The sequence below is a fragment of the Nocardia terrae genome (assembly GCF_009760405.1).
Lineage (GTDB): Bacteria > Actinomycetota > Actinomycetes > Mycobacteriales > Mycobacteriaceae > Nocardia > Nocardia terrae.
In genome coordinates this window covers 57,672-170,065 of the sequence record NZ_WRPP01000003.1, presented here as the reverse complement: position 1 = coordinate 170,065, position 112,394 = coordinate 57,672, and the positions used below count along the sequence as shown (strand labels likewise).

Genomic DNA, 112,394 nt, shown 5'->3' with positions numbered 1-112,394 from the left:
CGCGCCGCGCGCGTAGGCCGCGTCGACGGCCGCGCGAACGGTGTCCGCTTCGATCACGGCATCCTGCACGAGTATGGCGGTGCATCCGAACAACGCGACGCGCGGCCGGAAGCGGCGGAGATATCGGAGGCTGCCGAGCAGCCGGTTCCGCTCCGCGATCATCACGTCGAGCGGAACATGCAGGGCGGCAGCGATTTCGGCGGCGACGGCGACGCCGCCAGGCGGCATGCCGAGCAGGACGACGTCGGGACCTCGGAAGGCCCGCAGCCGGTGCGCGAGCGCCCGGCCCGCCTCGCGGCGATCGGTGACGGTCACGACGATCGCCTCTTGATGAGGGTGAGCATCGCGAGTTCGGTGTCGCGGATGAGCGTGTCCAAGTCCTCGAGTACTCCGCCGACGGCGGCGCCCGCGGCGCGGATGTCATCCGGTGTGCTGTGGTGACCGTCGAAAATCGCACGGAGGACCTGTAATTGCAGGCCCGCCTCGAACAGGTGCCTAACCAATCGTTCGCTGTAGTGCTCGAACGATTCGGAGTCCCCGGGCGTATCCACGATGGTGAGTGCCGGCGGAATGTGAGACGGATCCGGAGTGCCGGTGATCGCGGGTGATGCGGAAATCGGGCGCGCAGGGACTACCATTCGACCCTCCCTGGGTCATCGGTGGATCCTGAGCCGCGCTTCGGGACTCGGGGAGAACCTCGATCCGATTATACGTGCCCGCGATTTGCGTCGGTCCCGGTTGGTTCGTCGAAATGTGTTGTGCCGACCGCTGCCCCGGTCAGTCGGCGAATGAGCTCGGCGGCCACGGTCGTGGTGTCGGCCCCGCGGTCGCGGGCGATGGTCCGGAGTGCGTCCAGCGCGTCCTCGCGGCCGAATCGGCGTCGCTCCATGAGGATTCCCACTGCTTGATCGACCGCCGATCGCGAGGCCAGCGTGTGTCGCAGGTCTTCGGTGTGCGCCTCGCGGGCGGCGAGATCGATCCGGAACGACAGCAGCGTGGCGAGATGATCCGCGGTCAGGACGACCAGCGGGCGGGCCCGCTCGTCGAGCCCGCCGGGCCGTGCCGGGCGGACGAGCAGCGTGCCGACCGATCCGGTCGGGGTGCGCAGGGGCTCATGGTGTACGGCGGGCCCCTCCTCGAAGGTCTGTTCCCGCAGTCGATCCGAGGAACCGGTCGCGACGAAAACCGTCCGGTCGCTTACCCAGTTGACGACGACACCGACCTGCGGTTCGCCCGGCAGTATCCGCGACACGACGGCAGCGGCATCGCGTGCGGCCGCTTCGACGTTCTCGGCCGACAGCACGCGGGATGTCAGTTCGGCCAGTCCGACCGCGAGATCGAGGCGGCCGTCGGCGTCACGCGACATGGGGCCCCGTTCCGCTCCCGCGCCGCTCTCGCCAGATCAGCGATCTCGCGGCCGCGTCGGCCAATACCACCAGTAGTGTCTCATTGTCTTCCATTGGGGGATAGGGCTTTTCGTAGTAACACGACAGCACGCCGACAACCGGGCCGGTCGGTGTGATCAGTGGGATCGACCGCACGGACCGCACCCGGGCCTCGAGCACCACCTCCCGGCTCGGCGCGTCGAACACGGTGCTGTGCTCCACATCGGGGACGAACACGGACGCGCCGCCGGTGGCCGCCGCCCACGCTGTACCGCTCGCGGCCTCGATCCGGTCGAAGAACGTGAGGAACGGACCGTCGAACCCGCGTTGGGCCGCCATCCGCAGTTCGCTCCGCTCGGGGTCGTACAGGTGAATGGTGCCCATGTCGGCGTGCGAGTGCTCCACCGCCGTGTCCAGCAGCCTCGTCAGCATCGTCTGCCGGTCGGCGCCCGCGAGGAAGTAGGGGTCCAGCACCTCGAGATCGGGGTAATGCGTCCGCTCGGGTACGAGCAGGTCGCTGATCGTGCGCTCGGTGTCGGCGACCTCGGCATCGATCCGATGCTGATGCATCCGCTGTTGTTCCGAGGCGAGGATGTTCACCGCCTCGGAATGCCTACGCGCCGCCCGCTGCTCCGCCCGCACCGCGAAACGGTGCATCCGCGACAGCGGCTGCGCGGTCGGCGCTCGCCGAAGCCGGTTGTTCAAGTGGACAGGAGCCGCCATGGGGCTCAGGTTAGGTTGACGTCCCGCCGCGGGTCAGGGCCATTCGACCGGTATTCGGTCACTTCGTCGTCCAAGGCGGCGATGATCTCCGCGGCGAGCTCATGGACTTTCACATTGCGGCGATTGGAGAGGCGGCGCAGGGTGTCGAAGGCCACGTCGCGGTCACAGCGCCGGCGTGCCATCACGATTCCCAGCGCCTGATCTATGACGGCGCGTGAGGACAGCGCCGCGTGCAATTGTCCGGCCACCGTGATCTGCTTGGCGCGTTCGGCCACCACGCCCAGCAGCACACCGAGGTGATCGGCGATCAGCGCCGACCGCTGGCGCAGGTCCTCGCCGAACGCGTGGGCCCGGGGCGAGCACAGGCCGAGCGCGCCGACGACCCGCTGGTCCGCGAGCAGTGGCCGCCCCTCGAAGGATCCGATGCCGTGGGCGGACCGTGCCTCCGGATGCCGGGCCCGGGATGTCGGCGCTCGCAGGTCGGGCACCGACAGTGGCCGACCGGTCTCGATGGTTTCGCGGCAGAGCGACACGACATCATCGAGTCGTACCCGTTCGCCCGATATCCCTTGCACACCATCGCATCCCAGACCCGAGACCTCGAGTACCAGGCAGACCCCGGGTTCGCCCACCAGCATTCCGGAGATGATCGCGGGCAGTTCCCGCGCGCCCGCCCCCGCATCCGGCGACAGCAGTGCCGCGGTGAGCGTCGTCAGCCCTTCGGGCAGGCCGGCCGTCATTACAGGTCATCGCCTTCGAGCAACCGGTCGGCGATCCACGCCAGTGAGGTGCCCTCGGCGAAGGCGCGGGCGCGCAGCAGCGCTCGCGCCTCGTCGAGATCGCAACCGCGGCGTGCCGCGATCACCCCGATCGCCTGGTTCACCGCGCTCGGGTAGTCCGCGTCGTCGAACAGCGTGCCGCGCAGCGTGAATCCGTCGCCCTGGCCGTCCTGCTCCGCGAGCAGAACGGTGCTGGTGAGGGCATCCGCCACCCGGCCCGCGCCGACCAGCGCGCCGGGCTTCGCATCCGCACGGTGCGAATAAGCGCAGAGCGCGCCGAGCCGCCGCGACTGCGCGCGCAGTGGGACGGCGAGCACAGTGCGAATACCCAGATTCCCTATCGCCGAGGCGAATACGGGCCACCGGCCGAGCACCTCCGGGCCGGTGGCGACGACCTCCTCCGCACCGGAAGCGATGTCCAGGGCGGGACCGTCGCCGATCACCGTCTCCGCTTCGCGGACCGCGCGGGCGATGTCGTCCGAGACAGCGCTCAGCAACTCGTGTCGCGCGTCGTCGAACAGCACGACGGCAGCGCTGTCCATTCCCAGCTGATCGGCGACGGCGTTCATGAACACCGGGCGCCGCCCGGTGGCATCGACATCGCGCCACCGCAGCAGACGTTCGAGGTGCAGCCGATACAACCGGGCGCAGGAACGATGCCGCTCCTCCTGATCCCGGTGCAGCGTGACCATCCGCACCCGGAAGTCGTGCATGGATTCGGGCGGGCGATCCAGCTGCAGTTCGTATCTGCGCGCGACGGAAGCGCTGGCGGCCGCGCGCTCGAGTTCCAGGTCGTACTGTTTCAGAGCATTGGCGATCGCCTCGAACGCGTCAGATAGCGGCGACACGAACCAAGCCTAACGCCGGAAACTTGCCGATGCCGAGGCCGATTCAATTTCGTTGCGCGGCGGGTGTCGCCGACGGCGTCTCTTCCATCAGCAGGACCACGCCGTCCCGGGTGCCGTCCAACGGAGAACAGGTCACCGCGCAGGTGATGGAGCGGCCGATCCGGTTGACCGCCGCGAGCTCGATCGGCCCCACCCGCCGGCGCGAGCGCATGGTCTGCTGCACCGATTCGGCCAGCCTTTCGGTGGGCAGCCCGAAGTCCAGGGTGAAGAAGAACTGCTGGCTCACCTCCTCGCTGCGCAACCCCCACAGCTCCTCCGCGCCCCGATTCCAGCTGCGCACCCGCAGATCGGCGTCCAGCACCACCACTCCGGCCGCGACGCTGGACAGGATGCCCTCGAGGAAGGTGCGCGCCTCGTCCAGTTCGTTGCTGCGGATGCGCAATTCCTCGTTCATGGTCTCGAGCTCTTCATTGCCCGATTGCAGTTCCTCGTTGGTGGTTTCGAGTTCCTCGTTGGTGGATTGCAGTTCCTCGTTGGTGGTCTCGAGTTCCTCGATGCTGGATTGCAATTCCTCGTTGGTGGTCTCGAGCTCTTCGTTGGTGGATTGCAGTTCCTCGTAGGCGGTTTCGAGCTCTTCGCGCTTGACCTTCACCTCGAGCGAGAGCCGGGTCGACATGGTGGTGTCGACGAAGCTGATCGACACGCCGATATTGGCGCTCTCGCCATTCCACAGCGGCTGCACCACCACGTCGAAGAACTGGATCTCGTCCGGGCCCAGCCGCCGCTCCACCGAGGTGAGGCGGATCATGCGGCGCTCGTTGACGGCCTGCTCGATGACCGACCGCAATTCGACCGGACGGTAGGAGATTTCGAGATCGCTCAGGGGGCGGCCGACATCATGCGGATTCAAGCCGAACTGGCTGCGCATCTGGTTGTTGATCACCGTCACCTTGCCGTCGGTGTCCACACCGAGCATGGCGATCGGCGCGGTCTCCAGGGCCAGGTCGCTCAACTGCCGCTTCTTGACGAACCCCTGCACCTCCTGGCCCAGCCCGGCCTCCAGCCGCGGCAGGATGGCCGCGTGCTGCGACGCGGATTCGCCGACGCGGCGGCGGAAGACGCGCTGGCGCATGCTCGCGACCTCGAAGCGTTCGCCGTCCGACAGCAGCATCTCTGCCTTGCCCAGGAACAGGAACCCGCTGTCGCGCAGCGCGAAATGGAAACGGTCGAGGATCTGCGACTGCGCCTCCACATTGAAATACATCAGTGTGTTGCGGCAGATCAGCAGATCGAGCCGGGAGATGGGAGCGTCCCGCGTGATGTCGTGACGACCGAAGATCACCCGCCGTCGCAGGTCGGACCGGAAGACGAACTTGTCGCCGTTGGGTTCGAAATAGCGGGTGCGCAATTCGTTCGACAGCGGCTCGAGCGCCTTCGCGGTGTAGAGGCCGGAGCGCGCGTCGCGCAGCGCCTCCTCGTCGACGTCGGTCCCATAGATCTTCACCCGCTTGACGCACTCGTCGATCCCGAGCGCCTCGGCGAAGACGATGGCCAGCGAGTACGCCTCTTCACCGCTCGAGCAGCCCGCGCTCCAGATCCGGATCTCGTCGTCGGCCTTGGTGGCCGACACCAGCTCCGGGATTATCTCGCGCTGCAGGTACTGCCAGGCTTCGATATCGCGGAAGAAGCTGGTGACATTGATGAGGATGGTGTTGAACAGATGCTGGAATTCCTCGGCGTTGCTCTCCAGGTAGTCGCGGTAGTCGCGGTATTCGACGATCCGCACCTCGTGCATGCGCTTGCGGATGCGCCGTGCCAGCGAGGACCGCTTGTAGCCGGTGAAATCGAAGCCGCGCGAATCGCGGATGAAGATCAGCAGCTCCTCCAGCGCGCTGTCGACCTCGACGGTCTTGTCGGCCGCGGCCCGGTCCTCGGTTCCGTCCTGTGCTTCAGTCACGACTTCCTCACCTCGACCAGACTTCGGATCACGTCCGCGATCTCGTCCAACGGCAGCACGAAATCGACCGCGCCCGTACGCACTGCGGCCTGGGGCATCCCTTTGAACTCCGCCTCCTCCGGGTCTTGCACGAGCACTGTTCCACCACGGGATTTCACCGCGCTCACACCCATCGAGCCATCGCTGCCGGATCCGGTGAGGACGCAGGCGATCGCCCGCGGACCATACGCGCCGGCCACCGACTCGAAGAGCAGATCGGCCGACGGCCGGACGAAGTGGACGAGTTCGCTGCTGGACAGCGAGAGCACGCCCTCCGGGCCGACCAGCAGATGGTAGTTCGGGGGCGCGATGTAGACGACACCCGGTTCGGTCTGCTCGCCCGACTCCGCCAGGCGCACCGGCAGCTTGGCCCGGCGCCCGAGCACCTCCGCGAGGATCGTCTCGTGTCGCGGATCCAGATGCTGCACCACCAGGACCGGTACCGGCAGGTCCGCCGGCAGGCCGCCCAGGACCTTGCTCAACGCGGTGATTCCACCGGCGGACGACGCGATCGCGACGATGCCGAAGCTCTCGGCCGGGGCGGGCCGGCTGGAGTCGCTGTACACCCGATCAGATTAGCGTGCGGAGACTGCGCCACCCCGTCCACGAGCCTGCGCGTCGATCCCGCGAGCCAGGTTCAGGACCGCAGCGGCCGCACGCGCACCAGCCGGGCCACCGTCTCATCGGTCACGGTCTCGAAGAACCCGCCCACCACATCCTCTATCTCGCTGAGGGATTCGGCGCAGTACAGGACGGGCTGATAGTGCGTGATGTCGTAGTCGACGGTGCCCATGGCGTGAATGTCCAGCGGCCGCAGATCGGCGTGGCGGAACTCCTCGATCTCACCGTAGGAGGACAGCAATCCCGCGCCGTAGCAACGGACTTCGCCGTGCTCGCGCAGCACCCCGAACTCCATCGAGAACCAGAACACGTCGGCCAGGAACTTCAGCGCCCGCTCGGTCTCCAGCCGGGCGACCGCCGCGCCGACCAGCTCGTAGACGGCCGCGAACCGGGGGCTGGCCAATTGATTGGCGTGCCCGAGGATTTCGTGGATCGCGTCGGGCTCCGGGGTGTAGAGCGGCGCGGAGTGGTGGCGGATGTACTGGGTCGAGTGGAAGGTGCGGTCCGCGAAGGAGCCGAAGAACTCCCGCAGCGGCACCAATCCGGCGGCCGGTACGTATCGGAACCCGGTGAGCGGAACCAGCTTGGTGGAGACCTCGTCGAGTTGCGGAACGTGATCGGTGGGCAGTCCGAGACGGTCGGCCGCCTCGATCACCTCCGTGCACGCGTAGCGTTCCCGCTTGCGCGCCAACTCCGCGGAGACGATCCGCCACACCTGCTGTTCCTCGTCGGTGTAGTCGATGTGCGGGACCGGCGCACCGGGCCGGTAGTCCAGCGCGAGCGCGGCGATGGCATTGCGGCGGGCCCGGTAGTCGGGATCGTGCACCCCCGGGTGCTGATCGCTCAGATGCACGGTCACATTGCCGTCGACCCCGGTGGTCACTGGCGAGTACAGCTGAGCCTCGGTGAACATGCCTCGATGCAACCACTGCTATGTGATCTAGACAACAAAGCCGCTTGCAACTGGTCAAATTGACTAGTTGCGCGAGGGTCGCTGCCCGTGTTCGTGCCGGATCATCTGCATTGCGCAGGGGGTGAAAGGTCTTGTGGAAGTTGACAATTCAATCTGAATGATGGTTCCGCGATGCGAGATTTCGATCCGCGAGGATGGGTAACCATCTAGTGTGATTCGTATGGATCGGCGGGAGATCTCGACGAGGTCGAATTTCCCGGTGTAGCGGGCCTGCGCGAATGCGGTCTCCGTTCGGATCGGGCGCACGGTTCCCGGAGAGCTGTGCCTGATGGCCTGGTGGCGATTGAAAGGTGTTGGGCGGTAGGGAAATACGCTGGAGTCGTGCCGAGCGGCAGGGCTGCTCGGTGGTGTCCCCGCACGGTGAGCTGACCGCGTCCACGTATCGGTCGCTCGTCGATGGCCTGGTCAAATTCGCGGTCGAGGAACCGCGGGCGGTGGTCGTGGTCCTCGAGGATCTGGTGGTGGCTTCCGAACCCCTCTATACCGCGTTCAGCAGTGCCTGGATGCGGGTGGGCGAGTGGCCGGGGGTGCCGATCCTGCTCGTCGTCCCCGGCGCGGCGCTGCGGGAGCGGCTGGGGGACAGCGCCGTTCATCGCTTCGTCCCCGTGTACTCCGAGGTGGACGAGGCCCTCGCGGTGCTGCGCGAACCCCCGGCCCGCCGGCGCGTGACCCTGAGCCTGGTGCCCACCGGGGATTGCGCCCAGCGGGCCCGCAGGTTCGTCGATGCCACCTGCTCGCGCTGGGGCATCCCGGAGGTGCGGGTCGACGCACTGCTGATCGTCACCGAGCTGGTCGAGAACTCCTTCCTGCACAGCGGCGTCGACGCCGATATCCAGCTGCGTCTCGAACTGCGGAATCAGATGTTCACCGTGGCCGTGGGCGACGCCGACCCGCAGGAGGCGCTGCTGCGCGAGCCCGGTACGGACGGCTTCCGCCACTACGGTCTGCACATCGTGGCCAAGCTGGCTCGGACCTGGGGATGCGCGCCGCGCTGGCCGACCGGCAAGGTCGTGTGGGCGGTGCTGCCGACCGGCCGGCGGCCGTCCTGAATCCGGTTCGGGGCGTTTGCAGCCGCTCCCGAACCGGACGCCGATATCAGCGCGGAGCGTTGGCCGGGTCGATCAGGGTGGGGGTGCGGCCCTCCTTGCGGGCTCGCTTGGCGTCCTCGAAGAACTCCCGGCTGAACAGGGCCGACAGGACCGCGATGCCGCCGCGGTGAATGCGGAACTCGCTCTTGGTGCTCGAACCGGTCAGGCGGATGACGCGACCCGCTGCGTCCTGGGGGCGGGACATGTCCTTGACCTTGCCGCGGCCGGTCCAGTTCAGCTCGGACTGGTCGATGACCGCGTCCTCGGGGACGAGCAGCTTGACCATGGCGTGGTCGAGGTCGGCATTGACCACGATCTCCTCGTCGCCCTCGATCCAGGGCGAGCGCAGGTCGATGACGACACTGCCGTAGCGGGCCTTCACCTGGAAGGAGTTGGCGTGGGTCCAGTCGCCCAGATGCTTCTCGGTGGCGTGGTCGGTGTGGATCTTGACGGTGTCGGTGGTGTTCATGGCCTTGTCCCTTCGGGGTGGTGGTGCTGGTCGGGTTCGCCTGCTCCCCAATAGTGGCATACAAACTAGTATCGTCGCAACTAGTTCTATGAAACTAGTTTTTGGGCACCTAGTACGATGAGGGCATGACAGCATCGACGCAGGCCACGCAGTTCAAGCGCTCGCCCCTGGCCATGGCGGTGCTCGGCATCCTGCACCTGGAGCCGATGCACCCCTACGCCATCCAGCGCCGCATCAAGGAGTGGGGCAAGGACAAGGTCGTCAATGTGGGCCAGCGCGCCCAGCTCTACAAGACGATCGCCCGCCTCCAGGACGCCGGCCTCGTCGCGGTCCGTGAAACCGGCCGCGACCAGCAGTACCCGGAACGCACCGTCTACGAGATCACCGACACCGGCCGCGCCGCCTGCATCGAGTGGATCAACGAAATGGTCAGCACCCCGCGCAACGAATTCCCGGAATTCCCCGCGGCCCTGTCATTTCTGATGCTGCTCGCCCCACCCCACGCCCAGCGCGAACTGGACCGCCGCGCGACCGCGATCCGCGCCAAACTCGAGGAGATCGACGCGGGCATGGCCACGGCCGCCCAATACGGTCTCCCGCGCATCACCGTGCTCGAGGACGAATACCAGCGCGCCCTCACCGCCGCCGAACTGCATTGGCTCGAAGGCGTTCTCGCCGACCTGAAGGCCGGCACCCTGACCTGGTCCTGGGAATCCCTGGCCCAGTTCCAGAATCAGAGCACCGCGTAGCCACTCAGGTCGCGGCCGGGCAGTGCAGATCCTCCTGCGGCGGCGTCAGGTCCACCAGATAACGCGTCACCGGATCATCCACGCACGCAACGCCTTCGCCGAACACGCCGTGCTGTACACCCTCGTAGGTCACCATGGTCGCGCCCAGATCGCGGGCGAGGTTCACACCGCCCGCGTAGGGTGTCGCAGGATCGCCGGTGGTCCCGACCACGACGGTCTTCGGCAGACCCGCGACCGCGGGCACGTGCGGGTGGCTGCGTGCCGGGACCGGCCAGAACGCGCAGAGGTCCAGCGGCGCTTGATCGGTGCCGTGGCCGTCATCCGCGATCGGTGCGGCCGCGCGTGAGCGGCGATCGAGATCAGCGGCCCGGGCGCGATCGGTGATGCGCTCGTCCTCGGTGCACAGGACCGCGTGCTGCAGATCCCGGCTCACCGTGCCGGGCTGAGCGACCAGGTCCGCGAGCCTCAGCAGGGTGTCACCGCGACCCTGCGCCAATTCGGTCAGGCCCTTGGTGATGCCCGGCCACTGGCCCGGGTTGTACAGGGAATTGAGGACGCCGTTCATGGCGTCCCGGTAGCCGAGCTGTCGATTGTCGGCGGCGGGCACGGGATGCTCGACCAGCGGATCGAGCAGGGCGCGAGCCCGATCGGTGGCCTTGGCGGCGTCGGAGCCCAGCGGGCAGTCGGGTGTGGTCGCGCAGGCCGTCGAGTAGGCGTCGAAGGCGTGCTGGAAGCCCGTCGCCATGGCCACCTGGTCGATCATGTAGGAGTTCGGATCGATGCCGCCGTCGAGCACCATGGCCCGCACCCGGGTCGGATACAGCTCGGCGATGGTGGAACCGATGCGCGTGCCGTACGACATGCCGAGATAGTTCAGCTTGTCATCGCCCAGGGCGGCGCGAACGACATCGAAATCCCTTGCCACCTCGACTGTTCCGACATGCTCGAGCAGATCCATCCCGGTGCGCTCGACGCACTCGTCCGCCAGCTTCTTGCGCTTGCTCTCGATGGCCGCGATGCCCGCGGGGGAGTGGTCGGCCTCGGAATCCGAACGCTCCGCCTGGAATTCCTCCGGCGTTTGGCACACCACCGCGGGCGTCGACGAACCGAGTCCGCGCACATCCACGCCGATGACGTCGAACCGCTGCGCCACAGCGGATTTCGCCAGCATGAGCGGCAGCAGGAGTCCCGGCCCGCCGGGTCCGCCGGGATTGGTGAGCAGCGCGCCCACCCGCTGACCGCTCGCGGGCAGTCGTGAAACGGCGAGGCTGACGGTCTTCCCGTCGAGCTTGTCATAGTCCAGCGGCACCGTGATGCGGGCACACCGCATGCCCGCATCCTCGAGCGCTTTGTCATGTGCCGAAAACCCTTGGCAAGAACTCCATTCGACGTGCTGTCGATAGAACTGATCCAGCCCCGATGTGGTGGGGCTGCCGCCCCCGCACCCGGCCGCCGCGGCCAATACGGTCGTGACGGCCATCGTCGGAAACCACCTGCGCCAGTTGAACACTGATTCCCCCCAAGATCGATGCTGCGCCCATTCTGCCGAATCGGGGCGCCGTCACCGGGTAATCGGGTTCGAGTGCTCGTCGGCGTGGACGAAACGCAACTCGAATGCCACTGGAAACGCTACCTGAATGCAACGGGTGGGTTGCATTTCGTTCGCCTGCTCTGGGTCAGAAGAAGCCGTCGTCGCTGTTGTCGTTGTAGTCGCCGCCGTACTCGCCGCCGCCGTCGTAATAGTCGTTGCGCTCGGCATTCTCGTAGCCGCGTTCGTAGGCGCGCTCTTCGTCGCGCTCATTGCCTTCGCTGGCGATCATGTCGCCGATCAGCGCGCCGCCGAGGAGACCGGCCGCGCCCGCGCCGACCACGGCCGCGGTGCTGTGGCCCTGCCGGGGCGGCGGGGGAGCGTAACCCGGCTGGGGCGGGTATCCGGGCTGCGGTGCGTAACCGGGCTGCGGTGGGTAGCCCTGGGGGTAGCCCGCGGGCGGGTAGCCGGGCTGGGGCGGATAGCCCTGCTGCACAGGCTGATAGAACGGCGGCGGAGTGGTCTGGATGCGCTGCGCACAGAACTGACACGCCTCCACGGAGCGCGGCACGCCCCACTGCGGCTGCCACATCACGTTGGCGACCGCCTGGCCGTGATTGGGATCGAAGAAGCAGATCACTGGAACTTTCCTCTATATGCGCGCTCGGCCGGGGCCGGGCTTGTTGCTGTCCGAACTGGAAACGCGGGGAGCGCCGCGTCGAGTTCCCCGAATCTCCATGGTTATACGAAAGCCGCCCGCATCCGAAGATGCGGGCGGCTTCGAGTCGGCACCCGGCCCTTGGGGTTTCAGGGGTTCACCCCTGAGAGTCCCGAGAGTTGGTGATTACCGGGTGAACAGGAGGGCGCGCTTGACCTCCTGGATCGCCTTCGTCACCTCGATGCCGCGGGGGCAGGCGTCGGTGCAGTTGAAGGTGGTGCGGCAGCGCCAGACACCCTCGACGTCGTTGAGGATGTCGAGGCGTTCGCGGGCGCCCTCGTCACGGCTGTCGAAGATGAAGCGGTGCGCGTTCACGATCGCGGCCGGGCCGAAGTAGCTGCCGTCGCTCCAGTACACGGGGCAGGAGGTGGTGCAGCAGGCGCACAGGATGCACTTGGTGGTGTCATCGAAGCGGGCCCGGTCGTGCTGGGACTGGATGCGCTCGAAGGTGGGCTCGTTGCCGCGCGTGATCAGGTACGGCTTGACCGCCTTGAACGCGTCGAAGAACGGCTCCATGTTCACCACGAGGTCCTTCTCCACGGGCAGGCCGCGGATCGGCTCGACGGTGATCGTCAGATCCTTGCCGCCCTTGGGCAGCATGTCCTTCATGAGGATCTTGCACGCGAGGCGGTTGACGCCGTTGATGCGCATGGCATCCGAGCCACACACGCCGTGCGCGCAGGAGCGGCGGAAGGTGAGCGTGCCGTCCAGGTAGGACTTGATGTAGATCAGCACGTTCAGGAACCGGTCGGTCGGCAGCACCGGGACCTTGAATTCGTCCCAGTGCTGGCCCTGCCCGTCCTCCGGGTTGAAGCGGGCGACCTTGACCGTGATCATGGTCGACCCGTCCGGCACCGGAGCCGGCTTCTGCGGCGTTTCAGCGACAGCAGTCATCAGTACTTACGCTCCATCGGCTCGTAGCGGGTCTGAACCACGGGCTTGTAGTCGAGGCGGATGTCGGAGATGAGCTCCGGGCTCTGCTTGTAGGCCATGGTGTGCCGCATGAAGTTCACGTCATCGCGGTTCGGGTAGTCCTCGCGCGCGTGGCCGCCGCGGGACTCCTTGCGGTTCACCGCACCCGCCACGGTCACCTCGGCCAGCTCCAGCAGGAAGCCCAGCTCGACGGCCTCGAGCAGGTCGCTGTTGTAGCGCTTGCCCTTGTCCTGCACGGTGATCCGCGAGTAGCGCTCCTTGAGGACCTGGATCTCCTCGAGCATGGACTTGAGCGACTCCTCGGTGCGGTACACACCGGCCTTGTCGTCCATGGAGTTCTGCAGCTCGGTGCGGATGTCGGCGACGCGCTCGTTGCCGTGGTCGGACAGCAGCCCGGCCAGCCAGTCCTGCACCATCTGCGCCGGGTTCTCCGGCATCTCCACGAACTCGGCGCGCTGGGCGTACTCGGCGGCGGCGATGCCCGCGCGGCGGCCGAACACGTTGATGTCCAGCAGCGAGTTGGTGCCCAGGCGGTTCGCGCCGTGCACGGACACACACGCGCACTCGCCCGCGGCGTACAGGCCGGGGACGATGTCGGTGTTGTTGCGCAGCACCTCGCCGCGGATGCGGGTCGGGATGCCACCCATCACGTAGTGACAGGTCGGCATGACCGGCACCGGCTCCTTGACCGGGTCCACACCCAGGTAGGTGCGGGCGAATTCGGTGATGTCGGGGAGCTTCTCCTCCAGGACGTCCTCACCGAGGTGGGTCACGTCGATGAGCACGTAGTCCTTGTTCGGACCCGCGCCACGACCCTCGCGGACCTCGAGCACCATGGAGCGCGCGACGATGTCACGCGGCGCGAGGTCCTTGATGGTCGGCGCGTAGCGCTCCATGAAGCGCTCACCGGAGGCATTGCGGAGAATGCCGCCCTCACCACGCACGGCCTCCGAGATCAGGATGCCCAGGCCCGCGAGACCTGTCGGGTGGAACTGGTGGAACTCCATGTCCTCCAGCGGAAGTCCCTTGCGGAACACGATCGCCATGCCGTCACCGGTGAGGGTGTGGGCATTCGAGGTGGTCTTGTACATGCGGCCCGAACCACCGGTGGCGAAGATGATCGCCTTGGCGTGGAACACGTGCAGCTCGCCGGTGGCCAGCTCGTAGGCGACCACGCCGGTGGCGACGGGGCCACGGTCGGTGTCGGTGAGGATCAGGTCCAGCACGTAGAACTCGTTGAAGAACTCCACGTCGTGCTTGACGCAGTTCTGGTACAGCGTCTGCAGGATCATGTGGCCCGTGCGGTCGGCGGCGTAGCACGCGCGGCGCACCGGGGCCTTGCCGTGGTCACGGGTGTGGCCGCCGAAGCGACGCTGGTCGATCTTGCCCTCGGGCGTGCGGTTGAACGGCAGGCCCATCTTCTCCAGGTCGAGCACGGCGTCGATGGCCTCCTTGGCCATGATCTCCGCGGCGTCCTGGTCGACCAGGTAGTCACCACCCTTGACGGTGTCGAAGGTGTGCCACTCCCAGTTGTCCTCTTCGACATTCGCGAGCGCGGCACACATGCCACCCTGCGCCGCGCCGGTGTGCGAGCGGGTCGGGTAGAGCTTGGTGAGCACGGCGGTGCGGGCCCGGGGACCGGCCTCGATCGCCGCACGCATTCCAGCGCCACCGGCACCGACGATCACGACGTCGTAGCGGTGTTCCTGAATCGGTCGGGATTCACTCATTCGAGGTGGCCTGTCCTTAACTGATGTTGGGGTCGAAGGTGAAGATCACGTAGGTGCCGGTGACCATGATCAGAAGCATGGAGATGACCAGCATGGTCTTCAGCCAGAAGCGGGTGGAGTCCTTGCGCGCGTAGTCGTCGATGACCGTGCGGACACCGTTGCCACCGTGCAGCTGGGCCAGCCACAGCATGGTCAGGTCCCAGATCTGCCAGAACGGCGAGGACCAGCGGCCGGCGACGAACGCGAAGTTGAGGCGGTGCACACCGCCGTCCAGCATCAGCATGATCGTCATATGGCCGATCACCAGCACGACCAGCAGCAGGCCGGAGAAGCGCATGAACAGCCAGGCGTACTTCTCGAAGTTGTTGCCGCCGGTGCGCCGGGGCGCGCGGGGGGCGTCGAGGGACGCGGGGCGGTCGTAGGACGTGCCGAGAATGGGTGCGGTCATGTCGGCTCTCACTTCGTCAGCAGGTAGAAGAACTGGCGTCCGACACCGGCACCGGCGACGACGATCCAGATCGCGAGCACGATCCAGAGCATCAGGCGCTGGTAGCGCGGGCCCTGCGACCAGAAGTCGATCAGGATGATGCGAATGCCGTTGAACGCGTGGAACAGCACGCAGACAACGAGACCCATCTCCATCAGGGCGACGACCGGGTTCTTGTACGTCTCGATCGCGCGGTTGTAGGTGTCCGGGCTGACTCGCACCAACGCGGTATCGAGGACGTGGACGAACAGGAAGAAGAAGATCGTCACGCCGGTGATGCGGTGCAGAGCCCAGGACCACATGCCGGGGTCGCCTCGGTACAGGGTCCGCTTCGGCTTGGCCGCCGGAGCTTCTAGCGTGGTCATAGAGTGCGGTGCCTCCAACGTCGTCGATGGACCCGGTCAGATCCGGCGCGGAGCCTGAGGACTGTCGAAACCACCTGCTCACAAGCGGAATCTGTGCTTTTCTCAAAGCAACTCGACTGTCCGGTGGCAGTGCTACAGGACCCGCTTCGGGAACCTGAACCGATCTGTCGTGAACTCTAAACCCAGCTTTGAGGGGGAACTAATTCGGCGTGCCGCTCGTTGGACCAAATTGTTGTGAGTTAGGTTTGCCTTTCCTGAATTTCGCGACCAGGCGGAACGCGTATCACGCGGGTTCGGTCGCGTCCATAGGAGGATGGTCCGAAATGTCGGAAATCGACTGGAAAGCACTGCGCTACAAGGCTTTTGAAGTCATGCAAGAGGCATATGCCCCCTACTCCCGGTTCCCCGTCGGGGCGGCGGCTCTCACCGTCGACGACCGCGTGGTGAGCGGCTGCAATGTGGAAAATATCTCATACGGTTTGGGCCTCTGCGCCGAATGTGTACTGGTCGGTAACTTGATTTCGACCGGAGGGGGACGCCTGCGGGCGGTCTCGGTCTGCGACTCGCGAGGGGCCGTGCTCATGCCCTGCGGGCGCTGCCGCCAGATCCTGCTCGAGCACGGCGGCGGCGAGTTGCTCGTAGATCACCACAAGGGTGCTGTCACCCTGAACACCTTGCTGCCGGACTCCTTCGGGCCCGACGACCTCACCGCCGGGCAGTTGTGAACGCGGCGCCGGGCGGCTCCGGCCCCGGTGTCCGGCGGCTATCGCCGCTGATCTTCGTGGCGCACGCGGTTTTACATGGAAACACCCGGGTACGCATGCCAGGGTGGAGGACGTGACGGTGCACTCGGCGGTGGACGTGATTCGGGCCAAGCGCGACGGCGGGCAGCTCAGCGACGCGCAGATCGATTGGGTGGTCGACGCGTTCACCCGCGGCGAGGTGGCCGACGAGCAGATGGCGGCGCTGGCCATGGCCATCGTGTGGCGCGGCATGACGCGGCGCGAGACCGCCCGCTGGACCCAGGCCATGATCGACTCCGGCAAACGCCTGGACTTCACCGATCTGGGCCGGCCGACCGTGGACAAGCATTCCACCGGCGGCGTCGGCGACAAGATCACGCTGCCGCTCTCGCCGCTGGTCGCCGCCTGCGGCGCCGCGGTGCCGCAGCTGTCCGGGCGCGGATTGGGTCATACCGGCGGCACTCTCGACAAGCTCGAGTCGATACCCGGCTGGCAGGCCGACATTCCGGTGGAACGGATGCGGGAGCTGTTGGCCGATCCCGCCATCGGGGCCGTCGTCTGCGCGGCCGGGGCCGATCTCGCGCCCGCCGACAAACGGCTCTACGCGCTGCGTGACGTGACCGGGACCGTCGAATCCATCCCCCTGATCGCCAGCTCCATCATGAGCAAGAAGATCGCCGAGGGCACCGGGGCGCTGGTGCTGGACGTGAAGGTCGGGCGCGGGGCGTTCCTGAAGGAACTCGACCAGGCGCGCGAACTCGCCACCGCCATGGTCGAACTCGGCACCGACGCGGGCGTGCGGACCGTGGCCCTGCTCACCGGCATGGACACCCCACTCGGCCATACCGCCGGAAATGCCCTGGAAGTCTGTGAATCCCTGGACGTACTGGCAGGCGGCGGGCCTCCCGACGTCGTCGACCTCACCCTCGCACTGGCCCGGGAGATGCTGGCGCAGGCCGGAATCACCGACGTCGATCCGGCCGACGCCCTCGCCGACGGCCGCGCCATGGATCACTGGCGAGCCATGGTGCGGGCCCAAGGCGGTGACCCGGACGCGGCGCTGCCGCAGGCCCGCCATACCGAGACCCTGCGAGCCCCGGTCTCCGGCACGCTCACCCGGCTGGACGCGCTCGACATCGGTCTGGCGGCGTGGCGGCTCGGTGCGGGCCGGGCCCGGCAGGGCGACCCGGTGCAGGCCGGGGCGGGAATCGAAATGCACGCCAAGCCAGGCGGTTCCGTCGTCGAAGGGCAGCCGTTGCTGACCTTGCACACCGACACGCCCGAGGCGTTCCCGACGGCGCTCGAGATCCTGCGCGACGCGTTCACGGTCTCCGACACCGACCATCCGACGCCGCAGCCGCTCATCCTGGACCGCATCACCGCCTAGCCCCCTGGGCAGCAGCGTCCTCGCCGTCCCGGCGGCCGCGCGCTTCGTGGTGTCGGGGCAGCGCCCTCGTCGTCCCGGCATGTTCGAGGCCGGGATCCACACCGCTGCGGTGGATTCCGGCCACCAGCGCGCCGGAATGACGGGGAGACCTTCCGGCGGAGCGCGCCTAGCCTGGGGATGTGAAGCATCGAACCAAACTCCGCCGCCGCACGGCTGCCCTGGCGGCACTGGGCGCGTTCGGGATCGTCATGCCGCTGAGCGCCGTCGCCCCGCAGGCCTGGCTGGCCACGCCGGTCGCGCGGGCGGCCCCCGGGGAGAACCTGCAGCCCGATCCGTCTGGCGGAAACTCCTTGTCGCGGGGTGACGTCAACACGCCCGAACCGGCCCCCAGGGCCAAGCCCGACCCCATCTACAGCAGCTGTGAGCAGGTGTGGGCGCAGGGCAAGGGGCCGATCTATCTGGGGCAACCGGGGTATTCGGCGTACCTCGACCCGGACGGCACCGGCGTGGCCTGCGACCGTTGAGTGAAGGAAACCTACCGGTCAGCAACGTGAGGGCAACGACATACCGAACTGTGGGGTGACTCGGCTCAACCGCCCTGCCGCGGAACGGGAATGCGGCTAACGTTGCTTCATGACTGGACCGATGCCCCTCACTCTCGCCTCGATCCGCCAGGCTCCGAAGGCGGTCCTGCACGATCACCTGGACGGCGGGCTGCGACCCGCGACCGTACTGGAGCTGGCCACCGCCTGCGGTTACGACCAGCTACCGGCAGGCGATGCCGAATCCCTGGCCACCTGGTTCCGGGACGCGGCCGACAGCGGATCGCTCGAGCGCTACCTGGAGACCTTCGCCCACACCGTGGCCGTCATGCAGACCCCCGAGGGCCTGCGCCGCGTGGCCCGCGAATGCGCCGAGGACCTCGCCGCCGACGGCGTCGTCTACGCCGAGGTGCGCTTCGCGCCCGAACAACACCTCGAGAACGGACTCACCCTCGACGAGGTGGTCGAGCACACCATCGCCGGCTTCCGCGAGGGCGAACAGCTCGCCGCCGCCGCGGGCAATCCGATCAAGATGGTCTGCCTGCTCACCGCCATGCGGCACGCCGCCCGCTCCCGGGAGATCGCCGAACTCACCGTGCGCTGGCGCGACCGCGGCGTCGGCGGCTTCGACATCGCGGGCGCGGAGGCGGGCTTCCCGCCCAGCCGCCACCTCGACGCCTTCGACCACCTGCGGGCCAACCTGGCGCACTTCACGATTCACGCCGGCGAGGCCTTCGGCCTGCCGTCCATCCACGAGGCCGTCGCGTTCTGCGGCTGCGAGCGCCTGGGCCACGGCGTGCGCATCACCGACGACATCACCGACTCCGCCGACGGGCCCAAGCTCGGCGTGGTCGCGAACTACGTGCGGGACATGCGAATTCCGCTGGAGCTGTGCCCGTCCTCGAACGTGCAGACCGGCGCGGTGCCCTCGCTCGACAAGCACCCCTTCGACCTGCTGGCCCGGCTGCGCTTCCGCGTCACCGTCAACACCGACAACCGGTTGATGAGCGACACCACCATGAGCAAGGAGATGCTGAAGCTCTCCGAGACCTTCGGCTACGGCTGGAGCGATCTGGAACGCTTCACCATCAACGCCATGAAGTCCGCCTTCATCTCGTTCCCCGAACGCCTGCGGCTGATCGACGAGGTGATCAAGCCCGGTTACGCGGTGCTGCTGGGATAGGTTGTGAATGAACGAAATTCGGCCGCGCCCGGATGGGCGCGGCCGAATTTCGTTGTGGGGGTTCGGGGGCGAAGCCCCGGAGAGCCCCGAGAGTTGGGTCAGGCCCTTTCGAGGCGAGCCTCGAAGGCGACCTCGAGTGCCTTCCACGCCTCGGACTCGGCGTCGAACGGCGGGTTCGGGGCCATCCGGGACGGGTCGGGGTTGAGCAGGTAGGAGACGTACCAGCCCAGCGGGGTGGAGACCGCCAGCGCCGATTCGACCGAATCGTCCTCGGCGTAATCGGCTGCGTCGGTGAACAATTCGACCGCGAGGTCGAGCTGATCGGTGTCGACGGACTTGGGGCCCGCGGCCAGATCCTCGGCGACGCCGGGCAGCACGTAGACGTTCTCCTCGTCGACCTCGACATCGAGGGAGCCGTCCACGGCGGCGGTCTGGACCTCGCCGTAGGTGCTGACCCGCGCCAGATCGTGCTCGTGGTCGTCGGCCAGGTAGCGGGCCAGGGCGCGCTCGGAGCCGAAGACGGTGATGGAGCCGTTCTTGCCCAGGAAGATGGGCTCGTCGTCGACGTAGCAGCGCAGCGTGAAGAAGGTGCCGTCGGAGGTCACGATCTGGACCGGGTCGATGCCGACCTCGTGCCAGAAGGAGAGCTCCTCGTCCTCATCCTCGTCGTCCTCGTCCAGGTCGACGGGCTCGATCTCGTCGTCATCGCTGTCGGCCGCGTCCTCGGCGTCGACGATGTTCTCCTGCGCCGCAAGCAGTTCCGCCTCCGCGACCGAGACCGCGTCGGCGTCCACCTCCGGAATCGTCACCACCGAGTCGATGGCGTCGATGACCTTTTCCCAGTCCTTGGCGATGGCCGCGCCGATCTGGTCCCACAGTTCCTCGCCCTCGCGGCCCTCGAAGGCGCGCACGCCGCCGGGCAGCGCGCCGAGCACCGGGTGCGAGCCGAAGAACTTGGTGACGGTTTCGAGTTCGCACACGTCGCCGATATTGCGGACCATCTCGAGGGTCTCCTCGAGCTCGGAGACCACCTCCGGGTCCGGGTCGTCGGCGGCCAGCTCGGGCACGCCGACCAGATCGAAGACGTACTGCTCCTCCGGCTCCAGTTCGGCCGCCGACAATCCGGCGATGATCTTCCAGGCCGGATGATCCACCAGATCGTTGTCGGAGTTGGTGCGAATGAACGCCGCCAGCTCCGCGACGGACTCGAAACCGTAGAGGTCTTCCTCGTGACCGAGGAATGCCTGCCACTCATCGTCACCGTCTCGCCAGCGGGGTGCCCAGAGGGTGACAAGATCGCCTTTGGTCAGGCCGAGCGCGATCGGGACGATGTCTCCAGAAGCCATGACGGGAAGCCTATCCAGTCGTCGCGTCAGGCACTATCCGGGTCGGCCCGAATTATCGGCGTCGGGAGTCGAGGGCTCGCGCCGTCCGGAGTCAGGGACTCGTTCAGCCGCGCCACGATTCGCGCACGCTGGGCCGTCGCCTCCGCCGCGGCCTGCTGACAGGCCCACAGGATCAGGCGCGATACCTCGGCGGGGGAGCGCGTGGTCACCGACTCGGCCAGCCACAACCCGGTGAGCGCGCCGTCGGCGTCCACCTCCGCGGTGACCGAGCGGTCCTCGGCGGTGAAGCGCGCCCGCACCTCCGACAGGCCCTGCAGGGTCGCCTCCAGCGTTTCCAGCTGGCGGTTCACGCGGTCCAGCAAGGCATCCATCTCAGCACTCATCGGGAGCTCCTTCCGGCACCGGGCACGGAATACCCGCGCGGGCGCGGCTCAACCGTTCCGTTCACGATCGACGCATCCAACTGGTCTGTCCGGTATCGGCGTCGTCCAGCCGATCCAGCTCGTCCACGGCGGCCTGCCTGGTGGGCAGGCCCAGGCGGTCCAGCACGGTGTCGGGCACACCGGCCTCGGCCAGCTGTTCGCGTCGCCGGGACCGGGCCACGATGGCCGAACGCTTGGTCAGCCGCAGGATCTCGTCGGCGAGAGCCTGTGCGCCGTACCGGTATTCACCGCGCTCGAACTGGATCTCCACCGGCACGCCCTGATCGGTGGCGCGCACCGTCACCGTGCCCGATCGATTGGCCGACGCCGCCGTGGTCACCGGCGGTATCTGCGGCGCACTCATGCCGTGGGCCTGTAGAAACCGAGGAATCGCATGCCCGAGTTCTCCGTTCGTATCGGTCCGATCTGGACGGGATCGCCCGCCTCCACCAACTCGCCGTTCCCGATCACCATCGCGACGTGACCGCTCCACACCGCCAGATCCCCGGGCATCAAGTCCCCTGGACCGACCCGCTGGTGCCCGTACCCCTGCTCCTGCGCCAACCGCGGCAGCGAAACACCCGCCTGCGCATAAGCCCACTGTGTCAGACCGCTGCAGTCCATTCCCACCCCGGGCGTCTCCCCACCCCACACATACGGCGTCCCCACCTGCCCCAACGCACTCCGAACCGCATCCGCCGCCCGCTGATTCGGGGCCTCGACCACGCTCCCGTCCGGCAGCGTCAGCCGCACCCCGCCACCCTGTGGCCGCGTCGGATCCGGTCCGCGGTCAGGCGACTTCGGCGTGCCGACCGAGGCCGGGACAGTGTTCAGCGCACCGCCGGGGGAGTGCCCGGAGCCGAACGGTGTCCGCGCCGCCGTGATCGTGTCTCCCGCGGTCGCGAGCGAGGTGTCCGCCACGGGCGATCCGCCGACCGGTGGTGCGCTCACCGCAGCCGGAACAACCGTCGGGCCGCCTCGCCCCGCCGCCGCGGGTGTGACCGGAGCCGGTGCGGGCGTGCGCGAAGCCAATTCGCTCATGGCAGCCGTCTCGCCTTCCAGTTCCGCCCGAACACGCTCGACCACCCGCAGCGCCCGCCCGACGTGGTCGATCGTCGACTCGACAACGGCCGCGATCACCTCCGGACCGAGCCCGCCCACCGCCAACCGCCGCACGTCGTCGGTGAACTCCCGCAGCACCGTCTCCAGTTCCCGGCGTCCGGTCGCGACTTCCGCGTCCGCGCGCTCCACGATGTCCGCCATGGCGCGCCCTCGATCGGCGGCTGTCGCGGCCGTGGTCTGACCCCGCAATGCCGCATCCATCGCCGCATCGCCCGCCCGTCCTCGCCACGCGTCATACATCCGATCGACACTCGCCCGGCTCGCCGCATGCGCCTCGTCGACCGCGGCCGACGCCTCCCGCAACGCTCCGACCGCCGCCCCCGAACCACCCGCCCCCACACCCGCCAGCAACTCATCGATCGGCCCGGCAAGCCCCGCGAAGTCCATTGTCGCGCTCACAGTTCCACCCCTGGCCGAACCAGACGGCACAACCGCCGCTCACCGGCACGACAATCCGACTGCCGCACCGCCCTACGGGACGAGCCCACCTCTCCGTCGTATGGGTGCATTGCCGACCGGCCCTGTCGCGCGCGTGTGCTCGGACCGGCCGATGTGGGGCCGGTTGCGCGTCGGTCGCGAGAGTGCGAGCTGTCGGTGTCCGGCGGCGTCGGGCTCATCGGTCGGCCTCGTCGCGAGTTGCGGTGCACGGCAGCTCATTTCCATCGCTGTTGCGGGCGTAATCGCTGTCCCGGCACGTGTTCGGCCGGGATCCATGCCTACAGCCCCGGAGTGGTTCGCGGTGGAGTCCGGCCGAGAACATGCCGGAATGGCGAGAGCGTCTCGTGGTCATGCGGTCTCCTCCCCATTTGTCGCGCGCAGCGCGGAGGCGTAGGTGGTGTCGTGCGTGACGTAGATGTTCGCGGCTCCAGCGGTCGCGCTGCTCAGTCCGGCGAATGCAGCCGACAGGTCGGCGAGCTCGGAGACATGGGTGGTGTGGGCTGCCGCGTAGGCGGTGAGGAAGTCGGTGCCGATGAGGCCGAAGGCGGGCGCGAGTAGGTCGGGGGCGGCGGTGGCGGTGCGGGCCATGAGGGCGGCCACGTCGGTTGCGAGGACGGCGGTGGTGCTCGCGTAGGTGGCGAGGCCGTCGGGATGGATCGAGATGCGGTGCATGAATGCCCCCTTCATGCCGGTCGCGGGGTGGTTTGGTGTTGTAGGGGCTTGGACGTGCGGGGGGCCGCGGTGGTTCCCGGGGTGGGGGAATTCCGGTGGGCGGGGATCTCGAGGGGTGGCGCTGAATTATGGTTTTCGTATGCGCACTCTCGTCGTGGACCATCCGCTCGCTGCCGCTTTGCTGACGACCATGCGAGATTCCCGCACCACCAATCCGACATTCCGGGCAGCACTGCGCGATCTCACCGGGATCCTGGTCTATGAGGCCATGCGGGACGCCCCGGTGGAGCGATTCCCGATCGCCACGCCGGTGGCCGCGGCCGAGGGCACCCGGCTGAATGCTCCGCCGTTGCTGGTTCCCGTCCTGCGCGCCGGTCTCGGCATGGTCGAGACCGCCGAGAACCTGATCCCCGACGCCCGGATCGGCTTCGTCGGCGTGGCCCGCGACGAGGAGACCCACCAGCCCACCCCGTACATGGAGTCGCTGCCCGACGACCTGTCCACCACCCCGGTCATCGTGCTCGACCCGATGCTCGCCACCGGCGGCTCCATGGTCTACACCCTGGACCTGCTGGCCACCCGCAAGGCCCGCGACATCACCGTGCTGTGCGTGGTCGCCGCTCCGGAAGGCATTGCCGCCCTGGAGAAGTCGGGCCACGCCGTGCGCCTGGTCACCGCTTCGGTCGACCGCGGCCTCAACTCCGACGCCTACATCGTCCCCGGTCTGGGCGACGCGGGCGACCGCCAGTTCGGCCCCCGCTGAGCCCCGCTCAGAGCTTCTCGCAGAACGCCCGGATCTCGGAGAGCCGTTGCGCCGCGGCGGCCTTCGCGGCCGGGAGCCCGTCCCGGTCGGCGACCGGGACGAACGTCTCCAGATAGCACTTGAGCTTCGGCTCCGTCCCCGACGGCCGGATCACCACCCGCAGCGTCGCCCCTTCGAAAACCAGTGCGTCAGTACGCATCTGGCCGCGCAGCTGTGCCATATCGGTGCAGCTCACGGCTTCTCCGGCGATCTCGGTGGGCGGCAGCTCCCGCAATCTGGCGACCACGGCCGCCGCCTCACTCACCTCGGGCAGCCGCAGCGACACCTGATCGCCCGCGTGCACACCGAATTCGACGGCATAGTCGTCGAGCAGGTCGAGCACCGTCCGGCCCTCGGCCTTCGACTGCGCCACCAGATCCGCCGCGACGACCGCCGCGGAGATCCCGTCCTTGTCGCGCACCGCCACCGGATCCACGCAGTGCCCGATCGCCTCTTCGTAGGCGTACACGAGCCCCTCGCCGGCCCGCGCCAGCCACTTGAACCCGGTCAAGGTCTCCGCGTACCGCGCCCCGCGCGCCGGAGCCAGCTTGCTCAACAGTCGCGACGACACGATGGTGGTGGCCACCAGTGAATCCGGCGCGGCCGTCCGCAGTACGAAATCGCCCAGCAGCACCCCGGTCTCGTCACCGCGCAGCATCCGCCACCCGTCCGGGCCGCGCACGCCCAGCGCGCACCGGTCCGCATCCGGATCGAGCGCGATGGCGAGGTCCGCGTCGAGCCGTCCCGCCAAGTCCAGCAACAGATCCGATGCCCCCGGCTCCTCGGGGTTGGGGAACGCCACGGTCGGGAAGTCCGGATCCGGCGCGAACTGCTCGGTGACCACCAGCACCTCGTCGAACCCCGCGCTCCGGAGCGCGGCGACGGCGAGTTCCCCGCCCACGCCGTGCATGGCGGTCAGCACGATCCGAATCGGTGATCGTGGACGGTCGCCCCCGATCAGGCTCGGCAACAGCGAGACTCGGGCCAGATAGTCATCGACGACCGCTTCCCCGCGCTCGATGTCGACGTTCTCCAGCGCCTTTCGCGGAATCGGGGTGGTCACCGCGTCGATGCAGCGTTCGATCTCGGCGTCGGCGGGTGCGATGAGCTGCGAGCCGCCGTCGAGGTAGAGCTTGTAGCCGTTATCGGTGGCCGGATTGTGGGAGGCGGTGATCTGCACTCCCGCAACGGCTTTCAGCGCACGAACCGCGAAGGCGACCACCGGGGTCGGCAGCGGGCGGGGGAGCTCCAACACCGAGAAACCGGCCGCCGTGAACACTTCCGCCGTGGCGATCGCGAATTCGGCGGAGCCGTGGCGGGCGTCGCGGCCGACGATCACCAGGCCGCCGCCCAGGCAGCGGTCCCGCAGCCAGGCGGCGATGCCCGCCGAGGCGCGCGAGACGGTGTCCACGTTCATACCGTCGGGCCCGTCGCGGAGGGGACCGCGGAGCCCGGCGGTTCCGAAGCGCAGCACGCCGCGCGCCTAGAGGCGTTCCAGGACGCCGCGCAGCAGCTTGCCCAATCTCGGTGCGGCGGCGTGGCCTTCGGCGAGCACCTCGGCGTGGGACAGGTGCGCGCCGGTGACGCCGGCGGCCAGGTTGGTGACCAGGGAGATGCCCAGCACCTTGGCCCCGCCCTCGCGGCAGGCGATGGCCTCCAGCACGGTCGACATGCCGACCAGGTCCGCGCCCAGGGTGCGCAGCATGCGGATCTCGGCCGGGGTCTCGTACTGCGGCCCGGTCAGGCCCGCGTACACGCCCTCGGTCAGGCTGGGGTCGATTTCCTTTGCGAGCGAGCGCAATTCGGGATCCCAGGCATCGACCAGGTCGACGAAGTTCGCGCCCTCGATAGGGGTGCGGCCGGTGAGGTTCAGGTGGTCGCTGATGAGCACCGGCTCGCCGACCGCCAGGCCGTCGCGAATTCCGCCCGCGGCGTTGGTGAGCAGCACCGTCTCCGCGCCCGCGGCCAGCGCGGTGCGCACATTGTGCACGACCTGGCCCGGCGCGTGGCCCTCGTAGAGATGCTGACGGCCCATGAGCAGCAGCACCGGTGCGTCACCGACGGTGACGGAGTGGATGGTGCCCTGATGTCCTTGTGCCGTAGGCGATCCGAAGCCCGGGACCTCGGCCATGGGGATGGAGTGTTCCGGTTCCCCGATCTCGGCGGCGGCCTCCTGCCAGCCGGATCCCAGCACCACCGCGACGCGGTGGGTGCGTACGCCGGTACGTTCGGCGATCACTTCGGCGGCTAGTTCGGAAACCCCGCCCATGGCCTTCTCGGCTAGCATGTCGCCCACCCTAGTCCTAGGCGATCACTCGCGCCCGTGCGCGGCCGCGACCTGCCGTTTTCATTCCCTTTGTCCTGATCCGCCTCCCCGCAACTTCAGCGCCCGGCTCCGATGCCGCCGTCGGTTGTGCACGCGGGGTGCGGTCAGGTGGCGAACCGATTTCGGGGGTACCCGACGAGTTACCCCGATTCTTGCGAAATCAGTCGTCGCGTTGGCATTACTACCCGTCGGTAGGTATCCGCCGCGCCCCCGCTACGCTGCACGCATGCCGTATTTGAAGCGTGATGGCGACGTTTTCGTGCTCTACCTCGGGACCGAGGGTCAGACCATCGACAGCGAGAACCGTTTCCACCCCGACTGGATCACCGAGGTCCACGCGCTGCTCGACGAGGTCGAAGCGTCCGAGGGCCCGGCCGCGCTGGTGGTCACCGCCAACGGCAAGTTCTTCTCCAACGGCCTCGATACCGACTGGCTGTTCGGCAATTTCGACAAGAACTGCTGGTACCTGGACCGCGTGCACTCGCTCTACAGCCGCCTGCTGGCCTTCCCGCTGCCGACGGTGGCCGCGGTGAACGGCCACGCCTTCGGCGCCGGCGCCATGCTCGCCACCTCCTGCGACTTCCGCGTCATGCGCGCCGACCGCGGCTTCTGGTGCCTGCCCGAGGTGCACCTGGGCATGCCGTTCACGGTCGCCATGAACGCCCTGGTCACCAACCGCCTGATCAACCAGGTCGCGGTCGAGGCCATGACCACCGGCCGCCGCTACGGCGCCGACGACGCCATCGCCGCGGGCATCGTGGACGGCAAGGCGGACGCCGAGTCGTTGCTGGCCACCGCCATCGCGCGGGCCGACATGCTCAAGGGCAACCGCAAGCCGAACCTGCCGGTCATCAAGCGCGCCCTGCACCAGAACGCCCTCGCCGGTCTGGCCGTCGAGACCACCCCGGAGAACCTGGCCTTCAATCCCTAGTCGGATGGCCGCGCTCTCGGAACCTGCGGGCATCGAGGGCGCGGCGCCGCGGGCTTGGGGGCAAGGCTTCCTCGAACCCGGCCCGCTGACAAATTTCTCTTGGGGTTTCAGGGGATTCCCCTGAATTTCCCCCTCGTGTTCGGCGAGATGGCGATCCGCCGGAAGATTTCCCGTGCACCTGCTGCGACAGATCGGGACGGTAGTGCGAGACTGTTGGGATGCAACCGTCGCGCAACGGCGATGAACGCAGTCTTCGCAAACCGATCGGTCGGCATGAGGTGGGCTCTGCCGTGCCGCTGAATGCTGCCCCGACACCGGCTGATCCGGACCTCATCTCCGAGGTCGACGCGGCCATCGCGGCCGATCGCGACCGATTGATCGCGCTGTCCCACGACATTCATTCCGAGCCCGAACTCGCCTTCGAGGAATTCCGCAGTGTGGCAAAGACAATCGAGCCTTTGCGGGAACGCGGATTCCGGATCGAAACGGACGTAGCGGATCTTCCGACCGCATTTACGGCCGAATACGGCAGTGGAGACCTAGTAGTCGGTATTTGCGCGGAATACGACGCGCTTCCGGAAATCGGCCACGCCTGCGGCCACAACATCATCGCCGCCTCCAGCGTGGGCGCGGCCCTGGGCCTGGCCGCGATAGCCGACGCCTGCGACATCACGGTGAAGGTGCTGGGCACACCCGCCGAGGAGTCCGGCGGCGGCAAGGTGCTCATGCTCGAGCGCGGTGTCTTCGACGATGTCGCGATGGCCATGATGGTGCACCCGGGCCCGGAGGACATCGCCGGCGCGCATTCCCTGGCGCTCGCCGATTTGTCCGTTGTGTTCCACGGCCGCGAATCGCATGCCAGCGCCGCGCCGCAATACGGGCGGAATGCCCTGGATGCCGTCACCGTGGCCCAAGTTGCTTTAGGTTTGCTGCGGCAACATCTCCTGCCCGGACAGCAACTGCACGGTATAGTCGGCTCGGGCGGCGTAGCCCCCAATATCGTGCCCGGACACGCGGAACTGCTGTATTACCTACGTGCGGTCGACTCCGCGGCCCTCGACGATCTGATGCAACGAGCATCGGCATGTTTCGAGGCTGGCGCCCTGGCGACCGGATGCACACACGAAATCCGGAAGCTCGCGCCGACATATACCGAGCTCACTCCCGACAGCGCACTACTGTGTGCCTATCGCGAGCAGATCCGAGATCTCGGACGCGAGCCCATCGCCCCGGAATTCGAGGCGGCACGGCCGCTGGGCAGCACCGATATGGGCAATGTCACCAACGTCATCGCCGGCATCCACCCGGTCATCGGCATCGATGCCGGGGGCGCGGTGACGCACCAACCCGCGTTCGCGGCCGCCGCCGTGAACGCCTCCGCCGACCGCGCGGTCCTGGACGGGGCAACGGCGTTGGCACGCACCGCGATACATATTGCGGGCGACAAAGTGCACAGGGACAGGTTGTCGGAACGAGTCATGCAACGGCAGTTTCAGCGACAGGAGGACATTCGGTGAGCACAACCGGCCGGTCCCGGGCGGGAGCGTCAGGCCCGGAGGCGGCAGCTCGCGTAACCACGCAGGGCCCCGCGAGCGGCCAAATCCACACGGCGCGTACCAACGGACCAGTGGCGGCAGCGTGCGTGAACACGCAGACCCCCGCCAGCGTCGTCATGGAACCGGTTTCCGGTCATCAGGCGGTCGAGGCATGGCTCGCCGAGCACATGGACGACCTCAAGGCGTGGCGTCGCCACATCCACGCCAACCCGGAGCTTTCCCGAACCGAGTTCGGCACCACCGAATTCGTGGAGTCCTGGCTGATCAAGGCCGGGCTCGAGCCGCGCAAACTACCGAGCGGCACCGGCCTGATCTGTGACATCGGCCCCGACGGCCCGCGCATCGGCCTGCGCGCCGACATGGACGCGCTGCCGCTGCAGGAGTACACGGGGTTACCCTTCGCCTCCACCGTGCCCGGCGTCTCGCACGCCTGCGGGCACGACGCCCACACCACGATTCTGCTCGGCACGGCCCTGGCGCTGGCCGAGATCGAGGACCTGCCGGTCGGCGTGCGGCTGGTGTTCCAGCACGCCGAGGAGGTCATGCCCGGCGGCGCCATCGACATGGTCGCCGCGGGTGCGATGGAAGACGTCTCGCGCATGTTCGCGCTGCACTGCGATCCGCGCCTGGAGGTCGGCCGGGTCGGCATCCGGGTGGGCCCGATCACCTCGGCCGCCGACACCGTCGAACTGGTGCTGGACTCACCCGGCGGGCACACCTCCCGCCCGCACCTGACCAGCGATCTGGTCTACGCCATCGGCACGGTCATCACCGGCCTGCCGGGCCTGCTCTCGCGCCGCATCGACCCGCGCACCAGCACCGTCATGGTCTGGGGTGCGGTCTCGGCGGGCAAGGCGCCCAACGCGATTCCGCAGACCGGCATGCTCACCGGCACCGTCCGCACCGGCGACCACGCCACCTGGTCGCTGCTCGAGCCCATGGTCCGCGAGATCGTCGAGGGCCTGCTGGCCCCGACCGGCGTGCGCTACCAGCTCAACTACAAGCGCGGCGTGCCGCCGGTGGTCAATGACGAGCAGGCGGTGCGCATGTTCGAGGACGCCATCCGCGGCCTCGGTCCCGACGCGCTCGCCGACACCCAGCAGTCCGGGGGCGGCGAGGACTTCTCCTGGTATCTCGAGGAAGTCCCCGGCGCGATGGCCCGCCTCGGCGTCTGGTCCGGCCAGGGCGAGCAACTCGACCTGCACCAGCCGACCTTCGACATCGACGAGCGCGCCCTGGCGGCCGGCGTCCGCGTCTTCACCAATATCGTCCTGAACGCGCACTGACCCACGACAACCAAGCCGGGCCGCACCCAAAAGTGCGGCCCGCTTTGGCATGTCAGCCCTCGCACTCCATCGAGTGGCACATTCTGGAGGGGATATGTCCGCTGTGTTCTCCAGAATGTGCCACTCGGCGAACCGGCTGCCGTGCGGAGGCCGTGGCTTTTCGAGCCTCGAGGGGCTGGAACCGCCGCCGACACGCCCGAACCCGGCCCTGTCCAGGCGTTCGTGAGCGGCGGGGGGCTGGAAATTGGGATATCTCGGGAATCCAGTGCGCGAAGCTACTTCGCCTTGGCGGCGATGTCGCCCCAGGCGTGCCAGCGGTCGATCTCGATCCAGGCGGAGACGCGCTTCTGGTCGCGCACGGCGTAGTCGGTGCCGATGTAGTGCTGGGCGATGCGGTCGATGACCGAGGAGTCCGGGTCGTTCTCGAGCGAGACGATGCGGCCCTGGATGCTGACGTGGCTGTACCAGTTGTCGGCATCGGTGATGGTGAGGCTGACGCGGGGATCCTGGCGCAGGTAGTCCAGGCGCTTGCGGAAGTCGGCCAGGTTCACCAGGATTCGGCCGTCCTCGTAGAGGTACCAGGTGGCCACCGAGACCGGCTGCCCGTCGGGGCGGTTCGAGGCGAACACGGCCGGGTTGGGCCGGGACAGGAATTCGGCGATCGCGGCGGGCACCGGGGTTGCGGGCATGGCTCCTCTTTCGACGGTTCGAAGATCGTTCATGTCCCGCAACATCGATGCCGCGCCGAATCTTCCTGGCACGGCGCGGAGCCGAGTCTTCCGGCGCTACGGCCCGAAGGTGCCCGGACCCACGTTCTTGCTGTTGCGGGTGCGTAGTGCGTGCGTGTAATCGCTTGGCGCGCCCGCCTTCTCGGCGGCGTCGGCGATCACACCCAGGTAGCGCGCGGACGGCAGCCCGCCCTCGTAGGCGTCGAGGACGTAGAGCCAGGCCAGCACCGGCTCGGTGCCGGTGCCCGCGTTGGGGGTGACGCGCAGTCGGATCTTCTTGTGGATTCCGAAGTCCGAGCCCTCCCAGCGGTCGAGGCTCAGCTCGTCCTCGCTGGGCACGTCGTAGAGGACCACGAAGACGCGTTGTCCGGCATCTTCGACCACCGTCGCCAGCGGTCCCTCCCAGCCGATGTCGTCCCCGGCGAAGGTGAGTCGCCACCCTTCCAGCCAGCCGGTTCCGTACACGGGGGAGTGCGGACAGCGCTTGAGCATCTGCTCGGGATCCATGTTGGACCCATAGGCGGCGTAAATCGGCACCATAGAAGCCTATCGAACAAACACCGGAGACCGTCCCTGATCCCCATCACAAGGCGGTTCGCGCGCGCATGAAAGATTGCCGCCGGGTCGCCGGAATCGCGGCCCGGCCTGCCCCGAGTCCGTTTTGTCCTGGGGCAACGGCAAGTTCGCGCAATACTCCCGCCGTGACGGGCGAGCCGTGCGAATGGGATTCGCCACAGTGGGACAGTTGTCCCGAGATGCGGTTAAAGATGTATCGAGCAGGGCGGATAACGTTAGGGACCGGCATCGGAGATCCCGGGGCCGAGCTTGAAGCGGAGGAACAATGACCCGCATTGCGATCATCGGTGGCGGCCCCGCCGGGTATGAAGCGGCGCTGGTAGCGGCACAGCACGGGGCGCCGGTCACGCTGATCGACAGTGACGGCATCGGCGGCGCGTGCGTGCTGTGGGATTGCGTGCCGTCCAAGACCTTCATCGCCTCCACCGGCGTCCGTACCGACCTGCGTCGCGCCCGTGACCTGGGCATCACCGTGCATCCCTCGCAGGCGCAGGTGCGCCTGGCCGAGGTGAACTCGCGCGTGAAGGCCCTCGCCCAGGCCCAGTCCTCCGACATCAAGGCCAAGCTGCAGACCGCGGGCGTCACCGTGCTGGCCGGCTACGGCGAGATCATCGACCAGGCGCCCGGCCTGGCCACCCACCTGGTGAAGGCCACGCTCGCCGACGGCCAGCAGCGGCTCATCGAGGCCGAGGTGGTGCTCATCGCCACCGGCGCCAGCCCGCGCGTGCTGCCCGGCGCGGAACCCGACGGCGAGCGAATCCTGAACTGGCGTCAGCTCTATGACCTCAAGGAGCTGCCCGAGACCCTGGTGGTCGTCGGTTCCGGTGTGACCGGCGCCGAATTCGTCTCCGCTTATACCGAGATGGGTGTGAGCGTGAAATTGGTCTCGAGCCGCGACCGCGTGCTGCCCGGCGAGGACGCCGACGCCGCGCTGGTGCTCGAGGAGGCGCTCGCCGAGCGCGGTGTGGAACTGGTCAAGCACGCCCGCGCCGACGCGGTGGAGCGCACCGCCGAGGGCATCGTGGTGAAGCTGTCCGACGGCCGCACCGTCACCGGCACCCACGCCCTGATGACCGTCGGTTCCGTGCCGAACACCGAGGGCCTGGGCCTGGACCGCCTCGGCATCGAACTGGACAAGGGCGGATACCTGCGCGTGGACCGGGTTTCGCGCACCACCGCGCCCGGCGTCTACGCCGCGGGCGACTGCACCGGCCTGCTGCCGCTGGCCTCGGTGGCCGCCATGCAGGGCCGCATCGCCATGTACCACGCGCTGGGCGAGGGCGTGCAGCCGATTCGCCTGAAGACCGTTGCCTCCGCGGTGTTCACGCGTCCGGAGATCGCGACCGTCGGCGTCTCGCAGACCGCCATCGACAATGGCGAGGTCCCGGCCCGCACGGTCATGCTGCCGTTGAACACCAACCCGCGGGCCAAGATGTCGGGTCTGCGCCGCGGTTTCGTGAAGATCTTCTGCCGTCCCGCCACCGGCGTGGTGATCGGCGGCGTTGTCGTGGCCCCTATCGCCTCGGAGCTGATCCTGCCCATCGCGCTCGCGGTGCAGAACAACCTCACGGTGAACGATCTGGCGCAGACGTTTTCGGTGTACCCGTCGCTCACCGGCTCGGTCACCGAGGCCGCGCGACAGCTCATGCGCCACGACGATCTGGACTAGTCGCAACGGTTTTCACGTGACGCTCGCGAGGCGTGAATGCGCCTTTGTTACCGGCCCGTCTTGCTGCCTTGTCTCCCTTGTGATTAAGTTCGCGGCGGAAGCGATCGGCAGGGCGGTCGCGAGCGTTACGTGACGGGGGTTCTCAATTCCCCTCGGTGCGAGGCTCTTCGATGCCCGGAGCGGTCGCGCTGCCGAGGGACGAAGGAATTGAGCCAAACGTGAAGCACCGCAAGCCGAGTCGGATCAAGGCGAGCACCTCCCTGACGCTGGCCGGTGCGGCCGCGGTGGTGTCGCTGCTGTCCGCTCCCGCCAACGCCGCCCCGGCCGACCCGGGCGCGGTCCCGGCTGACCAGCAGCAGCCGGCTGACCAGCAGCAGCCCGACGGCACCACCCAGCCCACCGACACACCCGCACCCGACGCGAAGTCGCAGACCGCGCCGAAGCCGGAGAACGTGCAGCCGGGCACCACCAAGCCGCAGCAGAACCAGCCGGGCGTCACCACCCCGACCACGCCGAACACCCCGGCCCCGGACAACGGTGCGGCCAAGCCGGATTCGGGTCAGCCGCAGGGCGCGACCCAGCCGGACGGCACCACCGCGAAGCCGGATCCGAACGCGCCGAAGAACGATCAGAACGGCCAGCCGGCGGTCACCACCCCGACGCCCAACCAGCCGAAGTCGATCAAGCCCTCGCAGCCCGGTGTGACCGTGCCGCGCGTCGCGCCGCTGCCGGTGCCGGGCCAGTCGAACCAGGTCGAGCCCGCGGTGACCACGCCGACGCCGAACCAGCAGCCGGGTCAGTCGGTCACCCCGGCGCAGAACCAGCCGGTCAAGCCGAACGACCAGAGCGCGCAGCCGGCCGGCGCCGCACCGCAGCAGGGCGACAGCCCGGCCGTGGACACCATCACCGGCCAGCCGAGCACCGCCACCCCGCAGCAGCAGCCGCGCTGGCAGTCGCCCGCGGTCGACACCGCCCCGGCCGCGCCGGTGGTCGCCATGACCGGCCCGCACACCGAGGTCGGGGTCAACCTCGACGGTGGCGCGGTGCTGCCCGGCTGGGCCGCCAACACCCACCACTTCAGCAACCTGGACGGTTACGTCGGCACCATCGGCTACACCACGCCGGGCGGCATCGGCGAGGCCGGCATGTCGCTGGACTTCACCACGCCCAACCAGATCAAGGTGACGGCGTTCGCGGGCAGCGGGCCGGACAACGACCAGAAGAGCGAGTTCCTGCTGGACACGACCGTGGCCAACGCGGTCAAGGCCGACACCGAGAACTTCATCCGGCTGATGCCGGGCGGCAGCATCATCCTGGATGCGGCCGCGCAGATTGGTAAGCTCCCCCAGGGTGACCGGCCTTCGGAGTCGGTCGATGTGGGCGGTGTGACCGCGCAGGTGGGCGGTTCGGTTCAGTACTGACGGTCCGGAGCGGACCGGATACGAACCGGTAGGAGAAGTGTTGTCACGTGGGGCGGTCGTGAGCGACCGCCCCACGTGCATGTGGCGAAAGGACGGGTGATGGTTTCCGGTAAGGATGAACCCGCCGACCGTCCCGAATCCGAGGCGGCGGGGGAGCTGGGCGACTTCGGGCCGTCCCTCAACGACTTCGGTCCCTCGCTCAACGATTTCGGGCCCGCGCCCGCGACCGGCGCGCCCGGCTGGAGCCCCGCGCCCGGACCACAGAGCCCGGATCTGGCGTGGCGGCCCGCCGACGCCCCGATCCCGGCCCCGCCGCCCCAGTACCGGGCCCCCGACTCGTGGTCGACGGGGCAGTATCCCGCGCAGTACCCGGCGGGCAACGGCATGTCGACGGGCCAGTATCCGGCCGTGGAGGGCGCGGGTCAGCCTCCGGGTACCCCGGACGTCGAACAAACCGTCAAAATCCCGCCTGGCGGCCCGCAATCGGCCTTCGGTGATCACGAGCGGACCACGCGGATCGACGCCGCCGATCAGGCGGGCGCCGAACGGAATTCGGCGGGGGAGACCCGGGCCGCATCGACGAACGGGGCGGAATCGTCGAACGGGGCGGAATCGTCGAACGGGGCGGTGGCCGCGGGCGACGGGTCCTCCGACTCCTGGTGGCGCTCCGCGCCCAGCGGCTTCCCGCCCGCGCCGCCCGCATCGGAATCTGGTGCGGCGCAGGGGGAGTCGTTGTCCTGGGCCGACGACCCGATCGTGAAGGCGCTGACACCGAAAACCGTTGCGGCGCCGAGCAAGCCGGACAAGAAGTCGCCGCCCTGGCGCAAGATCGGCGCGATCTCGGGTGGTGCGGTGGCGTTGCTGGCCGTGATCGGCCTGGTGGTGTTCGCGGTCATGCGCGGCGACAAGCACGACTCGCCCAGCCCCGAGGCCGTCACGACCGGCAAGGCCGCGCCGACGAATACCGCGGCGGCGCTGAGCTGCCCGGCCCGGCACGACGGCAATGTCACCATCGGCAACGGCGCGGGCGGCACCGGCAGCGGCGTGGACGCGATCCTCGGCTTCCAGCACGGCTTCTACACCGATCGCGACGGTCAGAAGGCGCGCAGCTTCGTCGTGCCCGATTCGCCGACCGTGTCACCGGCCGACGTCATCCAGAAGAACGGCATCGACGCGCTCAAGCCCGGGACCAGCTACTGCCTGCAGATCGTCGGCCCGACGCCGGTCGCCGCGCCGTCGCCGCCGGTGCCGCCGGGCGCTCCGCCCGCGCCGCCCGTGGCGGGGACGTTCGAGACCTACGACGTGGACATCACCGAACACCACGCGGACGGCACTACCCAGGTCTACGCGCAGCGTGTCACGGCCGTGGAGCGTGACGGCAAACACCTGATCTACTCCATCGAGGAGCGTTCCTGAGGTCGAGACCGGTCCGGTGGTCGCGGAACTGGACCGGTCGTCCCAAACTGTGGGAATAGGATTTCATATCCTGGTAGCGCTGTGACATGGTGGAGTTTCGCATACCCCGGCGTTTCCCTCGGAGGTGGTCCATGTCCGCGAACTTCCCGCCCCTCGCCCGGCGTCTCGACGGCCTGCAGAGCTCGGCGATCCGTGACCTGCTCAAGCTCACCTCGCGCGCGGACATCATCAGCCTTGCCGGGGGTTTGCCCGACGCCGAACTCATGCCCCGTGACCGCATCGCGGTAGCCGCCGACGCCGCGCTCTCGGAACGGTCCCGCCTGCAGTACACCGAGTCCCCGGGCTGGGGTCCGCTGCGTGAGGTGCTGGCTGCCCGGGAGTCCGAGCGCCTGGGCCGCGCGGTCCCCGTCGACGAGATCTTCGTGACCCACGGCTCCCAGCAGGCGCTCTCGCTGCTGGCGGAGGTGCTGCTGGACCCGGGCGCGCTGGTGATCTGCGAGGATCCGGCGTATGTCGGTGCGCTGCAGGTCTTCCGGGCCGCCGGTGCGCGGATCGAGGCCGTCCCCCTGGATGCCGAGGGCATGCGCCTGGACGTCCTGCGCGAACGCCTGGCCGCCGGTGCGCGTCCGGCCGTCGTGCACACCGTCAGCAACTTCCACAATCCCGGCGGCGTCACCCTGAGCCCCGAGCGCCGCCGCGAGCTCGCGAATCTCGCCGAGCAGTACGGCTTCTGGATCATCGAGGACGACCCGTACGGCGAACTCTGGTTCGACCGGCCCTCGCCCGCCCCCGTGGCGACCTACTCGCCCAACGTGATCCGACTCTCCAGCGCCTCCAAGATCCTGGCCCCCACCCTGCGCGCCGGCTGGATGATCGCCCCCGCCCAGGTCTGCCGCGCCGTCGAGCTGCTCAAACAGGGCGCCGACCTGTGCGGTTCCGCCCTCACCCAGCAGATCACCGCCGACCTGCTCGCCGACACCGACTGGCTGGCCACCCATGTGGATTCGGTCCGCCGGGTCTACGGCACCCGCGCCAAGGCCCTCGTCGACGCCGTCCGCTCCCGCTTCGGAGACCGCGTCACCAGCACCGATGCCGCCGGCGGCATGTTCGTCTGGGTCGACTTCACCGACGGCACCGACACCACGGCCCTGCTCCCCTCGGCCCTCGACACCGGCGTCGCCTACGTCCCCGGCAACGCCTTCGCCGTCTCCACCGACTACGCCCACTCCATGCGCCTGTGCTTCACCACCTCCGACGAGGCGGTGCTCATCGAGGCCGTGGACCGCCTGGCCAAGGCCCACGCCGCGGTAGGCCAGGTCTGAGCGGATCCGCCGGCGAGGCTCGTCATACCGCCCACGGCGGCCACTTCGCCGCATGGGAGCGATTCGAACTCTTTCTCGGCGACCTGCGCACGACCATCGCTGCCATAGCCGTCGCGGGGTGTCCGGCGGGCCGCTGGCCGGAAGCCGCCCCCGCCGTTGAGGGATCCCGGCCGAAACGTGCCGGGTGGTGACTGTCGTTGCCGCTCGTGACAAGTCACCCGGCCTCACGAGCGCCGGGTGCCTACCGGCCGCACCGATAGTGTGCGGCTCGCTGCACCATCTCGGCCCGGACGGATAGTGTCGTACGGAGTCGTCCGATTCGAGTCTTGCTGTCGCTCAGACGGATTCGGGCTGGTTGAGGGGGACCGGGTCCAGGACCTCGCGGCGGGCTTCGGGGGCTTCCAGGCGCAGGGCGTCGGCGGAGGCGTCGTCGGGGCGGGTCTGGGATTCGATCTCGGCCTTGACGCGGGCGCTGTAGACGGCGACCTCGCGGTCGATGTCGGCTTCCGACCAGCCGAGCACCGGGGCGACCAGCCGCGCCACCTCGTCGGCGCAATCCACGCCGCGGTGGGCGTATTCGATGGAGATACGGGTGCGGCGGGCCAGGATGTCGTCCAGGTGCAGGGCGGCCTCGGCGGCGACCGCGTAGACGGCCTCCACGCGCAGGTAGCCGGGCGCGTCCGTGATCGGTTGCAGCAGTGCGGGATTGCCGTCGGCCAGGCCCAGCACCTCGTCGATGAGCGAGCCGTAGCGGTTGAGCAGGTGCTGGATCCGGTAGGGGTGGACGCCGTACTTCTCGGCCAGGTGCGGGGTCTGGTTCATCAGCGCGTGGTAGCCGTCCGCGCCGAGCAGCGGCACCTTCTCGGTGATGGTGGGCGGCACCCGGCGCGGAATGTCCTGCGCCGCTTCGTCCACCGCGTCGTAGGCCATGACACGGTAGGTGGTGTACTTGCCGCCCGCGATGGCGACCAGGCCGGGCGCGATGCGGGCCACCGCGTGCTCGCGCGAGAGCTTGGAGGTCTGGTCGGACTCCCCGGCCAGCAGCGGCCGCAGGCCCGCGTAGACGCCGGTGATGTCGGCGTGGGTGAGCGGGGTGACCAGCACCTTGTTGACGTGCTCGAGCAGATAGTCGATGTCGGACTTGGTGGCCGCCGGATGCGCGAGATCGAGGTTCCAGTCGGTGTCGGTGGTGCCGATTATCCAGTGGTCGGTGCTCCACGCGATGACGAACAGGACCGACTTCTCGGTGCGCAGGATGAGCGAGGTGTCGCTGGCGATCCGGTCGCGTGGGACCACGATGTGCACACCCTTGGACGCTCGCACATGGAATCGGCCTCGCTGATTCGCGAGTGACTGCAGTTCGTCGGTCCACACGCCGGTGGCATTGATGACCACGCTGCCGCGCACCTCGGTCGTCCGGCCGTCCTCGCTGTCGCGCACCTTGATGCCCACCACCCGGTCCGCCTCCTTGAGGAAGCCGACCACCTGCGTGGAGGAGCGGATGACCGCGCCGTAGTGGGCGGCGGTGCGGGCCACGGTCATGGTGTGGCGGGCATCGTCCACCACGGTGTCGTAGTAGTTCACCCCGCCGGTGAGGGCGTCGCGCTTGAGGCCCGGAGCCTGCCGCAGCGCCGCCGACCGGGTCAGATGATGCTGTCCGGGAACCGATTTCGCACCGCCCATGGTGTCGTACATGACCAGGCCGGCCGTCACGTACGGGCGCTCCCAGCCGAAGTGGGTGAGCGGGTACAGGAACTTCAGCGGCTTCACCAGGTGCGGCGCGAGCGTCGACAGCGCCAGCTCACGTTCCTTGAGCGCCTCGCGGACCAGCCCGAACTCCATCATCTCCAGGTAGCGCAGACCGCCGTGGAACATCTTCGACGAGCGGGAGGAGGTGCCGGAGGCCAGATCGCGGGCCTCGACCAGGGCGACCTCGAGGCCACGGGTGGCGGCGTCCAGGGCGATGCCCGCGCCGACCACGCCGCCGCCCACGACGATGACGTCGAAGGCGTCCTTTCCGAGTCGCCCCCAGGCAGCTTCGCGCTGCTCCGGGCCGAGGAACTGCGATCGCGGTTGCTTCGTCATGCTCGACTCCTCCGGGTTAACTTCCGGCTACCGAGGGCTACGGTAGCCCAGAGTAATAGACGCCCGGGTTAGCCTCGTTCGATGCGTCGCTATGTAGCCGCCATCGATCAAGGCACGACCTCGAGTCGCTGCATCGTCTTCGACCACCAGGGCCGAATCGCCGGAGTCGCCCAGCGCGAGCACGAACAGATCTTCCCCAAACCCGGATGGGTCGAGCACGATCCCGAAACCATCTGGCGCAATACCGAATTCGTGATCGCCGAGGCCCTGCGCGGCTGCGGCATCGGGCCCGCCGAGGTGGCGGCCGTGGGCGTCACCAACCAGCGCGAGACCACCGTGGTGTGGGACCGCGCCACCGGAAGACCCGTCTACAACGCCATCGTCTGGCAGGACACCCGCACCGCCGAACTCACCGAACAACTCGCCGGCGATCAGGGGCCCAACCGGTATGCCGACCGCACCGGCCTACCGCTGTCCACCTACTTCGCCGGACCCAAGCTGCGCTGGATCCTCGACAATGTGCCGGGCGCCCGGGCACGCGCCGAGGCGGGGGAACTCTGCTTCGGCACCATGGACAGCTGGGTCCTGTGGAAGCTGACCGGCCTGCACATCACCGACGTCACCAATGCCTCGCGCACCATGCTCATGGATCTGCGCACCCTGCAATGGGATCCGCGGATCTGCGCCGACTTCGGCGTGCCCATGTCGATGCTGCCCGAAATCCGCAGCAGCTCCGAGGTTTACGCCGATATCACGCACGGTGCGCTGGCGGGGGTTCCGGTTGCGGGCATCCTCGGCGACCAGCAGGCCGCCACCTTCGGCCAGGCCTGCCTGTCGCCCGGCGACACCAAGAACACCTACGGCACCGGCAATTTCATGCTCATGAACACCGGCGCCACCCCCGTCTTCAGCGAGCACGGCCTGCTCACCACCGTCTGCTACCGCCTCGGCGACCAGCCCGCCGTCTATGCCCTCGAGGGCTCCATCGCCGTCACCGGCTCCCTGGTCCAATGGCTGCGCGACAACCTCGGCATCATCTCCTCGGCCGCCGATATCGAACCCCTGGCCCGCACCGTCGCCGACAACGGCGGCGCGTACATCGTCCCCGCCTTCTCGGGCCTGTTCGCCCCGCGCTGGCGGCCCGACGCCCGCGGCGTCGTCGCGGGTCTGACCCGCTTCGTCAACAGGGGCCACCTGGCGCGAGCCGTCCTGGAAGCCACCGCATTCCAGACGCGTGAGGTCATCGACGCCATGCGCGCCGACTCCGAAGCCCAGCACCTCGACGTCGAAAAGGTCACCCTCAAGGTCGACGGCGGCATGGTCGTCAACGAACTGCTCATGCAATTCCAGGCCGACATCCTCGACGCCCCCGTCGTGCGCCCCGTCGTCACCGAAACCACCGCCCTCGGAGCGGCTTACGCCGCGGGTCTGGCCGTCGGCTACTGGAGCTCCACCGACGACATCCGAGCCAACTGGTCCGAGGACAAACGCTGGCTCCCCGCCATGTCCGCGGCCGAGCGCGACCATCTCGTCCACGAATGGAACAAGGCCGTCGACCGCACCTACAACTGGGTCGAATCCGATTCCGCGACCCGCAAAGCCGCGATGGCCGAAGGCTGACCGGCCCGGTGATCGGTCATCAGCCCGCGGGCGCGGGCTGGCAGCGCGGACAGAAATAGATGCCGCGCTCGGCCCGGGTGGCGCGGGCTTCGTCGCCCAGCAGATGGACGAGCAGAGTGGTGCCGCAGCGGGGACAGGGGCGGCGTTGGCGGCCGTAAGCCACTGCACGCCAGGGAGGTTCGTGGGCGGCCTCGGTGAGCACGCGGTGGGCTTCGTCGACCAGTCCGGGCAGGTCGTCGAGCTCGCCGACCGGGGTCGCGGGGTGGATCCTGCGGAGGAAGCAGATCTCGCTGCGGTAGATATTGCCGATGCCCGCGAGGTTCGTCTGGTCCAGCAGCGCGATGCCGATCGGCTGGGCGGGGTCGGCGGAGAGTCGGCGGACGGCCTCGGCGGGGTCCCAGTTCGGGCCGAGCAGATCGGGGCCGAGGTGGTCGGTGGCGGTGTGCTCGTCGGCGCGGCGGAGGACTTCGACCAGCCCGAGGGAGAAGCCGACGGCCTCGGCGTCGTCGGTGGCCAGGATCAGGCGGGCGGTGAAACCCGGTCGGGTCCAGCGTTGTCCGGGGTGGTAGACCCGCCACTCGCCCTCCATTTTGAGGTGGGTGTGGATGGACAGGTCGGGGGTGCGGACGAACAGGTGCTTGCCGTAGGTGCCGACGCTCTCGACCTCCCGGCCCCTCAGGTCGAGGGTGGCGTATCTCGGGACCCGGAAGTCGCTGCGAGTGAGGGTCTTGCCCGCCAGGGCTTTTCGCAGGCGCGCGGCGGTCAGGAAGACGGTGTCGCCCTCAGGCATGGCGGCTCATGGGCGGCCTCGCAGGCGGAAGCCCTTGGGGGTGGCGGCGAACCCGGCCTCGCTGAGGAATCCGGCGAAGGTGTTGCCGTGCACGGATTCACCGTTGACCCGATCGATGACCAGGGAGTCCACTCGCCGGTCGTGAACCAGCGCGGCCAGCGCGGTGGCCGCGGCGGTCCGGACCGCGGGATCCTCGGTGAAGGTGAGCAGGGTCTTGCCGCCCCGCTCCAGGTAGAGCGCCAGATCGCCCTCGACCAGCACGACCAGCGCGCCCGCCTTGCGGCCCGGGCGGTGCCCCGCGCCCTCGGCCGCGGCCTTGGGCCACGGCAGGGCGGCGCCATAGGGGTTCGCCGGATCGCAGGCGGCCAAGGCGACGGCATTGCCGACCGGTCCGGCGGCGAACGAGTCGGCCGCGCGGCTGCGGTCGGTGTCGAAGGAGCGCAGGCGATCCACCACATCCGTGGTCGAGAACTGCGCGCCGCCCAGGGAATCCACGAAATATCCGCGCCGGCAGCGGCCGCGATCCTCGAACTCGGTGAGCACCCGGTACATGAGGGCGAAACCGCCGGGGACGCCCTCGCTCTGGACCGAGCCGCGGGTCAGCACACCGTACCGTTCCAGCAGGACGTCGGCCGTGGCGTGCGCGCGGATCGTATTGTCGCCGACCCGTTCCGGCAGCAGCGACCAGCGTCCGGCCACCTGCGGCGAGCTGGTGCGGGCGGGCATGCCGGTGCGCGGCAGATACATTCGCCCGCGCGGCGTCCGCCGGGGCGTGCGATGGGCGGTGGTGGTGCGGGTGGTGCCCGCCAGCAGGGCGCGCACGGGGGCGAAGGTGTCGCCGCCGACGTGCCCGGCCCACACCAGATCCCACAGTGCGGAGGTCACCGCGGCCTCGTCCTCGGAGCCGACGCCGTCGAACAGCTGACGGAAGAAGTACGCGCCCCCGGTGCTGCCCGTCACCACCTGGTACTCGCCCTTCGGCAGGTCGGCCGCCGCGGCGGTGCCACCGATCACAGTGGCCCCCAAGGCCGTCAGCAGCGCGACGTGGTTCTCGCCGAGGTCGATATCGTCCGGCGGCGGCAGCGTCAGCCCGGCCTGCTCGGCCGGATGCAGGGCGATCCAGCCGTCCTTGGCGGTGATCGACCCGTGCCCGGACCAGATCACCTCGCCGGTGGCCATGAGCTCGTCCAGCATGGCGGGGGAGTAGTCGCGCACCCGCGACGGCAGGATCAGCGACTCCCAGGCCGAGGCCGGAATCGGCACGCCCGCAAGCTGTTCCACCACCGCCGCGACCCCGTCCACGCCCCGCAGCTCGCCGGTGCCGACATGCTGCCAGGACGGCAGGAACCGGCCCAGCGCGGCGGTCGCCACCGGTTCGACCTCCTTGCGGGCGGCGGCGAGCGACCGGCGGCGCAGGCGGCGCAGCACCTCGCTGTCACACCACTCCGAACCCGCCGCGCCGGGCGTGAATTCGCCTTCCACCACCCGTTTCTCGATGGCGAGACGGTGCAGCGCGGTGGCCGCCACGGCCGGTCCCAGTCCGAACCGGTGCGAGACCTGTGTCAGCGTGAACGGCCCGTGCGTGCGGGCGTACCGGGCGACGAGATCGCCGAGCGGATCGGCCACGGGCTCGATGAACGCGGCCGGAACCCCGATGGGCAGCGGCACCCCGAGCGCGTCCCGCAACCGCGAGGCATCCTCGATCGCCACCCACCACCGTGATCCGGCGAACGAAACCTCCAGCGCACGATGCGATTTCACGAGCTCCGCGAACCACTCCCGAGGATCGTCCACGCATCGCTCGCTCGCCTCGGCGGCGGTGATCGGACCGAGCAGCCGCAGCAGATCGGCCAGCCCCTCCAGGTCCCGCGCGTGCCGTTCGGGCGTGAGCCGCTGCAGTTCCCGCTCGGTCTGCTCCAGCACCTCCGAGTCCAGCAGCTCGCGCAGCTCGACCCGCCCGAGCAACTCCGCCAGCAGGCTCGAGTCCAGCGACAGCGCCGCCGCCCGCCGCTCGGCCAGCGGACTGTCGCCCTCGTACATGAACTGCCCGATGTAGTCGAACAGCAGCGAATTCGCGAACGGGGAGGGATCGGCCGTCTCCACCTCCACCAGCCGCACCTGCCGCCGCGCCACCTTGCCCAGCAGCTCCCGCAGCGACGGCAGGTCGTACACGTCCTGCAGGCACTCGCGCACCGTCTCCAGCAGAATCGGGAACTCCGGGAACTTGCGCGCCACATCCAGCAGCTGCGCCGCCCGCTGCCGCTGCTGCCACAGCGGCGCCCGCTTGCCCGGATCCCGCCGCGGCAGCAGCAGCGCCCGCGCCGCGCACTCCCGGAACCGCGACGCGAAAAGCGCCGACCCACCGACCTGTTCGGTCACCAGATCATCGATCTCATCGGTCTCGAACACGAACAACTCCGCCCCCGGCGGATCATCGGTCGTATCCGGCAGCCGCACCACGATCCCGTCATCCGACGGCGTCGGCGCGGCATCCACCCCGAACCGCTCCCGCAGCCGCGCCGCCACCGCCAACGCCCACGGCGCGTGCACCGGCAGCCCATACGGCGAATGCAACACCACCCGCCAGTCCCCGAGCTCATCCCGAAACCGCTCCACCAGCAACGTCTTGTCCGTCGGCAACTGCCCGGTCGCCTCCCGCTGCTCCGCCAGCAGCGACACCAGATTCCCGGTCGCGTTCTCGTCCAGCCCCGCCGCCCGCGACACCCGCTCGAGCTCGGTCTCGGGCGCGGACTTCGCCTTGCCCGCAGCGGATTTCGTCTTCCGCGCCCCCTGGCCGTCGCGCTTCGCACCCGCGGCGCTCCGGCCCTTTGCGCTCCGGCCCTTTGGCCCCGCGGACCCGCTGTCGGTGCCCTCGTCTGCTCCGGTCACCGGCTCTCCGGCGGGATCGGGTCCGCCCGCCGCGAATTCCACCAGGGCCGTGGTCAAGTCGACCGGGTGGGCTTTACCCGCCGCCGGTCTGGCTCGGGCCGACGACCGCCCGCCGCCGGCGCGATCCTGCTCGGCCGGATCGAACTTTCCGGTCCGGGAGCCTGTCGGCGCGCCCGCCCGCCCGCCGGCGCGATGCTGCTCGACCGCCTGTCCGGCCAGCCGCACGAATTCGCCCAGGGCCGCACCCAATTCGGCGGGGCGACCGAGGGAATCGCCGTGCCAGAAGGGGAGTCGGCCGGGCAGGCCGAAGGCGGGGGTCACCAGCACGCGGTCGAAGGTGATCTCCTCGATGCGCCAGCTGGTCGCGCCGAGGGCGAAGACGTCGCCCACCCGCGACTCGTAGACCATCTCCTCATCGAGTTCGCCTACGCGGGAGGCTTTTTCGCCGACCATGAAGACCGGGAACAGGCCGCGGTCGGGGATCGCGCCGCCCGAGGTGACGGCCAGCCGTTGCGCGCCGGGGCGGCCGGTGAGGGTGCCCGCGTCGCGATCCCACACGATGCGCGGGCGCAGCTCGGCGAACTCGTCGGAGGGGTAGCGTCCGGCCAGCAGGTCCAGCACCGACTCGTAGGCCGAACGGGGCAGCGCCGCATAGCTTCCGGTGCCGCGCACCGTCTCGAACCAGGCGTCGGCGTCGATCGGCTCCAGGGCGCAGGCCGCCACGGTCTGCTGGGCGAGGATGTCGAGCGGGTGCGCGGGCACCTGGAGTTCCTCGATCTGTCCGGCCGTCATGCGCATGGACGCCACCGCGCAATGGATGACGTCGGTCCGATGCTTGGGGAAGATGACGCCGCGCGAGATCTCGCCCACCTGGTGTCCGGCGCGGCCCACCCGTTGCAGCCCGGAGGCCACCGATGGCGGGGCCTCCACCTGCACGACCAATTCCACCGCGCCCATGTCGATGCCGAGCTCGAGACTGCTGGTGGCCACCACACAGCGCAGCCGCCCGCTTTTGAGATCATCTTCGATGAGCGCGCGCTGTTCCTTGCTGACCGACCCGTGGTGGGCGCGCGCCAACAGCGTTGTGGCGCCGTGGATCACCTCGGTCGAGGCGCCCAGCTGCGCGGGCGGCTTGTGCTCGGTGTCCACCGCCTCGCCGATGCGGGCCTGGTACGCCTCGTTCAGCCGCGCGGTGAGCCGCTCGGAGAGCCGCCGCGAATTCGCGAACACGATCGACGACCGATGCTCGAGCACCAGATCCACGATGGCCTCGTCCACATGCGGCCAGATCGACCCCGGCTGATCCGAATCCTCACCGCCCGCATCGGGTTCGGTCATATCCGGCACCGGCACGCGCACCGACAGGTCGAAGGTCTTGGGCGCGGGCGGCGACACGATGGTGATCGGCGCGCTCCCGACCAGGAACCGGCCCACCTCCTCGGGCGGTCGCACGGTCGCCGAGAGTCCGATCCGCTGGGCGGGCCGCTCGGTCATCAGATCCAGCCGGGCCAAGGAAAGCGCCAGGTGCGCACCGCGTTTGGACCCCGCTATGGCGTGCACCTCGTCCACGATCACCGTGTGCACCCCGCTCAGCGTCTCCCGCGCCGCCGAGGTCAACATCAGAAACAGCGATTCCGGCGTGGTGATCAGAATGTCCGGCGGCGTGCGCTGCATGCTCCGCCGATCCGCCGCGGACGTATCCCCCGACCGCACCCCCACCCGGATCTCGGGCGCGTCCACCCCCAGCCGTTTGGCCGTCTGCGTGACCCCCACCAGCGGCGCCCGCAGATTCCGCTCGACATCCACCGCCAGCGCCTTCAACGGCGAGATATAGAGCACCGACGTCTTGCGCGGCCCCTCGGCGGGCTCCCGGGTAGCCAGCCGATCGATCGCCCACAAGAATGCCGACAGCGTCTTACCCGACCCGGTGGGCGCGACCACCAGCGTGTGCTGCCCCGCCGCGATCGATTCCCACGCCCCCAACTGCGCGGCCGTGGGCGCGGGAAACGCACCGTCGAACCACTCTCTGGTCGCGGGGGAGAACCGATCCATGGCCCCAGTCTGCACCCGCCCACCGACAGGAAGCGCGACCCAGTCCCTAACGGTCGGTTCTCCCCACCTGTCCGTTTTCCGGGATTCCGGGGACTGGCGAAGACCAGGCAATCGGTGATATGCCACTGAGCCCCGCGCGTAGGCTTCGGTCCGTGCAGAAGGTGCTCCGACTCGACATGGTCAGTCACGGCATGACCGAGGCGATGCGCAAAGCACGATTCCCGGTCGACGAGCCCCTGACGGAGGCGGGCCGGCGCGCGGTCTCCTCGTGTGGCCGGTTGAACGCCGCGCGGGTCATCACCGCTCCCGAGCGCCGCACCGTCGAAACCGCCACCCTCATGGGCCTGATGGGTGACGAGGACGACCGACTACGCGACCTGGACGCGGGCGCCTGGCGCGGGGGCGAGCTCATGTCGGTCCCCAAGGAGGACCTCTACCTCTGGCTCACCGACCCCGGCTATCGCGGCCACGGCGGCGAGGCGGTCGTGGACGTCATCGAGCGCACCGGCGAATGGCTGGCCGATATCGCCCTCGACGGCGAGCCCACCATCGCCGTCACCCATCCGGCGGTCATCCGCGCCGCCCTGCTGGTCACCCTCGACGCGCCCGCGAAGTCGTTCTGGCGCATCGACGTTCCCCCGGTCAGCGTCACGCGCCTGCACTATCGCGGCGAATGGACGCTGCACTTCCGTTAGACCCCGGCTGGGCGGAGGCCATCATGGCGCGCACCGCGTCGGTGATGAGCCGGGCCGAGATCCCCGGATCCACCGCGCGCTGAATGCCCAGGCCGAGGCCGAGACTCAGGATCGAGGTGGCGGCGTCATCGGCCGACATGGGCAGCGTCAGGTCCATCGAATCGAGCAGGACCTGCAACTGCGCCGCGACGGCACCGCGCATCATGCTCAGGCTCGAGACCAGCGCGGCCTGCAGATCCGGATCGTCCCGGGCCACGATGGCGAACTCGAATTCCAGCATCGTCCAGCCGACATCACCGAGCGTGCGTTCGGCCCAGCCCTCGAAGCGCTGCATCTGCGCCTCGAAATCGTCCGTGCCGGCGATCAGCCCGCTCAACTCCTCGAACTTGGTCTCGTGGATCAGCCCCAGCACCTCGAGGCACAGCGCCGACTTGGTCTTGAAGTTGGAGTAGACCGCGCCCTTCGAATAGCCCGCCTCCTCGGCGACCCGTTCCAGGCTGGTTTTGGCGTACCCGTCGGACAGGAACATGTCGCGCGCGGTGGAGAGCAGGTCCGTGCGGGTGCGGGCCTGGCTCTCGGTCCGGGTCAGTCGTGCCATGGCGACGATTCTATGTACTCGAAGATTTGGGATACCGTCGGTATGTGAATACTGCTAGTGTTCGAAACCATGAGTAACAGGAACGGGCCACAGCGACGTGGCCTGGCCATCGGGTGCGGCGGCACGGTCGGCATGGCCTGGATCGTCGCCGCACTGGCCGCGGTCGAGGACGTACTCGCCTGGGATCCGCGCGAGGCCGACGTCATGATCGGCACCTCGGCGGGCGCGGAGGCGCTGACCATGCTGGGCAGCGGCGTTCCGGTGAAGGAGCTGGTCGCCATGCAGCGCGGCACCTCCACCGACCCGATCCTCACCGCCCACATGCGTTCGGAGCCGGGACGATTCCCGCCGCTGCCCCGCCCGCGCCTGGGCGCGCCCGGCCGCGCGGCGCGAGAACTGCTGGCCCGCCCCGGAAATGGACATGCCCTGCTCACCGCGGGCAGCGGGTTGCTGCCGCAGGGGGGCGGCGACCCGGCTTGGCTGCAGCGGCTGGCCGAACGGCTGAACCCCGGCCGCGACTGGGTCCAGCATCCGGCGACCTGGCTGGTGGCCATGGACAATGCCACCGGCGAACGGGTGCCGTTCGGATCGCCCTCCGCGCCGGATGCGAATCTCGGTGCGGCCCTGCGTGCTTCGTGGGCCGTGCCCGGCTGGTTCCCGGCGGTCGAGATCGCGGGCCGCCGGTTCATCGACGGCGGCGCGGCCTCCACCGCCTCGGCCGACCTGCTCATCCCGGCCGGGCTGGACGAGGTCGTGGTGATCGCCCCGATGGCCTCCACCGGCCGCCTGCCCGTCACCAGCCCCGGGCACTTGCTCGAGCGGCAACTGCGAAACCGCATGAGCGAGAAGCTCGATGCCGAGATCGCCCTGCTGCGCGCCACGGGCGCCAAGGTGCTGCGGATCGACGCCACCGCCGAGGATCTGGCCGTCATGGGCCCCAATTTCATGGACGGCCGCCGCCGTCTCGCCACCTTCGAACACAGCCTGGACAGCACCCGCCGCCAGGTCGAGCAGGGAGCATTCGCATGAGCATCTTCGGAAACAGCTATCCGGCAATCGATCTGAGGGGCGCGCGGGTACTGGTCACCGGCGCGGGCCGCGGCATCGGCCAGTGCACCGCCGAGCTGTTCGCGAGCAAGGGCGCGGAGATCGCCATCGCCGACGTGGACGCCGCCGCCGCGCAGACCGCCGCGGCCGCGTTGGGGGCCACGGCCTTCGAACTCGATGTGCGCGACCGCGGGCAGTGGGACAAGGTCGTCGCCGACTTCGGCCGCATCGACATCCTGGTGAACAATGCCGGTGTCATGCCCGCCGGCTCGTTCCTCGACGAGCCGGACGCGGTGGGCCACACCACCATCGACGTCAATGTGTGGGGCCTCATCCACGGCATGCGCGCCGTCGTCCCCGGCATGATAGATCGCGGCCACGGCCATGTCGTGAACGTCGCCTCCCTCGCCGGCAAGATCCCGATCCCGGGCCTGGCCGTCTACAACGCCAGCAAGTTCGCCGCCGTGGGCCTTTCCGCCGCAACGCGTCTGGAGTTCGCCCCGCACGGCATCAGCGTCAGCTGCGTCATGCCCTCGGCCGTGCGCACCCGCCTGTCCTCGGGGCTCACCCTGGGCGGGGGCATGCCGACGGTGGATCCCGAGGACGTCGCCGCGGCGGTTGTCGGTACGGTGCGCACCCGCCGCGCCGAGGTCGCGGTCCCGAATTACCTGGGTCCCATCGACGTCGCGTTCGCCGCCGCCCCCGAACCCGCGGTCCGCTTGGTCCGCAAGTTCTTCAACGGCGACCGCGCCCTGCACCCGTCCGACGAGAAGGTCCGCGCCGAGTACGAGGCGCAGGTGCGCTCGATCACCTCCGAGGAGTAGCTACTCGAACCGGATGCCCTGTGCCAGCGGCAGTTCGGTGGAGTAGTTGACGGTGTTGGTGGCCCGGCGCATATACGCCTTCCAGGAATCCGACCCGGATTCCCGGCCGCCGCCCGTCTGCTTCTCGCCGCCGAACGCACCGCCGATCTCGGCCCCCGAGGTGCCGATATTGACATTGGCGATGCCGCAGTCCGACCCGTCGGCGGCCAGGAACCGCTCCGCCTCGCGCTGGTTCTGCGTGAAGATCGACGACGAAAGACCCTGCGGCACAGCGTTGTGCATCTCGATGGCGGCATCCAGGTCCTGGTAGGTCATCACGTACAGGATCGGCGCGAAGGTCTCCTCCCGGACCACCGCGGTCTGCGCGGGCATGCGCACGATGGCGGGCCGCACGTAGAAGCCGTCGCCCGGACCCTCGACACGTTCACCGCCGCAGACCAATTCGCCGCCGTCGGCCAGGGCCCGCTCCAGCGCCGCCCGCATGCCGTCATAGGCCCGCTCGTTGATCAGCGGCCCGACCAGCACGCCGTCCTCGAGCGGATTGCCCACGCGCAGTTGCCGATACGCCGCCGAGATCCGGTCCAGCAGCGGCCCGGCCACATCCGCGTGCGCGATCAGCCGCCGCAGCGTCGTGCACCGCTGACCGGCCGTGCCCGCCGCCGCGAAAACGATTCCCCGCGTGGCCAATTCCAGATCGGCCGTGGGGGTCACGATGGCCGCGTTGTTGCCGCCCAGCTCCAGCAGGCAGCGCCCGAAGCGTGCCGCCACCCGCGGCGCGACCTGCTGCCCCATCCGCACCGATCCGGTCGCGCTCACCAGCGCCACCCGCGGATCGTCCACCAGCTGTTCGCCGACCGCCGCCGGGCCCTGGATCAGCTGGTGCACTTCGGGATCCGCGCCCACGTCGGCCGCGGCCCGCCGCAGCAGCGCGTGACAGGCCAGCGCGGTCAGCGGCGTCGCCTCCGAGGGCTTCCACACCACCGTGTCCCCGCACACCAGCGCGACGGCGGTGTTCCACGCCCACACCGCCACGGGGAAGTTGAACGCCGAGATCACCCCGACCACGCCGAGCGGATGCCAGGTCTCCATGAGCCGGTGCCCGGGCCGCTCCGAGGGCATGGTCCTGCCGTACAACTGCCGCGACAGCCCGATGGCGAACTCGCAGACGTCGATCATCTCCTGGACCTCGCCGCGCGCTTCCGGCCCGATCTTGCCCGCTTCCAGGGTGACCAGTTCGCCCAGTTCGTCCTGATGCTCGGTGAGCAGCGCCGCCAGCCGCCGCACCACCGCGGCCCGTTGCGGCGCGGGGACGGTGCGCCAGCCCCGGAAGGCCGTGTCGGCGCGGGCGATAGCGGCTTCCACCTCGGCTTTGTCGCTCGCGGGCAGGCTGATCAGCTCACTGCCGGTGATCGGGGTGCGCGCGGAGATCTCGCCGGGCGCGGGCGGTTCGACACCCAGCCGTCGCAGCAGGTTCTCCGCCCGCTCACGTAGCTCACGGGTCGCGGGTGCGGTCAGTGCGTGACTCATTACATGGCTCCAGGTTGGGTTCCGGCACCGAGTTCGGTTCGCTGCGTTAGCCTTCGCTGATGGCGGATACACCGGCGAAACCCGTACTCGACGACATCGATCGACTGCTGATCCGTGAGCTGATTGCCGATGGTCGCGCCACCCTGTCCAATCTGGCGGAGAAGGCCAACCTTTCGGTGTCCGCGGTGCAGTCGCGGGTGCGGAGGTTGGAGGCGCGCGGCGTGATTCGCGGCTACACGGCGAATGTCGATCCCGAGGCGTTGGGACAGATGCTGTCGGCTTTCGTCGCGATCACTCCTCTCGACCCGTCACAACCCGATGACGCACCCGCACTGCTGCAGCACATTCCGGGCATCGAGGCCTGCCACTCGGTGGCCGGCGACGAGAGCTACATGCTGATGGTGCGCGTGGCCTCGCCCAGGCACCTGGAACAGCTGCTGCAGGAGATCCGCGCGACGGCCAATGTCCGGACGCGTAGCACCATCATCCTGCAGACATTCTATGACAAGTAGGCCGCGGACCCGGGCAAGTAGGCCGGAGACATTCAGGTGACAGCCCGGTCTCACTCGTAAACTTTTCGGAACTTACGGGACCGGCCGTAAAAGTTCATTTACGCTGGGTGGCGTGACCCTCGAACTCGATCGGCTCGGGGCGGCAGCCGAAACCACACTGGTCACCCCCGCCCGGGTGCATGAGATCCTGGCCGCGAGCATTCTCGCCGACGGCTTCGACCTCGTACTGGACCTGCGAAAATCGCATGGACGCCGACTCGTGGACGCCCGCGACGGCACCGAGTACCTCGACATGTTCGGCTTCTTCGCCTCCAGCACCCTCGGGATGAACCATCCCGCGCTGCTGGACGACAAACACTTCCTCGCCAACCTCACCGCCGCGGCGCTCAACAAGCCCAGCAACTCCGACGTCTACACCGTCGAGATGGCGCGCTTCGTGGACACTTTCGTGCGTGTGCTGGGCGATCCGCGCCTGCCGCACCTGTTCTTCATCGACGGCGGCGGCCTCGCGGTCGAGAACGCGCTCAAGACCGCCTTCGACTGGAAGTCGCGCCACAACGAAACGCACGGGCGCGCACCGGAACTCGGCACCAAGGTGCTGCACCTGACGGGGGCCTTCCACGGCCGCACCGGATACACGCTCTCGCTCACCAACACCGACCCGGTCAAGACCGCGCGCTTCCCGAAGTTCGACTGGCCGCGCATCGACACCCCGTACATCGGCGACGACCACCCCGACATCGAGGCCGCCGAGGCGCGCGCCCTCGACCAGGCTCGACGCGCCTTCGCCGAAAACCCGTACGACATAGCGTGTTTCATTGCCGAGCCGATCCAGGGCGAGGGCGGCGACCGGCACCTGCGCCCGGAATTCCTGCGGGCGATCCAGGAGCTGTGCCACGAGCACGACGCCCTGTTCATCCTCGACGAGGTGCAGACCGGCGTCGGCATGACCGGCACCATGTGGGCCTACCAGCAGCTCGGGCTGGAACCCGACATCGTCGCCTTCGGCAAGAAGACCCAGGTCTGCGGCATCATGGCCGGCGGTCGCGTGGACGAGGTGCTCGACAACGTCTTCCACGTCAGCTCGCGCCTGAACTCCACCTGGGGCGGCAACCTCGCCGACATGGTCCGGGCGCGCCGTGTGTTCGAGGTGATCGAGCACGAGGGCCTGGTCGCCCGCGCCGCCGAGCTCGGCCCGCACCTGCTGGCCCGGCTGACCGAATTGTCCACCGCCCACCCGGAAGTCGCCGATCCGCGCGGCCGCGGTCTCCTGTGCGCCGTCACCCTGGGGAGCGCGCGACTGCGCAACGAGGTGGTCGACCGCCTCCGGGACGAGGAGCACGTGCTGATCCTCGGCACCGGGGAACGCGGCATCCGCTTCCGGCCGCCGCTGACGGTTACCAAGGCGGAGCTGGACGAGGCCGTCGACGCCCTCGAGCGCGTATTGCCCTGAGCCGCAACCCGGACCGGTTCATTTCTGATCGCGAGCATGACGCCGACGTCAGGATCGGCGTCGTGCTCACGGGCCGCCGCTATCGCCTCGTTTTGCCAGGTGGGCAGCAGGCGTACGCCGAGACAGTCGGTGCTGCTTGCCGGTACGTGTGGAACATCGGTCTCGAACAACGCCGTGAGTCCCGTCGGCGAGGTGCGTGGATCTCGGCGGCCCGCCACCGCTGCCGTCATCAGGAAAGTCCCGCTGCGTACACGTCACAGACGTGTTCCCGGCGCCGTGGTATCGACCCGGAATCACGCGAGAGCCAAGCGGCGTTCCGGTGCACGGACTGCGGGTACCCCGAGAACGCGGATGTGAACGCCGCCAAAATATCCTCGCCGCCGGACGGGCGGTGACAGCCTGTGGAGACTTTGCCGGTGGGCGGTCTGCGAAGCAGGAACCTCTAGCCCGCATCGGCTGGGAATCTGCCCCTCAGGGGGTTGAGGACGTCAAATGGGAAATCTCTCCGCCGACGCGGCCGCGTGTTCTGGGTCTCGGGCCGCGATCACAGTGAGGTGTACGCCATCGACATCGTGGATTGGAAGCTGCCGGCCCGTATTCCGGTCGGCCGCGGCGCGCACGGCCTCACCATCTGGCCGCAGCCCGGCCGGTATTCGACCGGGCACACCGGCGTAATGCGTTGAGCCCCGGAACGTCTCGGGGAGGCGGATGTGGACCCGGCCAAAACCTGGTCCCGATGACTGGGCGATTCCGCTATTGAACGATGTTCGGGTTGTGGCGGTGAATCACCCGAATCGTGTGGTCTACCTGCGGGTTTCTACTGGCGGATAGTCAATAACAGTACTCATGAGTAGCCCCGTCTGGATTCCCCAAGGCGTCTGGTACTGGTTACACTCCCCGTCATGACGAGTGTCCAGCAACAGCCTTCGCCGGGTTCGGCAGGTGCCCCAGATATCCACACCACCGCCGGCAAGCTTGCTGACCTGCGCAATCGGCTGGAAGAGGCCAAGCACCCGATGGGTGAGGCCGCGGTCGACAAGGTGCACGCCAAGGGCAAGATGACCGCGCGCGAGCGCATCCTCGCCCTGCTGGACGAAGGCTCGTTCGTCGAACTCGACGCCCTCGCGCGCCACCGCAGCGTGAACTTCGGCCTGGAGAACCAGCGCCCGCTCGGCGACGGCGTGGTGACCGGCTACGGCACCATCGACGGCCGCGATGTCTGCATCTTCTCCCAGGACGTCACCGTCTTCGGCGGCTCGCTCGGCGAGGTCTACGGCGAGAAGATCGTCAAGGTCATGGACCTGGCGCTGCGCACCGGCCGCCCGCTCGTCGGCATCAACGAGGGCGCGGGCGCGCGCATCCAGGAAGGCGTCGTCTCCCTGGGTCTCTACGGTGAGATCTTCCACCGCAACATCCAGGCTTCCGGCGTCATCCCGCAGATCTCGCTGATCATGGGCCCGGCCGCGGGTGGCCACGTCTACTCGCCCGCGCTGACCGACTTCGTGGTCATGGTCGACCAGACCTCGCAGATGTTCGTCACCGGCCCCGACGTCATCAAGACCGTCACCGGCGAGGAAGTCACCATGGAGGAGCTGGGCGGCGCCCACACCCACATGGTCAAGTCCGGTGTCGCGCACTACGTCGCCTCCGGCGAGCAGGACGCCCTGGACTACGTCCGCGATCTGCTGAGCTACCTGCCGAGCAACAACCGCGCCGAGGCCCCCCGCTTCCCGGCCACCGCCGCCGCGGGCGCCATCGAGGAGAACCTCACCGAGGCCGACCTCGAGCTGGACACCATCGTCCCGGACTCGCCGAACCAGCCCTACGACATGCACGAGGTCATCAAGCGCCTGGTGGACGACGAGGAGTTCCTCGAGGTCCAGGCCGAGCGCGCGATGAACGTCATCGTCGGCTTCGCCCGAATCGACGGCCGCAGCGTCGGTTTCGTGGCCAACCAGCCCTCGCAGTTCGCGGGCTGCCTGGACATCGACGCCTCGGAGAAGGCCGCGCGCTTCGTGCGCACCTGCGACGCCTTCAACGTCCCGATCATCACCCTGGTCGACGTCCCGGGCTTCCTGCCCGGCACCGGCCAGGAATACAACGGCATCATCCGCCGCGGCGCGAAGCTGCTCTACGCCTACGGTGAGGCCACTGTGGGCAAGATCACAATCATCACCCGCAAGGCCTACGGCGGCGCCTACGACGTCATGGGCTCCAAGCACATGGGCGCGGACGTGAACCTGGCGTGGCCCACCGCGCAGATCGCGGTCATGGGTGCGTCCGGCGCGGTCGGTTTCGTCTACCGCAAGCAGTTGCAGCAGGCCGCCGCCGAGGGCAACGACGTCGACGCCCTGCGTCTCGAGCTGCAGAACGAGTACGAGGACACCCTCGTCAACCCGTACGTGGCGGCCGAGCGCGGCTACGTGGACGCCGTCATCCCGCCCTCGCACACCCGCGGCCAGATCGTGTCGGCGCTGCGGCTGCTGGAGCGCAAGATGGTCTCGCTGCCGCCGAAGAAGCACGGCAACATTCCGCTCTGAAAATGCGATACGCGCGGTATGAGGCGCACACTGATCCTTGGGACAAGTGATTTCGTACCGCGCACGATCGCCTCATCCGAGCAAAGATGTTCAGGAATGACCCTCGCAGTCGGGGGTTGTATCGAATACCGTTCGCGTCCCCGGAACACACGGGCCGTGAACAAGCCGCGCACCACGCGGCGAACGGACAGGAGGACTGGCGCTGTGACGACCATGGCCGATGAAGAAGTACTGCGCGCCGCCGAACTGGATCTAGCCGTCGATGAGTTGGCGGAATCCGTCGATACCGCCGTCGCCGAGATCGAATCGTCGAACGCCGGACCCGTCGTCCGGGTTCTCAAGGGCAATCCGACCGATCTCGAACTCGCCGCGCTGGTCGCCGTGTTCGCCGCCGCGTCGGCGAGCGCCTCGGCCGCTCCGGCCGACGGTGGCCCGGCCGACCACTGGGGTCGCCCGACCCTGCTGCACCGCGGCTCTTCACCCTTCTCGCCCTACGCTTTTCCGGCGCTCTCGCACCTGCGCGACTGACGGCCTGTGACCGTCTTCGTACTGGCTTCACAATCTCCGGCCCGGCTCGGCGTCCTGCGCAACGCGGGCGTCGATCCCGTGGTGCGGGTGTCCCATGTGGACGAGGACGCGGTCATGGCGGCACTGCCCGCCGATACCGCGCCCGACCGTGTGGTCGTCGAATTGGCCCGTGCCAAGGCCCGTGAGATCGCCGGGCAGCTGGCCGCCGATCCGGCCTTCGCCGATTCCGTTGTGGTGGGCTGCGATTCGATGCTGCTCGTCGACGACGTGCTGCAGGGCAAACCGCTGACCCCTGAGGTGGCGCGTGCCCGCTGGGCCGAGATGGCCGGGCGCAGCGCGGATCTGCTGACCGGGCACAGCGTGCTGCGATTGCGCGCGGGCGAGATCGTCGCCGAGGCCGCCGACTGCAGTTCCACCACCGTGCATTTCGCCAAGCCCGAACCGGAGGAGCTGGACGCCTACATCGCGACGGGCGAGCCGCTGCAGGTGGCCGGTTCCTTCACCCTGGACGGCCTGGGCGGCTGGTTCGTGGATCGCATCGACGGTGATCCATCGAGCGTGATCGGCATCGGGCTACCGCTGGTTCGTCGACTGCTTGCCGAAGTCGGCGTCGGCATTGCGCAGCTGTGGGTCGGTCGCCCCGCGTAACTGCGGCTCGGTGGCACTGCGTAACTGCGGCTCGGTCGTGGTGCGCAACTGCGGCGCGATGCGACTGGTCGACGGCGCTAATCGGGGTTCGCCGGTCTGGGTCGGCTGTTCCTCCTCGCGCAGCGCCTCACCCGTGCGGGCGGCCAGGATCTCCAATCGCGCCACGCACAGTTCGGGTTCCACGAACGGGTGCAGGCGGACGTTCATGTTCTCGCGGCCGCCGTTGCGGTCCAGCACTTCTCGCATGAGCCCCAGGTGCACGCCGCACACCACCTCGGAGTGGGTGCGGGCCAGTTCGCGCAGCGGGCAGGCGGTCATGCGGATCAGCGCGGACTCTTCGGTCTCGCTGGCGTGGTCGCGTTCGGGGGCGAAGCCGAGTTCTGACATGAGGGTGACGGTGAGGTCCTTGGCGTCCTCGAGCGTCTCGATGGGCTGATCCACCGATTCCAGTTTCGCGCCCCAGGCGCGCCCGGCCGCGATGGCGGCGTCGGAGCGGCGGCGCGGATCGCTGCCCAGCTGGTCGGCCAGCACCTGGGCCAGTTCCTGATAACCGACCGATCGCTGTACGGCGGTATAGCCGATGCGGGGGCGGCCGCGACCGCGCGGCGGCTGCTGGAATTGGCGGACCAGCGATTCCCGGGTGAGGACGTCCAAATGGAAACGAACGGTGGTCACATGCTGGCCGGTGACGCGCGCCAGTTCCTGGGCGTCGAGAGGCTCGCTGGCGCCACGTAGGATCGCAAGCAGTCGCCGTCGCGGCCAAGAATCGGACATAGCTCACCCCTCCTCTCGAGAGACTTTATCGGATGAAGCTGCGCTTAATTCGCCCAATCATCCGATTCGTGATCTGAAACGAGTTACGTAACCACCACATGCCTACGATCGGTGTCGAGATTCGAACCGCCAATACCTAACCCACCACGCGTGAAGGACCACAACGTGCCCGTCGCTCCGGATCCGCATCAGTCTTTCGGCTCCTACGCACATCCTCACCGACTAGTAACCACAGAGTGGCTGTCGGCAAACATCGGCACGCCAGGACTCAAGATCATCGAGTCCAACGAAGACATATTGCTATACGACATCGGCCATGTCCCGGGTGCCATCAAGATCGACTGGCGTTCCGAACTGATCGATCCTCGTACGCGCGATGTCATCGACGGCGCGACCTTCGCCAACCTTATGCGCGTGAAGGGCATTGAACGAGACGACACCGTGGTGATCTACGGCGACAAATCCAACGGCACCGCGGCCGCCACCCTGTGGGTGTTCTCCCTCTTCGGACATGAGGACGTGCGCCTGCTGGACGGCGGCCGCGATGCGTGGATCTCCGAGGCCCGCGACACCACCTTCGAAGTGCCCTCGGCCGGCCTGGGCGAGTACCCGGTGGTCGACCGGGACGACAAGTCCGCCCGCGCCTTCCGCGGCGACGTGGTCGCGCACCTGGGCGGCCCGCTCATCGACTCGCGGGTGTTCGAGGAGTACGCCGGTGAATTGGTGGTCCTGGACCGTCCCGAGGAGCAGGCGCTGCGGGCGGGGCATATTCCGACCGCGGTCAATATCCCGTGGACGTCCTCGGTCGGCGCGGATGCCCGCTTCCGTCCCCGGGTCGAGCTCGATGTCATCTACGGCGGTGTCGTGGACGGCGTCGCGCCCATGGTCTACTCCCGCGTCGGTGAGCGCTCGGCGCTGACCTGGTTCGTTCTCACGTATCTGCTGGGCGTGTACGGCGTCCGCAACTACGACGGTTCCTGGACCGAGTGGGCCAATGCCGTCGGGGCCCCTATCGTGATCGGGCAAGAGCCGGGCGCGGTGCCCGTGTCCATGGCAAGCTCGTAACGCTCGGACCCCTCCCTGGTGATTGACAGGGAGGGTCTCGAGGGAATCTGGTAGAACAGGTTCTAAAACTGAGAGTCCCGGGAGTCGTATTGCTCACTCTTCGGGCCTACTCGGTAGTAGCCCTATCCCGTTTCGGGCTTTGTTGGCACGATGCCTACAATCCCGACTGACGAAATATCCAGAGCACAGGAGGCTCAGTGCCCAACCATGCCAACGCGCAGATCACGAAGGTCCTCGTAGCCAACCGAGGCGAGATCGCCGTGCGCGTGATCCGGGCTGCCAAGGACGCCGGGATCGCCAGTGTCGCCGTGTACGCCGAGCCGGACGCCGATGCGCCGTTCGTGAAGCTCGCCGACGAGGCGTTCGCGCTGGGTGGTCAGACCTCGGCCGAGTCGTACCTGGTGTTCGACAAGATCCTCGACGCCGCCTCGAAGGCCGGCGCGGACGCGATCCACCCCGGGTACGGCTTCCTCTCCGAGAACGCCGATTTCGCGCAGGCCGTGATCGACGCCGGGCTGATCTGGATCGGTCCCTCGCCGCAGTCGATCCGGGATCTGGGTGACAAGGTCACCGCCCGCCACATCGCCGAGCGCGCGCAGGCCCCGATGGCCGCGGGCACCAAGGACCCGGTGAAGAACGCCGACGAGGTCGTCGCGTTCGCCAAGGAGTACGGCGTGCCGGTGGCCATCAAGGCCGCTTTCGGTGGCGGCGGTCGCGGCATGAAGGTCGCGCACACCGTCGAGGAGATCCCGGAGCTGTTCGAGTCCGCGACCCGTGAGGCGATCGCCGCGTTCGGTCGCGGTGAGTGCTTCGTGGAGCAGTACCTGGACAAGGCCCGCCACGTCGAGGCGCAGGTCATCGCCGACAAGCACGGCAATGTCGTGGTCGCGGGCACCCGTGACTGCTCGCTGCAGCGTCGCTTCCAGAAGCTGGTCGAGGAGGCGCCCGCGCCGTTCCTGTCCGACGAGGTGCGCGGCAAGATCCACGCGTCGGCCAAGGCCATCTGCCGTGAGGCGGGCTACTACGGCGCCGGCACCGTGGAGTACCTGGTGCAGGGCGAGACCGTGTCGTTCCTCGAGGTGAACACCCGCCTGCAGGTCGAGCACCCGGTCACCGAGGAGACCGCGGGAATCGACCTGGTGCGCCAGCAGTTCCGCATCGCCGAGGGCCACGAACTCTCCATCACCGAGGACCCGACCCCGCGCGGCCACTCGTTCGAGTTCCGCATCAACGGTGAGGACGCCGGTCGCGGCTTCCTGCCCGCGCCCGGTCCGGTCGTGGTCTACCGCGAGCCCGCGGGCCCGGGTGTGCGCGTGGATTCCGGTGTGGTCGAGGGCAGCGTCATCGGCGGCCAGTTCGACTCCATGCTGGCCAAGCTGATCGTCACCGGCGAGACCCGCGAGCAGGCGCTGCAGCGTGCCGCCCGCGCGCTGGACGAGTACCAGATCGAGGGTCTGGCGACGGTCATCCCGTTCCACCGCCACATCGTCGAGAACCCGGCGTTCGTCGGTGACGGCACCAAGTTCGACGTCTACACCAAGTGGATCGAGAACGAGTGGGACAACCCGATCGAGCCCTACACCGGTGGCCAGCCCATCGAGGACGAGGACGAGGCGCCCCGTCAGAAGGTGGTCGTCGAGGTCGGCGGCCGTCGCCTGGAAGTGTCGCTGCCGGGCCAGTTCTCGGTCGGCGCGGGTGCTGCCCCTGCGGGCAACGGTGTGGTGCGCAAGAAGCCCAAGCCGCGAAAGCGTGGTGGCGCGGGCGGCGGTGCCGCCTCCGGTGACGCCGTGACCGCCCCGATGCAGGGCACCGTCGTGAAGGTGGCCGTCGAGGAGGGCCAGACCGTCGAGGCGGGCGACCTGGTCGTGGTGCTCGAGGCCATGAAGATGGAGAACCCGGTCACCGCGCACAAGGCCGGTGTCATCACGGGTCTGTCGGTGGAGGCCGGTGCGGCCATCACCCAGGGCACTGTGCTGGCAGAGATCAAGTGACTGTGCTGGCAGAGATCAAGTGACCGTGCGGGCCGAGATCAAGTAAGTACCCAACTCTCGGGACTCTCAGGGGCTTCGCCCCCGAACCCCCAAGGGATTTCGCGAAGGCCGCTCACCTGCGAGGTGAGCGGCCTTTCGCGCTAATGTCGTGGCATGGCTGAACCACCCGAGATCCGCATCGGCACCGCTGAGCGCGAGGACGCCATGAAGCGGCTATCGGATCACTTCGCGGCGGGCCGGTTGAGCGTCGCCGAATTCGACGAGCGCAGCGGGATCGTGGCCGCGGCCATGACGCGTCGCGACCTCGAGCCGGTGTTCGCCGATCTGCCCGAGCCGGTGGCCGAGAAGAGCTCCCCGGCGCGACGGGAATCCGGATTCGGCTCGCACTGGCAGGAACGCGTGATGCCGGTCGTGCCGATTCTCGCGGTGATCCTGTTCTTCGTGACCCATCAGTGGTGGGTGTTCCTGCTGATTCCGCTGGCGGGTGCGGTGCTGTTCGGCGGCCGCGGCGGCAGCGGCGGCAGCGGCCGGGATCATCGGGATCGCCGGGACCGGCGGCGGCAGCGGCGACTCGATCGCGGATCGGAGGACTGATGGAGCCCATCGAGATCAATGCGGGCAGTTGGTATCTGCGCGCCCTGCGCGCCGACGAGCGCATCGACGACCGCCCGGCCCTCGCCGACGGCGGCATCACCGACCCCGGATACGTGGCCCGGCGCACCGCCGAATGGGCTGCGGAGAGCCACTTCTCATGGGCGGTGTGCGTGCCCACCACCGCCGAGATGGTGGCCGAGATCGGCGTCGAGCCGCACGCCGACGGCACCGCGACGGTAACCGGTTGGGCGCGTGGCGGATACGACGCGGCGCTGGCCGATGGTCTCGAGAGCGTGCGCCGCTTCACCGCGGGGGCGCTCGGCCTGGAGCCCGTCGACGCCTGAATCGATGCGCCCTATCGCGGGTCGCTGTCCGTTCCGGAAATTGACCGATCTCCCGAAAACCTACTCCTACCAGGTGTAATGCCGTTCGCTCGCAGAAAATCAGTCGTCTCGGCGACCACATGTGGGGGACCCTGAAGTCGCATCCGAAACCGACGACCAGGGGAGGCGGTTATGTGGAGCTGGAGTAATCACCAATCGGATCGGGCGACGGCGGCGTCGTTCACCAACTGGCGGATCCGGGAACCGGAACCGACGGTGACCGATCCGGAGTTCGACGAGACCTCGGACGACGACATGTATCGCGACATCGACAACGACGACGCGATGATGGGCGGGGACATCTCCGAAGACGCCCTCGCCGGCATGTTCGACGCGCTCGCCACCATGCTGCGGACTCCCCCGCCTCTCCGCGCCTTCAACGGCGGACTGAGTGCCGTTGACGGTCGGGCGTCCGCGACGGCGGTCGGGCGTCGAATCCATTTTGGACGTACCCGGTGAGTTACCCCGGTCGGGGCGAGATCAGTGGCCGCGTTGGGCATCGATTCGGACGGGTGGGAAGTTCGTAATGCGTAGGGGGCGGATCCGAATTCGGGTCCGCCCTTTCCGCGTGGATGGCGGGGAGTAGCGTTCCGGGCATGGAGAGGTCGCCGCTGGAAGCTGACTTGCTGGCTCGGAGCGTTACCGAGGTGCCGCACCTGCGGTTCTTCTCCGCCGTGGAGGTGGTCGAGTCGACGGGCTCGACCAATGCGGATCTGGTTGCGCGGGCCGCGGATCCGAAGGTCGATCGGCTGGTGCTGGTCGCGGAGGCGCAGGAGCGCGGGCGCGGGCGGTACGATCGGCAGTGGGTGAGCCCGCCGCGGGCGCAGGTGGCCATGTCGATACTGGTGCGGGTGCGCGGGATCGCCCCGGAGGTGCTGGGCTGGCTGCCGCTGTTGACCGGTGTCGCCGTGGTGGACGCGGTGCGCGGACTGACGGGTGTGAAGGCAATCCTGAAGTGGCCCAATGATGTTCTCGTCGACGGCCGGAAGCTGGCGGGCATCCTGGCCGAGATCGCTTCCACGGGAACCGATCCCGCGGTGGTGGTCGGCGTGGGTCTGAACGTGAGTCTCACCGAGGCGGAACTCCCGGTGCCCCATGCCACTTCGCTGGTGCTGTCGGGCGTGGAAGATCCGAACCGTACCGCCCTGGTGGTCGCGATCCTGCGGGAATTCGCTCAGCGCTTCACCGCCTGGGAGGCCGCGGGCTGGGACATCACCGAACTCTCGGCCGCCTACCGTGAACGCTGCTCCACCATCGGCACCGAGGTCCGCGCGGAACTGCCCGGCGGCGAGGTGATCACCGGTATCGCGACCGGTGTGGACGCGAACGGCCGCCTGCTCATCGGTGACCGTGCCGTCTCCGCGGGCGATGTGACCCATTTGCGCGCCGACTACTGACGCTCGGATCTAGTGCGGCTTCTTGGTCGGTTTGCCGCGACCGTTGCCCGGTCCGCCGCCGTTTCCGTCCGGCTGGTCGCCGTTCTGTCTGCCCGGCGGCGTGAGGTCCCCCGGGAGCGGGAAGGGCAGGGTGGTCGGGACCGTCGTGGCGTTCGGTTGCGGCGCGGCCGTGCTGGGCTGTGATGACGGGGGAGCGGTGGTCGAGAGCTGCGGCGTCTCGGTGGTCGAAGGCGGCGGGGCCGGTTGTGGATTGGTGGATCCCGTGTTGTCCGGCCGGGTGGCGCGCGGCGCGGTGGTGGTCGTCTGCCGCGACGAGGTGGCGGCGGGTGGCTGGGAGGACGGGACCGGCTGCGGCGCGGTGTGCTGATCGGCGCGCCAGACGGCCCAGCCCGATCCGGCCCCGATGAGGACGGCCGCGATGGCCACCCCGGCGGCGAAGCGACGCGGAAAGCCCGGGGACCGTGCGGTTTCGACGCGGACGCGACCGGGCACGGTCGGCGTCGGGTCCGCCGCCCCGGCCACGGCGACCGGCGCGCCCTCCTCCGCACCGAGCACCCGGTCCGGCACGCGGGCCTGAACCGCCGTGAATCGTTTGGTCGCCGCGGCGGGCGGAACGGGCGCGGCGGCGGCGAGGGTGACGGCGGTACGCGCGGCGGCGGCGAAAGCGCCCGCGGTCGCGTAGCGCTCGTTCGGGTTCTTGGCCAGGGCGCGGGTGACGATTCGGTCGAGTTCGCGGGGCAGGGCCGGATCGATGTCGGTGAGATGCGGCGGGTCGGCGGTGAGGTGGGCGTGCATCTGCCCGGGCGCGTCGGATTCGGGGAAAGGTCTTCGGCCGGTGAGGGATTCGTAGAGCACGCAGGCCAGCGAATAGATGTCGGAGGACGGTCCGGCGGTGCCGGTGAAGCGTTCCGGGGCCATGTAGGCGGGCGTGCCGACGACCAGGTTCTGCCCGGTGATGGTGGTCAGCCCGCGCTGCTGCACGGTGCCGAAATCGATGAGGTACGCGAAGCCGTTGGGCGTCACGATGATGTTGGAGGGCTTGACATCCCGATGCACCAGCCCACGCCGATGCGCCTCGTCCAGCGCGCCCGCCACCTGCGAGACGAGGTCCACCGCGGTGGCGGGTGGCAGTCGGCCGCGGGTGCGCAGCAGCTTTCCCAGATCGGAGCCGTCCACGTAGGCCATGTCGATGAACAGCTGCCCGTCGTGTTCGCCGAAGGTGTGGATGGGCACCACGTGTGGTTCGTTCAGCCGGGCGGCGGTCCGGGCTTCGCGCTGGAAGCGCTGCCGGTAGACATCGTCGGCGGCGAACTCGCGGGCCAGCAGTTTCAGTGCGACGGTGCGTTCGGTGCGGGTGTCGTGGGCCCGCCAGACCTGGCCGGTCCCACCGTTGCCCAGCAGGTTTTCGAGTCGGTAGGGACCGAAGCGCCTGTCCCCCATGAGAAGTCCTCTCGCCAGGGTGCGTCTCATGGGGGACTACCCCGGATTCGGCGAAGATCCCAGGCGCGGACTAATTCGGCCGGGGCGGGCGGCCCGGATGGTCACCGTGGTGGTCGCCGCCCGGGCGGCCGGGCCCGGGGCCGTGTCCACCGCCCGGTCCCGGCCGGGGTGGCGCCGGTTCCCACGCCGGGGCGGCCTCGGTGTCGGTGATCGACGGTGCGGCCGGTTGTTCGATGGGGTCGCTCGGCGGTGTCTGCGTGTCGGTGGGTGGAATCGTGGCCCGAACAGGTGTTTTCGCGACCGGCGTGAGTGTCGCCGGGATGCGTGCCCGCTGGTCGGGTTGAGGCTCGGTGGCGTGCCCGGTGATCCAGGCCGCGCCCACCGCCACCGCGATCGCCGCGGCGGCGAAGCCCATGGCGGTGGCCGTCCGTCGGCGTGTCCAGCGGCTTCCGGGTCGGTCACGCAATTCGGTCATCGACAGCGCGACCGTCTGTGCGTCGGGAACGGGAGCATCGGGCGGGACCGCGGCGGCCGGACCGCCGAGCGGGATCGGCGACGAGGTCACGGGGCCGGTGAGGGCGGCGCGCGCGGCTTCGGCGAATTCTCCCGCGCTGGAATGGCGTTCGGCCGGGTTCTTGGCGAGGCCGCGGGCGAGTACGGCGTCGAGGGCCGCGGGTACGGCGGGTTCGACGGCGGACGCGGGCTTGGGCGTCAGCTCCAGGTGGGCGCGCATGAGCTGCGCCGGATTGCGAACCCGGAAGGGCCGCTGCCCGGTCAGGCATTCGTAGAGGACGCAGGCCAGCGAGTAGATGTCGGAGCGGGGTGTGGCATGGCCTTCGAAGCGTTCGGGCGCCATGTAGGCCGGGGTGCCGACCAGCATGCCGGTCTGGGTGATGGCGGTCTGGCCGTCCTGCAGCGCGGTGCCGAAGTCGATGAGGAAGGCGGTGTCGTCGGGGGAGACGATGATGTTCTGGGGTTTGACATCCCGGTGGACGAGCCCCGCCGCGTGGGCTTCGTCGAGGGCCTCGGCGACCTGGGTGATGAGGTCGACGGCCGCGGCGGGGGACATCGGTCCCTCCCATTCGAGCAGCGCCTCGATGTCGAGGCCGTCGACGAATTCCGAGTCGATGAACAGCCGGCCTTCGAGCTCTCCGAAGCCGTGCACCGCCATCACGTGCGGTCCGTGCAGCAGCGATGCGGCCCGGGCTTCCCGCTCGAAACGCCGCCGGTATTCCGGGTCGGCGGTCAGCACGGGTGCCAGCATCTTGAGCGCGACGGTGCGGTCCGCCACGGTGTCGTGCGCACGCCATACTTCCGCCGACCCGCCGCTGCCGAGCAGTTCGTCGAGGCGGTATCGGCCCAGGTAGCCATCCCCCAACGGAATTCCTCTCGTCACACCTGGGGGATCACCTTAGCTAACCGAATTTGTTTCAGACGTGCGCAACTCGCGTCGAATTCAGACCGTCTGCAATTCACCCCGGGCGGCTTCGCGGGCCAGCATGCGGTCGCGCTGCTCCTCGAACTTGAGCACGTCCTGGCCGAGCTTGTCCATGTAGGCGGCGAGTTCTTCGCGGGCTTTCTCGCCGCGCGGCCCGAAGTCGTTGCGCTCGAAGACGTTCCAGTTCTTCAATACGGGGGCGACCACTTCCTCCAGGTGCTGGCGCAGATCGTAGATGCCGTGCTTGGCCATGATGACGCCATTGCGGCGGAAGTTCGGCATGCCGTGCCCGGGCATGACGAAATGGGTGAGCACCTTGGTAATGGCTTCCAGCGCCTGGTCGGGCACCAGGTCGATCCCCGCCGAGCACAGGGTGCGGTAGAAGATCATGTGCAGGTTCTCGTCGGCGGAGATGCGCTGCAGCATCCGGTCGGCGACGGGGTCGTTGCAGACCTTGCCGGTATTGCGGTGGCTGACCCGGGTGGCCAATTCCTGGAACGTCACATACGCGACATTCTCCAGAAAACCGCCCCAATCATCCGGGGACTGCGCGCCATTGGTCATGTGGATCATGCGCGCCTCTTCCAGCGCCACCGGATCCACGCCGCGGGTCACCACCAGGTAATCGCGCATGACGATGCCGTGGCGGTTCTCCTCGGCGGTCCAGCGGCCCACCCAGGTGCCCCACGCTCCGTCCTGGGAGAAGTTCTCGGCGATCTCGCGGTGATACGAGGGCAGATTGTCCTCGGTCAGCAAATTGGTGATCATCGCGATCTTGGCGACCTCGCTCAGCCGCGACTGCGAGGGGTCCCAGTCCTCGCCGCCCATGGCCGCGAAATTCCGGCCCTCGTCCCAGGGCACGTAATCGTGGGGATGCCAGTCCTTGGCCATCGACAGGTGCCGGTTCAAATTCGCCTCGGCCACCGGTTCGAGCTCGCGAAGTATCTGATACTGCGTCAACTCTCGGGTCACACACGCCTCCAAATGTCATGCACACCGGGTAGAGAGCCTGATAAGGGTCTTGCTCGGGACAAACGTGAGGTTTTGCGCGGAACAACTCGGGATTGAGGGCAATCGTGCCCGCCGATGCTACCGGCAACCGCACGATTGTGCCCGAGACCGCAGGTCGGCGTGCGGTATTCCGGCACACGCACGCGATAAGGTTCGGGTATGGGTTATCCGGAGGAGGCACTGGCGCCTGAAGAGGTGTTGCTGTTGCACCGTCATCCGCATTGGAAGATGTTGTTCTGGCCCGCTGTGACTTTCATCCTGATCACCGCATTGGCCGGATTCGGTGCGGGGGTGTCGGCGCGCAATACCGAGGGCACGCTCCAGACCGGTTTGCTGCTCGGCATTCTGGTGCTGTGGGCGGGGATCGTGCTGTGGCGCAGTCTCGCTCCGCTGATCCGCTGGAAATCGACGCATTTCATCGTGACCGATCGGCGGGTGCTGATCCGGCAGGGCGTGCTCACCCACACCGGCATCGACATTCCGATGAACCGGATCTCGAATGTGCAGTTCCGCCATGGCCTGTTCGACCGCATGCTGGGCACCGGCACCCTGATCATCGGCTCGTCGTCGGAGGATCCGCTGGAATACGACGACATTCCGCATGTGCAGAAGGTGCACGCCATGCTCTATCACCAAGTCTTCGATGTGGTGCAGAACAATCCGAACGGCGGCGGCTTCTACGGTTCCGCGGGCTCCTACCCGTAGTCTTGTTCCGTGACCGCAGTACTGCTGGCCGAAGACGACGAGGCCATTGCCGCGCCGCTCTCCCGGGCGCTGGGCCGTGAAGGCTATTCGGTGACCGTCGAGAGCTACGGTCCCGCTGTCCTGGAGCGGGCGCTCGAGGGCGGTCACGACCTGCTCATCCTGGACCTCGGCCTGCCCGGCATGGACGGCCTCGAGGTCTGCCGCCAGGTGCGGGCGCGGGGCGCGGAGCTCGCGGTGCTGATGCTCACCGCGCGCACCGACGAGGTGGATTTCGTGGTCGGCCTGGACGCCGGCGCCGACGACTATGTGGGCAAGCCGTTCCGGCTGGCCGAGCTGCTGGCCCGGGTGCGGGCGCTGTTGCGCCGCAGCGGAATCGGGGACGAGACCGTCGAGGTGGGCGGTATCCGCCTGGAGCCCGCGGCGCGCCGGGTGCTGGTGAACGGCGTCGAGGTGAATCTGGCCAACAAGGAGTACGAGCTGCTGAAGGTCCTCATCGACCGGGCCGGGCAGGTGGTCTCGCGCGAGACCATTCTGCGCGAGGTGTGGGGCGATGCCGACCTGCGCGGCTCCAAGACCCTGGATATGCACATGTCGTGGTTGCGCCGCAAGATCGGCGACGAGGGTCCGGTGGCCGAGCGCCGCATCGTGACCGTGCGCGGCGTAGGCTTCCGGTTCAATACCGACTAGCTCCTCGGCTCGATCTGATCTGTTGTGCTCTTCCGCGCGCGAACGAAACCCGAAGGCCCGGCGAAGCGAGGCATCTCGACGATGAGACGCAGGATCTTGCTGTCCATGGTGGCCGCCCTGACCCTCACCACCCTGGTTCTCGGTGTGCCGCTGGCGTTCACGGCCTGGCAGTGGGTCGAGGACATCAACCGCAACGAACTGCGCAACCGGCTCAACCTCATCTCCGAAGAGGTGATGCGGCAGGAGCGCGAGGGCGTGTCGTCCGGGGCGTTCGATCCCAAATCGGTGCGGCTGCTCATCCCGGCGAACGGCAGGCTGACCATCTTCTATCCGACGCCGTCGGAGCCCAATCAGCGGATCGAGGTCGGCGCGGAAGCGGTGGCGGATCCGCTGGCCGAGTCCTGGTCGATGGGTCCCAACGGCTCGCTGCGCCTGGAAGTGCCTTCGGCCCCAATGCATTCCATGCAACGGCAGGCATTGGGCGCGGTGCTCGGGCTGGTGCTCATCTCGCTGGGCGCGGGCATCGCGGTCGCGGTGGTGACCGCGCGCCGGGTCGCCGACCCGCTGCGGGACGTGGCGGCCCGCGCCGCCCGGCTCGCCATGGGCGACTTCCGCGCCGATCCGCGCCGCCACGGCATCACCGAACTCGATCGAGTCTCGGACGTCTTGGATTCGGCCACAGTCGAAATCGCGGGTCGCCTGCAACGCGAGCACGCGCTGGTCGCGGATGTCTCGCACCAGCTGCGCAGCCGCCTCACGGCCGTGCGCCTGCGCCTGGACGAGCTGTCGGTGAACGATGATCCGGCGGTCGTGCACGAGGCGGAAGAGGCCATGGCACAGGTGGATCGGCTCACCGACGCCATCGACGAACTGGTGCGCGCTTCCCGCGACGAGGGTGCGGCCGAACGCGATCCGGTGCCCGTGGTCGCCGAACTGCGCAGCATCGTCGCCGAATGGCGGCACCCCTTCGCCGAGGCGGGTCGCAAGCTGGTGCTGCTCGGCGACCCGACTTTGAAAGCGCCCGTGACGGGTTCGCGTCTGCGCGAGGCCGTCGCGGTGCTGGTCGACAATGCCCTCATGCACGGCGGCGGCACCTGCACGGTGTCGGTGCGCACGGTCGCGGGACGCATGGACGACAGCGAGCCGCTGGTGGTCGTGGAGGTCGCCGACGAGGGCGACGGCGTGCGAGACGAGTTGGCGCCGCACATCTTCGACCGCGGCTTCTCGGCCGCGGGCTCCACCGGTGTCGGCCTGGCGCTGGCCCGCGCGCTCATCGAAGCCGACGGCGGACGGCTCGAACTGCAACGCCGCCGCCCCGCCCTGTTCGCGGTCTTCCTCGGTTCCTCCGGCGTCGCCTCCCGGCCCATCGCGGTCGGCACCGAACCTCGTTGATCTTTCTATCCATTTCTTAACTGTTCGCTAGTCAGCGCTGAGAAGTCGCTTCCTACCTTCGGATTCGTCAGAAGGAAGCGACGAGTGATCGTCGACCAGAGAACAGGAGATGTCATGCAGAAGCGCACCGTCCGCCGCACCGTCACCGCCGGTGTCCTCGGAGCCGCCGCCCTCGGAGTGCTGGCCATCCCCGCGGTCGCCAATGCCGAGACGCCGGATTCGATTGCCGCCCTGGCGAATACCGGCAGCGCGGGTTCGTCCGCGCCCGCCGATCCGGGCACGTTGATCACCAAGGATCGCGACGGCACCGTCACCGTGCGTCCGGCCGAGCCCGGTCAGCCGATGCCGCCGGGCGCGGTTCCGGCCATCCCGCTGCAGCCGGGACAGCCCGCGCCCGACGGTGTCATCATTCAGAACGGTGACGCCGTTCCGGGCGGGCCCGCGCACACCATCATCGTCAGCCCGGTTCGCTGAGGATCGTCCTCAGGTCGCGTCAGTATCGTCTGAGCTTGTGACTGCTCCCAGGATTCTGGTTGTGGACGATGACGTCAGGGTGCTGGCGTCGGTCGCGCGGGGGCTCCGGATGTCCGGTTTCGAGGTCGAGACCGCGGCGGACGGAGCCGCCGCGCTCCGCCATATCGCCACCGACGCCCCGCAGGCCATGCTCCTGGACCTGAACATGCCGAATCTGGATGGCGTCCAGGTCGTTACCGCGCTGCGGTCCCTGGGTAACGACATCCCGATCTGCGTGCTCAGCGCCCGCTCCGAGGTCACCGACCGCATCGACGCCCTCGAGGCCGGCGCCGACGACTACCTGACCAAACCCTTCGACCTGGGCGAGCTGGTGGCCCGCCTGCGCGCCATGCTGCGGCGCGCCCCCGCGCCCGCCCACGTCGCCGACGACCGCATCGTGGTCGGCCCGCTCACCATTCGACCGAGCGCGCGCCGCGCCTCCGTCGACAGCACACCCCTCGACCTCACCAAACGCGAATTCGACCTGCTCGCCGCCCTGGCCGCCGCCCCCGGCCAGGTCTTCTCCAGAGCCCAACTCCTCGACCGGGTCTGGGGCTACGACTTCGAAACCCAGACCAAGGTGGTCGACGTGTTCGTCTCCTACCTCCGCCGCAAGATCGAGGACACCGGCTGCCCCCGCCTCATCCACACCGTCCGCGGCGTCGGATTCGTCCTACGGACCGAGCCGTGAGGTTCGCACCCGGCCGAGCTGCCCCGGCCCCGGCGGCCGGACCCGCGGTGGTCACCGCCGTGCCGCCCTTACCGATTGGAGCGAACGTGTGAAGCGGGTCCGAGTGCCGCACCCGTGTGGGCCGAGTTGCCCCGGCCCCGGCGGCCGGACCCGCGGTGGTCACCGCCGTGCCGCCCTTACCGATTGGAGCGAACAGGTCCAGTGCCGCACCCGTGTGGGCCGAGTTGCCCCGGCCCCGGCGGCCGGACCCGCGGTGGTCACCGCCGTGCCGCCCTTACCGATTGGAGCAATCGCGTGAACCGGTTCCGAGTGCCGAGACCGCCCGGGGCGGTGTCACGGCGTGTCCGGGTCGCGCCGACCGAAGCGGGTGTCGCCGCACCGCCGATCAAGGTGGGAGCGGGCGCGTGAACCATGGTGGAGCGAACTGTCTCCGACGGCCGGCGTCGCTGCGCGCTCGGGTCGCGCTGGCGAGCGCGGCTACCGCGGCGGTGGTTGTCGCGGGTATGTCGGTGGTGCTCTTCGCCATCGCGCCGACCGACGCCGCGAGCCAGGCGGGCCGGGTGATCAGCGCGATCGCGCTTACCCCGGCGGCTGCACCGCAATCGACCCTCGCGCCGCCCGGCGAGCCTGCAACGGTGATACCGACCGAACCCCGGATCGCCGGGGACGCTCGCCCGGCTCTGCCGGTGGCGCCTTCGCCGGGAGTGCTGATCACGCGGATCGATCCGGGCGGTACGGACCAGGAGTACTCGCGCACGGTGGCACTGAACGGCAGTCCGGTGGCGGTTACCGTTCCGAATGACGTGGTCTCGGATTCGGCTGCGCAGCAGCGGGTCAGGATTCTGGTGATCGGGCTGGTCGGGGTGTCGCTGGCGGCGGTGCTGGGCTGGTTCTTCGCGCATCGCGCGGTGGTACCGCTGCGGCGGCTGACGGCGGCGACGGCCGGGTTGGGGGAGGGGCTCACGCTGGAGACGCCGAGCCGCGCCGCGGCCAGTGAGACAACGGAATTGGCCGAGGCCATGAACATCATGCTCGGGCGCATCGCGACCGAGCGGAAGCACACCGACGAAGCGCTGGTCACGGCGCGGGATTTCGCCGCGACCGCGGCGCACGAACTGCGAACGCCGTTGACCGCCATGCGGACCGATCTGCAGGTGCTGCGGTCGATGCCGCTCTCGGCGGCCGAGCGCGCGGAGATCGTGGATGAGATCCTCACCACTCAGAGCTCGCTGGAGTCCACGCTGTGGGCCCTGGAACGACTGGCGGTCGGGGATTTGACCACCGAATCCGATTGGGAGGACCTCGATCTGGGTCAGCTTGTCGATCAGGTGGTGGATGATGCGCGGCGGGCGAATCCCGGGGTGACCATTGTCGCCGAGGGGGTGGAGCCGATTCGGCTGTGGGGCTTGGCCGCGGGATTGCGTTCGGTGGTGGACAACGCGATCACCAATGCGGTCCGGCACGGTGGGGCCGGTCGGATCGAGATCGCGGCGCGCCGGGAGGGCGAGAATGCGGTCCTGACCATCGATGACGATGGTCGCGGCATCCCTACTGCGGATAGGGAGCGCGTCTTCGAACGCTTCTACCGGGCGAGCGAAACGCCGGGTAGCGGTTTGGGTCTGGCGCTGGTCGCTCAGCAGGCCCGCCTACACGGCGGAAACGCGACAATCGGGGAAAGTCCGGCAGGCGGTGTGCGCCTTACCGTCACTCTCAGCTGTGACCGAGCTGCTCTTCGTTCTCGTTGACGAGATCCTCGAATTCGTCCTGCAGTTCCTGCATTTCGTCGGGGAACACCCACTTCTTCATCGCGTAGAAGCGGAACGCCATTTGCAGCAGGTTGCCGATGATGAATGCGCTGATGAAGTCGGCGATGTTCTCGACGGTGAAACTCACATTGGGCTGGCGCAGTTCGAACACGTAGCTCGAGACCCACAGCGGCAGTGCCGCCAGGCCGACGCCGATGCCGCTGACCAGGAAAAACAGCAGCGCTTCGTGGTGCTTCTCGCGCCCGCCGCGCTTGTCGAAGGTCCATTCCCGGTTGAGGATGTAGGACACGATGACCGCGATGGTGCCCGACATAATGCGGGCCACGGTCGGCTTGGTGTCCATGATCGTCCATTTCAGGACGTAGAAAATACCCAGGTCGATCACGAACGTAGTCGCACCGACAATCGCGAACTTGATCAGTTCGTAATGGCGGTCCGCGAGGGCCCGCAGCGGTGCGGGCAGCCGGTTGACCACTTCATCGACAAATGACACGGTGCGAGTCTACGTCTCCGCTTCCGAACGTGTAGTGCCGGTACAAATAGGGGCAGATACCTGTCACGCGACCCGCAGGCGAGTGGCCGGTGGGTGCCATGACAACATGGTGCAGCGTGAGCGCCCGTTCCTTCGATTCCTCCGCGATGCCCACCGTCACCATGATCGGCGGTGGCCAGCTCGCGCGCATGACCCATCAGGCGGCCATCGCGCTGGGCCAGCGGCTGCGCGTCCTCGCCGAGCGGCCCGACGACCCGGCCGCCCAGGTGACGCCCGAGGTGGTGCTGGGCAGCCATGACGACCTGGCCGCGCTGCGCAAGGCCGCGGTCGGCTCGCACGCGCTGACCTTCGATCACGAGCACGTCCCGACCGAGCACCTCGAGGCGCTCATCGCCGAGGGCGTGAACGTGCAGCCGCCGCCGAGCGCGTTGATCTTCGCCCAGGACAAGCTGCGCATGCGCCGCAAGCTGGCCGAGCTGGGCGTGCCGATCCCGGCCTACACCGAGGTGAACTCGGTCGCCGACGCGGTCGCCTTCGCCGACGAGCACGGCTGGCCGTTCGTGCTCAAGGCGGTGCGCGGCGGCTACGACGGCCGCGGCGTCTGGATGCCCGCCGACGCCGCCGAGGCCGCGCCGATCATCGAGGACCAGCTGGCGCACGGGGTCTCGCTCATGGCCGAGGCCAAGGTGGATCTGAAGCGCGAGCTGTCGGCTATGGTGGCGCGCTCCCCCTTCGGTCAGGCCGCCGCCTGGCCCGTGGTGGAGACCGTGCAGCGCAACGGCCAGTGCGCGGTGGTCATCGCCCCCGCCCAGGACCTGTCCGCGGCCAAGGCCACCGAGGCCGAGTCGCTGGCTCTGCGCCTGGCGGCCGAACTCGGCGTCACCGGCGCGATGGCCGTGGAGCTCTTCGAAACCCACTCCGGCGACCTGCTCGTCAACGAACTCGCCATGCGCCCGCACAACTCCGGCCACTGGGGCATGGACGGCGCCTGCACCGGCCAGTTCGAACAGCACCTGCGCGCGGTCCTCGACTACCCGCTGGGCAGCACCAGGCCGCTGGCCCCGGTTACCGTCATGGCCAATATCCTCGGCGCCCCCGAAGCTCCCGAGATGTCCATGGACGAACGCCTGCACCATCTTTCGGCCCGCATCCCCGAGGCCAAGGTGCACCTCTACGGCAAGGGGGAACGCCCCGACCGCAAGATCGGCCACATCAACATCCTCGGCGACGACCCCGCCGAGACCCGCGAAAAGGCTGAGCGCGCGGCACATTGGATGTCGCACGCCATTTGGACCGACGGATGGGACCACCACAATGACTGACACCGCACAGGTCGGCCTCATCATGGGCTCCGACTCCGACTGGCCCACCATGGAAGCCGCCGCGGAGGCCCTCGCCGAGTTCGGCATCCGCTTCGAGGTCGGCGTCGTCTCCGCCCACCGCACCCCCCAGCGCATGCTCGACTACGCCAAGAACGCGGCGGACCGCGGCATCAAGGTCATCATCGCGGGCGCGGGCGGCGCCGCCCACCTCCCCGGCATGGTCGCCTCCGCCACCCCGCTCCCGGTCATCGGCGTCCCGGTCCCGTTGAAGTACCTCGACGGCATGGACTCCCTGCTGTCGATCGTCCAGATGCCCGCGGGCGTCCCGGTCGCCACCGTCTCCATCGGCGGCGCCCGCAACGCGGGCCTGCTCGCCGTCCGCATCCTCGCCACCACCGACGCCGGACTCCGCACCCGCATGGAGCAGTTCCAGTCCAACCTGGAGCAGCTCGTCCTCGACAAGGACGAAGCCCTCCGCACCAAACTCCTGGGCTAGAGACTCACGTCGCGGTTCGAGGCGGTGCGGCCAGCATCGCCTCGAACTGCGCGGAGCTGACATCCGCACGCGTGCCCGGGCTTTCGACCATGAACCGCATCGCGGACAGCACCGCGTTCGGATCGAGATTCCAGGCTTGCATCATCACGACGTAGCGGCGCGCGCTCGCGCCCGAGATCGTTGTCGGGTCCAGCGTGCGGAAACTGACGTAAGGGCGTGGACCGCGCCCGGAAGTGTCCTTGCCGCGCAACCGGGTGATCTCGCTCCACGGAATGCGCCAGGTATCGCCGCACGCCACGTATTCGGTCGTGAAGATCAGCGGTCGCCGGTTGGCCAGATTGCCGATTCCGATCGCCACGGCGAGCACGGTCAGGACTAGGCCCATCACCGTGAAAAGTGCGGTGTGCACCTCGAACCCGATCATGGTGATCCCGATCCCCGCCACGGTCAGCACGATCGACGCGGGCATGGCCTGATGCTTCCAGGGACGGCGCGGGACCGCGACACCGCCTTGGATGTGCTCGATCCGGGCCGGGGCGTTCCCGAAGATCGCCGTCAGCGGAATCATCAGGGCGAGTGAACCGACGAACACCACCCCGCCCCACGGCGCACCGGACGTGTGGGCCGCGACCGCGAACAATGCGGTCAGCACGCCCAGGACGAGGGTGAAGCCGACGCCGAAGGCGATGCCGGCGGCCGTGGACGAATTGCTCGGCGGCCAGCGCAGGACCCACCGATACCCGGTGGGAGTCGCGTCGGTGCCGGGGACTTCGTCGTACTGCGTGTTCATCGTGGCCCGAGCGTATCGACGACTCCCGGGCGGCGTGCCGTGGCCGGGTGGTGACGCGCCGCCGGGCGGGGTCGCTACCGTTGGCGGATGCCCAATGACCTGCCCGCGCGGCCGCGCGCCGACGCGGATTCGACCGAACGCCGATTGACCGTGGTGGATCAGGCGTTGCGGTTGTTCGCCGAAAAGGGTTACGAGGCAACGACGGTCGATGAGATCGCGGAGGCGGCGGGGATTTCGCGGCGGACGTTCTTCCGGCAGTTCCGGTCGAAGGAAGACGTGGTGTTCGCCGATCACGAGTCGCAGCTGGCGCGGGCGCGGGCGTTTCTGGATGCGGCGCAGGGGGATCCGTGGGATGCCGTGTGCGAGGCCGTGGTGGAGGTGTTCGAGCGGTTCACGCAGTGGCGGGAGATCGCGGCGCGGCGGTACGGGGTGGTGCGGCAGGTGCCGACCCTGCGGGAGCGGGAGATCGTGACCGTGTTCCGGTACGAGCGGTTGTTCACCGATTACCTGCGGCGGCGGTTGCAGGGCACCGCGGATCTGGCGCTGGTGCAGTTCACCGCGGCGGTGACGGCCACCCACAACTATCTGCTGCGGCGCATGGTCCGGGGTGAGTCGGCGGCGAGCCCGGCGGATCTGCGCGCGGCGCTGGCGGCGATTCCGCGCGGGGGACAGCGGATCGCGACGGCCGCCGAGGAGATGGTCGTGGCGGTATTCCCCCGTGATCTCTCCCCCCGGCAGGTCGCGGACCTGCTGGCTCAGCGTCTCGATACGCTGTGAGATATCCGGAGTGGCACAAATGACACTGCGTGCCACTCTTTTGTGAGCAAGTACCCGCACGTGGCCGCGATATCGCGGCGTATAGTGAACTTCGACTGGCACTGAGTGCCGCACAAGTTGGCGATGCTGGGCAACCAGCGGCGATCCCCCGACGACCAGGAGACACCCCATGGCGGGCAACCCCGATTTCAACTTGTTCCAGCTCGAGGACTTCCACCACGAGCTGCGCGAGGCCATCCGCGGCCTGTCCGAGAAGGAGATCGCCCCCTACGCGAAGGACGTGGACGGCAACGCCCGCTTCCCCGAGGAGGCGCTGACCGCCCTCAACGCGGCCGGCTTCAACGCCGTGCACGTGCCCGAGACCTACGGCGGCCAGGGCGCCGACTCGGTCGCCACCTGCATCGTGATCGAGGAAGTGGCCCGCGTCTGCGGTTCCTCCTCGCTCATCCCGGCCGTCAACAAGCTCGGCACCATGGGCCTGATCCTGAACGGTTCCGAGGAGCTCAAGCACAAGGTGCTCTCCGACATCGTCGCGGGCAAGATGGCCTCCTACGCGCTGTCCGAGCGTGAGGCCGGCTCCGACGCCGCCTCCATGCGCACCCGCGCCAAGGCCGACGGCGACGGCTGGATCATCAACGGCTCCAAGTGCTGGATCACCAACGGCGGCAAGTCCGACTGGTACACCGTCATGGCCGTCACCGACGCCGACAAGGGCGCCAACGGCATCTCCTCGTTCATGGTCCACAAGGACGACGAGGGCTTCGTGGTCGGCCCGCTCGAGCACAAGCTGGGCATCAAGGGTTCCCCGACCGCCGAGCTGTACTTCGAGAACTGCAAGGTCCCCGGCGACCGCATCGTCGGCGAGCCCGGCACCGGTTTCAAGACCGCCCTGCAGACCCTGGACCACACCCGCCCGACCATCGGCGCGCAGGCCGTCGGCATCGCGCAGGGCGCCCTGGACGCCGCGATCGCCTACACCAAGGACCGCAAGCAGTTCGGCAAGGCCATCGCCGACTTCCAGAACACCCAGTTCATGCTGGCCGACATGGCCATGAAGATCGAGGCCGCCCGCCTCATGGTCTACACCTCGGCCGCGCGCGCCGAGCGTGGCGAGAAGAACCTGGGCTTCATCTCCGCGGCCGCCAAGTGCTTCGCCTCGGATGTGGCCATGGAGGTCACCACCAACGCCGTCCAGCTCTTCGGCGGCGCGGGCTACACCACCGACTTCCCCGTGGAGCGCATGATGCGCGACGCCAAGATCACCCAGATCTACGAGGGCACCAACCAGATCCAGCGTCTGGTCATGTCGCGTCAGATCCTGCGCTGATCGTTCGCCGATAGGCGCGAGAACATCCGGAGGCGGTTCCGAGTTTCGACTCGGGCCGCCTCCGGTGTGTTGTGCGGTCCCCGCGGACCGGTGCGCTCTACTGCGACGGCTGCTGGGCCGCGGACAGGCCGGCGAGCAGGTTGCTGATCAGCTGGCCCACGGTCATGTTCGCGCTGCCGGTGCCGAGGGTGGACGGGCTGCAGGTGGCGCCGGAGGGCGCGGTCTGCACGACGTTGACCGAGAGCGGGCCCTCGGCGACGCCCGCGACGCCGGAGGCGCCGACGTACAGATTCCAGTTGCCCACGGCGCTCGTGGATCCGGTCACCGACTGCGACGGCGTCCACTGGAAGGTGACGTCCTGGCCCGAGGTGTAGGTCACCGGCGCGGACCACCAGGTGTTGGTCCCGTTGACGGCCTGCAGCACGAAGCTGGACGCACCGGACTGCGAGGCCATCTGCTGCGCGTCGGCCGACGGGAAGGTGATGGTGTAGGTGGTGCTGACGCAGTAGGCCGTCGAGGAGGTGATGGCCAGCTGCGCGGACGCGGCCGGAGCCATCGCGATGGTCACGCCGGCGACGGCCGCGGCACCGGCGGCGCCGGTGAGCGAGCGAGCAAGGACCGACTTCTTCATAAGGTCTGTTCTCCCAGTTGTCGAAAACCCCTGGGTGAAGGGGGCTCCCGGACGCTAGCGAGCACACCGTTCCCCACGCTATGAAATCTGTGCTTTTCACAGCGGACTGCCAGTTCCGTGCCCCCCTCTTCGGGGGCGCACGGTGCGCGTCCTGCACGGCGTGGCGGCCTTCAGCGCGCGTCGTGCCGGGCGTCGCCGCGAAATCTGTTCAGTAGCTGGAGAATTGCTCCGAGGGGCTGTTCGCCGCCGATGTGCGACGGGGTGGTTCGCCGGGGCTTTTCTTTACGGCTTCCTCAGGTAAAGCACGGGTTTGAGGGCTGTTCGGGTGGGAATACCGGGGGCACTATGGAGCCATGGCCGGAGTCGAAATCAACGACACCTTCGTCCGGCGCACGTTGGCCGACGGACGGGTGGAAGAGGTCGCGTGGACGGAACTGGCAGAGGTGCGGATCATTACGGCGGCGGACGGACCGTTCGCCGGCGATGTGTTCTTCGTGTTGATCGGGTCTACCGGTAAGGGTTGCGTGGTGCCGTATTCGGCGGCCGACACCGCATTCCTGACGAAACTGCAGTCTCTGCCCGGTTTCGACGACGCCAAGGTGGGGGAGGCGATGGTGGGCAGCGCCGACCGGCATTTCCGGGTCTGGCAGCGCCGGCACCATCGCGCGAATTAAGCCACCAGATCGGCGTATTCGGGGTGCTCCCCGATGTACTTCTCGACGTACCAGCAGGTCGGAATGATCGAGAAGCCTTCCGCGCGCGCATCGTTCAACGCGAACTCGACCACCTGCGCGGCCACGCCGCGGCCCCGGAACTCGGGAAAGGTGAGCGTGTGCTGGATATCGCGAACCTTGGTGTCGCCGTCGACGCGTTCGGCGTAGTCGGCGTAGCCCGCCAGCGTGCCGTCGAGGTAGATCTCGTACCGGGTCGCGTCGGCATTGTGTTCCAGCTTCGTGCTCATGACCTGTGTGAACTCCCTTGTGAAGCGGATTGTTCCTAAAGGGGTTTGGGGGCTCAGCCCCCAACGGCCCTCAGCAGGGTAGAGCCCCGCTCATAAGACCGCGCCCGGGTTGAGTATCCCGTGTGGATCCAGCGCATCCTTGATGCGGCGCGTGAGTGCCATCACGTCGGGACCCAGCTGGTCCGGTAACCAGGGCTTTTTCAAGCGGCCGACGCCGTGTTCCCCGGTGATGGTGCCGCCCAGTCCGATGGCCAGGTCCATGATCTCGCCGAACGCCAGGTGGGCGCGTTCGGATTCCTCGGGATCGGAAGGGTCGTGGACGATCAGCGGATGGGTGTTCCCGTCGCCCGCGTGCGCGATGACGGAGATGAGCACTCGCCGGTTCGCCGCGATGTCGGCGATCCCGGTGACCAGGTCGCCGAGTCGGGGGAGCGGGACTCCGACGTCCTCGAGCAGCAGCGGTCCTTTGCGTTCCACTGCCGGAATGGCGAATCGTCGTGCCGCGCAGAAGGCTTCGCCCTCATCGGGGTCGTCGGTGCGGAAAGCCTCGGTCGCCCCGGCTTTTTCACAGGCCGCCAGCATGATGTCGGCCTCGTGACCGGCATGCTCGCCGGGCGCGTCGGACCGCGCCACCAGCAGCCCCGCCGCCTGCCGATCGAGCCCCATGCGCAGCTCGTCCTCGACCGCGTTGATGGCCACCGAATCCATGAATTCCAGCATGGAGGGCCGCAATTGGCCGGTGATGGCCAGAATCGCGTCGGTCGCGGCGGTCAGGGTGGGGAAGGTTGCGACCACCGTGGACTGCGGCGGCTGCGCGGGCAGCAGCCGCAGCGTCAGCTCGGTGATGATGCCCAGTGTGCCTTCGCTGCCCACGAACAGCTTGGTCAGCGACAGTCCCGCCGAGTCCTTGAGTCGCGGCCCGCCCAGCCGCACCGCGGTCCCGTCTGCCAGCACGACCTCCATGCCGAGCACGTAATCGGTTGTGACGCCGTATTTCACGCAGCACAGCCCGCCCGCGTTGGTGGCCGCGTTCCCGCCGATCGAGCAGATCTCGAACGAGGACGGATCCGGCGGATACCACAGCCCGTGTTCGGCCACGGCCCGCTTGACCTCGGCGTTCAGCAGTCCGGGCTGCACGATCGCGGTCCGCGTGACGGTGTCGACGCTGATGTCCCGCATCTTCTCGGTGCTCAGCAGCAGCGCCCCGTTCTGCGCGGTCGCCCCACCGGAGAGCCCGGTCCCCGCCCCGCGCGGCACGATCGGCACCCGATGCTCATGCGCCCACCGCACGGTCGTCGCGACCTGTTCGGTGGTCAGCGGCCGGACCAGCGCGAGCGCGATCCCCGCGTCGGGATCCAGCGCCCGATCCTGCCGATATCCGCCCAGCACATCGGGATCCGTCACCACCATGCCGTCCGGCAGCAGGGCGCGCAGACCTTCGAGGTCGTTGTGGGGGTTCGGGGCCGTAGCCCCTGAGAGTCCCGAGAGTTGGTCAGGTTCCACAATGCAGAAACTACGGGCTCCGGAGCCTTTTGTCCGGAACCCGTGGTTTCTGATGGGGAGCTCTCAGCGAGCGGTCGACGCCTTCGGCAGTGCGAGGGCGGCGGCGAGCACGAGCGCCAGCACCGCGACTCCGCCCAGCGCGGCCATCTCCATGGCCGTCACATACGACCCGGTCCCGCGGCTCGCGCCGAGCGCGCTGAAGAAGATCACCCCGAGAACCGTTGCGCCGATGGCGTTCCCGAACTGCTGCGAGGTGGTCAGCACTCCGGCCGCCATGCCCGCCTGCCGCGCCGGAATGCCCGACGAGAGCACGGCCCCGACGACCGAGGGAATGGTGAGCCCGTTGCCGGTGCCGACGATCATCATGCCGGGGATCAGCGCGAGCGCGGTGACGTCGCTGCCCATGGTGGTCAGCACGATCAAGGTGATCGCGAGCCCGGTGAGGCTGGTCAGTGTCCCGACCACCATCACCCGGTTGCCGATCCGGGCCGCGACCCGAGGCGCGAGGAAGAACGAGCTGCCCGCGAAGCACAGACCCAGCGGCGCGAACGCCAATCCCGCCGTGAGCGGCGACAATCCGAGCCCGTTCTGCAGCATGAGGGTCAGGCACAGCATGAACCCGGCGAAGAAGGTCAGGTATCCGCCCGCGATCACCAGCCCGAGGCTGAATCCGCGCTCGCGCACCATGCCGGTGTCGAGCACCGGTTCGCCGCCGCGCGCCGTGAGCCGGTTCTCGTAGCGCAGGGTGAGCAGGAGCACCGGGATCGAGGCCAGCATGCTGACCCAGGTCCAGACCGGCCAGCCCTCGGGACGGCCCAGCGTGATCGGCACCAGCAGCAGCGCCAGCGCGGCCGAGATGCCCAGCGCCCCGATCGGGTCCAGCTTCGGCCGGTGGGTCTGCTCGTGCCGGGGCAGCCAGCGCGCGGCCAGCACGGCGGCGACCAGTCCGATGGGCACGTTGATGTAGAAGATGCTCCGCCAGCCCCAGCCGAACAGGTCGAGGTCGAGCAGCACGCCGCCGAGCACCTGGCCCGAGACCGCGCCGATGCCGATGGTGGCGCCGAAAGCCGCCATGGCCCTCGGCCGTTCGTTCGGCGGGAACATGGTGTTGATGAGCGCCAGCATCTGCGGCACCATGAGCGCCGCGGTGCCGCCCTGCAGGACGCGGCAGGCGACCAGGGCCCACGCGTTGGGCGCGAGTCCGCACAGCAGTGAGGCGGCGGTGAAGGCGAGCATGCCGATCACGAACAGTCGCCGGTGTCCGTGCAGGTCGCCGAGGCGGCCGCCGGTGATCAGGCCCGAGGCGTAGGCGAACCCGTAGCCGCCGACGATGAGTTCCAGCGCCGACTCGCCGGCGTGCAGGTCGTGTTGCAGCGAGGAAGCGGCGACGTTGACGACGAACCAGTCGAACATCGCCATGAACATGGCGCTGAGGATGACGGGCAGGACTCGCCAGCGGGCGGCGTACTCGAGGGTGCCGGTCGCGACGGGAATCGTTGCGGCGGGCCGATTTTCGAGAGTGGTCACGTCGTTCTCCCGAACGTGGAGGGGATGGGAGGCGGTGGCGCGCCATTGCGCCTGGCGTTCTGGCCGGCATTGCGCCGGAAGCTCGAGTCTTGTAACTAACCGGTTGGTTGTGAGTATTCCACCCGGATCCCCCGTCTTGTCAACCAGTTAGTTGGTTACCATCGAGGGCATGGCAGGCATCAGGGATCCCGAGGCCACGAAGGCGCGCATCTTCGAGGCCGCGACCGCGGAATTCGCGCAGTACGGCATCGCCGGCGCGCGCGTCGACCGCATCGCCCGCAATGCCAAGGCCAACAAGCAGCTGATCTACGCCTACTTCGGCGACAAGGAGAAGCTGTTCCACCAGGTCCTGGAGAAGACCATGATGGCCGTCGCCGGTTCGGTCACCACCGATATCGAGGACCTCGACACCTGGATCGACCAGCACATCGACTATCACCGCGACCATCCGGAACTGCTGCGCCTGCTGCAGTGGGAGGCCCTGGAACTCGGGCGGGAGAACGCCTCGGCGGGCGAATTGCGCTGCGGCCGTTACCTGGAGAAGCGCCAGAAGGTCGAGGTGGCGCAGGGTAAGGGCCTGATGCGCACGGACATGCCGTCCGGCCAGGTGCTCATGCTGCTCATGTCGATGATCAACTATCCGATGGCGGTTCCGCAGGTCGCCGAATTCACGCTGGGCCCGAACATCGATCCGGAAGAACAGCGCGCCTGGATCAAGGACGCCATTCGCCGCATCGTCGCGCCCCCGGCGTCGGACCCGGACGCCGGGACGTAACCGCCCGTCTTCGCGCAGTACACTGCGGCCGTGTCCGATGCCAAGCTAGAGATCCAGATGCTGCACGACCGAGTCATGGTCAAGCTCAACCCGGAAGCGGGTGAGCGCCGCAGCAGTGGTGGCATTCTCATTCCGGCCACCGCCCAGGTGGCCAAGCGGCTGTCGTGGGGTGAGGTGTGCGGGGTGGGCTCCCACGTCCGCGCGGTGAGCGTAGGCGACCAGGTGCTGTTCAGCGCCGACGACCAGTTCGAAGTGGAGATCCAAGCCCAGGCGTATTACGTACTGCGCGAACGCGATCTGCACGCCGTGGCCAACTCGCACCCCGAGCACGGCACCGGTCTGTACCTCTAGCGCTCCGATGACGAACGGCCCGTGCCCTTTTCGGGGCACGGGCCGTTTCCGTGGGTGAGCGGGTCAGACCTGCTTCAGGATGCCGCCGTCGATGACGTGATCCGCGCCGTTGATGATGGCGGCCCGTTCCGAGGCCAGGAAAGTCACCAGCGCGGCCACCTCCGAGGGTTCGGCGATGCGGCCGGAGGAGATGTCGAACTGGGTGGGAATGGCATCGAGGAACTGCTCATGGCTGACGCCGTTGGCGGCGGCCAGCTTCGCGCCGAGATGGTCGGAGCCGCGCCAGATGTCGGTGCCGACCGGCCCGGGCGAAATGGTGTTCACCCGTACGCCCTGCGGTCCGAACTCCTCGCTGAGCCGCTTGCTGAAGTTGGTCAGCGCGGCCTTGGATTCGCTGTAGCCGACCGGTCCCTTGGCCGGGATGCGGGCATTGATCGAGGACACCGTCAGCACCGCGCCGCGCCGTTCGACAATGCTCGGCAGCGCCGCGCGGGTGGTCGTCACGACGCCGAACAGGTTGAGGTCGAACAGCTTTCGCCACTGGTCGTCCGGGGTGTCGAGGAAGCCGCCGAGGATCAGCTGGTCGGGGTCGCCGCCGCCGACATTGTTGACCAGGATGTCGATGCCGCCCAGTTCGGCCAGGGCCGCCTCGACCGCCGCGGTCGCGCCCTCGGTGGTGCTCAGGTCGGCGGAAACGGTTGCCGCCGCGACCTTTTCGAGCTCGGGCGAGATGTTTCGGGCGACGCCGACGACGCGCACGCCCTCATCGTTGAGCGCTTCGGCGACGGCCAGCCCGATGCCCCGGCTCGCGCCGGTGACGAGTGCGGTCTTGCCGCTGAGTCCGAGATCCATGATCCGTACCTTTCTTGAACTGAAGGTCAAAAATTGGGGTAAAGGAAAAGGCCGCAGACCGCGGCCCGGGATTCAGAGGGTGGACAGTGTGGTGTCGATGATCCGATACAGGGTGTCGGGCTCCGACACCTTGGCGGTGATGCGAAGTCCGCCAATGGTATTCATCAGAAATTCGGCGTAGGCCCGGGTGTCGAGGTCGGCGCGGACATCGCCGTCTCGCTGACCTCTTTCGAGTCGTTCGGTGAACGCCTCGATCATGGACTCGTACCCGTCGTTGACGGCCTTGGTGGCCTCCGCGTCGTGTCCGGCGAGTTCCAGGGCCGTGTTCACCAGCAGGCACCCCCGCCGAACCGGAGGTTCGAACTCGGTGTCCACGGTGTACCGCATCCAGGCCCGGAACCGCTCCCGGGTCGAACCGGGCTGGGACAGCGTCTCTCTCGCGAGCTCGGAGCCCATCCGGTTGTACCGGGCCATGGCCAGGTCGAACAGTTCTCGCTTACTCCCGAAGGTGTTGTAGAGGCTGCCTTTCCCGATCCCGGTGGCCTCCGCGAGCTGTGCGGGCGAGCACCCCGCGTATCCATGGGTCCAGAACGCCTCCATCGCACGATCCACCACGGTGTCCGTCTCGAAGTTGCGCGGCCTGCCCATGATTGGAACTCTAGAAGTTCTAGACCTCCGGGTCAAGAACTCTGGAAGAGAAATCGGCCCGCGTCGTGAGACGCGGGCCGATTGTCTTGTCGCGGGGGATAACCCGTGCTTACAGCGCCTTCAGTTCCTCGGTGACCGCGCCGACGGACTTCTTGGCGTCGCCGAACAGCATGGAGGTGTGGTCGGCGTAGAACAGCGGGTTGTCGATGCCCGCGAAGCCGGAGTTCATCGAGCGCTTCAGGACGATGACCGACTTGGCCTGGTCGACGTTGAGCACCGGCATGCCGTAGATGGGGGACGAGGCGTCCTCGCGGGCGGCCGGGTTGGTGACATCGTTCGCGCCGATCACCAGGGCCACGTCGGTACGGGCGAATTCGCCGTTGATGTCGTCCATTTCCTTCATGGCGTCGTAGGACACCTCGGCCTCGGCCAGCAGCACGTTCATGTGGCCGGGCATACGACCGGCGACGGGGTGGATGGCGTACTTGACCTCGACGCCCTTGGCCTCGAGCAGGGCCGCCATCTCCTTGACCGCGTGCTGGGCCTGGGCCACGGCCATGCCGTAGCCGGGGACCACGATGACCTGGTTGGCGTAGGCCATCTGGATGGCGGCGTCGGCGGCGGAGGTGGCCTTGGCCTGCTTCTGCTCGCCGGAGCCGGACGCGCCGGGAGCGGCTGCGCCGCCGCCGAATCCGCCCGCGACGATGGCCGGGATGGACCGGTTCATGGCCTTGGCCATGAGGTTGGTCAGGATGGTGCCGGACGCGCCGACGATCATGCCCGCCACGATCATGGCGGTGTTGTCCAGCGCCAGACCGGCTGCGGCCGCGGACAGACCGGTGAGGGCGTTGAGCAGGGAGATGACGACCGGCATGTCCGCGCCGCCGATGGGTAGCACCACCATCAGGCCGAGGATGCCCGCGAGCACCAGCAGCGCGATCATCCAGTACTGCGGCACACCGTCATTGGTCGCGCCGATGCCGATGACCACGGCCGCGGCGATGGCCCCGGCGAGCAGCAGCAGGTTCAGCGGCTGCTGCAGGCGGCCGACGCTGATCGGCTTGCCCGACAGCAGCTCCTGCAACTTGGCGAAGGCGATGATCGAGCCCCAGAACGACACCGAGCCGATGATGGCCGCGAACAGCGAGCCGATCACGATGTGCACCGAGGGCTGCTCGTGCACCTTGGAAAAGCCCTTGGTGTCGATGAATTCGGCCCAGGCGATGAGTGCGACCGTGCCACCGCCGACGCCGTTGAACGCGGCGACCAACTGCGGCATGGCGGTCATCTTGGTGAACTTGGCGGGCGGCACGCCGAGGCCGATGCCCACGACGAGGCCCGCGACGATGATGATCCAGTTGTTGGTGTCGCGAATGGAGATCAGTGTCGCGACGACCGCGATCACCATGCCGACGGCCGCGATCAGGTTGCCGCGCACCGCGGTCTTGGGGCCGGTCAGGCCCATCAGACCGTAGATGAACAGCGCGAACGCGACGATGTAGAGAATATTGACCAGATTGTCCATGGGTTACTTGCCCGCCTTCTCTTGCGCAGCAGGCTTCTTCGCCTTGAACATGCCCAGCATGCGGTCGGTGACCACGAAACCACCGATGACGTTCAGGGTTCCGAACACGACGGCGACGAACAGGATGATCTGCATCAGCACCGAGGGATGCTGGACCTTGCCGAACACCACCAGCGCGCCGAGCACCACGATGCCGTGAATGGCGTTGGTGCCCGACATCAATGGGGTGTGCAAGGTGTTGGGCACCTTGGAGATCACGGCGAAGCCCACGAACCCGGACAGCACCAGGATCGCGATGTTCGCCAGCAGTTGGGTGTACATCAGGCTTCCACCTTCTGAGCGCTCTGCTCGCTCCGCTCGCGCGTGACGCAGGAATCCGCCAGCACCTGGTCCTCGAAATCGGGTGCGAGGGCACCGTCTTTCAGCATGAGTTCGAGCAGGGCGGCGATGTTCTTGGAGTACAGCTCGCTGGCGTGTTCCGGCATGGTGGCCGGCAGGTTCAGCGGCGAGGCGATGGTGACGCCGTGGCGCACAACGGTTTTACCGGGTTCGGTCAGTTCGCAGTTACCGCCGGTCTCACCGGCCAGATCCACGATCACGCTGCCGGGCTTCATGCCCTCCACGGCGGCGGCGGTCACCAGGCGCGGGGCCGGGCGACCCGGGACGAGCGCGGTCGTGACGACCACGTCGAATCCCTTGATGGCATTCTCCAAAGCCTGCTGCTGCGCGGCTTTTTCGTCGTCGGTGAGCTCGCGGGCGTAGCCGCCCTCACCGGCGGCATCGATGCCCAGGTCGAGCCACTGCGCGCCGACCGAGCGCACCTGGTCGGCGACCTCGGGACGCACGTCGTAACCGGTGGTCCGGCCACCGAGGCGCTTGGCGGTGGCCAGCGCCTGCAGACCGGCGACACCCACGCCGAGGACCAGCACGGTGGCGGGCTTCACGGTGCCCGCGGCGGTGGTCAGCATGGGGAAGAATCGGGTGGATTCCGACGCGGCGAGCAGCACGGCCTTGTAACCGGCGACATTCGCCTGCGAGGACAGCGCGTCCATCACCTGGGCGCGGGAGATACGCGGAATCGCTTCCACGGCAAAGGCTTGCACGCCCGCGGACTTCAGCGCGCCGATCTTGTTGTCGGCATTGCGGGGCGCGAGGAAGCCGATCAGCGTCTGCCCGGCCGACAGCTTCGCGATCTCGGCGTCATTGGGCGGGGCTACCTTCACGACCACCTCGGCGGACCACGGATCACCCAGCGTCGCACCGGCTTCGGTGTACGCCTCGTCGGGAATCAATGCGCCCAGACCGGCACCGGCCTCGACGACCACTTCCACACCCTGCTTCAGCAGTGCGGGAATGATCTTCGGCACCAATGCGACGCGTCGTTCGTCCGGGTTCGTCTCACGAACCACTCCGACGCGCGCACCGCGGGGCGCAGCGGTCTGTGCGCTCTGCGTTGTGTCCACTTGTCAAACTTCCTTCTCGTGGTGAGCCCAGGCCACCCTGTCGGTATGGGCCGAATCACCGGTCCAACGGTGGGCCGAACTTACTTGCTAGTAAGTTCGTGAGAATTCTCGCAACTGTACCTGGTTCGCGGTGAGCGTAGCGGAGATGCCCATCACATGGTGTGGCGAGAAAACCGGACAACTCCATGCTCGGCCGGGGTCGGCTGCTGGACAAGTGCGAACATTTCGCTCAGCTACTGACCGGTAGGTGTGTTGCCGGTTGTGCTCGCATCGGGGTCGGTTAGGGGGTGTCGCACATCACCTGTACGCCGTAATGTCTGCGTCGTGAGTGGCTGCATCTTCTGCCGGATCGTCGCGGGCGACGCACCCGCGACCAAGATCTTCGAGGACGACACCCTGCTGGCGTTCCTCGATATCCGGCCCATCACCCGCGGGCACACTTTGGTCATTCCCAAGCGCCACGCCACCGATCTCGACGAACTCGATCCGGCCATGGGCGCTCTGCTGTTCTCCTTCGGCCATCGCCTGGCGAAATCCATGCGGCGCGCCGGACTCGCGGCCGACGGCGCGAACCTGCTGATCAACGATGGCAAGGCCGCGTTCCAGACCGTCCATCACGTGCACCTGCACGTGATCCCGCGCCATCACGGCGACATCCTGCGTTTCGCCAAGGGTTTCGTGCTGCGCCGCCCGCACGACACCGACCACACCGCCGCGGCACTGCGATCCGGCCTGGACCGGCTCGCCGAGGAAGAAAGGGAGACCACCGCATGACCGACACGGTGCCCGACCGCGCCGAGATCACGGCCCTGTTGTCCGACCAGTGGGACGCCCTTACCCGGCTGGTGGACGGCCTGGACGAAAGCGCTTGGCGCACGGCCTCACCCCTGCCGGGCTGGACGGTGTTCGACATCCTGGCCCACGTGATCGGGGTCGAGTCCATGCTGCTGGGCGATCCGACCCCCGACCTGGAGGTCGAGGGTGAGCACATTCGCAACGACATCGGCGCGCTCAACGAGAAGTGGATCGCCTCGCTGCGTCCGCTCACCGGTTCCCAACTGCTGGAACGGTTCCTGGAGGTGACCGGCCGCCGGTTGAAGGCGCTGGAGCAGACCGCCTCCGAGGCGTGGGCCGAGCTGGTCCCGACCCCGGTCGGCATGGCCCCCTACGGCCGATTCATGCGCATCCGCCTGTTCGACTGCTGGATGCACGAGCACGATATCGCCGATGCGCTGGGCGTTTCCGTCGACGAGGGTGGCTCCCGCGGCGCGGAGGCGTTCGAGGAACTGCTGCCCGCCCTGGGGCGTGCCGCGGTCAAGGGCGCGGGCGCCCCGGATGGTTCGCGCATCACCTTCGACATCACCGGGTCGGTGTCGCGGCAACTCCATGTGGCGGTCGAAGGCGGGCGCGCCAGCCTCGTCGACACCCTCGATGCCCCGGCCACGGTCGTGATCACGCTGGCCTCGGGGCTGTTCGCCCGCTTGCGCGGCGGTCGTATCCGGGCCGAGGACCACACGGCGGAGATCACGCTCGCCGGTGACACGGACCTCGGCAACCGCCTGGTCCACAGCCTCGCTTTCACCATCTGATTCCGTGCGACTGTTCCTGTCCAGCTACCGCTTCGGCGCCCACCAGAACCGCCTGCTCGGCCTGGTCGGCGCGCCCGGCCGGGTGGCCGTCATCGCGAATGCCTGCGATGCCTGGCCCTCGGCCTGGCAGGGTGCGGTCACCAGCGACCTGGTTCCGCTGCGCCGCTTGGGTTTCGAGCCCGAGGTCCTCGACCTGCGCGAGTATGTGGGCCGTCCGGAAGAGGTCGAGCAGCGGCTGCGGGACTACCCGATGGTGTGGGTGCGCGGCGGCAACACCTTCGTCCTGCGGGCCCAATTCGCCCGCAGCGGAGCCGATCTCGCGCTGCTGAAGCTCCTCGCCGAGGATGCCCTGGTCTACGCGGGCTACAGCGCGGGAGCCTGTGTCATGACTCCCGACCTGCACGGCATCGAGGACATGGACGACCCGAACGAGGTCCGCACCGCCTGCGGCGTCGAACCGCGCTGGGACGGCCTCGGTCTGGTCGACCGCCGCATCGTCCCGCACCTGGACTCGCCCACCGATCCGGACGGCCTGTCCCGAAAACTGGTGCGCGAGTACGTCGCCGCGGGCATTCCGCACTGGGCGCTGACCGACGACCACGTCGTCGTGGTCGACGGCGACAGCACCGAGGTCCTGACATAGAAAAAGCCCACGCACGCCGGGTGGCGTGCGTGGGCCTTTCTGCCCGACAGTTGGTCAGTTCCCCTTGTGGCGGATGCCGTGGCCGAGAGCGACCGCCGCCGCGCCGAACGCGCCGATGGCCAGGGTCGCGAAGCTGGCGACATACGCACCCTCGGTCGGCGGCGTCACATGCGGTGCGAGGTGCAGCACGTGCGCGGTGAGGATCGAGCCCGTGATCGCACCGGCGATCGAGCCGCCGGCGGTACGGACCAAAGAGTTGATGCCCGAGGCGATGCCGCTCTCGCTCATCGGCACGTGCTGCACGGCCAGGGTGCCGAGTGCCGCATAGCCGATGCCGAAACCGGTGCCCTGCAGCACGTTCGCGATGATCATGTCGTAGCCGTGCCCGTGCGAGAAGGCCAGCCAGCCCATGGACAGTCCGGCGAACACCGCTCCGATGGCGAGGGTGTAGGCGGGCCCGATCCTGGCCGAGATGCGTCCGGTGTTGAACGAGAAGAACGTCATCAGCGCCGCGCTCGGAATGCCGTAGAGGCCGACGTCGAGCACGCTGCCGGACAGGCCGTAGCCGAGCTTGTCTGCCGGGCTCTGAATGAAGTTGGAGACCAGCGAGAACGCGCCGAACATGGAGAAGCCGAGCAGCGCCGAGGCGATATTGGCCGACAGCGACTGCGGCCCGACCAGCAGCTGGAGACGCACCAGCGGCTGTTCGACCTTGAGTTCCACGAACACCCACACGGCGGCCAGCGCCGCGGCGGCCACGAACAGCGCGATGGTGGAGCCGGAGCCCCAGCCCCAGCGCGGGCCCTCGCTGATGCCGAGCAGCAGGCAGACGAGCAGCGCGGCGAGCAGGGCCGCGCCGATGTAGTCGGGCTTGCCGCCGTGGCGCACGCCATTGTTCTTGGCGCTCACCTGGATCAGCACGGTGGCGATCACGCCGAGGCCCGCGGTCAGCCAGAAGACCGGGTGCGGGTTGGTGGTGTGGTTGGCGATGATGCCGGTGGCGAGCAGGCCGACGGTCCCGCCGACGCCCATGGTGCCGGAGACGATGCCGATGGCGCCGACCAGTCGTTCGCGCGGGAAGGTGTCGCGGATGATGCCGATGGCGAGGGGGATCATGGCCGACGAGATGCCTTGCAGCGCACGGCCGATGATGTAGACGGGCAGCGTGGTGGCGAACGCGCACACGACCGAGCCCACGATGAGCACGCCCATGGTGACCATGACCATCGGCTTCTTGCCGTACATATCGCCGAAGCGCGAAAGCAACGGCGTGGCAACCGCGCCCGAGAGCAGGGCGGCGGTGAACAGCCAGGTGACGCCGGCGACGTCGGTGTTCAACTGCACGATGAAGCGCGGCAGCAGCGGAATCACGACGGTCTGCTGCAGCGATACGACCAGACCGGCCGCACACAGCGCGAGCAGGGTGAGGCCGAGATGGGCCTTCGAATGATCGTCGGGTTTGGTCCCGTCGACCTGACCGACAGCGGTCGTAGTCATGCGGCGATCCTTTGGTTTACTTACCAAAATTAAGTAAATGGGTTACGTAAGATAACCACATGCCGCGATCCGAAGCCACCACCGCCACTGAAGTTGACGCAGGTCACATCGTGGAACTGGAGCGTGCGCTGGCCCGCGTCGCCTATCTGCTGACCCGGGTCCGCCGCCACGACCAGGCCATGGTCCAGTGCGGTTTCAGCATGGACCGTGCCAGCGTGCCGCTGCTGCGACTGCTCGCCGACGCCGACGAGCCGATGCGACTGGGGGAGTTGGCCACTCGCCTCGATGTGGAGGCGCCGCACGTGAGCCGCCAGATCCAGCGGCTGGAGAAGGCGGGCTATGTGGAGCGTGTCGCCGACCCAGGCGACCGTCGCGCCCAACTGGTTCGGCCCACCGCCTCGGGTCGCAGCGCCGTCGAGGCCATCCGCCAGGTCATGCGCGGCTGGATGAGAGACGCCCTCGCCGAGTGGGACACCGAAGACCTCGAGGCATTGGCCCGCCTCAACCACCGCATGGTCGATGACTTCCTCGACCACGCCGAGGTCATCGGGGACTACGGTGCCACCGCCAGGGAACGGCCCAGCCGCAGCGCCTGACCGGCCGTCGGCCGAGTGCGAGCCGATCCGCCATCCCGCGCCGGAATGGCGGGATCGTTTGCGGCACAGCGCCGACGAACTCAACGGCCGGACGGGTGCGCCGGGCTCGATGCGGCAACGGCCCGAGCACCCCACGCGCACGCCAGCATCGCCAGCAGCGGCACCACCATCGCGACGGTGAGCGGCATGAGTTTGCTCAGCCAGCCGATGATCGCCGGTCCGGCCAGCAGGCCGACATATCCGAGTCCGAAAACCCGCGACATATCCGTGGCGGAGGTCTTCGAGCCCATGTTCCCCGCCGCCGTGAACACCTGCGGCACACCCCCGGCCAGCCCGACCCCGCACAGCGTCCAACCCAGCAGGGTGAGCGGCAGCCAACCCGACACGATGACGAGCCCGAACCCGATGGCCGCCAGCACCGTTCCCCACCGCACGATCGCCACCCGCCCGAAACGCGCGCTCACCCGGTCGGCCCCGAACCGGCCGAGCGTCATCGTCAGCGAGAACCCCGTGAACGCCAGCGCCGCCGTCCCCGCCTCCACCGCCAACCGCCCCTTCACCTGCAGCGCACTCCAATCCGCCGCCACCCCCTCCGCCATCAACAGCGCGAACGCGATCAACCCCAGCGCCAGCACCTTCCGCCCGATTCGTCCCGCGTCACCGACGCGAGCCGAGGTCGAACCGGCGGTCGCCACCGGATCCCCGACGGTGCCCGGCTGATCACCGCCGTTCCGGGTCGCGGGGCGGTTCGTGGTGTCGCGCCATGCCGTCGGACCGGCCTCAGCCGATTCGGAGGTGAGCGCCCTGCCCAGGACGGGCTCCGCGCCGGGCACGGGGCTGCCCTCGGTCGGCGTCGCGGCCCCTGAGGGCGCTGGAAGATGCTGGGCTGTACCGGGATCGGCGTCGATCGCAGCGCTGCCGAACACAGATTCATGATTCGGTCGCGGGTCCGATCGGTCATCCGCGGCCGCAGCGTCGGGGCAGCGGCCGTGGACGGCGGTGGCTTCGGCGCTCGGTGCGGACGGGTTCGGGACCGAGTGCGCGCGGGTCTCGGAGTGGGGGAGGAGTTTCGGAATCGCGGCGGCGACCGTGGCGAGGCCGAAGGCGCTCGACAGGGCGAAGGTGGCATGCACCGGCCAGTGGGCGTGCTGGGTGGCTGCGCCGAAGGCGGAGCCGAGGAAGCCGCCGCAGGAGAAGAAGGCGTGGAAGGCGGACATGATGGGGCGGGGGTAGGCGCGTTCGATGTGGACGGCCTGGGCGTTCATGGAGACGTCGATCGCGCCGTTGCCGAAACCGAAGGCGGACAGGGCCAATCCGAGGGTGACGGGGGAGTCGGCGTAGGCGGGGCCGAGCAGAGCCAGGGAGAGGAGGGTGGCGGCGAGGGCGGTGAGGGTGCGGCTGCCGAAGCGGTCGGCCAGGGGCCCGGCGGCCTGCATGCCGAGGATGGCGCAGGCCGCCATGAGCAGGATCAGCATGCCCAGGGTGGCGGGTGCGACGCCGGTGCGCGCGGTGACGGCGGGAATGTGCACGATCCAGACGGCCGAGAGCATCCCGTTGAGCCCGAACACCGCGAACAGTGCCAGGCGCGCCTTCCGGATCCGGGGAGCGGGCGTCGTAGCGGCCATCGATACGACGCTACCGGGTGCACCCGGCAACTCCCCGTCCTGCACCCTTCGCGGCTGCGCTGACGTTCCGGGCCGTGGATCCGAATCTTTTGCGGTACAACCTGATTGATACCCATTTTAGGCGCGGGCACCGACAGGTTACGCGTCCGCCGTGACCGACCACACACCGGAATCCGCCATGTCGCGCGCGTACTCCGCGAAGTCGCGGGGCTCGCGTCCGAGGGCCCGGCGCACCCCGTCGGCGAGGTCCGAGTTGCGCCCGTCGAGCACGGTCCCGAACAGGTAGTCGAGCAGGCTGATCTCGTCGGCGGGCACCCCGTAGGAGGTCAGCGCGGCCACGAAATCGGTTCGGGTGAGCGGGATGAAGGCGATCTCCCGCCCGGACGCCGCCGCGATCTCGGCCACCGCCTCGGCGAAGGTGAGCGAGCGCGGACCGGTCAGTTCGTAGATTTCCCCGGCATGCCGATCGTCGAGCAGTGCCGCCACCGCCACCTCGGCGATATCGTCCGCGTGCACGAACGGCTCCGGCACCTCCCCGGCGGGCAGGGCCACCTCACCGGCCAGGATGAAATCGGTGAAAGCGCCCTCGCTGAAGTTCTGGTCGAACCACGCGCACCGCACGACGGTCCAGCTCAGCCCCGAATCCCGCACGATCGCTTCACATTCCAGCGCCTCGGGCTCGCCGCGCCCGGACAGCAGTACGAGCTTGCGCACGCCCGCGGCCGCGGCCGCGACGCACAGCGCCTTGATATCGGCGGGCGCGCCGGGCACCGCCAGATCGGGCTGATAGGCCACGTACACGGCGTCCGCGCCGGCCAGCGCGGCGGCCCAGGTGCCCCGGTCGGTCCAGTCGAACGGGATTGCGGCCGAGCGCGAACCGGACCGCACCGGCACCCCGCGCGCGCTCAGCAGGGCGGCCACCCGGCGTCCGGTCTTCCCGGTCGCGCCGAGCACGAGAACGGTGTTTTCGCTGTTGGGAGTGTGTTCGATGATCATGTATCGAGTACACCGGGATGTCGCGAGCGCGAACATGGTTGAGAAGCGCGTACGCATTTGCCATCGTCTTTGTCATGGATGCGTTGGCCAGCCTGCTCGAAGGACCACGCGCGCGAGCGGCGTTCGTCATGCGCTCGTCGTTCGACCCGCCCTGGTCCCTGCACATTCGCGACGAAGCGCCGCTGACCCTGGTGGCGATGGTGCGCGGCGGCGGGTGGGTGATGCCGGACCCCAAGGGCGGCAAGCCGGTGCCACCGCGGCAGCTGCGCACCGGCGATATCGCGATCTTCCGGGGACCCGATCACTACACCGTCGCCGACGATCCGGGCACCGAGCCGCAGGTGCTGATCGAACCCGGCAATGTCACCACCACCATGGACGGCGAAGTGCTGTGCGAGACACTGAGTCTGGGCGTGCGCAGCTGGGGCACCAGCGCCGACGCCCAGACCGTGATGGTCACCGGCACCTATGAACACGAATCCGCCGCCAGCCGCCGCCTGCTGCGCGCCCTGCCGCCGGTCGCGGTGCTCAGCCGCGGCGAAATCGATTCCCGCGTACTGGATCTGCTGGTCGACGAGTCCGCCAAGGACCTGCCCGCCCAGGGCGCCATGCTGGACCGACTATTGGACCTGCTGCTCATCGCCGCCCTGCGCGCCTGGTTCTCCCGCGCCGACGCCCCCGCCTGGTATCACGCCTACGGCGATCCGCTGGTCGGCAAGGCCCTGCGTCTCATGCAGCACAATCCCGCCCACCCGTGGACGGTCGCCTCGCTGGCCGCCGAGGTCGGCGTCTCCCGTGCCGCCCTGGCCCGCCGCTTCACCGAACTGGTCGGCGAACCGCCCATGGCCTTCCTCACCGATTGGCGGCTGGCCCTGGCCGCCGATCTGCTGCACGAATCCGACGCCACCCTGGAATCCATTGCCCGCCGGGTCGGCTACGGCAGCGCCTTCGCCCTGTCCACCGCCTTCAAACGCCACTACGGCCTCAGCCCCCGGGACCACCGCGCCACCCCTGACGAACGCTCCGCCTGAGTACCGCTGAGCCCTCGGTGTGGAGCAGCTAAGGTTCAACCTCGGTGTCCCGCCACTCGAAGGTTCGCGGCCGTCTCGATTCTGGACTGCGGCTCGATAGCCCTCCGCCTTGGAGCGGGGGAGCGGCGGGAGGGAAGAATCGAGACTTCGGGGCCGCGAACCCGCCCCGGAGCGAAGCGGAGGGCAAAATGACGGAGGCATACCCGGTGCTCTGGCCCGTGCCGACGCGCTGGGCGGACAACGACCACTACGGGCACGTGAACAACGTGACGTACTACTCGTACTTCGACACGGCCGTGAACGCGTGGCTGATTCACGCGACCGGCACGGATATCCGGGACCTACCGGCGATCGGCATCGTCGCGGAGACCTCCTGCAAGTTTCAGGACTCGCTGAGCTTCCCGGACCTGCTGCGGGTCGGCATCCGTATCGCTCGCCTGGGCAACTCCAGCATCAGCTACGAGCTGGCCATCTTCCGCGACAACGGCGACAGCCTCTCGCTGGCCGCCACCGGCACTTTCGTGCACGTCTATGTGGACGAGGTGACGCGCAAGCCGGTGCCGATCCCGGAGGTCATCCGCGCGGCCGCCGAACCTCTGGTCGTCACCGCGGCCGCTGCCGAGGGCTGATTCGAACCGCGAGCTAGACCCGGCCGAGCAGGGTGAGCGGATCCTCCAGCAGCGCGGCCACGCTCGCCAGGAACCGCGAACCCTGCTCACCGTCGATCATGCGGTGATCGAAGCTCAGCCCCAGGGTGGTCACCCACCGCACGGCCAGTTCGTCGCGGTGCACCCACGGGCGCTTGCGGATCGAGCCCAGGCACAGGATGGCACCCTCGCCCGGATTCACCAGCGGCACACCGGTATCCACGCCGAACACGCCGACATTGGTAATGGTGAAGGTACCCCCGGTGAGGTCGGCCGGCGTGGCGGTGCCCGCGCGCGCCTTGCCCGCCACCCCGGCGATCTCCAGGCACAGATCGCGCAGCGTGAACCCCTGTGCGTCCTTCAGATTCGGCACCAGCAGCCCGCGCTCGGTCGCCACCGCGAAGCCGAGATTCACGTAGTGCTTGGTGATGATCTCCTGATTCGCCTCGTCCCAGCAGGAATTGATCCCCGGGAAGTCGGTGAGCGCGGCCAGCGCGGCCCGCGCGACCAGCGCCAGCGGGGTCAGGGTCAGCCCGGTGAAGCTGGGTGTGGCCCGCAGATGCTCGAGCAGTTCCATGGACGCGGTGAAATCCGTGGTCACGAAGGTGCTCGCCTGCGGAATGTGCTGGGCGCTGGCCACCATGGCCGCGGCCGTGCGCTTGCGGATTCCGGTGATGGGCGTGCGGGTCTCGCGTTCGGCGGGGGCGATACGCTGCCCGCTCCCGTGCATCGGCGGCACCTCGGGCGCGGGTAGCGCCGACAGGGTGGCGGGCGGCGGGGTGTGGATCGGAATATGCCCGGCGCCAAGGGATTCCGGCCGCATGCCGTGCAGGTCCTCCACCGTGACCGCGCCCTGGGGCCCGGTGCCGATGACGGCGGCCAGGTCGATCCCGATCTCCCGGGCCAGCTTCCGTGCGGCCGGGGTGGCGGCCGGTCGGCCCGCCGGAGCGGAACTCCCGAGCCCCTCCGGCCCGTCCGAGCCCATGGCGCGCGGGCCGGAATTGGCCGCTGCGTCAGCCGTTTTCGCGGCCGCCCGGCCGGCCCGCCGCGACACCGGCTCGCTGTCGGGTCCGTAGCCGACCAGCACCGACTGCCGTTCGGCGGGCGCGTCCGCGGCGGCGGCCGTGCCCACCCGGATCAACGGCGCGCCCACCGGCACGGTGTCGCCCGGCTCGGCCAGCAGTTCCAGCACCGTGCCCGCGTACGGGCTCGGCAGGGCCACCTGCGCCTTCGCGGTTTCGACCTCGGCGATGACCTGATTCAATTCCACCGTGTCGCCGACCGCGACCGCCCACGACACCAATTCCGCATCCGCCAATCCCTCGCCGAGATCGGGCAAACGGAATTCCTGGACCTGCTGTTGATCATCCACCGGGCTTTCCTCCGTGTAACGGTTCAAGCTGCGAGAGTGCGATCGACCGCGTCGAGAATGCGATCGGGGTCGGGCAGGTGATGCCGCTCGAGTTTAGCCGGGGGATAGGGGACGTCGAAGCCACCGACGCGCAATACCGGCGATTCCAATTGGTAGAAGCAGCGTTCGGTGATGCGCGCCGCGATTTCCGCTCCCAGCCCGGCGAATACGGGGGCCTCGTGCACCACGATCAGCCGGCCGGTCTTCCGCACCGAGGTCTCGATGGTGTCGAAGTCGATGGGGGAGAGGCTGCGCAGATCGATCACCTCGATCGAATGTCCTTCCGACGCCGCGATATCGGCGGCGGTCAGCGCGGTGGCCACGGTGCCGCCGTAGGCGACGATGGTGGCGTCCTCGCCGCTGGCGCACACCCTCGCCTGGTCCAGGGGCAGGCCGCCGTCCCGGTCCAGCCGGTCGAAATCGACCTCGGTCTTGTCCCAGTATCGCCGTTTCGGCTCGAAGAAGATCACCGGATCGTCGAGCGCGACGGCCTGCCGGATCATCAGATAGGCGTCGGCCGGATTGCTCGGCGACACCACCCGCAGACCCGCGGTGTGCGCGAAATACGCCTCCGGGGATTCCGAGTGATGCTCCACCGAACCGATGCCGCCGCCGAAGGGAATGCGAATGGTGATGGGCGCGACCACCTTTCCGCCCGTGCGGAAGTGGATTTTCGCGACCTGCGAGACAATCTGGTCGAAAGCCGGATAGACGAACCCGTCGAACTGGATTTCACAGACCGGCCGCAGTCCCCGCAATGCCATTCCGAAAGCCGTTCCGACGATTCCGGATTCGGCCAGCGGGGTATCGATGACGCGGTTGTTGCCGAAATCCTTCTGCAGCGTGTCGGTGACCCGGAAGACTCCGCCGAGGCGGCCGATGTCCTCGCCCATGAGCACGACCTTCGGATCGTCCTCCAGGGCGCGGCGCAGTCCGTGGTTGATCGCTCCCGCGAAGGTGGTCTTCATCGCCCGGCTCCCTCCAGGTAGGCGGCGTAGTCGCGGCGTTCCTCCGCGATCAGCCGATGCGGGGTGGCGTACACGTGCTCGAAGAGCGCCATCGGCTCCGGATCGGGCATGGTGAGGGTGGCGGCGCGCAGCCGGGCCGCGACATCCGCCGCGCGCTCGCCGACCTCGTTCTCGAAGGCGCTGTCCCACAGGTCTTCCCGTTCCAGCAGCCGTCGCAGGCGGTCTATCGGGTCGCGGTGCCGCCAGAGCTCGAGTTCCGCGTCGGTGCGGTAGCGGGTGGGGTCGTCGGCAGTGGTGTGCGGGCCCATCCGATAGGTGATGGCCTCGATGAAACTCGGTCCGGCCCCGGATCGGGCGTGCTGCAGCGCCTGCCGGGTCACGGCCAGCACGGCGAGGGCGTCGTTGCCGTCGACCTGGACGCCGGGAATGCCGTACCCGAGCGCACGGCGGGCGATGGGGGTGGCGCTCTGCACTCGCACGGGTTCGCTGATGGCCCACTGGTTGTTCTGGCAGAAGAACACGACCGGCGCGGACCAGCTCGCCGCGAATCCGAGCGCCTCGGCGATATCGCCCTGGCTGGTCGCGCCGTCGCCGAAGTACGCGATGGTGGCGATCTCCGCGCCCTCGAGGTGGGCCGCGTAGGCGTATCCGGTGGCGTGCAGGCCCTGCGAGCCGACCACGATATTGGGGTTGGTCATCTTGACCGCATCGGCGTCCCAGCACGAGTGGGCGACGCCGCGCCAGAGCCGGGTCATGTCCTCGGGTGCGACGCCGCGGCAGAGGGCGACCCCCGCCTCGCGGTAACTGGCGAACACGTAGTCGTCGGGTTGCAGGGCGTGGGCCGAACCGATCTGGGCGGCCTCCTGGCCGAGCAGGGGAGGCCAGAGTCCGAGCTGGCCCTGGCGTTGCAGGGCGGTGGCCTCGGTGTCGATGCGCCGGGCCACGACCATGTCGGAGTACATGGCGCGCAGGCGATCACCGTCGACATCGGCGACGAGGGGGGCGTGGACGCGGTCGTGTACGCGATGGCCGTCGGGCTGTACGAGCTGCACCGGATAGGTGTTCTTCTCGGGCATGGATATCGCCTCCTACACCGTCATCGCTCGGGGATTGTGTCCTATGAGCAATCGATGTGTGTCCTGTACCACTCAGCTTCCTCCGGCTGGCTATCTGCGCAAGTGAGGCGCGCCGAACTGTGCAGAATGCTCGGTCGGGAGGCCCGTTTTTGGTACATACTGATCTCATGAGCAGCAGGGAGCCCATTTCTGCCCCGCTGGATGCCACCGATGCCCGGCTGTTGCTGGAGCTGGTGGCCAATCCCCGAGCAACCGGTGTCGAACTGGCCGCGCGGCTGGGCCTGTCGCGCAATACCGTGCAGGCCAGGCTGGCTCGCTGGGAGGCCAACGGGGTGCTGGCCAGCTTCGAGCGCCGCGTCGATCCGCGCGCGCTCGGCTACCCGTTGGCAGCCTTGGTGGCGGTGGTCGTCGATCAACATCGGCTCGACCCGGTGGTGGCCGAGCTCGCCGAGATCCCGGAGGTCACCGAGGTCTGCGGCATATCCGGGGCCACCGATCTGACCGTGCGGGTGGTCGCCACCGATGCGGAGGATCTCTATCGCCTGACCGGCCGCATCCTGAAGATCCCGGGTGTGGAGCGCACCAATATGGCGCTGGTCATGCAGTCGCTCGTGGGTCCGCGCATCACGCCGCTGCTGGATCGGCTCGCCGCGGTGAACGGGGTGGCGACCCGGCCGGTGCAGGATTCCGACCGGATCTGACGCCTGCCGTCGAATTTCAGTCCAGTTTCGCGGGATTGGCCGCTGACCACGGGGCGACTGGCCCGCGACGATGACTCGATGAGCACCAGCGTCACCGGCACCCCGGCGGTCGAGAGCCCGCGCGCGACCGGCCTCGGTCAACCCATCGGGGCCGGGATCGTCACCGCCCTGGTCGGATTCACCAGTTCGTTCGCGGTGGTGCTGACCGGACTGACCGCCATGGGAGCCAGTTCGGCGCAGGCCGCATCCGGATTGCTGGCGGTCTGCGTCACCCAGGCGATCGGCATGATGGTGCTGAGCCGACGGTATCGAATGCCCATCACACTGGCCTGGTCCACGCCCGGCGCGGCCTTGCTGGCCAGTACCGGGGCGGTCTCCGGCGGCTGGGCAGCGGCCGTCGGCGCGTTCGCGGTGGCGGGCGCGCTCATCGTGCTGACCGGATTCTGGCAGCGGCTCGGCGCGCTGATCGCGGCCATCCCGGTGGAGATCGCCCAGGCCATGCTGGCGGGGGTGCTGCTGCCGATCTGCATCGCGCCGGTGAAGGCGCTGCCGGTGAGCCCGGCCGTGGTGGTGCCGGTCATCGCCACCTGGCTGGTGCTGCAGCGTTTCGCGCCGCGCTGGTCGGTGCTGGCCGCCTTCGCGGTGGCGGCGGTCGGCGCGGGCATCGACATCGCCGTGACGCATCGCCGCCTCGACGTGTCCGCCATGGTGCCGCGCGTGGAATGGACTGTGCCGCACTGGAGTTGGCAGGCCATGATCGGTGTCGCGATCCCGCTCTACATCGTCACCATGGCCGCCCAGAACATTCCGGGCACGGCCGTGATGAAGACCTTCGACTATCAGGTGCCCTGGCGCGCCGCCATGACCGTGACCGGCATCGGCACCATGCTCGGCGCACCCGCGGGCGGTCACGCCATCAACCTGGCGGCCATCAGCGCCGCCCTCTCCGCGGCCCCGTCCGCCCATCCCGACCCGAAACGGCGTTGGATCGCGGCCTTCACGGCGGGCTGCTCGTACCTGGTTCTCGCCCTGGCCTCGGGCGCGCTGGTGATGCTGGTGGCCGCCGCCCCGAAGGGTGTGCTGGAAACCGTTGCCGGACTTGCCCTCATCGCCACCTTGGCCGGATCCCTCACCGCCGCGCTGACCCCGGCCACCCACCGCTCCGCCGCCGCGCTCACCTTCCTGGTCGCCGCCTCCGGCATCTCGCTGCTCGGCGTCGGCGCGGCATTCTGGGCGCTGACCGCGGGACTCATCGTCCGCTGGTTCCTGCCTCCGGCCGCGGCGTAGCACCGTCCGCGGCGGGAGCGTCGTGCGCAACCACCCGGTCGTCCCGGCGAGTTCGCAGCCGGGATGCGGTGAGCCGGAGCGGGTTCCGGCCGGAGGGCAGGGTGGGGCCTCGCTACGGGCGGGTGCTTGCGGCGCTGCGACGGCCGGGTGGCTGCGGGCGCGTGGCGGGGCTGGCTAGGGTGAAGGGGTTCGGTCTCGAGGCGTGGTGATTCGGCGAGGAGGAGTTGGCTTGAGTTCGGTGCTGATTTCGGTTGCGGAGCTTCAGAACCTGCTGGATTCGGGCGGGAACCGGGTGCGGCTGCTGGATGTGCGATGGTCGCTCGGGGATCCCGATGGGCCGCAGCACTATCTGGACGGGCACATTCCGGGTGCGGTGTTCGTCGACATGGAGACCGAGCTGGCCGCTCCCGCCTCCGCGGCCCGGGGTCGGCATCCGCTGCCGGAGTTGGCGCATCTGCAGAAGTGCGCGCGCAGCTGGGGCGTCTCCGATGGCGACACCGTGGTGGCCTACGACGCGACCGGTGGGCTGGCCGCCGCGCGAGCCTGGTGGCTGCTGCGCTGGGGCGGCGTCGCCGACGTCCGGATTCTCGACGGCGGGCTGCCCGCGTGGGAAAAGGCCGGGGGCAAGGTGGTTTCCGGTGAGGAGCCGGACCCGGAGCCTGGCACCGTCGTCCTCACCCCGGGCAATATGCCGACCATCGACGCCGACGGCGCGGCCGGCTGGCAGGGCCTGCTGCTGGACGCCCGGGCGGGCGAGCGCTACCGCGGCGAGACCGAGCCCATCGACCCGCGCGCGGGCCACATCCCGGGCGCGGTGAGCGCGCCGACGGCCGAAAACCTCACCACCACTGGTGTTTTCAAGTCGCTCGACGAATTGCGTTCCCGCTTCGAGGGTTTGGGCTCCGGTTCGGTCGCGGTGTACTGCGGTTCCGGTGTGACGGCGGCCCATCAGGTGGCGGCGCTCGCGGTGGCGGGCATCGACGCCGCGCTCTACCCCGGCTCGTGGTCGCAGTGGTCCAACGACCCCAAGCGCCCCGCCGCCACCGGGGCCGAACCGGCCTGATCAGTCGGGCTTGACGGCGGTGAGAATGCCGGTCGCGAAGGGGCCCGTGCGGAATTCGATTGCGGTGAAACCGATTTCCGCGAGGGCCTCGCGATAACGGCGGATGTCCACCGCCGAGAGTCCGTCCTGCTCATGGCTGTGCCCCGCGCCGCCGTGCCCGTGGCCGCCCTCGCGATGTGCGGCCACCGCGGCCATGGCGCGAACGGCCAGCCCGCGCAGACCTCCGGACGGATGGGTGTCGGCGAGCAGTAGCCGGCCGCCCGGGCGCAGGACGCGGAAGATGGCCGCCAGTGCGGTCTTTCGCTCGGGTTCGGCGATGTGGTGCATGGCGAAGGTCGAAGTGACCACGTCGAAGGAGGCGTTAGGGTAGGGCAGCGACTGGGCCGCGCCCACTTCGAACGCGCAGTTCGCCACGGCGTGCTCGGTGGCGTACGCGATCATCTGCCGGGATGGGTCGACACCGATCGCGCGCCCCTGCGGTCCGGCCTGGCGGGCCAGCTCATTGGCGAGTCGGCCCGGCCCGCACCCGACATCGAGGGCGTGGTCGCCCGGACGGATTCCACTGGTGGTGGCGAAGTGGCGGGTCAGACTGCCCGCCCGGCCCATCAGATAGACATCGGTGAGCAGTTTGTAGCGGCGCGGCCAGTTGATCAGAGCCCCGACGGATCGGGATTCGATATCGGACACTTGCTCGTTCTGGGTCATGTGACCAATCATTCAAGGATGAGAAACTCCAGGCCACCGGCAAATTCCGGAGATGTGTACGTTTCCGGACACCCGCCGGAATTCCGTCCGGAAACGGGCCCGGGGGCCGTCCTCGACCGCCGCGTGCGACGAACCCGGATGGCGCTGCACCGCTCGCTCATCGAGCTCATGCAGCAGCAGCCGTACGAGCGGATCACGGTGCGGGACATCATCGATCGCGCCGATATCGGCCGCTCCACCTTCTACGCGCACTACCGTGACAAGGACGATCTGCTGCTGGTCAGCTGTATCGAGCATGTGCGCGGCGAGATCGCGGCGCAGCTGGCCCGCTACGACGGCGACCCGCCGGCGCTCGCGCCGATCGAGATCCTCATCCGGCTGCTCGACGCGCACCCGGACGTCTATCGGCCGCTGGTCGGCCCGCGGGCGAACACCATTGTGCTGCGCTCGATTCGGCAGATGTACGCCGAACTGCTTGCCGAACACCTCGGCGATCGTCTCGGCCCCGACCCTGCCGCCGCCATCACTTTTCTGTCCTGGGGGCTGTACGGATTGCTCGAATCGGTCATGGATCCGCGCCAGGATGTCACCGCGGAGCAGGCGTACCGCCACTTCGCACGGCTATGGGCAGCCTCGGGCAACTCGCCGGAGGGCGTCCCGGTCGGCGCTGGTGACCGGTAGCGCGTACCGGTTCGCGGCCATCAGATACTTGCCCGCGTAGAAGCAGCGGCTCGCCCGCGCGGGCGGCAACCAGTCGCCGGGCGTGCGATCGCCCTTGTCCTCGTTGGTCTTTCCGTCGACCGCCAGCAGGTTGTAGTCGACATCGTTGGCGAACCGCACCCGCTGCGGCATCGGCCACCCGGCCGCGCCCATGTCCCAGGCGGCGGCCAGCGGATACACGTGATCGATCTGCACGGCCTTGGCATCGGCCCGCGCGAAGGTGATGCGCTGCCCGGTGTACGGGTCGTTCAGCGCTCCCGACACGACCACGCACGTGTCCCCGGGCCGGAACACCGCCCGGGTGAGTTGCCTGGCCAGCACGGTATTGCGGCTGTCGCACCCGTCGTGCCCGCCCGGCCCGTCGTGATCATCGGTCCAGGCGGGCCCGAAAACGCAGCCCTGACCACCCCCGCAACCGCGCTCGTAGCCACCCGGTCTGGGGCGTTCGGCCACCACCCGCACCCCGGCCAGCAACCGTTCGAGCTGAACGCGGGTAGGACTGCCCGGCGCCGGTGTCACCTGCCCGATGGACTCGCACCCCATGGCCGCGAGCAGGAGGACGACAATGCCGAGCAGCAGGAAGGTTCCGCCCTTGAAGCGCACGGTATTACGTGTACCGCGCGATCCGCTCGGAATGGGCCGTCACGCGAACTTCGCACCCTCGGACCAGGGTGCGAAGTTCGCGACGGGCGCCTGGCTACAGCCAGGCGTGGGCGAGGATGTCGTCGGCCGCCGTCTCCGACAATTGAGGCGGAAAGCGCATGGAAGCAATGGAATCCACGTGCGCGCCGTCGTGCCCGATGAGCCATGAGCCGCCGCGCTCTTCACATTCGGAGATCTTGGCGAAAACAGTGAGCAGGAAAGTGATGGAGTCGCGTGGATCCGCGGTGCGCGCGAGCCGCTGCGACTCGCCCGGCCGGGAAAGATCCAGCCACACCCCGGATTGCCCGTCCAGGCGCATCCCCACGATCTTGGACGTGTCCACGAAGGTGAATTTCCGTCGTTCCCACGGAGTTGTGGGCGTGAAGCTCTGCTCGAGCACTTGGAGCAGAATCGTCATCTTCACGGCCTCCCTACGGTCTCGAAAGGTCCACGGCCCCGGATTGAGTCGCGGATGGATTGTCGGGTGCGCCCCGCATGCTGCTGCCCGGGCACGACTACGTTGTGCACTGGACACAGCCGATACCGACCTGTGCGGTGACCTGCGGATTTATCCAGTATGTTCCGTATCCGGACAGAAATAAAGGGGTACCTGACTCTCGGGTAGTGCGGGGTTGTCGGACCGGGCTGGTTGGATGGTCGGATGCTGCACGGACTGTGGTCGCCGGGGTCCGGGTTGGTGCTCTGGCACGATCCGGACGATGCCGTCGCGGCCATCGCCGCCTCGAGCGTGCCCGAACCGCTGGGGCCGATCGTGCAGGGCGCGAAGTGGCGGCACAAGGCTCAGGTGCTGCTGCCGGGGGCCTACGGTCCGGAGAAGACGCAGGTCCGGGCGCATGCGCTGGCTCCGGAGACGGCCGCGCGGGTGTTGCTCCAGGAGCTGCCGAAGCCGGGGGTCGCGGGGGATCTGCGGTTCCTGGGGCACGTGGCGCGCGGGGTGGACCGCTGGGTGCGGGCCGGGCGGATCGTGCCGGAGGTGTGGCGCGACGACGGGCAGTGGTGGACGCGGTGGCGGCTGCTCGGCGGGCAGCGACAGCGGGCCTGGCTGGCGGAATTGGCGGTGGCCATGCCCGCGGCGCTGCAGGTGTCCGGGCGGCCGGGAGAACTGCTGGAGAACCTGATCTCGGAGATCACCGATCCGATCGCGCGCATGCGCGTACCCGCCCGGGCCGAGGACGAAACCGGATCGCATCCGCTGCTGACCGCGCTGCTCGACGCGACCGCGCTGGAGGTCGGGTCGCATCGGGTGGCGGCGGTGCTCGAGGACTGGCGGACCAGCCTGACCGCGGACGAGCCCGAACTGGTGCTGCGGCTGCTGGAACCCGACGGGGAGGAGCCGGGCGAACTGTGGCGGCTCGAGGTCTGCCTGCGCACCGAAGGCGAAGCGCCGCAACCGGTTCTGTTACCGGGAGATCCGCAGCTCATGCGGATCGCGGGGGAGAAGCTGGCGGCGGCCAAGCAGGCGTATCCGCGACTGCGGGATCTGCCGGGCGACACCCGCAGCATGGATCTGTTCCTGCCCACCGAGGTGGTGATGGATCTGGTCGCGCACGGGGCCAACGCGCTGCGGTCGGTCGGCGTGAAGCTCATGCTGCCGCGGGCCTGGCGGATCGCCGCGCCGGCCATGAAGCTGCAGGTGCAGAGCCCGGCCGCGACCGAAACCGCGGTAGGGCTCAAGGGATTGGTGTCCTTCCGATGGGAGCTGGCGCTGGGCGACACCGTGCTCACGCCCGCGGAGATGTCGCGGCTGGTGGACTCGAAATCGGATCTGGTGCGACTGCGCGGGGAGTGGGTGCAGGCCGATCACCGCATGCTGGCCGCCGCGGCCGACTACGTCTCGGGCCGCACCGACGAGACCGAGACCACGATCGGCGGCCTGTTCGCCGAGCTGTCGGCGCATCCGGTGATCGGGGTGCCGCTGGAGGAGGTCAGCGCGACCGGGTGGGCCGCAGAGCTTTTCGACGGTGAGCGTGCCGTCGAACCGGTGCCGGATCCGGTCGGGCTGAAGGCGCAATTGCGGCCGTATCAGCAGCGCGGGCTGACCTGGCTGGCCACCATGAGCCGGTTGGGGTGCGGCGCGATCCTGGCCGACGACATGGGGCTGGGCAAGACGGTTCAGGTGCTGGCGTTGCTGGTGCACGAGCGTGAGAAGGCCGCCGCGGCGGGGGAATCCGAACTGATCGCACCGACCCTGCTGGTGTGCCCGATGTCGGTGGTGGGCAACTGGCAGCGGGAAGCCGAGCGGTTCGCGCCGGATCTGCGAGTGCTGGTGCATCATGGGGCAGGACGGCGATCCGGCGCGGAATTCGATGCGGCGGTGGCGAATTCGGATCTGGTGATCACCACCTACGCCCTGCTGGCCCGCGATGTCGAGGAGCTGAAGCGTCAGGAGTGGCAGCGGGTGGCGCTGGACGAGGCGCAGCACATCAAGAACGCGGGCACCCGGCAGGCGCGCGCGGCGCGGCTGGTGCCCGCGCGACATCGATTGGCGCTCACCGGAACTCCGGTGGAGAACCGACTGGAAGAACTGCGCTCGATCCTGGATTTCGCCAACCCCAAGCTGCTGGGGAAGGCTTCGGAGTTCCATTCTCGGTTCGCGGTGCCGATCGAGCGTGAGCACGACGAGAACGCGGTGACCCGGCTGCGGGCCATCACCTCGCCGTTCGTGCTGCGCCGCGTGAAGACCGATCCCGCGGTCATCTCCGATCTGCCCGAGAAGATCGAGATGACGGTGCGCGCCAACCTCACCGTGGAGCAGGCGGCGCTGTATCAGGCCGTGCTGGACGACATGTCGGCCAAGCTGAAGGCCGCCAAGGGGATGGAGCGCAAGGGTGCGGTGCTGGCCGCGCTGACCCGGCTCAAGCAGGTGTGCAATCACCCCGCGCACTTCCTCAACGACGGCTCGGCGGTGCTGCGCCGCGGCCACCATCGCTCCGGGAAGCTGGGCCTGGTGGAGGACATCCTGGAGTCGGTCATCGCCGACGGCGAGCGGGCCCTGCTCTTCACCCAGTTCGCCGAGTTCGGGAACCTGGTGGCCCCCTACCTGTCCGAACGGTTCGGCAGCGAGGTGCCGTTCCTGCACGGCGGGGTCACCAAGCAGCGCCGCGACGACATGGTCATCCGCTTCCAGGAGGAGGACGGGCCGCCGCTGATGCTGCTGTCCCTCAAGGCCGGTGGCACCGGCTTGAATCTGACCGCCGCCAATCACGTTGTGCACCTGGATCGCTGGTGGAATCCGGCGGTGGAGAACCAGGCCACCGACCGCGCCTTCCGCATCGGCCAGCGCCGCGATGTCCAGGTCCGCAAGCTGGTCTGCGTCGACACCATCGAGGAGCGCGTGGACGACATGCTGAAGGGCAAGAGCAAGCTCGCCGATCTGACCGTCGGCACCGGCGAGAACTGGATCACCGAACTCGGCGACGAGGAACTGCGCGAACTCTTCGCGCTCGGGGCGGAGGCCGTCGGTGAATAGCCATGGTTACCAGGCGGGACGGGGCGACCAGCGCACCGGTGGGACCGCGACGATTTCCGACCGGCGGCGCGGCGGCACGAGGCGGGAGGCGTCCCGGTGAACACCTACATCGATTTCAGCGAATTCGGTGAGCGGCGGCCGGTGCGGGGCGGGGTGCGGGCGCGCAGTCAGCGCGGTGCCGCGTTCGCCCGAACCTGGTGGGGCCGAGCCTTTCTGGAGGCCGTCGAGCATGTCGCCGATGCCGGGCGGCTGTCCCGCGGCCGCTCTTACGCCCGTACCGGCCAGGTGGTGAACTACCGCCTCGAGCCGGGAGTGGTGAGCGCGGAAGTCCAAGGCAGTCAGCCGCGCCCGTTCATTTCCGTCTTCACTATGCGCCAGCTGCGCGATGACCGCCTGGACGAACTGGTCACCCTGGTCCGTACCACACCGGGCATGCTCGGGGAGATCGCGGCGGGTACCCTGCCCCAGGCCCTCGGTCCGCTGTTGCTGCCCACCACCGTGCGGGAACTCGACTTCTCCTGCAGCTGCCCCGATTCCGGGTGGCCCTGCAAACACGTGGCCGCCGTCTGCTACGTCATCGCCGAACGTCTCGACGAACGCCCCAACGACCTGCTCACCCTGCGCGGCGTCGAACTCGACGACCTCATCGGCAGCGTCCAGCGGGAAACCGCGGCAACGGATTCCACTGACCTCTACGGCGACGACCTCGCCCTGCCCAAGCTCCCGAAGCCCGACTTCCACCCTGCCCCCGACGATCTCGACGCCGTCCTGCTGCGCCAGGCCCTGCGCATGACGGCCGAGGACGAGCAGCAGGTGGCGGCGGGCCTGCGGGGCCTGCGCGCCCTCTACCGCTCCCTCGACTCCTGACTTACGCGCTGGCTGTGCGCGCGGCGGGGTGGCTGGTGCTCCGCCGCTTCTCGACGGAATCGAAGGTGTAGTCGGTCAGTGCGAAATGTGCCGCGCGCCAGGCCGCTTCGGGGGTGCTCATGGCGCGCAGGGGGACATCGCCGTTCTTGTCGAAGTAATACGAGTTGGCCAGGGCACAGCTGTCCTGCCAGAAGACCTGGGTGCCTCGGCGCGAGAGCATTTCCCGGAAGTAGCGCTCGTTGGCTTCGGGTGTGACCTCGATGCGGGTGGCGGTGTGGCGGCGGGCCTGGCGCAGGAGTCGCAGGATGTGGGTGGTCTGCATTTCGATGAGGGTGAAGTAGGACGCGCCGTTGTAGCCGTAGGGGCCGATGATGGTGAAGAAGTTGGGGAAGCCGGGGATGGAGACGCCCTCGTAGGCTTGCAGGCGGTGGGTGTCCCACCAGTCCTCGAGGCGGGTGCCGCCGCTGCCGTGCAGGTCGAAGGTGGGCATATTGCCGGACTCCATGACCTTGAAGCCGGTGGCCATGATGAGGACGTCGACTTGGTGGTGGCGGCCGGTGGTGCGCAGGCCGCTGGCGGTGATCTCGGTGATGGGATCGGTTTCGAGGGTGACGTTCTCGCGGTTGAAGGTCTTCAGGTAGTCGTTGGAGAACGAGGGGCGCTTGCAGCCGAGGGCGTACCTGGGCGTGAGCTTCTCGCGGACCTCCGGATCCTTCACCTGGTCGCGCAGGTGAGCCAGTCCCTGCCGCTCGCCGAGCTTCACGACCGGCAGCACCTTGTAGTAGTGCGCCGAGAGCGGGAAGGTGATCTCCACGAACGCCTGGCTCAGCCACCGGGTCAAGAACTGCCCGCCCGGAATCCGCATGAGCGCGCGGACCGCGGGCGGCATCGGCGCGTCCGGCCTGGGCAGGCACCAGATCGGGGTGCGCTGGAAGACAGTGAGTTTCGAGACGTCCTTCGCGATCTCCGGAATGACCTGGATGGCCGAGGCCCCGGTGCCGATGATCCCGACCCGCTTCCCGCGCAGATCGATCGAGTGATCCCACCGCGCGGTGTGCATGGTCGAACCCCGGAACCGTTCCGCCCCGGGGATTTCCGGAAGTTTGGGCCGGGTCAGCACCCCGGTCGCGCCGATGAGGAACCGGCAGGTGATCTCCTCGCCGTCGGAGGTCGTCACGCGCCACAGGTGCAGGGCGTCGTCGAAATCCGCGCGAGCGATGGTGGTGCCGAACCGGATTCGCGGCCGCAGCCCGTACTTCCGCACGCAGTGCTCGGCGTACGCCTTCAACTCCCGGCCCGGCGCGTACACCCGCGACCAGGACCGCTGCTGCTCGAACGAGTACTGATAGCTGAACGACGGAATGTCCACCGCGATTCCGGGATAGGTGTTCCAATGCCAGGTCCCGCCCACCCCGTCGGCCTCGTCGATCATGACGAAGTCGTCGAACCCGGCCTTGCGCAGCGCGATCGCGGTCCCGATCCCCGAGAATCCCGCGCCCACGATGACGATCTCATGGTCCACCACAGTGCTGGTCACAGCGTGTCCTCCGCGTAGATGATGCAGTCCACCCGATGCTCGACCCCGTCCACGGTGCGAATCCCGAGTGGCGCGAACCGGGCGATGGGCCAGGACACGAGCGTGCAATTGGCCCGCGCGAGCGCCCGGTAGTAGCGGCCGTGCACCCGCACCGCTGCCGGTCGGTCCGGCGTGAGCTGCCTCCGCTGCCACGAATCCCCGACCTGAGCCCGGAGATTCGCCTCTGCCGCCTGTCGCAGGACTAGACGCCCGCACCAGCGCAAGATACCGATCCCGACCTCGCTCACCGCGGACACCATGGCCTCGCCGAATCCGTCGGAGGACGCCGGTCGGCCGATACCGCGGCGCGAGAACGGCAGCACCGCAGGGAATTCGGGGCGCGCGGCGCCGGGGACGATCGGCCCGCCGTGCGGGCCGCCAGCCCGGTCCGATATCCCCGCAGAGGGGTCGGGAGCTGCGGCATCACGGTCGCCGGGCAGGGTGGGGGCGGCGGGGCCCGGCAGGCTGCCCAGCAGCCCGGTCGGCAACTGGCGCAGTAGGATTCGTGCGCCGGGGAGCGGTGGGGTCGGCAGGATCCAGATGGGATCGTGCTGGAAGACGGTGACACGACGGGCCTGGTCGGCCACCGGTGGCACGACCCGAGCCAGCGCGGTACCGCCGCCGATGACGGCGACGTGGAGGCGGTCGACCTCGTGCTGGTCCCGCCAGTGGGTGCAGCGCACGATGGGGCCGGTGTAGGTTTCGCGGACTCTGCGGGCGTCTCCCCGGCGGATCGGGGAGGTCATTTCGCCACCGGCTCGTAGGTCAGGGCCTTGGACCAGGACGGGGTGCGGCGGAAGACCTTCACCGGGAAGTGGTCGATCGCCTTGTTCAGGGCATCGTTCACGCCCTGGATCGGCTGCAGGCGGTTGATGGTGGCCATGCCGT

General features: G+C 68.6%; 112 protein-coding genes and 1 pseudogene (2 of these 113 cut by a window edge). 56 read left to right on the top strand and 57 right to left on the bottom strand.

The annotated features are described in order from the left end of the window. From GPX89_RS16245 to GPX89_RS16205, 9 genes are all read right to left on the bottom strand, one after another. Positions 1-315: the 5' portion of a phosphoribosyltransferase family protein gene (locus GPX89_RS16245; RefSeq protein ID WP_157388418.1), read on the bottom strand. The gene continues 294 nt to the left of window position 1, outside the view; 315 of the gene's 609 nt are visible here — the first part of the coding sequence; it begins with the start codon at positions 313-315; the stop codon falls past the left edge of the window. Further along, on the bottom strand, positions 312-638 hold the full coding sequence (locus GPX89_RS16240; protein WP_157388417.1) for a hypothetical protein: 327 nt from the start codon (positions 636-638) through the stop codon (positions 312-314). Before GPX89_RS16240 ends, GPX89_RS16245 begins: the two co-directional genes overlap by 4 nt. Positions 639-706: 68 nt before the next feature. Beyond that, a complete protein-coding gene (locus tag GPX89_RS16235; RefSeq protein WP_157388416.1) occupies positions 707-1,366 on the bottom strand; it encodes an ANTAR domain-containing protein in 660 nt (219 codons plus the stop codon). Beyond that, complete coding sequence (locus GPX89_RS16230) at positions 1,356-2,108, bottom strand: GAF domain-containing protein (RefSeq protein ID WP_157388415.1); 753 nt, start codon at positions 2,106-2,108, stop codon at positions 1,356-1,358. The genes GPX89_RS16235 and GPX89_RS16230 overlap by 11 nt, the downstream gene beginning before the upstream one ends. Positions 2,109-2,113: 5 nt before the next feature. Further along, positions 2,114-2,848, bottom strand: a complete 735-nt coding sequence (locus GPX89_RS16225) for a GAF and ANTAR domain-containing protein (RefSeq protein WP_157388414.1) — start codon at positions 2,846-2,848, stop codon at positions 2,114-2,116. Next, positions 2,848-3,735 carry a GAF and ANTAR domain-containing protein gene (locus tag GPX89_RS16220; protein ID WP_157388413.1) on the bottom strand — a complete coding sequence of 296 codons (888 nt, stop codon included), beginning with the start codon at positions 3,733-3,735 and terminating at the stop codon, positions 2,848-2,850. Before GPX89_RS16220 ends, GPX89_RS16225 begins: the two co-directional genes overlap by 1 nt. A gap of 43 nt (positions 3,736-3,778) precedes the next feature. After that, a complete protein-coding gene (locus tag GPX89_RS16215; protein ID WP_328601899.1) occupies positions 3,779-5,692 on the bottom strand; it encodes a CheR family methyltransferase in 1,914 nt (637 codons plus the stop codon). Beyond that, complete coding sequence (locus GPX89_RS16210; RefSeq protein WP_198347472.1) at positions 5,689-6,297, bottom strand: chemotaxis protein CheB; 609 nt, start codon at positions 6,295-6,297, stop codon at positions 5,689-5,691. The genes GPX89_RS16215 and GPX89_RS16210 overlap by 4 nt, the downstream gene beginning before the upstream one ends. Before the next feature lie 71 nt (positions 6,298-6,368). Next, positions 6,369-7,265: a phenylalanine 4-monooxygenase gene (locus GPX89_RS16205; RefSeq protein ID WP_157388412.1), complete on the bottom strand. Its 897-nt coding sequence runs from the start codon at positions 7,263-7,265 to the stop codon at positions 6,369-6,371. Positions 7,266-7,669: 404 nt separating this feature from the next. Between GPX89_RS16205 and GPX89_RS16200 the strand changes: the two genes are divergently transcribed. Next, positions 7,670-8,374, top strand: coding sequence for an ATP-binding protein (locus GPX89_RS16200; RefSeq protein WP_157388411.1), 705 nt, complete (start codon positions 7,670-7,672; stop codon positions 8,372-8,374). Between the two features lie 46 nt (positions 8,375-8,420). On the opposite strand, the gene GPX89_RS16195 is transcribed toward GPX89_RS16200, so the two are convergent. Beyond that, a complete protein-coding gene (locus GPX89_RS16195) occupies positions 8,421-8,882 on the bottom strand; it encodes a hypothetical protein (RefSeq protein ID WP_157388410.1) in 462 nt (153 codons plus the stop codon). Between the two features lie 125 nt (positions 8,883-9,007). On the opposite strand from GPX89_RS16195, the gene GPX89_RS16190 reads away from it, so the two are divergent. Then, entirely contained in the window at positions 9,008-9,631 is a 624-nt protein-coding gene (locus tag GPX89_RS16190; RefSeq protein ID WP_157388409.1) for a PadR family transcriptional regulator, read from the top strand. Positions 9,632-9,635: 4 nt separating this feature from the next. Here the strand turns inward: GPX89_RS16190 and GPX89_RS16185 are convergent, their stop codons facing one another. From GPX89_RS16185 to sdhC, 6 genes are all read right to left on the bottom strand, one after another. Further along, on the bottom strand, positions 9,636-10,961 hold the full coding sequence (locus GPX89_RS16185; protein ID WP_235947450.1) for an alpha/beta hydrolase: 1,326 nt from the start codon (positions 10,959-10,961) through the stop codon (positions 9,636-9,638). Positions 10,962-11,307: 346 nt separating this feature from the next. Beyond that, positions 11,308-11,799 (bottom strand): hypothetical protein, encoded by a 492-nt coding sequence (locus tag GPX89_RS16180; RefSeq protein ID WP_157388407.1) that lies wholly within the window; start codon positions 11,797-11,799, stop codon positions 11,308-11,310. Positions 11,800-12,003: 204 nt separating this feature from the next. Continuing rightward, positions 12,004-12,771, bottom strand: a complete 768-nt coding sequence (locus GPX89_RS16175) for a succinate dehydrogenase iron-sulfur subunit (protein WP_157388406.1) — start codon at positions 12,769-12,771, stop codon at positions 12,004-12,006. Further along, a complete protein-coding gene (sdhA, locus tag GPX89_RS16170; protein ID WP_157388405.1) occupies positions 12,771-14,540 on the bottom strand; it encodes a succinate dehydrogenase flavoprotein subunit in 1,770 nt (589 codons plus the stop codon). The genes GPX89_RS16175 and sdhA overlap by 1 nt, the downstream gene beginning before the upstream one ends. 16 nt (positions 14,541-14,556) lie before the next feature. Then, on the bottom strand, positions 14,557-14,988 hold the full coding sequence (locus GPX89_RS16165) for a succinate dehydrogenase hydrophobic membrane anchor subunit (protein ID WP_157388404.1): 432 nt from the start codon (positions 14,986-14,988) through the stop codon (positions 14,557-14,559). Between the two features lie 8 nt (positions 14,989-14,996). Then, positions 14,997-15,392 carry a succinate dehydrogenase, cytochrome b556 subunit gene (sdhC, locus tag GPX89_RS16160; protein ID WP_157388403.1) on the bottom strand — a complete coding sequence of 132 codons (396 nt, stop codon included), beginning with the start codon at positions 15,390-15,392 and terminating at the stop codon, positions 14,997-14,999. 323 nt (positions 15,393-15,715) lie between these two features. Between sdhC and GPX89_RS16155 the strand changes: the two genes are divergently transcribed. The 4 genes from GPX89_RS16155 to GPX89_RS16140 all read left to right on the top strand — a co-directional run bounded on the left by GPX89_RS16155 (position 15,716) and on the right by GPX89_RS16140 (position 19,247). Next, positions 15,716-16,117, top strand: a complete 402-nt coding sequence (locus GPX89_RS16155) for a cytidine deaminase (RefSeq protein ID WP_157388402.1) — start codon at positions 15,716-15,718, stop codon at positions 16,115-16,117. A gap of 118 nt (positions 16,118-16,235) precedes the next feature. Further along, positions 16,236-17,522 carry a thymidine phosphorylase gene (locus GPX89_RS16150; RefSeq protein WP_328602059.1) on the top strand — a complete coding sequence of 429 codons (1,287 nt, stop codon included), beginning with the start codon at positions 16,236-16,238 and terminating at the stop codon, positions 17,520-17,522. A 179-nt stretch (positions 17,523-17,701) separates the two neighbouring features. Next, a complete protein-coding gene (locus tag GPX89_RS16145; protein WP_328601898.1) occupies positions 17,702-18,046 on the top strand; it encodes an excalibur calcium-binding domain-containing protein in 345 nt (114 codons plus the stop codon). Positions 18,047-18,155: 109 nt separating this feature from the next. Continuing rightward, entirely contained in the window at positions 18,156-19,247 is a 1,092-nt protein-coding gene (locus tag GPX89_RS16140) for an adenosine deaminase (protein ID WP_157388401.1), read from the top strand. 98 nt (positions 19,248-19,345) lie between these two features. Here the strand turns inward: GPX89_RS16140 and GPX89_RS16135 are convergent, their stop codons facing one another. From GPX89_RS16135 to GPX89_RS16115, 5 genes are all read right to left on the bottom strand, one after another. After that, positions 19,346-20,593 carry a primosomal protein gene (locus GPX89_RS16135; RefSeq protein ID WP_157388400.1) on the bottom strand — a complete coding sequence of 416 codons (1,248 nt, stop codon included), beginning with the start codon at positions 20,591-20,593 and terminating at the stop codon, positions 19,346-19,348. Between the two features lie 26 nt (positions 20,594-20,619). Continuing rightward, positions 20,620-20,976 (bottom strand): YbaB/EbfC family nucleoid-associated protein, encoded by a 357-nt coding sequence (locus GPX89_RS16130; RefSeq protein WP_157388399.1) that lies wholly within the window; start codon positions 20,974-20,976, stop codon positions 20,620-20,622. Positions 20,977-21,037: 61 nt separating this feature from the next. Beyond that, the gene (locus GPX89_RS16125) at positions 21,038-21,379 is read right to left on the bottom strand and encodes a hypothetical protein (protein WP_157388398.1); all 342 of its coding nucleotides are present in this window, start codon (positions 21,377-21,379) and stop codon (positions 21,038-21,040) included. Then, positions 21,376-22,536, bottom strand: coding sequence for a C40 family peptidase (locus tag GPX89_RS16120; protein WP_328601897.1), 1,161 nt, complete (start codon positions 22,534-22,536; stop codon positions 21,376-21,378). The genes GPX89_RS16125 and GPX89_RS16120 overlap by 4 nt, the downstream gene beginning before the upstream one ends. A 387-nt stretch (positions 22,537-22,923) precedes the next feature. Continuing rightward, entirely contained in the window at positions 22,924-23,247 is a 324-nt protein-coding gene (locus GPX89_RS16115; protein ID WP_157388397.1) for a type VII secretion target, read from the bottom strand. A gap of 139 nt (positions 23,248-23,386) precedes the next feature. On the opposite strand from GPX89_RS16115, the gene upp reads away from it, so the two are divergent. Further along, positions 23,387-24,010, top strand: coding sequence for a uracil phosphoribosyltransferase (upp, locus tag GPX89_RS16110; RefSeq protein WP_157388396.1), 624 nt, complete (start codon positions 23,387-23,389; stop codon positions 24,008-24,010). A 7-nt stretch (positions 24,011-24,017) separates the two neighbouring features. On the opposite strand, the gene GPX89_RS16105 is transcribed toward upp, so the two are convergent. Together GPX89_RS16105 and GPX89_RS16100 are read right to left on the bottom strand one after the other, a co-directional pair. After that, the gene (locus GPX89_RS16105) at positions 24,018-25,523 is read right to left on the bottom strand and encodes a phospho-sugar mutase (RefSeq protein WP_328601896.1); all 1,506 of its coding nucleotides are present in this window, start codon (positions 25,521-25,523) and stop codon (positions 24,018-24,020) included. A 9-nt stretch (positions 25,524-25,532) separates the two neighbouring features. Then, complete coding sequence (locus GPX89_RS16100) at positions 25,533-26,336, bottom strand: purine-nucleoside phosphorylase (RefSeq protein WP_235947446.1); 804 nt, start codon at positions 26,334-26,336, stop codon at positions 25,533-25,535. A gap of 265 nt (positions 26,337-26,601) precedes the next feature. On the opposite strand from GPX89_RS16100, the gene GPX89_RS16095 reads away from it, so the two are divergent. The 3 genes from GPX89_RS16095 to GPX89_RS16085 all read left to right on the top strand — a co-directional run bounded on the left by GPX89_RS16095 (position 26,602) and on the right by GPX89_RS16085 (position 30,148). Continuing rightward, the gene (locus GPX89_RS16095) at positions 26,602-27,306 is read left to right on the top strand and encodes an enoyl-CoA hydratase/isomerase family protein (protein WP_157388395.1); all 705 of its coding nucleotides are present in this window, start codon (positions 26,602-26,604) and stop codon (positions 27,304-27,306) included. A gap of 290 nt (positions 27,307-27,596) precedes the next feature. Then, positions 27,597-28,823: a M20 family metallopeptidase gene (locus GPX89_RS16090; protein WP_407939399.1), complete on the top strand. Its 1,227-nt coding sequence runs from the start codon at positions 27,597-27,599 to the stop codon at positions 28,821-28,823. Between the two features lie 155 nt (positions 28,824-28,978). Continuing rightward, positions 28,979-30,148, top strand: coding sequence for a M20 family metallopeptidase (locus GPX89_RS16085; protein ID WP_157389086.1), 1,170 nt, complete (start codon positions 28,979-28,981; stop codon positions 30,146-30,148). Between the two features lie 275 nt (positions 30,149-30,423). Here GPX89_RS16085 and GPX89_RS16080 read toward each other — a convergent pair whose 3' ends face one another. Together GPX89_RS16080 and GPX89_RS16075 are read right to left on the bottom strand one after the other, a co-directional pair. After that, the gene (locus tag GPX89_RS16080; protein ID WP_157389085.1) at positions 30,424-30,837 is read right to left on the bottom strand and encodes a PPOX class F420-dependent oxidoreductase; all 414 of its coding nucleotides are present in this window, start codon (positions 30,835-30,837) and stop codon (positions 30,424-30,426) included. Between the two features lie 96 nt (positions 30,838-30,933). Further along, a complete protein-coding gene (locus tag GPX89_RS16075) occupies positions 30,934-31,413 on the bottom strand; it encodes a gamma-glutamylcyclotransferase (RefSeq protein WP_328601895.1) in 480 nt (159 codons plus the stop codon). 304 nt (positions 31,414-31,717) lie between these two features. On the opposite strand from GPX89_RS16075, the gene GPX89_RS16070 reads away from it, so the two are divergent. The 4 genes from GPX89_RS16070 to GPX89_RS16055 all read left to right on the top strand — a co-directional run bounded on the left by GPX89_RS16070 (position 31,718) and on the right by GPX89_RS16055 (position 37,280). Further along, positions 31,718-33,121: an NAD(P)H-quinone dehydrogenase gene (locus GPX89_RS16070; RefSeq protein ID WP_157388392.1), complete on the top strand. Its 1,404-nt coding sequence runs from the start codon at positions 31,718-31,720 to the stop codon at positions 33,119-33,121. 218 nt (positions 33,122-33,339) lie between these two features. Then, positions 33,340-34,542, top strand: coding sequence for a hypothetical protein (locus GPX89_RS16065; protein WP_198347471.1), 1,203 nt, complete (start codon positions 33,340-33,342; stop codon positions 34,540-34,542). 99 nt (positions 34,543-34,641) lie between these two features. Then, entirely contained in the window at positions 34,642-35,958 is a 1,317-nt protein-coding gene (locus tag GPX89_RS16060; protein ID WP_157388391.1) for a hypothetical protein, read from the top strand. 131 nt (positions 35,959-36,089) lie between these two features. Continuing rightward, positions 36,090-37,280: an aminotransferase-like domain-containing protein gene (locus GPX89_RS16055; protein WP_157388390.1), complete on the top strand. Its 1,191-nt coding sequence runs from the start codon at positions 36,090-36,092 to the stop codon at positions 37,278-37,280. 336 nt (positions 37,281-37,616) lie between these two features. Here GPX89_RS16055 and glpD read toward each other — a convergent pair whose 3' ends face one another. Further along, the gene (gene glpD / locus GPX89_RS16050; protein WP_157388389.1) at positions 37,617-39,365 is read right to left on the bottom strand and encodes a glycerol-3-phosphate dehydrogenase; all 1,749 of its coding nucleotides are present in this window, start codon (positions 39,363-39,365) and stop codon (positions 37,617-37,619) included. 81 nt (positions 39,366-39,446) lie between these two features. Here glpD and glpK point away from each other — a divergent pair, with 81 nt between their 5' ends. After that, positions 39,447-40,985, top strand: a complete 1,539-nt coding sequence (glpK, locus tag GPX89_RS16045; protein WP_157388388.1) for a glycerol kinase GlpK — start codon at positions 39,447-39,449, stop codon at positions 40,983-40,985. A 19-nt stretch (positions 40,986-41,004) separates the two neighbouring features. Here glpK and GPX89_RS16040 read toward each other — a convergent pair whose 3' ends face one another. Next, complete coding sequence (locus tag GPX89_RS16040; protein WP_157388387.1) at positions 41,005-41,775, bottom strand: DNA-formamidopyrimidine glycosylase family protein; 771 nt, start codon at positions 41,773-41,775, stop codon at positions 41,005-41,007. A gap of 6 nt (positions 41,776-41,781) precedes the next feature. Continuing rightward, positions 41,782-46,716, bottom strand: a complete 4,935-nt coding sequence (locus tag GPX89_RS44615) for an Lhr family ATP-dependent helicase (protein ID WP_157388386.1) — start codon at positions 46,714-46,716, stop codon at positions 41,782-41,784. 152 nt (positions 46,717-46,868) lie between these two features. On the opposite strand from GPX89_RS44615, the gene GPX89_RS16030 reads away from it, so the two are divergent. Then, on the top strand, positions 46,869-47,411 hold the full coding sequence (locus GPX89_RS16030) for a histidine phosphatase family protein (RefSeq protein WP_328601894.1): 543 nt from the start codon (positions 46,869-46,871) through the stop codon (positions 47,409-47,411). Here GPX89_RS16030 and GPX89_RS16025 read toward each other — a convergent pair. Next, positions 47,365-48,009, bottom strand: a complete 645-nt coding sequence (locus GPX89_RS16025) for a TetR/AcrR family transcriptional regulator (RefSeq protein ID WP_157388385.1) — start codon at positions 48,007-48,009, stop codon at positions 47,365-47,367. The genes GPX89_RS16030 and GPX89_RS16025 overlap by 47 nt on opposite strands. A 69-nt stretch (positions 48,010-48,078) precedes the next feature. On the opposite strand from GPX89_RS16025, the gene GPX89_RS16020 reads away from it, so the two are divergent. Together GPX89_RS16020 and GPX89_RS16015 are read left to right on the top strand one after the other, a co-directional pair. Beyond that, positions 48,079-49,038 (top strand): patatin-like phospholipase family protein, encoded by a 960-nt coding sequence (locus tag GPX89_RS16020; RefSeq protein WP_157388384.1) that lies wholly within the window; start codon positions 48,079-48,081, stop codon positions 49,036-49,038. Then, on the top strand, positions 49,035-49,880 hold the full coding sequence (locus tag GPX89_RS16015) for an SDR family oxidoreductase (protein WP_157388383.1): 846 nt from the start codon (positions 49,035-49,037) through the stop codon (positions 49,878-49,880). The genes GPX89_RS16020 and GPX89_RS16015 overlap by 4 nt, the downstream gene beginning before the upstream one ends. On the opposite strand, the gene amaB is transcribed toward GPX89_RS16015, so the two are convergent. Further along, complete coding sequence (gene amaB / locus GPX89_RS16010; RefSeq protein WP_157388382.1) at positions 49,881-51,407, bottom strand: L-piperidine-6-carboxylate dehydrogenase; 1,527 nt, start codon at positions 51,405-51,407, stop codon at positions 49,881-49,883. It lies immediately after the preceding gene. Positions 51,408-51,466: 59 nt separating this feature from the next. Here amaB and GPX89_RS16005 point away from each other — a divergent pair, with 59 nt between their 5' ends. From GPX89_RS16005 to GPX89_RS15975, 7 genes are all read left to right on the top strand, one after another. Continuing rightward, positions 51,467-51,919, top strand: coding sequence for an Lrp/AsnC family transcriptional regulator (locus tag GPX89_RS16005; RefSeq protein ID WP_033085113.1), 453 nt, complete (start codon positions 51,467-51,469; stop codon positions 51,917-51,919). A 112-nt stretch (positions 51,920-52,031) separates the two neighbouring features. Then, positions 52,032-53,372: an L-lysine 6-transaminase gene (lat, locus tag GPX89_RS16000; protein ID WP_328601893.1), complete on the top strand. Its 1,341-nt coding sequence runs from the start codon at positions 52,032-52,034 to the stop codon at positions 53,370-53,372. A 62-nt stretch (positions 53,373-53,434) separates the two neighbouring features. Beyond that, positions 53,435-53,767, top strand: coding sequence for a zinc ribbon domain-containing protein (locus tag GPX89_RS43845; RefSeq protein WP_198347470.1), 333 nt, complete (start codon positions 53,435-53,437; stop codon positions 53,765-53,767). A gap of 126 nt (positions 53,768-53,893) precedes the next feature. Next, on the top strand, positions 53,894-54,055 hold the full coding sequence (locus GPX89_RS15990) for a hypothetical protein (protein WP_235947443.1): 162 nt from the start codon (positions 53,894-53,896) through the stop codon (positions 54,053-54,055). Between the two features lie 219 nt (positions 54,056-54,274). Next, on the top strand, positions 54,275-55,912 hold the full coding sequence (locus tag GPX89_RS15985) for an acyl-CoA carboxylase subunit beta (protein ID WP_157388381.1): 1,638 nt from the start codon (positions 54,275-54,277) through the stop codon (positions 55,910-55,912). Between the two features lie 213 nt (positions 55,913-56,125). Then, positions 56,126-56,440, top strand: a complete 315-nt coding sequence (locus tag GPX89_RS15980) for an acyl-CoA carboxylase subunit epsilon (protein WP_157389082.1) — start codon at positions 56,126-56,128, stop codon at positions 56,438-56,440. Positions 56,441-56,446: 6 nt separating this feature from the next. After that, positions 56,447-57,088, top strand: coding sequence for a Maf family protein (locus GPX89_RS15975; protein ID WP_328601892.1), 642 nt, complete (start codon positions 56,447-56,449; stop codon positions 57,086-57,088). On the opposite strand, the gene GPX89_RS15970 is transcribed toward GPX89_RS15975, so the two are convergent. Beyond that, on the bottom strand, positions 57,014-57,862 hold the full coding sequence (locus tag GPX89_RS15970) for a helix-turn-helix transcriptional regulator (protein ID WP_157388380.1): 849 nt from the start codon (positions 57,860-57,862) through the stop codon (positions 57,014-57,016). The genes GPX89_RS15975 and GPX89_RS15970 overlap by 75 nt on opposite strands. A 165-nt stretch (positions 57,863-58,027) precedes the next feature. On the opposite strand from GPX89_RS15970, the gene GPX89_RS15965 reads away from it, so the two are divergent. From GPX89_RS15965 to GPX89_RS15940, 6 genes are all read left to right on the top strand, one after another. Beyond that, entirely contained in the window at positions 58,028-58,927 is a 900-nt protein-coding gene (locus GPX89_RS15965; protein WP_328601891.1) for a sulfurtransferase, read from the top strand. A 197-nt stretch (positions 58,928-59,124) separates the two neighbouring features. Then, positions 59,125-60,918: an acetyl/propionyl/methylcrotonyl-CoA carboxylase subunit alpha gene (locus tag GPX89_RS15960; protein ID WP_328601890.1), complete on the top strand. Its 1,794-nt coding sequence runs from the start codon at positions 59,125-59,127 to the stop codon at positions 60,916-60,918. A 153-nt stretch (positions 60,919-61,071) separates the two neighbouring features. After that, positions 61,072-61,512: a DUF1707 SHOCT-like domain-containing protein gene (locus GPX89_RS15955; protein WP_157388379.1), complete on the top strand. Its 441-nt coding sequence runs from the start codon at positions 61,072-61,074 to the stop codon at positions 61,510-61,512. Then, positions 61,512-61,856, top strand: coding sequence for a hypothetical protein (locus GPX89_RS15950; RefSeq protein WP_157388378.1), 345 nt, complete (start codon positions 61,512-61,514; stop codon positions 61,854-61,856). Before GPX89_RS15955 ends, GPX89_RS15950 begins: the two co-directional genes overlap by 1 nt. Positions 61,857-62,027: 171 nt before the next feature. Next, on the top strand, positions 62,028-62,354 hold the full coding sequence (locus tag GPX89_RS15945) for a hypothetical protein (protein WP_157388377.1): 327 nt from the start codon (positions 62,028-62,030) through the stop codon (positions 62,352-62,354). Positions 62,355-62,491: 137 nt separating this feature from the next. After that, positions 62,492-63,292, top strand: coding sequence for a biotin--[acetyl-CoA-carboxylase] ligase (locus GPX89_RS15940; protein ID WP_157388376.1), 801 nt, complete (start codon positions 62,492-62,494; stop codon positions 63,290-63,292). 9 nt (positions 63,293-63,301) lie between these two features. Here the strand turns inward: GPX89_RS15940 and GPX89_RS15935 are convergent, their stop codons facing one another. From GPX89_RS15935 to GPX89_RS15925, 3 genes are all read right to left on the bottom strand, one after another. Further along, positions 63,302-64,732 carry a serine/threonine-protein kinase gene (locus GPX89_RS15935; protein ID WP_157388375.1) on the bottom strand — a complete coding sequence of 477 codons (1,431 nt, stop codon included), beginning with the start codon at positions 64,730-64,732 and terminating at the stop codon, positions 63,302-63,304. Positions 64,733-64,802: 70 nt separating this feature from the next. Continuing rightward, positions 64,803-66,128 carry a serine/threonine-protein kinase gene (locus GPX89_RS15930; RefSeq protein ID WP_157388374.1) on the bottom strand — a complete coding sequence of 442 codons (1,326 nt, stop codon included), beginning with the start codon at positions 66,126-66,128 and terminating at the stop codon, positions 64,803-64,805. Positions 66,129-66,188: 60 nt separating this feature from the next. Continuing rightward, positions 66,189-67,142 (bottom strand): acyl-ACP desaturase, encoded by a 954-nt coding sequence (locus tag GPX89_RS15925; RefSeq protein WP_328601889.1) that lies wholly within the window; start codon positions 67,140-67,142, stop codon positions 66,189-66,191. Positions 67,143-67,340: 198 nt separating this feature from the next. Between GPX89_RS15925 and GPX89_RS15920 the strand changes: the two genes are divergently transcribed. From GPX89_RS15920 to GPX89_RS45900, 6 genes are all read left to right on the top strand, one after another. After that, the gene (locus GPX89_RS15920; protein WP_157388372.1) at positions 67,341-67,886 is read left to right on the top strand and encodes a PH domain-containing protein; all 546 of its coding nucleotides are present in this window, start codon (positions 67,341-67,343) and stop codon (positions 67,884-67,886) included. 9 nt (positions 67,887-67,895) lie between these two features. Further along, positions 67,896-68,573, top strand: coding sequence for a response regulator transcription factor (locus tag GPX89_RS15915; RefSeq protein WP_328601888.1), 678 nt, complete (start codon positions 67,896-67,898; stop codon positions 68,571-68,573). Positions 68,574-68,654: 81 nt separating this feature from the next. After that, on the top strand, positions 68,655-69,965 hold the full coding sequence (locus GPX89_RS15910; RefSeq protein WP_157388371.1) for a sensor histidine kinase: 1,311 nt from the start codon (positions 68,655-68,657) through the stop codon (positions 69,963-69,965). Positions 69,966-70,079: 114 nt separating this feature from the next. Further along, on the top strand, positions 70,080-70,439 hold the full coding sequence (locus tag GPX89_RS15905) for a hypothetical protein (RefSeq protein WP_157388370.1): 360 nt from the start codon (positions 70,080-70,082) through the stop codon (positions 70,437-70,439). Between the two features lie 37 nt (positions 70,440-70,476). Next, complete coding sequence (locus GPX89_RS15900) at positions 70,477-71,169, top strand: response regulator transcription factor (RefSeq protein ID WP_328601887.1); 693 nt, start codon at positions 70,477-70,479, stop codon at positions 71,167-71,169. A 503-nt stretch (positions 71,170-71,672) separates the two neighbouring features. Then, the gene (locus GPX89_RS45900; protein ID WP_407939418.1) at positions 71,673-72,914 is read left to right on the top strand and encodes a sensor histidine kinase; all 1,242 of its coding nucleotides are present in this window, start codon (positions 71,673-71,675) and stop codon (positions 72,912-72,914) included. Here the strand turns inward: GPX89_RS45900 and GPX89_RS15890 are convergent. Next, a pseudogene (locus GPX89_RS15890) lies at positions 72,895-73,428 on the bottom strand (GtrA family protein); the annotation flags it as partial. The gene GPX89_RS45900 and the pseudogene GPX89_RS15890 sit on opposite strands and share 20 nt — an antisense overlap. Positions 73,429-73,526: 98 nt before the next feature. On the opposite strand from GPX89_RS15890, the gene GPX89_RS15885 reads away from it, so the two are divergent. Together GPX89_RS15885 and purE are read left to right on the top strand one after the other, a co-directional pair. Further along, positions 73,527-74,750: a 5-(carboxyamino)imidazole ribonucleotide synthase gene (locus tag GPX89_RS15885; protein WP_157388368.1), complete on the top strand. Its 1,224-nt coding sequence runs from the start codon at positions 73,527-73,529 to the stop codon at positions 74,748-74,750. After that, positions 74,743-75,246 (top strand): 5-(carboxyamino)imidazole ribonucleotide mutase, encoded by a 504-nt coding sequence (purE, locus tag GPX89_RS15880; protein ID WP_157388367.1) that lies wholly within the window; start codon positions 74,743-74,745, stop codon positions 75,244-75,246. Before GPX89_RS15885 ends, purE begins: the two co-directional genes overlap by 8 nt. A 4-nt stretch (positions 75,247-75,250) precedes the next feature. On the opposite strand, the gene GPX89_RS15875 is transcribed toward purE, so the two are convergent. Beyond that, on the bottom strand, positions 75,251-76,036 hold the full coding sequence (locus tag GPX89_RS15875) for a hypothetical protein (RefSeq protein ID WP_157388366.1): 786 nt from the start codon (positions 76,034-76,036) through the stop codon (positions 75,251-75,253). A gap of 87 nt (positions 76,037-76,123) precedes the next feature. On the opposite strand from GPX89_RS15875, the gene GPX89_RS15870 reads away from it, so the two are divergent. Both GPX89_RS15870 and GPX89_RS15865 read left to right on the top strand, forming a co-directional pair. After that, on the top strand, positions 76,124-76,813 hold the full coding sequence (locus GPX89_RS15870; RefSeq protein ID WP_157388365.1) for a TetR family transcriptional regulator: 690 nt from the start codon (positions 76,124-76,126) through the stop codon (positions 76,811-76,813). A gap of 169 nt (positions 76,814-76,982) precedes the next feature. Further along, complete coding sequence (locus GPX89_RS15865) at positions 76,983-78,140, top strand: acyl-CoA dehydrogenase (protein WP_157388364.1); 1,158 nt, start codon at positions 76,983-76,985, stop codon at positions 78,138-78,140. Positions 78,141-78,237: 97 nt separating this feature from the next. On the opposite strand, the gene GPX89_RS15860 is transcribed toward GPX89_RS15865, so the two are convergent. Beyond that, entirely contained in the window at positions 78,238-78,771 is a 534-nt protein-coding gene (locus GPX89_RS15860) for a hypothetical protein (RefSeq protein ID WP_157388363.1), read from the bottom strand. 353 nt (positions 78,772-79,124) lie between these two features. Between GPX89_RS15860 and GPX89_RS15855 the strand changes: the two genes are divergently transcribed. Next, positions 79,125-79,445 (top strand): hypothetical protein, encoded by a 321-nt coding sequence (locus tag GPX89_RS15855; RefSeq protein ID WP_157388362.1) that lies wholly within the window; start codon positions 79,125-79,127, stop codon positions 79,443-79,445. On the opposite strand, the gene GPX89_RS15850 is transcribed toward GPX89_RS15855, so the two are convergent. From GPX89_RS15850 to GPX89_RS15840, 3 genes are all read right to left on the bottom strand, one after another. Next, positions 79,442-79,732, bottom strand: coding sequence for a GNAT family N-acetyltransferase (locus tag GPX89_RS15850; protein WP_157388361.1), 291 nt, complete (start codon positions 79,730-79,732; stop codon positions 79,442-79,444). The genes GPX89_RS15855 and GPX89_RS15850 overlap by 4 nt on opposite strands. A gap of 90 nt (positions 79,733-79,822) precedes the next feature. Beyond that, positions 79,823-81,142 carry an FAD-binding oxidoreductase gene (locus GPX89_RS15845; RefSeq protein ID WP_157389077.1) on the bottom strand — a complete coding sequence of 440 codons (1,320 nt, stop codon included), beginning with the start codon at positions 81,140-81,142 and terminating at the stop codon, positions 79,823-79,825. Between the two features lie 156 nt (positions 81,143-81,298). Next, complete coding sequence (locus GPX89_RS15840) at positions 81,299-82,762, bottom strand: MFS transporter (protein WP_328601884.1); 1,464 nt, start codon at positions 82,760-82,762, stop codon at positions 81,299-81,301. A gap of 169 nt (positions 82,763-82,931) precedes the next feature. On the opposite strand from GPX89_RS15840, the gene GPX89_RS15835 reads away from it, so the two are divergent. Continuing rightward, positions 82,932-83,537, top strand: a complete 606-nt coding sequence (locus GPX89_RS15835) for a TetR/AcrR family transcriptional regulator (protein WP_157388360.1) — start codon at positions 82,932-82,934, stop codon at positions 83,535-83,537. Between the two features lie 30 nt (positions 83,538-83,567). Then, positions 83,568-83,888: a co-chaperone GroES gene (locus tag GPX89_RS15830; RefSeq protein ID WP_328601883.1), complete on the top strand. Its 321-nt coding sequence runs from the start codon at positions 83,568-83,570 to the stop codon at positions 83,886-83,888. Between the two features lie 63 nt (positions 83,889-83,951). Here GPX89_RS15830 and GPX89_RS15825 read toward each other — a convergent pair whose 3' ends face one another. From GPX89_RS15825 to GPX89_RS15805, 5 genes are all read right to left on the bottom strand, one after another. Beyond that, positions 83,952-84,740 carry an oxidoreductase gene (locus GPX89_RS15825; RefSeq protein ID WP_157388359.1) on the bottom strand — a complete coding sequence of 263 codons (789 nt, stop codon included), beginning with the start codon at positions 84,738-84,740 and terminating at the stop codon, positions 83,952-83,954. Positions 84,741-84,812: 72 nt separating this feature from the next. Beyond that, positions 84,813-85,388 carry a TetR/AcrR family transcriptional regulator gene (locus GPX89_RS15820; RefSeq protein ID WP_157388358.1) on the bottom strand — a complete coding sequence of 192 codons (576 nt, stop codon included), beginning with the start codon at positions 85,386-85,388 and terminating at the stop codon, positions 84,813-84,815. Positions 85,389-85,497: 109 nt separating this feature from the next. Then, positions 85,498-86,913 carry an NAD(P)(+) transhydrogenase (Re/Si-specific) subunit beta gene (locus GPX89_RS15815; RefSeq protein ID WP_157388357.1) on the bottom strand — a complete coding sequence of 472 codons (1,416 nt, stop codon included), beginning with the start codon at positions 86,911-86,913 and terminating at the stop codon, positions 85,498-85,500. 3 nt (positions 86,914-86,916) lie between these two features. Then, the gene (locus tag GPX89_RS15810) at positions 86,917-87,234 is read right to left on the bottom strand and encodes an NAD(P) transhydrogenase subunit alpha (RefSeq protein ID WP_157388356.1); all 318 of its coding nucleotides are present in this window, start codon (positions 87,232-87,234) and stop codon (positions 86,917-86,919) included. Continuing rightward, positions 87,234-88,376 carry a Re/Si-specific NAD(P)(+) transhydrogenase subunit alpha gene (locus GPX89_RS15805; RefSeq protein ID WP_328601882.1) on the bottom strand — a complete coding sequence of 381 codons (1,143 nt, stop codon included), beginning with the start codon at positions 88,374-88,376 and terminating at the stop codon, positions 87,234-87,236. Before GPX89_RS15805 ends, GPX89_RS15810 begins: the two co-directional genes overlap by 1 nt. Before the next feature lie 324 nt (positions 88,377-88,700). Between GPX89_RS15805 and GPX89_RS15800 the strand changes: the two genes are divergently transcribed. The 3 genes from GPX89_RS15800 to GPX89_RS15790 are packed head-to-tail and all read left to right on the top strand — an operon-like array spanning position 88,701 to position 90,608. Continuing rightward, entirely contained in the window at positions 88,701-89,150 is a 450-nt protein-coding gene (locus GPX89_RS15800; protein ID WP_328601881.1) for an HIT family protein, read from the top strand. Further along, positions 89,147-89,965: a maleylpyruvate isomerase family mycothiol-dependent enzyme gene (locus tag GPX89_RS15795; RefSeq protein ID WP_157388354.1), complete on the top strand. Its 819-nt coding sequence runs from the start codon at positions 89,147-89,149 to the stop codon at positions 89,963-89,965. Before GPX89_RS15800 ends, GPX89_RS15795 begins: the two co-directional genes overlap by 4 nt. Positions 89,966-89,969: 4 nt before the next feature. Beyond that, on the top strand, positions 89,970-90,608 hold the full coding sequence (locus GPX89_RS15790) for a Type 1 glutamine amidotransferase-like domain-containing protein (protein ID WP_328601880.1): 639 nt from the start codon (positions 89,970-89,972) through the stop codon (positions 90,606-90,608). Between the two features lie 54 nt (positions 90,609-90,662). Here GPX89_RS15790 and GPX89_RS15785 read toward each other — a convergent pair whose 3' ends face one another. Further along, positions 90,663-92,105, bottom strand: a complete 1,443-nt coding sequence (locus GPX89_RS15785) for an MFS transporter (protein WP_157388353.1) — start codon at positions 92,103-92,105, stop codon at positions 90,663-90,665. Positions 92,106-92,164: 59 nt separating this feature from the next. Between GPX89_RS15785 and GPX89_RS15780 the strand changes: the two genes are divergently transcribed. Then, complete coding sequence (locus GPX89_RS15780; protein ID WP_157388352.1) at positions 92,165-92,701, top strand: MarR family winged helix-turn-helix transcriptional regulator; 537 nt, start codon at positions 92,165-92,167, stop codon at positions 92,699-92,701. 80 nt (positions 92,702-92,781) lie between these two features. Here the strand turns inward: GPX89_RS15780 and GPX89_RS44605 are convergent, their stop codons facing one another. Beyond that, positions 92,782-94,326, bottom strand: a complete 1,545-nt coding sequence (locus GPX89_RS44605; RefSeq protein ID WP_235947441.1) for an MFS transporter — start codon at positions 94,324-94,326, stop codon at positions 92,782-92,784. Positions 94,327-94,464: 138 nt separating this feature from the next. Then, positions 94,465-95,322: an NAD(P)H-binding protein gene (locus tag GPX89_RS15770; RefSeq protein ID WP_157388351.1), complete on the bottom strand. Its 858-nt coding sequence runs from the start codon at positions 95,320-95,322 to the stop codon at positions 94,465-94,467. Positions 95,323-95,396: 74 nt separating this feature from the next. Here GPX89_RS15770 and GPX89_RS15765 point away from each other — a divergent pair, with 74 nt between their 5' ends. Together GPX89_RS15765 and GPX89_RS15760 are read left to right on the top strand one after the other, a co-directional pair. Beyond that, positions 95,397-96,353: an AraC family transcriptional regulator gene (locus tag GPX89_RS15765; RefSeq protein ID WP_157388350.1), complete on the top strand. Its 957-nt coding sequence runs from the start codon at positions 95,397-95,399 to the stop codon at positions 96,351-96,353. A 188-nt stretch (positions 96,354-96,541) separates the two neighbouring features. Then, positions 96,542-96,982 (top strand): acyl-CoA thioesterase, encoded by a 441-nt coding sequence (locus tag GPX89_RS15760; protein ID WP_157388349.1) that lies wholly within the window; start codon positions 96,542-96,544, stop codon positions 96,980-96,982. Positions 96,983-96,995: 13 nt separating this feature from the next. Here GPX89_RS15760 and GPX89_RS15755 read toward each other — a convergent pair whose 3' ends face one another. From GPX89_RS15755 to pdhA, 3 genes are read right to left on the bottom strand one after another with little or no spacing between them, the layout of a single operon-like run. Beyond that, on the bottom strand, positions 96,996-98,372 hold the full coding sequence (locus tag GPX89_RS15755; protein WP_328601879.1) for a dihydrolipoamide acetyltransferase family protein: 1,377 nt from the start codon (positions 98,370-98,372) through the stop codon (positions 96,996-96,998). 23 nt (positions 98,373-98,395) lie between these two features. Continuing rightward, the gene (locus tag GPX89_RS15750; RefSeq protein WP_157388347.1) at positions 98,396-99,379 is read right to left on the bottom strand and encodes an alpha-ketoacid dehydrogenase subunit beta; all 984 of its coding nucleotides are present in this window, start codon (positions 99,377-99,379) and stop codon (positions 98,396-98,398) included. After that, positions 99,376-100,455: a pyruvate dehydrogenase (acetyl-transferring) E1 component subunit alpha gene (gene pdhA / locus GPX89_RS15745; protein ID WP_157388346.1), complete on the bottom strand. Its 1,080-nt coding sequence runs from the start codon at positions 100,453-100,455 to the stop codon at positions 99,376-99,378. The genes GPX89_RS15750 and pdhA overlap by 4 nt, the downstream gene beginning before the upstream one ends. Positions 100,456-100,622: 167 nt before the next feature. Here pdhA and GPX89_RS15740 point away from each other — a divergent pair, with 167 nt between their 5' ends. From GPX89_RS15740 to GPX89_RS15730, 3 genes are all read left to right on the top strand, one after another. Beyond that, positions 100,623-101,156, top strand: coding sequence for an Lrp/AsnC family transcriptional regulator (locus GPX89_RS15740; protein ID WP_157388345.1), 534 nt, complete (start codon positions 100,623-100,625; stop codon positions 101,154-101,156). A gap of 78 nt (positions 101,157-101,234) precedes the next feature. Further along, the gene (locus GPX89_RS15735) at positions 101,235-102,443 is read left to right on the top strand and encodes a benzoate/H(+) symporter BenE family transporter (protein WP_157388344.1); all 1,209 of its coding nucleotides are present in this window, start codon (positions 101,235-101,237) and stop codon (positions 102,441-102,443) included. 229 nt (positions 102,444-102,672) lie between these two features. Beyond that, a complete protein-coding gene (locus GPX89_RS15730; RefSeq protein WP_157388343.1) occupies positions 102,673-103,506 on the top strand; it encodes a sulfurtransferase in 834 nt (277 codons plus the stop codon). Here the strand turns inward: GPX89_RS15730 and GPX89_RS15725 are convergent, their stop codons facing one another. Beyond that, the gene (locus tag GPX89_RS15725; protein ID WP_157388342.1) at positions 103,507-104,211 is read right to left on the bottom strand and encodes a methyltransferase domain-containing protein; all 705 of its coding nucleotides are present in this window, start codon (positions 104,209-104,211) and stop codon (positions 103,507-103,509) included. A gap of 138 nt (positions 104,212-104,349) precedes the next feature. On the opposite strand from GPX89_RS15725, the gene GPX89_RS15720 reads away from it, so the two are divergent. Continuing rightward, the gene (locus GPX89_RS15720; RefSeq protein WP_235947440.1) at positions 104,350-104,892 is read left to right on the top strand and encodes a TetR/AcrR family transcriptional regulator; all 543 of its coding nucleotides are present in this window, start codon (positions 104,350-104,352) and stop codon (positions 104,890-104,892) included. Here the strand turns inward: GPX89_RS15720 and GPX89_RS15715 are convergent. Both GPX89_RS15715 and GPX89_RS15710 read right to left on the bottom strand, forming a co-directional pair. Further along, positions 104,833-105,474, bottom strand: coding sequence for an HNH endonuclease family protein (locus GPX89_RS15715; RefSeq protein ID WP_157389073.1), 642 nt, complete (start codon positions 105,472-105,474; stop codon positions 104,833-104,835). The genes GPX89_RS15720 and GPX89_RS15715 overlap by 60 nt on opposite strands. A gap of 154 nt (positions 105,475-105,628) precedes the next feature. Beyond that, positions 105,629-105,991: a hypothetical protein gene (locus tag GPX89_RS15710; protein ID WP_157388340.1), complete on the bottom strand. Its 363-nt coding sequence runs from the start codon at positions 105,989-105,991 to the stop codon at positions 105,629-105,631. A 243-nt stretch (positions 105,992-106,234) separates the two neighbouring features. Here GPX89_RS15710 and GPX89_RS15705 point away from each other — a divergent pair, with 243 nt between their 5' ends. Both GPX89_RS15705 and GPX89_RS15700 read left to right on the top strand, forming a co-directional pair. Next, on the top strand, positions 106,235-109,063 hold the full coding sequence (locus tag GPX89_RS15705) for a DEAD/DEAH box helicase (RefSeq protein WP_157388339.1): 2,829 nt from the start codon (positions 106,235-106,237) through the stop codon (positions 109,061-109,063). 96 nt (positions 109,064-109,159) lie between these two features. After that, positions 109,160-109,930 (top strand): SWIM zinc finger family protein, encoded by a 771-nt coding sequence (locus GPX89_RS15700; RefSeq protein WP_328601878.1) that lies wholly within the window; start codon positions 109,160-109,162, stop codon positions 109,928-109,930. A 1-nt stretch (position 109,931) separates the two neighbouring features. Here the strand turns inward: GPX89_RS15700 and GPX89_RS15695 are convergent, their stop codons facing one another. The 3 genes in view from GPX89_RS15695 to GPX89_RS15685 are tightly spaced (each overlapping or abutting the next) and all read right to left on the bottom strand, a layout consistent with a single transcriptional unit that may run on beyond the window. Beyond that, complete coding sequence (locus GPX89_RS15695; protein ID WP_328601877.1) at positions 109,932-111,467, bottom strand: flavin-containing monooxygenase; 1,536 nt, start codon at positions 111,465-111,467, stop codon at positions 109,932-109,934. Then, entirely contained in the window at positions 111,464-112,252 is a 789-nt protein-coding gene (locus GPX89_RS15690) for an NAD(P)/FAD-dependent oxidoreductase (RefSeq protein WP_157388338.1), read from the bottom strand. The genes GPX89_RS15695 and GPX89_RS15690 overlap by 4 nt, the downstream gene beginning before the upstream one ends. Next, positions 112,249-112,394, bottom strand: the 3' portion of a protein-coding gene (locus GPX89_RS15685; RefSeq protein WP_157388337.1) for a ferritin-like domain-containing protein. Its footprint extends 778 nt past the window's final position; the window shows 146 of its 924 coding nt (coding positions 779-924); its start codon lies beyond the right edge, outside the window — the gene reads right to left on this strand; the stop codon is at positions 112,249-112,251. The genes GPX89_RS15690 and GPX89_RS15685 overlap by 4 nt, the downstream gene beginning before the upstream one ends.

Bases quoted from the DNA above. Each gene is read 5' to 3' on its own strand.
- GPX89_RS16240 (WP_157388417.1), bottom strand. From the start codon at position 638: ATGGTAGTCCCTGCGCGCCCGATTTCCGCATCACCCGCGATCACCGGC.
- GPX89_RS16235 (WP_157388416.1), bottom strand. From the start codon at position 1,366: ATGTCGCGTGACGCCGACGGCCGCCTCGATCTCGCGGTCGGACTGGCC.
- GPX89_RS16230 (WP_157388415.1), bottom strand. From the start codon at position 2,108: ATGGCGGCTCCTGTCCACTTGAACAACCGGCTTCGGCGAGCGCCGACC.
- GPX89_RS16225 (WP_157388414.1), bottom strand. From the start codon at position 2,848: ATGACGGCCGGCCTGCCCGAAGGGCTGACGACGCTCACCGCGGCACTG.
- GPX89_RS16205 (WP_157388412.1), bottom strand. From the start codon at position 7,265: ATGTTCACCGAGGCTCAGCTGTACTCGCCAGTGACCACCGGGGTCGAC.
- GPX89_RS16195 (WP_157388410.1), bottom strand. From the start codon at position 8,882: ATGAACACCACCGACACCGTCAAGATCCACACCGACCACGCCACCGAG.
- GPX89_RS16190 (WP_157388409.1), top strand. From the start codon at position 9,008: ATGACAGCATCGACGCAGGCCACGCAGTTCAAGCGCTCGCCCCTGGCC.
- GPX89_RS16185 (WP_235947450.1), bottom strand. From the start codon at position 10,961: ATGCGGTGTGCCCGCATCACGGTGCCGCTGGACTATGACAAGCTCGAC.
- GPX89_RS16175 (WP_157388406.1), bottom strand. From the start codon at position 12,771: ATGACTGCTGTCGCTGAAACGCCGCAGAAGCCGGCTCCGGTGCCGGAC.
- sdhA (WP_157388405.1), bottom strand. From the start codon at position 14,540: ATGAGTGAATCCCGACCGATTCAGGAACACCGCTACGACGTCGTGATC.
- GPX89_RS16165 (WP_157388404.1), bottom strand. From the start codon at position 14,988: ATGACCGCACCCATTCTCGGCACGTCCTACGACCGCCCCGCGTCCCTC.
- sdhC (WP_157388403.1), bottom strand. From the start codon at position 15,392: ATGACCACGCTAGAAGCTCCGGCGGCCAAGCCGAAGCGGACCCTGTAC.
- GPX89_RS16155 (WP_157388402.1), top strand. From the start codon at position 15,716: ATGTCGGAAATCGACTGGAAAGCACTGCGCTACAAGGCTTTTGAAGTC.
- GPX89_RS16140 (WP_157388401.1), top strand. From the start codon at position 18,156: ATGACTGGACCGATGCCCCTCACTCTCGCCTCGATCCGCCAGGCTCCG.
- GPX89_RS16135 (WP_157388400.1), bottom strand. From the start codon at position 20,593: ATGGCTTCTGGAGACATCGTCCCGATCGCGCTCGGCCTGACCAAAGGC.
- GPX89_RS16130 (WP_157388399.1), bottom strand. From the start codon at position 20,976: ATGAGTGCTGAGATGGATGCCTTGCTGGACCGCGTGAACCGCCAGCTG.
- GPX89_RS16125 (WP_157388398.1), bottom strand. From the start codon at position 21,379: ATGAGTGCGCCGCAGATACCGCCGGTGACCACGGCGGCGTCGGCCAAT.
- GPX89_RS16115 (WP_157388397.1), bottom strand. From the start codon at position 23,247: ATGCACCGCATCTCGATCCATCCCGACGGCCTCGCCACCTACGCGAGC.
- upp (WP_157388396.1), top strand. From the start codon at position 23,387: ATGCGCACTCTCGTCGTGGACCATCCGCTCGCTGCCGCTTTGCTGACG.
- GPX89_RS16100 (WP_235947446.1), bottom strand. From the start codon at position 26,336: ATGCTAGCCGAGAAGGCCATGGGCGGGGTTTCCGAACTAGCCGCCGAA.
- GPX89_RS16095 (WP_157388395.1), top strand. From the start codon at position 26,602: ATGCCGTATTTGAAGCGTGATGGCGACGTTTTCGTGCTCTACCTCGGG.
- GPX89_RS16085 (WP_157389086.1), top strand. From the start codon at position 28,979: ATGGAACCGGTTTCCGGTCATCAGGCGGTCGAGGCATGGCTCGCCGAG.
- GPX89_RS16080 (WP_157389085.1), bottom strand. From the start codon at position 30,837: ATGCCCGCAACCCCGGTGCCCGCCGCGATCGCCGAATTCCTGTCCCGG.
- GPX89_RS16070 (WP_157388392.1), top strand. From the start codon at position 31,718: ATGACCCGCATTGCGATCATCGGTGGCGGCCCCGCCGGGTATGAAGCG.
- GPX89_RS16060 (WP_157388391.1), top strand. From the start codon at position 34,642: ATGGTTTCCGGTAAGGATGAACCCGCCGACCGTCCCGAATCCGAGGCG.
- GPX89_RS16055 (WP_157388390.1), top strand. From the start codon at position 36,090: ATGTCCGCGAACTTCCCGCCCCTCGCCCGGCGTCTCGACGGCCTGCAG.
- glpD (WP_157388389.1), bottom strand. From the start codon at position 39,365: ATGACGAAGCAACCGCGATCGCAGTTCCTCGGCCCGGAGCAGCGCGAA.
- glpK (WP_157388388.1), top strand. From the start codon at position 39,447: ATGCGTCGCTATGTAGCCGCCATCGATCAAGGCACGACCTCGAGTCGC.
- GPX89_RS16040 (WP_157388387.1), bottom strand. From the start codon at position 41,775: ATGCCTGAGGGCGACACCGTCTTCCTGACCGCCGCGCGCCTGCGAAAA.
- GPX89_RS44615 (WP_157388386.1), bottom strand. From the start codon at position 46,716: ATGGATCGGTTCTCCCCCGCGACCAGAGAGTGGTTCGACGGTGCGTTT.
- GPX89_RS16025 (WP_157388385.1), bottom strand. From the start codon at position 48,009: ATGGCACGACTGACCCGGACCGAGAGCCAGGCCCGCACCCGCACGGAC.
- GPX89_RS16020 (WP_157388384.1), top strand. From the start codon at position 48,079: ATGAGTAACAGGAACGGGCCACAGCGACGTGGCCTGGCCATCGGGTGC.
- GPX89_RS16015 (WP_157388383.1), top strand. From the start codon at position 49,035: ATGAGCATCTTCGGAAACAGCTATCCGGCAATCGATCTGAGGGGCGCG.
- amaB (WP_157388382.1), bottom strand. From the start codon at position 51,407: ATGAGTCACGCACTGACCGCACCCGCGACCCGTGAGCTACGTGAGCGG.
- GPX89_RS16005 (WP_033085113.1), top strand. From the start codon at position 51,467: ATGGCGGATACACCGGCGAAACCCGTACTCGACGACATCGATCGACTG.
- GPX89_RS15985 (WP_157388381.1), top strand. From the start codon at position 54,275: ATGACGAGTGTCCAGCAACAGCCTTCGCCGGGTTCGGCAGGTGCCCCA.
- GPX89_RS15980 (WP_157389082.1), top strand. From the start codon at position 56,126: ATGGCCGATGAAGAAGTACTGCGCGCCGCCGAACTGGATCTAGCCGTC.
- GPX89_RS15970 (WP_157388380.1), bottom strand. From the start codon at position 57,862: ATGTCCGATTCTTGGCCGCGACGGCGACTGCTTGCGATCCTACGTGGC.
- GPX89_RS15955 (WP_157388379.1), top strand. From the start codon at position 61,072: ATGGCTGAACCACCCGAGATCCGCATCGGCACCGCTGAGCGCGAGGAC.
- GPX89_RS15950 (WP_157388378.1), top strand. From the start codon at position 61,512: ATGGAGCCCATCGAGATCAATGCGGGCAGTTGGTATCTGCGCGCCCTG.
- GPX89_RS15945 (WP_157388377.1), top strand. From the start codon at position 62,028: ATGTGGAGCTGGAGTAATCACCAATCGGATCGGGCGACGGCGGCGTCG.
- GPX89_RS15940 (WP_157388376.1), top strand. From the start codon at position 62,492: ATGGAGAGGTCGCCGCTGGAAGCTGACTTGCTGGCTCGGAGCGTTACC.
- GPX89_RS15935 (WP_157388375.1), bottom strand. From the start codon at position 64,732: ATGGGGGACAGGCGCTTCGGTCCCTACCGACTCGAAAACCTGCTGGGC.
- GPX89_RS15920 (WP_157388372.1), top strand. From the start codon at position 67,341: ATGGGTTATCCGGAGGAGGCACTGGCGCCTGAAGAGGTGTTGCTGTTG.
- GPX89_RS15910 (WP_157388371.1), top strand. From the start codon at position 68,655: ATGAGACGCAGGATCTTGCTGTCCATGGTGGCCGCCCTGACCCTCACC.
- GPX89_RS15905 (WP_157388370.1), top strand. From the start codon at position 70,080: ATGCAGAAGCGCACCGTCCGCCGCACCGTCACCGCCGGTGTCCTCGGA.
- GPX89_RS45900 (WP_407939418.1), top strand. From the start codon at position 71,673: ATGTCGGTGGTGCTCTTCGCCATCGCGCCGACCGACGCCGCGAGCCAG.
- GPX89_RS15885 (WP_157388368.1), top strand. From the start codon at position 73,527: ATGACAACATGGTGCAGCGTGAGCGCCCGTTCCTTCGATTCCTCCGCG.
- purE (WP_157388367.1), top strand. From the start codon at position 74,743: ATGACTGACACCGCACAGGTCGGCCTCATCATGGGCTCCGACTCCGAC.
- GPX89_RS15875 (WP_157388366.1), bottom strand. From the start codon at position 76,036: ATGAACACGCAGTACGACGAAGTCCCCGGCACCGACGCGACTCCCACC.
- GPX89_RS15870 (WP_157388365.1), top strand. From the start codon at position 76,124: ATGCCCAATGACCTGCCCGCGCGGCCGCGCGCCGACGCGGATTCGACC.
- GPX89_RS15865 (WP_157388364.1), top strand. From the start codon at position 76,983: ATGGCGGGCAACCCCGATTTCAACTTGTTCCAGCTCGAGGACTTCCAC.
- GPX89_RS15860 (WP_157388363.1), bottom strand. From the start codon at position 78,771: ATGAAGAAGTCGGTCCTTGCTCGCTCGCTCACCGGCGCCGCCGGTGCC.
- GPX89_RS15855 (WP_157388362.1), top strand. From the start codon at position 79,125: ATGGCCGGAGTCGAAATCAACGACACCTTCGTCCGGCGCACGTTGGCC.
- GPX89_RS15850 (WP_157388361.1), bottom strand. From the start codon at position 79,732: ATGAGCACGAAGCTGGAACACAATGCCGACGCGACCCGGTACGAGATC.
- GPX89_RS15845 (WP_157389077.1), bottom strand. From the start codon at position 81,142: ATGGTGGTGACGGATCCCGATGTGCTGGGCGGATATCGGCAGGATCGG.
- GPX89_RS15835 (WP_157388360.1), top strand. From the start codon at position 82,932: ATGGCAGGCATCAGGGATCCCGAGGCCACGAAGGCGCGCATCTTCGAG.
- GPX89_RS15825 (WP_157388359.1), bottom strand. From the start codon at position 84,740: ATGGATCTCGGACTCAGCGGCAAGACCGCACTCGTCACCGGCGCGAGC.
- GPX89_RS15820 (WP_157388358.1), bottom strand. From the start codon at position 85,388: ATGGGCAGGCCGCGCAACTTCGAGACGGACACCGTGGTGGATCGTGCG.
- GPX89_RS15815 (WP_157388357.1), bottom strand. From the start codon at position 86,913: ATGGACAATCTGGTCAATATTCTCTACATCGTCGCGTTCGCGCTGTTC.
- GPX89_RS15810 (WP_157388356.1), bottom strand. From the start codon at position 87,234: ATGTACACCCAACTGCTGGCGAACATCGCGATCCTGGTGCTGTCCGGG.
- GPX89_RS15795 (WP_157388354.1), top strand. From the start codon at position 89,147: ATGACCGACACGGTGCCCGACCGCGCCGAGATCACGGCCCTGTTGTCC.
- GPX89_RS15785 (WP_157388353.1), bottom strand. From the start codon at position 92,105: ATGACTACGACCGCTGTCGGTCAGGTCGACGGGACCAAACCCGACGAT.
- GPX89_RS15780 (WP_157388352.1), top strand. From the start codon at position 92,165: ATGCCGCGATCCGAAGCCACCACCGCCACTGAAGTTGACGCAGGTCAC.
- GPX89_RS44605 (WP_235947441.1), bottom strand. From the start codon at position 94,326: ATGGCCGCTACGACGCCCGCTCCCCGGATCCGGAAGGCGCGCCTGGCA.
- GPX89_RS15770 (WP_157388351.1), bottom strand. From the start codon at position 95,322: ATGATCATCGAACACACTCCCAACAGCGAAAACACCGTTCTCGTGCTC.
- GPX89_RS15765 (WP_157388350.1), top strand. From the start codon at position 95,397: ATGGATGCGTTGGCCAGCCTGCTCGAAGGACCACGCGCGCGAGCGGCG.
- GPX89_RS15760 (WP_157388349.1), top strand. From the start codon at position 96,542: ATGACGGAGGCATACCCGGTGCTCTGGCCCGTGCCGACGCGCTGGGCG.
- GPX89_RS15750 (WP_157388347.1), bottom strand. From the start codon at position 99,379: ATGAAGACCACCTTCGCGGGAGCGATCAACCACGGACTGCGCCGCGCC.
- pdhA (WP_157388346.1), bottom strand. From the start codon at position 100,455: ATGCCCGAGAAGAACACCTATCCGGTGCAGCTCGTACAGCCCGACGGC.
- GPX89_RS15740 (WP_157388345.1), top strand. From the start codon at position 100,623: ATGAGCAGCAGGGAGCCCATTTCTGCCCCGCTGGATGCCACCGATGCC.
- GPX89_RS15735 (WP_157388344.1), top strand. From the start codon at position 101,235: ATGAGCACCAGCGTCACCGGCACCCCGGCGGTCGAGAGCCCGCGCGCG.
- GPX89_RS15725 (WP_157388342.1), bottom strand. From the start codon at position 104,211: ATGACCCAGAACGAGCAAGTGTCCGATATCGAATCCCGATCCGTCGGG.
- GPX89_RS15720 (WP_235947440.1), top strand. From the start codon at position 104,350: ATGGCGCTGCACCGCTCGCTCATCGAGCTCATGCAGCAGCAGCCGTAC.
- GPX89_RS15715 (WP_157389073.1), bottom strand. From the start codon at position 105,474: ATGGGGTGCGAGTCCATCGGGCAGGTGACACCGGCGCCGGGCAGTCCT.
- GPX89_RS15710 (WP_157388340.1), bottom strand. From the start codon at position 105,991: ATGACGATTCTGCTCCAAGTGCTCGAGCAGAGCTTCACGCCCACAACT.
- GPX89_RS15705 (WP_157388339.1), top strand. From the start codon at position 106,235: ATGCTGCACGGACTGTGGTCGCCGGGGTCCGGGTTGGTGCTCTGGCAC.
- GPX89_RS15690 (WP_157388338.1), bottom strand. From the start codon at position 112,252: ATGACCTCCCCGATCCGCCGGGGAGACGCCCGCAGAGTCCGCGAAACC.